The sequence below is a fragment of the Zymomonas mobilis subsp. mobilis ATCC 10988 genome (assembly GCF_000175255.2).
GTDB lineage: Bacteria > Pseudomonadota > Alphaproteobacteria > Sphingomonadales > Sphingomonadaceae > Zymomonas > Zymomonas mobilis.
The window spans coordinates 1,384,115-1,497,500 of sequence record NC_017262.1 but is presented as its reverse complement, the minus strand read 5'-3'; the positions used below and the strand labels follow the sequence as shown (position 1 = coordinate 1,497,500).

98 protein-coding genes, 3 tRNA genes and 1 pseudogene (2 of these 102 cut by a window edge) are annotated in these 113,386 nt (G+C 44.9%); 39 read left to right on the top strand and 63 right to left on the bottom strand.

The genetic code is table 11. The features are described 5' to 3' along the window. The 10 genes from ZMOB_RS06725 to ZMOB_RS06680 all read right to left on the bottom strand — a co-directional run. On the bottom strand, nt 1-1,411 hold the 5' portion of the coding sequence (locus ZMOB_RS06725; RefSeq protein ID WP_011241594.1) for a ribonuclease J. It extends 230 nt beyond the left edge of the window; the window shows 1,411 of its 1,641 coding nt (coding positions 1-1,411); it begins with the start codon at nt 1,409-1,411; its stop codon lies beyond the left edge, outside the window. Between the two features lie 47 nt (nt 1,412-1,458). After that, a complete protein-coding gene (locus ZMOB_RS06720) occupies nt 1,459-2,286 on the bottom strand; it encodes a type III pantothenate kinase (protein WP_011241595.1) in 828 nt (275 codons plus the stop codon). Nucleotides 2,287-2,314: 28 nt separating this feature from the next. Continuing rightward, nucleotides 2,315-3,118 carry a biotin--[acetyl-CoA-carboxylase] ligase gene (locus tag ZMOB_RS06715; RefSeq protein ID WP_011241596.1) on the bottom strand — a complete coding sequence of 268 codons (804 nt, stop codon included), beginning with the start codon at nt 3,116-3,118 and terminating at the stop codon, nt 2,315-2,317. After that, nucleotides 3,115-3,861 (bottom strand): ribonuclease T2 family protein, encoded by a 747-nt coding sequence (locus ZMOB_RS06710; protein ID WP_011241597.1) that lies wholly within the window; start codon nt 3,859-3,861, stop codon nt 3,115-3,117. Before ZMOB_RS06710 ends, ZMOB_RS06715 begins: the two co-directional genes overlap by 4 nt. Nucleotides 3,862-3,962: 101 nt before the next feature. Continuing rightward, nucleotides 3,963-4,946, bottom strand: coding sequence for a carboxylating nicotinate-nucleotide diphosphorylase (gene nadC, locus ZMOB_RS06705; RefSeq protein ID WP_014500980.1), 984 nt, complete (start codon nt 4,944-4,946; stop codon nt 3,963-3,965). Nucleotides 4,947-4,967: 21 nt separating this feature from the next. Then, the gene (gene nadA / locus ZMOB_RS06700; RefSeq protein WP_014500979.1) at nt 4,968-5,966 is read right to left on the bottom strand and encodes a quinolinate synthase NadA; all 999 of its coding nucleotides are present in this window, start codon (nt 5,964-5,966) and stop codon (nt 4,968-4,970) included. A gap of 14 nt (nt 5,967-5,980) precedes the next feature. Continuing rightward, entirely contained in the window at nt 5,981-6,607 is a 627-nt protein-coding gene (locus ZMOB_RS06695; RefSeq protein WP_011241600.1) for a DUF4230 domain-containing protein, read from the bottom strand. Between the two features lie 35 nt (nt 6,608-6,642). After that, nucleotides 6,643-6,975 (bottom strand): Grx4 family monothiol glutaredoxin, encoded by a 333-nt coding sequence (gene grxD / locus ZMOB_RS06690; protein WP_014500978.1) that lies wholly within the window; start codon nt 6,973-6,975, stop codon nt 6,643-6,645. 48 nt (nt 6,976-7,023) lie between these two features. After that, nucleotides 7,024-7,257, bottom strand: a complete 234-nt coding sequence (locus ZMOB_RS06685; RefSeq protein WP_014500977.1) for a BolA/IbaG family iron-sulfur metabolism protein — start codon at nt 7,255-7,257, stop codon at nt 7,024-7,026. Nucleotides 7,258-7,261: 4 nt separating this feature from the next. Beyond that, complete coding sequence (locus ZMOB_RS06680; protein WP_011241603.1) at nt 7,262-7,630, bottom strand: DUF1476 domain-containing protein; 369 nt, start codon at nt 7,628-7,630, stop codon at nt 7,262-7,264. Nucleotides 7,631-7,998: 368 nt separating this feature from the next. Between ZMOB_RS06680 and ZMOB_RS06675 the strand changes: the two genes are divergently transcribed. Continuing rightward, on the top strand, nt 7,999-8,487 hold the full coding sequence (locus tag ZMOB_RS06675) for a DUF2497 domain-containing protein (protein ID WP_014500976.1): 489 nt from the start codon (nt 7,999-8,001) through the stop codon (nt 8,485-8,487). A gap of 154 nt (nt 8,488-8,641) precedes the next feature. On the opposite strand, the gene ZMOB_RS06670 is transcribed toward ZMOB_RS06675, so the two are convergent. Further along, nucleotides 8,642-9,493: a glutaminyl-peptide cyclotransferase gene (locus ZMOB_RS06670; RefSeq protein ID WP_011241605.1), complete on the bottom strand. Its 852-nt coding sequence runs from the start codon at nt 9,491-9,493 to the stop codon at nt 8,642-8,644. Nucleotides 9,494-9,635: 142 nt separating this feature from the next. On the opposite strand from ZMOB_RS06670, the gene ZMOB_RS06665 reads away from it, so the two are divergent. The 6 genes from ZMOB_RS06665 to ZMOB_RS06645 all read left to right on the top strand — a co-directional run bounded on the left by ZMOB_RS06665 (nt 9,636) and on the right by ZMOB_RS06645 (nt 15,885). Beyond that, entirely contained in the window at nt 9,636-12,290 is a 2,655-nt protein-coding gene (locus tag ZMOB_RS06665; RefSeq protein WP_014500975.1) for a valine--tRNA ligase, read from the top strand. A gap of 132 nt (nt 12,291-12,422) precedes the next feature. After that, nucleotides 12,423-13,424: a porphobilinogen synthase gene (gene hemB, locus ZMOB_RS06660; protein ID WP_011241607.1), complete on the top strand. Its 1,002-nt coding sequence runs from the start codon at nt 12,423-12,425 to the stop codon at nt 13,422-13,424. Beyond that, on the top strand, nt 13,417-13,854 hold the full coding sequence (locus ZMOB_RS06655) for a hypothetical protein (protein ID WP_252507262.1): 438 nt from the start codon (nt 13,417-13,419) through the stop codon (nt 13,852-13,854). The genes hemB and ZMOB_RS06655 overlap by 8 nt, the downstream gene beginning before the upstream one ends. A gap of 21 nt (nt 13,855-13,875) precedes the next feature. Further along, nucleotides 13,876-14,025, top strand: coding sequence for a hypothetical protein (locus tag ZMOB_RS10400; protein WP_252507261.1), 150 nt, complete (start codon nt 13,876-13,878; stop codon nt 14,023-14,025). Between the two features lie 322 nt (nt 14,026-14,347). Continuing rightward, a tRNA-Arg gene (locus ZMOB_RS06650) sits at nt 14,348-14,424 on the top strand. Between the two features lie 354 nt (nt 14,425-14,778). Further along, nucleotides 14,779-15,885 (top strand): AbrB family transcriptional regulator, encoded by a 1,107-nt coding sequence (locus ZMOB_RS06645; protein WP_014500974.1) that lies wholly within the window; start codon nt 14,779-14,781, stop codon nt 15,883-15,885. A 123-nt stretch (nt 15,886-16,008) separates the two neighbouring features. Here the strand turns inward: ZMOB_RS06645 and ZMOB_RS06640 are convergent, their stop codons facing one another. The 11 genes from ZMOB_RS06640 to ZMOB_RS06590 all read right to left on the bottom strand — a co-directional run bounded on the left by ZMOB_RS06640 (nt 16,009) and on the right by ZMOB_RS06590 (nt 25,341). Then, entirely contained in the window at nt 16,009-16,950 is a 942-nt protein-coding gene (locus ZMOB_RS06640; RefSeq protein WP_014500973.1) for a 2-hydroxyacid dehydrogenase, read from the bottom strand. Between the two features lie 54 nt (nt 16,951-17,004). After that, entirely contained in the window at nt 17,005-17,640 is a 636-nt protein-coding gene (locus ZMOB_RS06635; protein WP_012817615.1) for an epoxyqueuosine reductase QueH, read from the bottom strand. Between the two features lie 180 nt (nt 17,641-17,820). Further along, on the bottom strand, nt 17,821-18,897 hold the full coding sequence (locus tag ZMOB_RS06630) for an alkene reductase (RefSeq protein ID WP_011241612.1): 1,077 nt from the start codon (nt 18,895-18,897) through the stop codon (nt 17,821-17,823). 186 nt (nt 18,898-19,083) lie between these two features. After that, entirely contained in the window at nt 19,084-19,506 is a 423-nt protein-coding gene (locus tag ZMOB_RS10395; RefSeq protein ID WP_252507260.1) for an AbrB family transcriptional regulator, read from the bottom strand. Continuing rightward, a complete protein-coding gene (locus tag ZMOB_RS06625; RefSeq protein ID WP_252507259.1) occupies nt 19,439-20,194 on the bottom strand; it encodes an AbrB family transcriptional regulator in 756 nt (251 codons plus the stop codon). The genes ZMOB_RS10395 and ZMOB_RS06625 overlap by 68 nt, the downstream gene beginning before the upstream one ends. A 4-nt stretch (nt 20,195-20,198) precedes the next feature. Next, a complete protein-coding gene (locus ZMOB_RS06620; RefSeq protein ID WP_014500972.1) occupies nt 20,199-20,765 on the bottom strand; it encodes a hydrolase in 567 nt (188 codons plus the stop codon). A 262-nt stretch (nt 20,766-21,027) separates the two neighbouring features. After that, nucleotides 21,028-21,102, bottom strand: a tRNA-Gly gene (locus ZMOB_RS06615). Nucleotides 21,103-21,288: 186 nt separating this feature from the next. Continuing rightward, nucleotides 21,289-22,164: an RsmD family RNA methyltransferase gene (locus tag ZMOB_RS06605; RefSeq protein ID WP_011241615.1), complete on the bottom strand. Its 876-nt coding sequence runs from the start codon at nt 22,162-22,164 to the stop codon at nt 21,289-21,291. A 26-nt stretch (nt 22,165-22,190) separates the two neighbouring features. After that, nucleotides 22,191-23,417: a M16 family metallopeptidase gene (locus ZMOB_RS06600; RefSeq protein WP_014500971.1), complete on the bottom strand. Its 1,227-nt coding sequence runs from the start codon at nt 23,415-23,417 to the stop codon at nt 22,191-22,193. Continuing rightward, on the bottom strand, nt 23,414-24,811 hold the full coding sequence (thrC, locus tag ZMOB_RS06595) for a threonine synthase (RefSeq protein WP_014500970.1): 1,398 nt from the start codon (nt 24,809-24,811) through the stop codon (nt 23,414-23,416). The genes ZMOB_RS06600 and thrC overlap by 4 nt, the downstream gene beginning before the upstream one ends. Before the next feature lie 218 nt (nt 24,812-25,029). Continuing rightward, nucleotides 25,030-25,341 (bottom strand): hypothetical protein, encoded by a 312-nt coding sequence (locus ZMOB_RS06590; protein WP_252507258.1) that lies wholly within the window; start codon nt 25,339-25,341, stop codon nt 25,030-25,032. Nucleotides 25,342-25,744: 403 nt separating this feature from the next. On the opposite strand from ZMOB_RS06590, the gene ZMOB_RS06585 reads away from it, so the two are divergent. Then, on the top strand, nt 25,745-26,752 hold the full coding sequence (locus tag ZMOB_RS06585; RefSeq protein WP_014500968.1) for an adenosine kinase: 1,008 nt from the start codon (nt 25,745-25,747) through the stop codon (nt 26,750-26,752). A 120-nt stretch (nt 26,753-26,872) separates the two neighbouring features. On the opposite strand, the gene secF is transcribed toward ZMOB_RS06585, so the two are convergent. The 3 genes from secF to yajC are packed head-to-tail and all read right to left on the bottom strand — an operon-like array spanning nt 26,873 to nt 29,744. After that, on the bottom strand, nt 26,873-27,790 hold the full coding sequence (gene secF, locus ZMOB_RS06580; protein ID WP_011241620.1) for a protein translocase subunit SecF: 918 nt from the start codon (nt 27,788-27,790) through the stop codon (nt 26,873-26,875). A gap of 16 nt (nt 27,791-27,806) precedes the next feature. Continuing rightward, nucleotides 27,807-29,390, bottom strand: coding sequence for a protein translocase subunit SecD (gene secD, locus ZMOB_RS06575; RefSeq protein ID WP_011241621.1), 1,584 nt, complete (start codon nt 29,388-29,390; stop codon nt 27,807-27,809). 6 nt (nt 29,391-29,396) lie between these two features. Then, nucleotides 29,397-29,744: a preprotein translocase subunit YajC gene (gene yajC / locus ZMOB_RS06570; RefSeq protein WP_011241622.1), complete on the bottom strand. Its 348-nt coding sequence runs from the start codon at nt 29,742-29,744 to the stop codon at nt 29,397-29,399. 241 nt (nt 29,745-29,985) lie between these two features. Between yajC and ZMOB_RS06565 the strand changes: the two genes are divergently transcribed. After that, nucleotides 29,986-30,062, top strand: a tRNA-Pro gene (locus tag ZMOB_RS06565). Between the two features lie 561 nt (nt 30,063-30,623). On the opposite strand, the gene ZMOB_RS06560 is transcribed toward ZMOB_RS06565, so the two are convergent. From ZMOB_RS06560 to hemC, 6 genes are all read right to left on the bottom strand, one after another. Next, complete coding sequence (locus ZMOB_RS06560) at nt 30,624-31,595, bottom strand: beta-ketoacyl-ACP synthase III (RefSeq protein WP_014500967.1); 972 nt, start codon at nt 31,593-31,595, stop codon at nt 30,624-30,626. After that, entirely contained in the window at nt 31,592-32,647 is a 1,056-nt protein-coding gene (gene plsX / locus ZMOB_RS06555) for a phosphate acyltransferase PlsX (RefSeq protein ID WP_012817606.1), read from the bottom strand. Before plsX ends, ZMOB_RS06560 begins: the two co-directional genes overlap by 4 nt. A 12-nt stretch (nt 32,648-32,659) precedes the next feature. Beyond that, nucleotides 32,660-32,839 carry a 50S ribosomal protein L32 gene (gene rpmF / locus ZMOB_RS09910; RefSeq protein WP_011241625.1) on the bottom strand — a complete coding sequence of 60 codons (180 nt, stop codon included), beginning with the start codon at nt 32,837-32,839 and terminating at the stop codon, nt 32,660-32,662. A 210-nt stretch (nt 32,840-33,049) separates the two neighbouring features. Beyond that, a complete protein-coding gene (locus ZMOB_RS06550; RefSeq protein ID WP_012817605.1) occupies nt 33,050-34,072 on the bottom strand; it encodes a hypothetical protein in 1,023 nt (340 codons plus the stop codon). 69 nt (nt 34,073-34,141) lie between these two features. Further along, nucleotides 34,142-34,870: a uroporphyrinogen-III synthase gene (locus ZMOB_RS06545; RefSeq protein WP_012817604.1), complete on the bottom strand. Its 729-nt coding sequence runs from the start codon at nt 34,868-34,870 to the stop codon at nt 34,142-34,144. A gap of 34 nt (nt 34,871-34,904) precedes the next feature. Continuing rightward, complete coding sequence (gene hemC, locus ZMOB_RS06540) at nt 34,905-35,831, bottom strand: hydroxymethylbilane synthase (RefSeq protein WP_014500966.1); 927 nt, start codon at nt 35,829-35,831, stop codon at nt 34,905-34,907. Here hemC and tsaD point away from each other — a divergent pair. Then, entirely contained in the window at nt 35,830-36,921 is a 1,092-nt protein-coding gene (tsaD, locus tag ZMOB_RS06535) for a tRNA (adenosine(37)-N6)-threonylcarbamoyltransferase complex transferase subunit TsaD (RefSeq protein WP_011241629.1), read from the top strand. The genes hemC and tsaD overlap by 2 nt on opposite strands. Continuing rightward, entirely contained in the window at nt 36,922-37,944 is a 1,023-nt protein-coding gene (locus ZMOB_RS06530) for an NAD(P)H-dependent glycerol-3-phosphate dehydrogenase (RefSeq protein ID WP_014500965.1), read from the top strand. It abuts the gene before it with no gap. A 77-nt stretch (nt 37,945-38,021) separates the two neighbouring features. Here the strand turns inward: ZMOB_RS06530 and infC are convergent, their stop codons facing one another. The 3 genes from infC to ZMOB_RS06515 all read right to left on the bottom strand — a co-directional run bounded on the left by infC (nt 38,022) and on the right by ZMOB_RS06515 (nt 41,905). Then, entirely contained in the window at nt 38,022-38,561 is a 540-nt protein-coding gene (gene infC / locus ZMOB_RS06525; RefSeq protein WP_011241631.1) for a translation initiation factor IF-3, read from the bottom strand. A 111-nt stretch (nt 38,562-38,672) separates the two neighbouring features. Further along, complete coding sequence (gene mutS, locus ZMOB_RS06520; protein ID WP_014500963.1) at nt 38,673-41,282, bottom strand: DNA mismatch repair protein MutS; 2,610 nt, start codon at nt 41,280-41,282, stop codon at nt 38,673-38,675. A 128-nt stretch (nt 41,283-41,410) separates the two neighbouring features. Continuing rightward, nucleotides 41,411-41,905 carry an outer membrane protein assembly factor BamE gene (locus tag ZMOB_RS06515; RefSeq protein WP_017466467.1) on the bottom strand — a complete coding sequence of 165 codons (495 nt, stop codon included), beginning with the start codon at nt 41,903-41,905 and terminating at the stop codon, nt 41,411-41,413. 213 nt (nt 41,906-42,118) lie between these two features. Between ZMOB_RS06515 and ZMOB_RS06510 the strand changes: the two genes are divergently transcribed. The 6 genes from ZMOB_RS06510 (at nt 42,119) to gshB (ending at nt 47,411) form a co-directional block, all read left to right on the top strand. Beyond that, complete coding sequence (locus ZMOB_RS06510; protein ID WP_011241634.1) at nt 42,119-42,658, top strand: YceD family protein; 540 nt, start codon at nt 42,119-42,121, stop codon at nt 42,656-42,658. 166 nt (nt 42,659-42,824) lie between these two features. After that, complete coding sequence (locus tag ZMOB_RS06505; protein ID WP_011241635.1) at nt 42,825-43,487, top strand: 50S ribosomal protein L25/general stress protein Ctc; 663 nt, start codon at nt 42,825-42,827, stop codon at nt 43,485-43,487. Between the two features lie 74 nt (nt 43,488-43,561). Next, nucleotides 43,562-44,131 carry an aminoacyl-tRNA hydrolase gene (gene pth / locus ZMOB_RS06500; protein ID WP_014500962.1) on the top strand — a complete coding sequence of 190 codons (570 nt, stop codon included), beginning with the start codon at nt 43,562-43,564 and terminating at the stop codon, nt 44,129-44,131. A 49-nt stretch (nt 44,132-44,180) separates the two neighbouring features. Continuing rightward, nucleotides 44,181-45,281: a redox-regulated ATPase YchF gene (ychF, locus tag ZMOB_RS06495; protein ID WP_012817597.1), complete on the top strand. Its 1,101-nt coding sequence runs from the start codon at nt 44,181-44,183 to the stop codon at nt 45,279-45,281. A gap of 96 nt (nt 45,282-45,377) precedes the next feature. Further along, a protein-coding gene (locus ZMOB_RS09905) for an IS5 family transposase (RefSeq protein WP_099045773.1) occupies nt 45,378-46,141 on the top strand; the annotation gives its coding sequence in 2 pieces (ribosomal slippage) (nt 45,378-45,711 and nt 45,711-46,141; 765 coding nt in all). A gap of 319 nt (nt 46,142-46,460) precedes the next feature. Beyond that, the gene (gene gshB / locus ZMOB_RS06485) at nt 46,461-47,411 is read left to right on the top strand and encodes a glutathione synthase (protein WP_014500961.1); all 951 of its coding nucleotides are present in this window, start codon (nt 46,461-46,463) and stop codon (nt 47,409-47,411) included. A 4-nt stretch (nt 47,412-47,415) separates the two neighbouring features. Here gshB and ZMOB_RS06480 read toward each other — a convergent pair whose 3' ends face one another. Genes ZMOB_RS06480 through ZMOB_RS06465 form a run of 4 tightly spaced genes read right to left on the bottom strand, consistent with a single transcriptional unit; the run spans nt 47,416 to nt 51,626 of the window. Continuing rightward, complete coding sequence (locus ZMOB_RS06480) at nt 47,416-48,339, bottom strand: tyrosine recombinase XerC (protein WP_014500960.1); 924 nt, start codon at nt 48,337-48,339, stop codon at nt 47,416-47,418. Between the two features lie 10 nt (nt 48,340-48,349). Further along, the gene (bioD, locus tag ZMOB_RS06475; RefSeq protein ID WP_014500959.1) at nt 48,350-49,777 is read right to left on the bottom strand and encodes a dethiobiotin synthase; all 1,428 of its coding nucleotides are present in this window, start codon (nt 49,775-49,777) and stop codon (nt 48,350-48,352) included. Beyond that, nucleotides 49,774-50,421, bottom strand: a complete 648-nt coding sequence (locus ZMOB_RS06470) for an alpha/beta hydrolase (protein WP_011241641.1) — start codon at nt 50,419-50,421, stop codon at nt 49,774-49,776. The genes bioD and ZMOB_RS06470 overlap by 4 nt, the downstream gene beginning before the upstream one ends. Beyond that, nucleotides 50,418-51,626 (bottom strand): aminotransferase class I/II-fold pyridoxal phosphate-dependent enzyme, encoded by a 1,209-nt coding sequence (locus ZMOB_RS06465; RefSeq protein WP_014500958.1) that lies wholly within the window; start codon nt 51,624-51,626, stop codon nt 50,418-50,420. The genes ZMOB_RS06470 and ZMOB_RS06465 overlap by 4 nt, the downstream gene beginning before the upstream one ends. A gap of 66 nt (nt 51,627-51,692) precedes the next feature. Here ZMOB_RS06465 and ZMOB_RS06460 point away from each other — a divergent pair, with 66 nt between their 5' ends. Then, on the top strand, nt 51,693-52,958 hold the full coding sequence (locus ZMOB_RS06460) for an adenosylmethionine--8-amino-7-oxononanoate transaminase (protein ID WP_014500957.1): 1,266 nt from the start codon (nt 51,693-51,695) through the stop codon (nt 52,956-52,958). Nucleotides 52,959-53,030: 72 nt separating this feature from the next. Then, nucleotides 53,031-53,794 (top strand): IS5 family transposase gene (locus ZMOB_RS09900; RefSeq protein ID WP_099045773.1). Its coding sequence is split into 2 segments (ribosomal slippage): nt 53,031-53,364 and nt 53,364-53,794, totalling 765 coding nucleotides; the frame shifts between segments, so codons are not numbered across the junction. A gap of 9 nt (nt 53,795-53,803) precedes the next feature. Here the strand turns inward: ZMOB_RS09900 and ZMOB_RS06450 are convergent. Beyond that, nucleotides 53,804-54,313 carry a thioredoxin family protein gene (locus tag ZMOB_RS06450; RefSeq protein ID WP_012817590.1) on the bottom strand — a complete coding sequence of 170 codons (510 nt, stop codon included), beginning with the start codon at nt 54,311-54,313 and terminating at the stop codon, nt 53,804-53,806. Between the two features lie 276 nt (nt 54,314-54,589). Here ZMOB_RS06450 and ZMOB_RS06445 point away from each other — a divergent pair, with 276 nt between their 5' ends. Further along, a complete protein-coding gene (locus tag ZMOB_RS06445) occupies nt 54,590-55,009 on the top strand; it encodes a hypothetical protein (RefSeq protein ID WP_011241645.1) in 420 nt (139 codons plus the stop codon). 128 nt (nt 55,010-55,137) lie between these two features. Beyond that, nucleotides 55,138-57,306 carry a primosomal protein N' gene (locus ZMOB_RS06440; protein WP_014500956.1) on the top strand — a complete coding sequence of 723 codons (2,169 nt, stop codon included), beginning with the start codon at nt 55,138-55,140 and terminating at the stop codon, nt 57,304-57,306. Nucleotides 57,307-57,308: 2 nt separating this feature from the next. Here ZMOB_RS06440 and ZMOB_RS06435 read toward each other — a convergent pair whose 3' ends face one another. Then, entirely contained in the window at nt 57,309-58,703 is a 1,395-nt protein-coding gene (locus ZMOB_RS06435; RefSeq protein WP_014500955.1) for a capsule biosynthesis protein, read from the bottom strand. A 404-nt stretch (nt 58,704-59,107) separates the two neighbouring features. On the opposite strand from ZMOB_RS06435, the gene ZMOB_RS06430 reads away from it, so the two are divergent. Then, complete coding sequence (locus ZMOB_RS06430; protein WP_014500954.1) at nt 59,108-60,583, top strand: LTA synthase family protein; 1,476 nt, start codon at nt 59,108-59,110, stop codon at nt 60,581-60,583. An 11-nt stretch (nt 60,584-60,594) separates the two neighbouring features. Here the strand turns inward: ZMOB_RS06430 and ubiV are convergent, their stop codons facing one another. The 3 genes from ubiV to sppA form a co-directional block, all read right to left on the bottom strand. Continuing rightward, nucleotides 60,595-61,548: a ubiquinone anaerobic biosynthesis protein UbiV gene (gene ubiV / locus ZMOB_RS06425; protein ID WP_014500953.1), complete on the bottom strand. Its 954-nt coding sequence runs from the start codon at nt 61,546-61,548 to the stop codon at nt 60,595-60,597. Further along, nucleotides 61,545-63,290 (bottom strand): ubiquinone anaerobic biosynthesis protein UbiU, encoded by a 1,746-nt coding sequence (gene ubiU / locus ZMOB_RS06420; RefSeq protein WP_014500952.1) that lies wholly within the window; start codon nt 63,288-63,290, stop codon nt 61,545-61,547. Before ubiU ends, ubiV begins: the two co-directional genes overlap by 4 nt. Nucleotides 63,291-63,520: 230 nt before the next feature. Continuing rightward, nucleotides 63,521-65,434 (bottom strand): signal peptide peptidase SppA, encoded by a 1,914-nt coding sequence (sppA, locus tag ZMOB_RS06415; RefSeq protein ID WP_014500951.1) that lies wholly within the window; start codon nt 65,432-65,434, stop codon nt 63,521-63,523. 363 nt (nt 65,435-65,797) lie between these two features. Here sppA and groES point away from each other — a divergent pair, with 363 nt between their 5' ends. Both groES and groL read left to right on the top strand, forming a co-directional pair. Next, nucleotides 65,798-66,085: a co-chaperone GroES gene (gene groES / locus ZMOB_RS06410; protein WP_012817583.1), complete on the top strand. Its 288-nt coding sequence runs from the start codon at nt 65,798-65,800 to the stop codon at nt 66,083-66,085. Between the two features lie 106 nt (nt 66,086-66,191). Then, nucleotides 66,192-67,841 carry a chaperonin GroEL gene (gene groL, locus ZMOB_RS06405; RefSeq protein WP_012817582.1) on the top strand — a complete coding sequence of 550 codons (1,650 nt, stop codon included), beginning with the start codon at nt 66,192-66,194 and terminating at the stop codon, nt 67,839-67,841. Between the two features lie 100 nt (nt 67,842-67,941). Here the strand turns inward: groL and ZMOB_RS06400 are convergent, their stop codons facing one another. The 5 genes from ZMOB_RS06400 to ZMOB_RS06380 form a co-directional block, all read right to left on the bottom strand. Next, nucleotides 67,942-69,627, bottom strand: a complete 1,686-nt coding sequence (locus tag ZMOB_RS06400; protein WP_014500950.1) for an NAD-dependent malic enzyme — start codon at nt 69,625-69,627, stop codon at nt 67,942-67,944. A 156-nt stretch (nt 69,628-69,783) separates the two neighbouring features. After that, a complete protein-coding gene (recN, locus tag ZMOB_RS06395; RefSeq protein WP_012817580.1) occupies nt 69,784-71,460 on the bottom strand; it encodes a DNA repair protein RecN in 1,677 nt (558 codons plus the stop codon). Between the two features lie 55 nt (nt 71,461-71,515). After that, nucleotides 71,516-72,697 carry a glycosyltransferase family 4 protein gene (locus tag ZMOB_RS06390; RefSeq protein ID WP_011241681.1) on the bottom strand — a complete coding sequence of 394 codons (1,182 nt, stop codon included), beginning with the start codon at nt 72,695-72,697 and terminating at the stop codon, nt 71,516-71,518. Nucleotides 72,698-72,834: 137 nt separating this feature from the next. Further along, complete coding sequence (locus ZMOB_RS06385) at nt 72,835-73,257, bottom strand: hypothetical protein (RefSeq protein WP_014500949.1); 423 nt, start codon at nt 73,255-73,257, stop codon at nt 72,835-72,837. A gap of 42 nt (nt 73,258-73,299) precedes the next feature. Next, nucleotides 73,300-76,347 (bottom strand): coiled-coil domain-containing protein, encoded by a 3,048-nt coding sequence (locus ZMOB_RS06380; protein ID WP_014500948.1) that lies wholly within the window; start codon nt 76,345-76,347, stop codon nt 73,300-73,302. Nucleotides 76,348-76,532: 185 nt separating this feature from the next. Here ZMOB_RS06380 and ZMOB_RS06375 point away from each other — a divergent pair, with 185 nt between their 5' ends. From ZMOB_RS06375 to ZMOB_RS06365, 3 genes are all read left to right on the top strand, one after another. Further along, entirely contained in the window at nt 76,533-77,882 is a 1,350-nt protein-coding gene (locus ZMOB_RS06375; protein WP_252507255.1) for a glycosyltransferase family protein, read from the top strand. A 152-nt stretch (nt 77,883-78,034) separates the two neighbouring features. Then, nucleotides 78,035-79,189: a DUF2336 domain-containing protein gene (locus ZMOB_RS06370; protein ID WP_014500946.1), complete on the top strand. Its 1,155-nt coding sequence runs from the start codon at nt 78,035-78,037 to the stop codon at nt 79,187-79,189. Beyond that, a complete protein-coding gene (locus tag ZMOB_RS06365; RefSeq protein WP_014500945.1) occupies nt 79,189-80,607 on the top strand; it encodes a sensor histidine kinase in 1,419 nt (472 codons plus the stop codon). The genes ZMOB_RS06370 and ZMOB_RS06365 overlap by 1 nt, the downstream gene beginning before the upstream one ends. Here the strand turns inward: ZMOB_RS06365 and ZMOB_RS06360 are convergent, their stop codons facing one another. Next, nucleotides 80,608-81,897, bottom strand: coding sequence for a citrate synthase (locus ZMOB_RS06360; RefSeq protein ID WP_014500944.1), 1,290 nt, complete (start codon nt 81,895-81,897; stop codon nt 80,608-80,610). It lies immediately after the preceding gene. Nucleotides 81,898-82,042: 145 nt separating this feature from the next. Next, entirely contained in the window at nt 82,043-83,488 is a 1,446-nt protein-coding gene (gene gltX, locus ZMOB_RS06355; RefSeq protein ID WP_014500943.1) for a glutamate--tRNA ligase, read from the bottom strand. 174 nt (nt 83,489-83,662) lie between these two features. Between gltX and ZMOB_RS06350 the strand changes: the two genes are divergently transcribed. Continuing rightward, a complete protein-coding gene (locus tag ZMOB_RS06350; protein WP_014500942.1) occupies nt 83,663-86,242 on the top strand; it encodes a ComEC/Rec2 family competence protein in 2,580 nt (859 codons plus the stop codon). Here ZMOB_RS06350 and ZMOB_RS06345 read toward each other — a convergent pair whose 3' ends face one another. The 3 genes from ZMOB_RS06345 to ZMOB_RS09895 form a co-directional block, all read right to left on the bottom strand. Further along, nucleotides 86,243-87,190, bottom strand: a complete 948-nt coding sequence (locus ZMOB_RS06345) for a hypothetical protein (protein WP_014500941.1) — start codon at nt 87,188-87,190, stop codon at nt 86,243-86,245. 396 nt (nt 87,191-87,586) lie between these two features. After that, on the bottom strand, nt 87,587-88,180 hold the full coding sequence (locus ZMOB_RS06335; protein ID WP_260432238.1) for an ATP-binding cassette domain-containing protein: 594 nt from the start codon (nt 88,178-88,180) through the stop codon (nt 87,587-87,589). A 36-nt stretch (nt 88,181-88,216) separates the two neighbouring features. Then, nucleotides 88,217-88,980 (bottom strand): IS5 family transposase gene (locus ZMOB_RS09895; protein ID WP_099045773.1). Its coding sequence is split into 2 segments (ribosomal slippage): nt 88,217-88,647 and nt 88,647-88,980, totalling 765 coding nucleotides; the frame shifts between segments, so codons are not numbered across the junction. Between the two features lie 663 nt (nt 88,981-89,643). Here ZMOB_RS09895 and bla point away from each other — a divergent pair. Beyond that, nucleotides 89,644-90,561: a class A beta-lactamase gene (gene bla, locus ZMOB_RS06325; RefSeq protein WP_014500939.1), complete on the top strand. Its 918-nt coding sequence runs from the start codon at nt 89,644-89,646 to the stop codon at nt 90,559-90,561. Nucleotides 90,562-91,387: 826 nt separating this feature from the next. On the opposite strand, the gene ZMOB_RS06315 is transcribed toward bla, so the two are convergent. The 4 genes from ZMOB_RS06315 to ZMOB_RS06300 form a co-directional block, all read right to left on the bottom strand. Beyond that, nucleotides 91,388-92,182 (bottom strand): tetratricopeptide repeat protein, encoded by a 795-nt coding sequence (locus ZMOB_RS06315; RefSeq protein ID WP_014500938.1) that lies wholly within the window; start codon nt 92,180-92,182, stop codon nt 91,388-91,390. A gap of 195 nt (nt 92,183-92,377) precedes the next feature. Next, entirely contained in the window at nt 92,378-93,199 is an 822-nt protein-coding gene (gene panB, locus ZMOB_RS06310; protein WP_011241693.1) for a 3-methyl-2-oxobutanoate hydroxymethyltransferase, read from the bottom strand. Beyond that, on the bottom strand, nt 93,199-94,062 hold the full coding sequence (gene panC / locus ZMOB_RS06305) for a pantoate--beta-alanine ligase (protein ID WP_014500937.1): 864 nt from the start codon (nt 94,060-94,062) through the stop codon (nt 93,199-93,201). Before panC ends, panB begins: the two co-directional genes overlap by 1 nt. 139 nt (nt 94,063-94,201) lie before the next feature. Next, nucleotides 94,202-94,843: a LysE/ArgO family amino acid transporter gene (locus tag ZMOB_RS06300; protein WP_014500936.1), complete on the bottom strand. Its 642-nt coding sequence runs from the start codon at nt 94,841-94,843 to the stop codon at nt 94,202-94,204. A 74-nt stretch (nt 94,844-94,917) separates the two neighbouring features. On the opposite strand from ZMOB_RS06300, the gene ZMOB_RS06295 reads away from it, so the two are divergent. The 4 genes and pseudogenes from ZMOB_RS06295 to ZMOB_RS06280 all read left to right on the top strand — a co-directional run bounded on the left by ZMOB_RS06295 (nt 94,918) and on the right by ZMOB_RS06280 (nt 99,542). Beyond that, nucleotides 94,918-95,826, top strand: a complete 909-nt coding sequence (locus ZMOB_RS06295) for an ArgP/LysG family DNA-binding transcriptional regulator (protein WP_014500935.1) — start codon at nt 94,918-94,920, stop codon at nt 95,824-95,826. After that, a pseudogene (locus ZMOB_RS06290) lies at nt 95,823-96,754 on the top strand (delta(1)-pyrroline-2-carboxylate reductase family protein). Before ZMOB_RS06295 ends, ZMOB_RS06290 begins: the two are co-directional and overlap by 4 nt. A 272-nt stretch (nt 96,755-97,026) precedes the next feature. Continuing rightward, complete coding sequence (locus tag ZMOB_RS06285; protein ID WP_014500934.1) at nt 97,027-97,884, top strand: hypothetical protein; 858 nt, start codon at nt 97,027-97,029, stop codon at nt 97,882-97,884. A 212-nt stretch (nt 97,885-98,096) separates the two neighbouring features. Further along, nucleotides 98,097-99,542, top strand: coding sequence for an MFS transporter (locus ZMOB_RS06280; protein WP_014500933.1), 1,446 nt, complete (start codon nt 98,097-98,099; stop codon nt 99,540-99,542). A 32-nt stretch (nt 99,543-99,574) separates the two neighbouring features. On the opposite strand, the gene ZMOB_RS06275 is transcribed toward ZMOB_RS06280, so the two are convergent. The 4 genes from ZMOB_RS06275 to mnmG are packed head-to-tail and all read right to left on the bottom strand — an operon-like array spanning nt 99,575 to nt 103,831. Next, the gene (locus ZMOB_RS06275) at nt 99,575-100,510 is read right to left on the bottom strand and encodes a ParB/RepB/Spo0J family partition protein (RefSeq protein ID WP_014500932.1); all 936 of its coding nucleotides are present in this window, start codon (nt 100,508-100,510) and stop codon (nt 99,575-99,577) included. After that, a complete protein-coding gene (locus tag ZMOB_RS06270) occupies nt 100,507-101,307 on the bottom strand; it encodes a ParA family protein (RefSeq protein ID WP_014500931.1) in 801 nt (266 codons plus the stop codon). The genes ZMOB_RS06275 and ZMOB_RS06270 overlap by 4 nt, the downstream gene beginning before the upstream one ends. Further along, nucleotides 101,304-101,969 carry a 16S rRNA (guanine(527)-N(7))-methyltransferase RsmG gene (gene rsmG / locus ZMOB_RS06265; protein WP_012817560.1) on the bottom strand — a complete coding sequence of 222 codons (666 nt, stop codon included), beginning with the start codon at nt 101,967-101,969 and terminating at the stop codon, nt 101,304-101,306. Before rsmG ends, ZMOB_RS06270 begins: the two co-directional genes overlap by 4 nt. Beyond that, on the bottom strand, nt 101,966-103,831 hold the full coding sequence (gene mnmG, locus ZMOB_RS06260) for a tRNA uridine-5-carboxymethylaminomethyl(34) synthesis enzyme MnmG (protein ID WP_014500930.1): 1,866 nt from the start codon (nt 103,829-103,831) through the stop codon (nt 101,966-101,968). The genes rsmG and mnmG overlap by 4 nt, the downstream gene beginning before the upstream one ends. Nucleotides 103,832-104,195: 364 nt before the next feature. Here mnmG and ZMOB_RS06255 point away from each other — a divergent pair, with 364 nt between their 5' ends. From ZMOB_RS06255 to ZMOB_RS06245, 3 genes are all read left to right on the top strand, one after another. Beyond that, nucleotides 104,196-105,185 carry an SMP-30/gluconolactonase/LRE family protein gene (locus ZMOB_RS06255; RefSeq protein ID WP_014500929.1) on the top strand — a complete coding sequence of 330 codons (990 nt, stop codon included), beginning with the start codon at nt 104,196-104,198 and terminating at the stop codon, nt 105,183-105,185. Between the two features lie 29 nt (nt 105,186-105,214). After that, nucleotides 105,215-106,201 carry an aldo/keto reductase gene (locus ZMOB_RS06250; protein ID WP_014500928.1) on the top strand — a complete coding sequence of 329 codons (987 nt, stop codon included), beginning with the start codon at nt 105,215-105,217 and terminating at the stop codon, nt 106,199-106,201. Nucleotides 106,202-106,784: 583 nt separating this feature from the next. Continuing rightward, nucleotides 106,785-109,196, top strand: coding sequence for a TonB-dependent receptor plug domain-containing protein (locus tag ZMOB_RS06245; protein ID WP_014500927.1), 2,412 nt, complete (start codon nt 106,785-106,787; stop codon nt 109,194-109,196). Between the two features lie 3 nt (nt 109,197-109,199). On the opposite strand, the gene mnmE is transcribed toward ZMOB_RS06245, so the two are convergent. After that, nucleotides 109,200-110,504 (bottom strand): tRNA uridine-5-carboxymethylaminomethyl(34) synthesis GTPase MnmE, encoded by a 1,305-nt coding sequence (gene mnmE, locus ZMOB_RS06240; RefSeq protein ID WP_014500926.1) that lies wholly within the window; start codon nt 110,502-110,504, stop codon nt 109,200-109,202. Nucleotides 110,505-110,692: 188 nt separating this feature from the next. Here mnmE and ZMOB_RS06235 point away from each other — a divergent pair, with 188 nt between their 5' ends. The 3 genes from ZMOB_RS06235 to ZMOB_RS06225 all read left to right on the top strand — a co-directional run bounded on the left by ZMOB_RS06235 (nt 110,693) and on the right by ZMOB_RS06225 (nt 112,996). Next, nucleotides 110,693-111,193 carry a methylated-DNA--[protein]-cysteine S-methyltransferase gene (locus tag ZMOB_RS06235; protein ID WP_011241708.1) on the top strand — a complete coding sequence of 167 codons (501 nt, stop codon included), beginning with the start codon at nt 110,693-110,695 and terminating at the stop codon, nt 111,191-111,193. A gap of 103 nt (nt 111,194-111,296) precedes the next feature. Continuing rightward, nucleotides 111,297-111,998 carry a dienelactone hydrolase family protein gene (locus tag ZMOB_RS06230; protein ID WP_014500924.1) on the top strand — a complete coding sequence of 234 codons (702 nt, stop codon included), beginning with the start codon at nt 111,297-111,299 and terminating at the stop codon, nt 111,996-111,998. Beyond that, nucleotides 111,998-112,996 carry a quinone oxidoreductase family protein gene (locus ZMOB_RS06225; RefSeq protein WP_014500923.1) on the top strand — a complete coding sequence of 333 codons (999 nt, stop codon included), beginning with the start codon at nt 111,998-112,000 and terminating at the stop codon, nt 112,994-112,996. Before ZMOB_RS06230 ends, ZMOB_RS06225 begins: the two co-directional genes overlap by 1 nt. A gap of 292 nt (nt 112,997-113,288) precedes the next feature. On the opposite strand, the gene rho is transcribed toward ZMOB_RS06225, so the two are convergent. Further along, nucleotides 113,289-113,386, bottom strand: partial view of a transcription termination factor Rho gene (gene rho, locus ZMOB_RS06220; RefSeq protein WP_011241711.1) — the 3' end only. The gene runs 1,159 nt beyond the window's last position; the window shows 98 of its 1,257 coding nt (coding positions 1,160-1,257); its start codon lies beyond the right edge, outside the window; the stop codon is at nt 113,289-113,291.

The window sequence follows — 113,386 nt, the reverse complement described above, 5'->3', positions numbered from 1 at the left end:
TATCAACCGCTAATCCGACAGAAATCAGGCCATTGATAGCCATTTTCCGACGTTCCCCAATAGTGGGGCCATTAGCTGAAAGGATAACGTCTCCATCCAGCAAGAGACGACCTGTATTTTCATGACTGACAAAAACCGGCCCTTTCGGCGCAAGACGAATAAGATCGCCATTTCCTTGCACCAGACTGCGCGGAATACCGGTTGCCAAACCAAGCCGTGCCTGCTCGGCCATATGACGCAATTCGCCATGCACCGGAATAAGCATTTCTGGCCTTATCCAACGATACATCGCCTGTAAATCAGGCCGTCCCGGATGCCCCGACACATGAATCATGGCCTGACGATCCGTGACCATCCGTATACCCTTGGCAGCCAAAGCATTCTGGATACGCCCCACCGCCATTTCATTTCCGGGAATCTGACGAGAGGAAAAGATAACGCTATCGCCTGCGGATAATTTCAAATGATGGCTATCAAAAGCAATCCGCGACAAGGCCGCCCGAGATTCTCCCTGCCCACCGGTCGCGACGATCATCACTTTCTCGGCAGGCATACGCATCGCTTCATCATAAGAAAGCGTTTTTGGGAAGTCTTGCAAATAGCCCGTGCTTTGGGCGATTTTGATAATCTTTTCGATAGATCTTCCGGCAATCACCAAATGACGACCGACATCTTGGGCCACCTGCCCCAATGTCTGGATACGCGCCGCATTCGAGGCGAAAGTCGTCACCAAAACCCGTCCGGGAGCCTTACGGATAACTTCATCCAAACCTTTTCTGACATCACCTTCAGAGCCAGAGGTCTTTTCGTTAAAGGAATTGGTTGAATCGCAAACCAAGGCCAAAACGCCATTATCGCCGATTTTTCGGAGCATTTTCGCATTGGTCGTATTGCCGACCAAAGGATCATCATCCAACTTCCAATCACCCGTATGGAATACATTGCCATAAGGGGTTTCGATCAGAAGCGCGTTGCCTTCGGGGATGGAATGGGCAAGCGGAATATAATTGAAACGAAATGAACCGAGTTTAAAGCGGCCATTATTTTCGATAACATGGAGCTTTACCTTATCGGCGATACGCTCTTCTTGTAACTTGCTACGGATCAGTCCAGCCGTAAAAGGCGTTGCATAAATCGGAACGCCCAAATCAGCCGCAAGATAAGGAATGGCACCAATGTGATCTTCATGACCATGGGTGATAACAATACCCAAAAGGTCTTTGGCGCGCTCTTCTATGAATTCGATATCCGGTAAAATAACTTCAACACCCGGATAGCTGGCATCACCAAAAGTGATACCCAGATCGACCATCACCCATTTGCCATCACAACCATAAAGATTGGCATTCATACCGATTTCGCCTGACCCACCAAGGGCCAGAAAAAGGAGTTCTTTACCTGGTCTTTTCACAGACTATTATTCGCTTTCATCTTAACAGAGTAGTAAAAAATCCCCGATTACAGGGGGCTAAAATCTGCGGCAAACCCACCGGAATGCGCAGTGAATTTCGTTGGCGCTTTCTGTTCGTAAAGGAGCGCCATCCCTCGAATAGTCAAATCAGGCTCGATCACGTCAAAAACAGACGTATGGACCGCAAAGAGAGAGGCCAGACCACCGGTCGCGATCACAGTAACAGGCTGTCCTATTTCCTGTTTCATCCTCTCGGTTAAGCCTTCAATCATAGCGATATATCCCCAATAGATACCGCTATGCATACTTTCTTCGGTGCTACGGCCGATTACACTGTCCGTTTTTGGTATCTCGATCGCAATACGCGGCAAGCGAGCCGCTTTTCCGACCAAGGCATCCAAGGACAGGTTAATACCCGGGGCAATAATCCCTCCACGATAAGCCCCTTTTTCATCCACCCAGTCAAAAGTTGTCGCGGTTCCGAAATCAATCGCTATTTTATGGCCGGAATGAAGGTGATGCGCGGCCAACGCATTAACCAACCGATCCGCGCCCACCGTTTCAGGACTGATAACATCAATATCAATCCCCCAATCCAAAGGCGGTGTTCCGGCAATCAAGGCTTTCACCCCGAAATATTTGGCCGATAAAACCTCAAGATTATGTAACGTCCGCGGAACCACGGTGCAAATAACGACACTATCAATTTCTTCGCGTGTAAATCCTCCGATAGCCATTAGCTGTACTAGCCAAACGGCATATTCATCTGCTGTCCGCCGACCTTCTGTAGCAATCCGCCATCGCGCCCGAATTTCCCGCCCATCGACCAACGCAAAAACTATATTTGTATTGCCGGCATCAATAGCGAGCAGCATGTATCAATTCCTGAACAAAGAAAACATTTTATGACCTAGCTAACAAAACATCTCCGCTATGAAACAGACATATCCGATCATTTTGTAAACGTAACTTTAGAGCGCCGTCGGGATCAAGACCCGCAAAATATCCGGAAAGCAATTCACCGTTTTCCTTGTGGATAGTAAGCGGAGTATGAATATTATGTGCTCTTTTCAACCAGTTATCATGAATAATTTCAATACCCTGTTTACGCCAGATATCCAGCCAATCAGCAAAAGAAGCGACTAAGGCTTCAGAAAAAGCCTTTTTTTCTGGTATCTTATCCGCAAAATCAGCCAAAGCCGCTGTCGGCCTATCCAGCTTAACAGCCTGTTTCAGATTAACACCAAAACCGAAAATCATCGCATCCTGATGACCTTCGATCAAAATTCCCGCGCATTTTGCGCCTTTCAACATCAAATCATTCGGCCATTTCAAAGAAAGCCAATCCGCTTTCACAAAAAGACTAGCTGCCTGATATAGCGCCAAAGCCGCAACAAAAGCGAGGCCAGACAGGGAAGTATCGGTTTCTCTGATCCGAACCAAACCGCTAATAGCCAGATTACCTTCGGGTAATTGCCATTTGCGACCTTGGCGCCCCCGCCCTTTTGTCTGTTTATTGGCCAGCAACCAAAAACCCTCGGGAAGGCCTTGATCGGCTAAAAGCCGCATATCGCTATTGGTGGATTCTGTTTCTTCCACCACGCGGATACGACTATGTTCAGGCCATAAAGTAGTAATATCGACTTTTTCAGCAAAGGCCTTTTGATTAGCCTTCATTTCCAAAGAACAGGCTTTAACATGACTCATCCAAAAACAGGCCGCAATTGGAAACCGGGCTTCACTTTTATTTTGGTATCCGCAGGCGGTGTGACACTATCCGCAAGACAATTCTGAAATTTGAAGTCGGCATTATAGCATAACCGAATGCCGGTAAGCCAATTTTTGTGGTTAACCACTACTTTTATAGCCTTGCTATCTAAATGACGGTTAGCCTCAACAAAGGCATCTTTCAGCTTGGCAATCGTCAGATCAGGATCGCTGGATAATCTATTCATATCTGGAAAATGAATTTTCCGAAAAAGCGTTGATATGCGGGAGAAATAATCTTCGGCCTTAGAGGCCGTACATGCGCCGTATTTTGTCCATTGCTGCTGCACTAACTGCGCCGAAGGCGTGACATCAGCCATTTTATCAATCGTGGCAAGCGGTAAGGCCGTCGCTTCCTTACAATATTGCAACCGCTTCCCCGCGGCATCAACGCCCCATAACCCATCGGAAACAAAACTGAAAAAGCGCCCTGTCCCACATTGATACGCATCGGCGGCGTGGGTGGTTTTACCGCGACAATATTCCGGTGACCATTGCAGTGCCAATGTATAACCTGCAATATCGGCCTCATATTTATCAGATTTGTCAGACGCTTCGGTAACAATATCACTATGAGCAGGCGCTATTATTTTGGAAGGTCGCCCCCAAGCATGACTGCCATAGCTGCCCAATAAACAGCCAGCTAAAATTATTTTTCGAAGAAGGCTGAAGGTATTTTTCACTGATTTTTCCTGAAATAGCCGGCAGGAAACATCGGCTATGAAAACTGAAAACCAAAGACTAAATACCGCATCATCGGCTTCTGACAATAAAAAACGCGCGATCAAGCTGACGGCAAAAGGGAGAAATCCAAACCGATATCAACCGCGGGGGCAGACTGGGTTAAACGACCGACGGAAATATAGGTAACTCCCGTTTCTGCTCGCGACCGGATGTTATCCAGATTAACGCCGCCGGATGACTCGGTCGGAACTCGTCCCTGAACTAGGGAGATAGCCTTCTCAAGTGTCTCAGGATTCATGTTATCCAGCAACAGATGGGTTGCCCCCTCTTCCAAAGCAGGCGGTATCTGTTCCAAAGTATCAATTTCAACAATGATATAAGGAATAGCGGCTTCAACCGCACGACGGACAGCCAAAGCAACACTTCCGGCAACGGCGATGTGATTATCCTTAATCATCGCGCCGTCATCCAGACCCATGCGGTGATTTTGCGCGCCCCCCATGCGAGTGGCGTATTTTTCAAGCAGACGTAATCCGGGAATGGTTTTGCGCGTATCCAGTAAAATGGTGCCGGTGCCTTTAATGGCCTCGACATAATCGCGGGTCATAGTCGCAATACCGGAAAGATGCTGGCAAAGATTAAGAGCAGATCTTTCACATTCCAATAAAGCCCGCGCCTTCCCTTTTATTTTCAAAAGGGTCTGCCCTGCTGGCAGATAGGTACCATCCTTGGCTAAAATTTCAATTTCAGCCAAAGGATCAAGGGCTTTAAAAAATGCAGCGGCCAAGGGTAATCCAGCAATAACCATCGGCTCACGGCTGGCCATAACCCCCGAAAAGACGGCCTCTTCGGGAATAACCGCCATTGCCGTTATATCGCCCGCCTCACCCAGATCCTCGGCCAAGGTCGAACGAATAAAGGCTTCCGCATCAAAACCATCGATATCAAGCACCGAAGTTGTTGGCAGGTTGATATTCTTTGCCCATGAAGGGGCTTTGGCCTGCTTATCATTTTGCCATGGGGTGGTTTGATGAAAAGCCGAACGTGGTGGATGACCTGTTGTCTGCTGTGGATTATCCTGCATCAAATAAAGCCCTTCACATCGCTATTGAGCAGAAGCCATCGCGCCCAGATCACCCGCGCCGACGGTTGAAGCTGCCATTTCCAGCATTTTATCCAGCGGTTTTTTCGCGGCCAAACGCGTTTTTTCGTCCAGCGTGACTTCTGGTGCCTTGTTTTTCAAAGCCAGATAGAGCTTTTCCATCGTATTCAGCGCCATATAGGGGCACATATTACAATTACAGTTACCATCCATACCCGGCGCGCCGATAAAGGTCTTATGCGGTGCCGATTTTTCCATCTGGTGGATAATATGCGGTTCAGTGGCAACAATAATGGTATCTGAATCCGATTTCAGCGCAAATTCTAAAATAGCGCGGGTAGAGCCGACGACATCGGCATGATCCAAAATGGCCGCCGGACATTCAGGATGGGCAGCAATCGGGGCATTAGGATGAAGTTGTTTCAGCTTTAATAATTCGGTTTCTGAAAAATTCTCGTGAACAATACAGGATCCCGGCCACAACAACATATCCCGTCCGGTTTTCCGGTTTAACCATGCACCCAAATTGCGATCAGGCGCAAAGATGATCGGCTGACTTTCGGGGATCTGTGATAAAATCTTTTCGGCTGATGACGAGGTAACGATAATATCTGATAAAGCCTTCACCTCAGCCGAACAGTTGATATAGGTCAATGCGATATGGTCAGGATGGGCTTTACGGAAAGCCGCCAACTCTTCCGGTGGGCAGCTATCTTCAAGGGAACATCCGGCTTCCATATCAGGAACCAAAACTGTTTTTTCAGGTGATAGGATTTTTGCGACTTCTGCCATAAAACGAACGCCGCAAAAAACGATAACATCCGCATCTGTTTCAGCCGCCTTACGGGAAAGATCGAGACTGTCACCGATAAAATCGGCAATATCCTGAATTTCGGGCGTCTGATAATAATGCGCCAAAATAACAGCATTGCGTTCTTTTTTCAGACGCTTGATCTCTTGCACCCAATCGGTCTGAACCAAATTATCCAACGGCGCATTCATTCCCGATATACTCCTTAATTCCGAAAGCGGACTTCAACATTTGCAGTAACACCGACTGATTTAAGAGGCATTGAAAAGGCTCTCTCAACCGCGCGGCATGCCGCTTCATTTGCCAGCTTCATTGACAGATTATTCCTAGCCTGTCGTGATAAATCTTCTATAGCAGCTTTTCGGTTGGCTGAATCAAGCTGTTGTTCAGCATCCGTCAGTGCCATAAGCACGCCGCCGGAGTCATATTCGCGGACGGCGGCCATATCAACTTCGGGTTGGCTAATTTCCAGCGGGGGCAAATCTACCGTCAAAAGATGACGGTCATTATCCCAATGTAAATCTTTCGGAGTTAGAGCCGCCAGATTGACTTCATAGCGGACGTTGCCCGGCATAATCAGCGTTTTTCTCGCTGATAAGCCAAAATGCTGTTCACTCGCCGTGGAAACAGCGACATAACGCGCCATAAAAACCGTTAACCGGTTTTCTTCTCGGACGGATTGCAGGCTACTGCGGGTAATGCTTTCCAAAGAAGGACGGGGATATAAATCCCAAAAATGGCTTTTCCCCGTCCTGATCGTGAAAAGGATCATCCCTAGAAAAAGCAGAATGGCGATCAAAAACCAGACACGCTTTTTCGGAAAATTTTCCATAGACGATATACTATTCCCAGTTATTCGCCTGTCGCTTAATTTTTGCGGGCGATATTTTCTTTCTGCATCAATTCAGCCAATTCGCCGCTTTGATACATTTCGGTAACGATGTCACAGCCGCCGACCAGTTCACCTTTGACATAAAGCTGCGGGAAAGTCGGCCAATCAGAATAAACCTTAATGCCTTGTCTGATTTCTGGATCTTGTAAAACATCGACGGAATCATATTCAATGCCAACCGCATTCAGAATAGAGACGATCTGATTGGAAAAGCCACATTGAGGAAAAAGCGGGGTGCCTTTCATGAACAGCACTACCGGACTTTTTTCCAGAATTTCTTTGATCCGGTCGTTAATCGTATCGGCCATAAACAATATTCCTTATGTAGAGGGTAAATTTCTAAATTAAAGATGATCTTATTCAGGAATACGGGTCGTCAGCTTTAAAGCGTGCAGCTCTTCCCCCATGCGCCCGCCAAAGGCATCATAAACGCGGCGATGCTGTGCCAAACGCGATAATCCCTTAAAAGAAGCCGCTGTCACAATGGCACTGAAATGATCGCCATTCCCGTTCAAATCGACGACTTCAATATCAGCATCAGGAACCGCTTTTATAATATATTGTTCAATTTCTTCGATAGTCATCGCCATGATGCTACACAACTCCCAATAATTGACGCTTGGCTTCGACCGATTTCTGATCCAGCATCGCCCGAATTTGGCTTTCTTCTATCTCGACCTGCGCCGATAAAAGATCCCCCATCAATCGGGAAAGGATGCTCTCTTCATCCATCTCTTCAAAACCGGCACCGACAAAACCTTTGGTATAGGGATCGGCTTCTTCGGGGGTAAGATGCATCATCTCAGCCGCCCATGTTGCCAGCAAACGATTGCGCCTTGCTAAAAAGCGAAGCAGCATTGCTTGATCTCGTGAAAAAAGTTCCTCGGCTGTTTTTTGATGGAAAGAAGCTTCATGCGAATCAGAAGCAGCAGAACCTCTGTGACCGGAAGCGTGGATGCCCATATAATCTCCTGCTCTTTTCCAAGAATGTAGGAAGCCCGACAAAGCCACACAACAGGCTATTGATAGAAGCCAGACAGAATGGATAAAATAATCATATAAAAACCGATTTTATTATAAAAAATCTGAATATTTCTGATTGATTATAAAGACAACACCCCTAATCCAGTTGAAACATCAGGATTTTATGGTGTATTCTTGCCCAAGAATTCGGCTCAAGTGATCCGTTTTCAAGATAACCAGATCAAGAACCCTTCTTGTAAAAGGCCATTTCAGGCTAAAATATCACAGTGATAGGGTCGTTAATATAATTATACAAAACTATTCGTGACAAAAAAAACAGAAACAGGCACATTGTGAGCATGATTGATATGCGCCCTGAACCTTCGATGGAAGACATATTGGCTTCTATCAAACGCATTATTGCCGATGGTGATCGTAAACCCAATGGCCGAACTTTGTCTCCCGAAGGCGATCGTTTCGACGATCTGCGTCGGCGTGACTCAGATAGCAGTGTTTTGGAGTTAACGGATCCTATTTCCTCTAGCCCGTCGAAGGATCAGCAGATGAATAACGACCACCGCGATTATAATGAAAATAACACTCCGTTAAACGGCAATGCTTCGAAATCGCAAGACAGCTTGATGTCAGAAAGAGCCGAACAAGCCAGCCGTCAGGCCTTGAAAAATCTGTCTGCCATGATGGTCAGCCAGTCATCCCATCAGGATTTGACGCTGGAAGATCTTGTAAAAGATATGCTCCGCCCCATGCTGAAAGAATGGTTGGATTCTAACCTTCCTGCTATTGTCGAAGCGATGGTATCGCGCGAAATCTCCAGAATTACTGGCCAGCATTTCTGATTTTCAAACCGATTACGGCTTTTTACATAATAGCGTTCGTCTGTTGAAATAATCGCCTCCTGAAAATCCACTTTTCAGGCAGGGTTTGGCGATATTCAAGCAGGCTATCAGAAAAGCCTTTCAACCGAAGAACCATCTTATTGACGGGCAGTCATTACTTATGACCGCCCACACGCTGGGTCAGGGTAATTTCAAACACTTTCGGCCATAATTTTCCGGTTACAAATAACCGATGATGCTCTTTATCCCAGGCAATACCATTCAAAACATCAATAGGTGACGGCAAAGGCCCTGCTTCAGCCAATATACCGTTCAGATCAATAATTCCCGTGACCTTCCCCGTTTCAGGGTCAATCCGAACGATTTTATTCGTCTGCCAGACATTAGCAAAGATTTCACCATCGACCCATTCCAACTCGTTTAATTCCGGCAGTTCTTCGCCATGGGCTGTCACCGTAATCGTGCGGACAGGGGTCAAACTTTCAGGGTCAAGAAATCGCAAAACCGGCGTGCCATCACTCATGATCAGATATTGATCATTATGCGTCAGCCCCCACCCTTCGCCATCATAGTTAAAACTTCTGACTTGCCGAAGATTTCGGATATTCCAGACAAAGCCCAATCCGTTTTTCCACGTCAAGCCGACAATTTTATCTTTCCAATCGCTAATCCCTTCACCGAAATAGCGTTTTCCAAGCTCTATTTGCTGGAGGGTTTTGCCGCTTTCGATATCGACTTTTCGAATAGAAGAGCGACCATTCAAACCGGTGCTCTCATAGAAATAGCCGTTCCGATAAAAGAAGCCTTCAGTAAAGGCCTTGGTATCATGGGGATAGCTGTGGACGATCTGATAATCATAGATAGGAATAGAGGGAGTCGCGGCATGGGAAGCGACCGAACAGACAAGAATAACCGTACAAAAAAGCAGGAAAAAGCTGATAATCTCGGATATCACCAATATAATGGTGGGCGAGAGTGAAAGATCTTTCGAGCGTTTTCTAAACATTCTTTTTCCCTGAAATCGGGTTATCCGTCCTCTTTACGATCAGGCTATACGCCTTTCGAAAGGAAGAATCCTTCTAAAAAAGCGTATTAAAGGTAATATTGCGACTGGCATCCCCCGAAAGGAGGCGATAGAAACAGCCCCTATGACCATAGATAAGACGTTTGATCCTGCCGCGATAGAATCCCGTTGGTATACCCATTGGGAAGAAGAAGGCTTATTCCATCCGGAAAGACCGGGAGCTGATCCTTTCACTCTGGTCATTCCGCCGCCCAACGTGACCGGTTCCTTGCATATCGGCCATGCGCTTGATGACACATTACAAGATATTCTTGTTCGCCATGCCCGATTGAAAGGCAAAGATGCCTTGTGGGTCGTTGGCACCGACCATGCCGGTATTGCGACCCAGATGGTCGTAGAGCGCAATTTAGCCAAGATTGGCCAGAAGCGCACCGACATGGATCGCGAGACTTTTGTCAACAAGGTCTGGGAATGGAAAGCCGAATCAGGCGGCACGATCACCCGCCAGCTTCGTCGTCTGGGTGCCTCTTGTGACTGGGCGCATGAACGCTTTACTATGGATGAAGGCTTCTCGAAAGCCGTTATCAAAGTTTTCGTTTCGCTTTATAATGAAGGCCTGATCTACCGTGATAAACGGTTGGTCAATTGGGATCCTCATCTGGGAACGGCTATTTCCGATCTTGAGGTCGAAAACCGTGAAGTCCAAGGCCATTTCTGGCATTTCCGCTATCCGTTAGAAGACGGCTCCGGCGAAATTATAGTCGCCACTACCCGTCCAGAAACCATGCTTGCCGATATGGCGGTCGCGGTTAATCCTGAAGACGATCGCTACAAAGCCTTGATTGGCAAGAATATTCGCTTGCCGATTACGAACCGTTTAATCCCGATTATTGCCGATATCCATGCGGATCCCGAATTAGGATCAGGGGCGGTTAAAATCACTCCGGGACATGACTTCAACGATTTTGAAGTTGGAAAACGCGCGGGTATTAAACCGGCTGATATGCTGAATATGTTGGATAGCCATGCCCGCGTTATTCAGACGGCTGAAAATGATGTTCCAGAAGAACTGATCGGCCTTGACCGCTTCGAAGCCCGCCAGATTATCGTCGAAAAAATCGACGCGCTCGGTCTGCTCGATAAAATCGAAGATCGCGTTATTCAGGCCCCTTATGGCGACCGTTCAGGTGTTCCGATTGAACCTTGGCTGACCGATCAATGGTATGTTGATGCTGAAAAATTGGCACAACCGGCTTTAGAAGCGGTTCGCTCTGGCAAGATTAAAATCATTCCCGAAAGCTGGACGAAAACCTATTATAATTGGCTCGAAAATATTCAGCCATGGTGCATTTCGCGTCAGCTTTGGTGGGGGCATCAGATTCCGGTCTGGTATACCGATGATGGTCAGGCCATCGTTGCCGAAAATGAAGAATCCGCCCAAGAAAAAGCAGGCCAAGGCGTCAATCTCCGGCGCGATCCTGATGTTCTGGATACGTGGTTTTCTTCGGCTTTATGGCCTTTTGCCACTTTGGGATGGCCGGATACAGATCCAAAATCCCTAGGCCGTTACCCGAATGACGTACTGATTTCTGGCTTTGATATTCTGTTCTTCTGGGATGCCCGCATGATTATGCAAGGCCTGCATTTCATGAAGGATGTCCCATTCCCGAAACTGTATCTTCACGGTTTGGTGCGCGCTGCCGATGGCTCGAAAATGTCGAAATCCAAGGGCAATACCGTTGATCCTCTGGGGCTGATTGACAAATATGGCGCGGATGCCTTGCGCTTCACGCTTTGCGCCATGGAAAGTCAGGGTCGTGATATCAAGCTCGATGAAAAACGGGTTGAAGGCTATCGTAACTTCGCTACCAAATTGTGGAATGCTGTCCGCTTTGCCCAGAATAACAACTGCGCCGTCAACACGTCGAAACAGCCACCAGAAGCAACGTTAACAACCAACCGCTGGATCATTGCCGAAACAGCCAAAGTTGCCCGCGCACTGGATCAGCATATCGAAGATATGCGCTATGACGAATTGGCGAACAGCCTGTATCATTTCGTCTGGAATGATTTCTGCGATTGGTATCTGGAACTGATCAAACCGATCCTGACTTCAACCGAAGATCAGAATCAAGGTGAGCTTCAGGAAACCTTGGCGGTGCTCGGCTGGGTCATCGACCAAATTTTGATTATGCTTCATCCGATTATGCCCTTCATCACCGAAGAATTATGGCATGCCTTGGGTGATCGCGATCATGATTTGATTGTGGCGGCATGGCCGGATTATAAAAATTGGTCGGTCGATGAAACCGCACAAAATGACATTGATTGGCTGATCCGCCTGATTACCGCTATTCGGGCAACCCGATCAGAATTAAATGTGCCCCCCGCTTTAAAGGTGCCGCTGCATAGCCACGGTATCCCTGAAAAGGCGGCGCATAATCTGGAACGCTTTGATCCTTTCATCAAACGTCTGGCACGTATCGAGTCTATCCATGAGGAAGCAGCGCCCAAAGGCGCGGCGGCACAGATTGTTGTCGATGAGGCAACTTTCGTTCTTCCCTTGGAAGGAGTCATTGATCTTGATGCCGAACGGGGACGACTCAAAAAAGCGATTGAGGCCGTTGAAAAGGAAAAGACGGCGACAGAAAAGCGTCTTAGCAATCCCAATTTTGTGGCACGGGCAAAAGCCGAAGTTGTTGCAGAAAACAGGGAAAGACTGAATAACTTCACAGGTGAAATCACCAAGCTGAAAGCAGCGCTTGAACGCTTGATGTAATAGACGCCTAGAAATACCTCTCAAAAGACCCCTGCCCTTTTGTTCAGAACGGTAGGGGTTTTTTGTAGATATCTTCGATTCCATAGGATTCTGACTGGTCATTACAACAGAGCTGTTTTAAATAAATTAGCTATGTCTTTAGTCCCTACACAATATCCGGCAACGCGCCTGCGTCGCCTCCGTGCTTCCGCTTGGAGCCGGAGCATGCATTCCGAAAATGTCTTGACCCCTGCCGACTTTATCTGGCCGTTATTTGTGACGGGTGGGAAAGGCGTGAAAGAGGCCGTTCAATCTATGCCCGGCGTTTTCCGCTGGTCTGTTGATCTGATTGTTGAACAAGCCAAATTAGCGCACAGCCTCGGCATCCCTTGTCTGGCCTTATTCCCGAATACCGATATCGCCAAACGCAGCGAGGACGGTCGGGAAGCATGGAATGCTGATAATCTGATGTGTCAGGCTATTCGCGCCATCAAAGACGCGGTTCCCGATATCGGCTTGTTAACCGATGTCGCCTTGGATCCTTATACCAGCCATGGTCACGACGGCGTTATTGATGCGCAGGGCTATGTTCTGAATGACGAAACCAAAGAATTACTGATTAAACAGGCTCGGGTTCAGGCCGAAGCCGGTGCCGACATTATTGCCCCTTCCGATATGATGGATGGACGGGTTGCCGCTATCCGCGACATGCTGGAAAGCGAAGGCCATCGCAATGTCCAGATCATGTCCTATGCCGCTAAATATGCGAGCGTTTTTTATAATCCCTTCCGTGATGCGGTCGGTTCGGCTGGTATTTTCAAAGCCGACAAGAAGACCTACCAAATGGATCCGGCTAATAGTGATGAAGCCTTGCGCGAAGTCGCTATGGATATCGCAGAAGGCGCAGACAGCGTCATGGTCAAACCCGGCCTTCCTTATCTCGATGTGTTATATCGCGTAAAAGAAAGCTTTAAATTGCCGGTCTTTGCCTATCAGGTCTCTGGTGAATATGCGATGTTAGAAGCCGCCTTTGCAGCCGGTATGCTCGACAAAGATAAGGCCGTTCTAGAAACCCTAACCTGCTTCAAACGCGCTGGAGCCGCAGGTGTTTTAACCTATCATGCGGTTCATGCGGCAAAGCTTTTGAATGGCTAATCTTTCTTTTCTCAAAAAATCTGCCCCATCCCGCCTCCCTTACAGGCCATTTTATGGCCTGTTGGGTGTCGGCTTGGGTTGCCTCGGCTTGGGCCTTTCCGGCTGCAAAGCCGATAACCGTTTTCCGTCTTTGGCGGCGCGACCATTGGAACAACAGGTCACGCGGATACATATTGCCGAAGACGCGCCACCCCAAACGGTCAATCTACCGGATGATCCCGAATTTAATGGCCAGCTCGAAAAAATTTTGGAGGCGGCTGAAAAGGGACATCGACTTTTCGAGAAACAGGCCAACCAACTTTCGGCTCAAATCGCCAAACTTCATTTTTCCTGCAAGGCGGCTGATAATCAATGTCTTTCCGCCAAATCACAAAATGAAAGCTGGATTACAGCACAACAAAACCTCACCAGCCTCGCCTCTTCTGGGTGAGACCCTCTTCTCAATGCCTTGATGCAGCTAGAAGAAAAACGCGTTTCTCTACTGCAACATGCCCCGCCGATCAGCGGACAAAGACTAAACGAAATTTCGGATAGACTACAGGACATGGACAAAGCCGAAAAAGAAAAGGTCACAGAATTGGGTGAAACACTTCAAAATTAAGTTTTTTACCTGTCTTCACTGAAAAATCTGATTCTATAGATTTTTTTCAGGCACATTGTTCTTTCTCAAGAAAGCGTGACTATCCTCATTTTACGATAGTCACGCTTTTTTCTCTTTTTTCCTGACTTTATGGCTTTTGCAGCAAGGCGAGACCTTCTCAATGAGAAAAACAATGCCCTATTCCGAAAAGCGAGGTCTCTTTTTTCAAAAAAAATGACAAATCTTAAAAATAACGCTTGCATAAAGAAAAGAGTTTCTCTAAGTCTTCGCCACAGACAGAGACAAAGACCTTAAGTTTTTGAATTGTCTTTAAAATTGGTATGCGCCCGTAGCTCAGCTGGATAGAGCATCAGACTACGAATCTGAGGGTCGGACGTTCGAATCGTTCCGGGCGCACCATTTACTTTCTCCTTAAAATTTAAAATAAATACCTCCTTTTTGAAGGTTATTTGTCGCAATAGAAACCGTATCATAATTCAAGATACTGTCTATTTGACGCTATTTCTCTTTTCAAAAAATAAACTTTGTTTTTCTTGTTTGATTATAAACAAGAAAGCTTATTATATTTTATAATTATAAAATACTATACAGATCTTCCTTTAAACTATTTCCCGATTCGGATATCTAATAGGCCTTTATTACCACTGGATGGCCTGATATCCGGTTATCATCATAAAATTAGAATGGTGATGTTTTCCATGCGGCTCTTAATATTTTTCGGTCGCAGATGATGACTAGTATATTGAGATTTGAATGGTGAAATTTCTATGCCCGCCCTCCCGCTGGACATTAAAAAACTGGCCGGGGTTATGGCAATGGACAGGGCTGATTCTGGTGTCAGTTTTTTTCACCTTACTTTGGAATAGCCTTCATATGCCCGCGGCTTTGTTATTAGGGCCCATGTCAGCAGCTATCCTTTTTTCGGTCATGAACGGCCATGTCCATTTATCTCAAAAACCCTTTTCTTTTGCCCAAGGCGTTATCGGCTGCATGGTCGCCCATAATCTCTCCTTTAAAATATTGGGGGAGATCATCAAAGACTGGCCTATTTTCTTAGGCGGCGTTTTCTCGGTTATTATTATCAGCAATCTGATCGGGTGGTTGTTAACCCGCTTAAAACTCTTCCCCGGTACAACAGCTTTATGGGGGGCTGCCCCCGGCGCGGCAACTGTCATGACGCTTATGTCAGAATCCTATGATGCCGATATTCGCCTTGTTGCTTTCATGCAGTATTTTCGGGTGATCTGCGTTGCAGTCATCGCCTCCTTTATCTCCCAAATATGGATGGCTTCCAGTAATAGCGGCTATCAACTACCGTCTATTGTATGGTTTCCCCCTATGGATTGGACGAATTTTGCAAAGACACTTGCCCTTATTATAGTGGCTATCCCGATTTCCCGACTTTTGCATATTCCGAATGGCCGCTTGCTCTTGCCGTTATTTACAGGGCTGATTCTGCAATATCTGGGCTATATTCATTTAACCCTGCCCCCTTTATTATTGGCTTTCAGCTATACGATGTTAGGCTGGAATATCGGATTGCGCTTCTCCCGCGCGGTTGTCAGTTATGTGGCTCATTCCTTTTTTCAGGTTTTCGCAGCTATTATCGTTCTAATCCTGCTTTGTGGATGTATGGGCGCTTTATTGGCGCATTTTACCCATATCGACCCGTTAACCGCTTATCTTGCAACCAGTCCCGGCGGATCAGATTCTATTGCGATCATCGCGGCCTCATCTCCTGACAAAATAGACATGGCCTTTATTATGGCGATGCAAACCGTCCGCTTGATTGCGGTTTTATTGTCGGTGCCTTTTATGACCTTTCTTTCCCATTACCATACTCAGAAAAGCAAAGCCTGACAGAGACAAAATCTCTTTTCCAGACAGGCCCGAATATACCTTAATATTCGGGCATTTTTTTAAACAGCCTCTATGTTAAAATTGCCTAACATCCGCCTTTGCAGACTGCTCTTTTTCCCTGAACTAATACCCCAAAACCCGATTGCAACTGACAGGGATCACGCCTGTTTGGCGATAATGGTGGATATTTTGGGCAATAACCTTGGAAGCTGAAACCGGATTAGTCGTGGCAGCAATATGCGGAAAAACGGTAATCTTTGGATGAGACCAAAAAGGATGCTCTGTCGGCAAAGGCTCCTGCGCAAAGACATCTAAAAAAGCATGCCTTATTTTATCTTGTTCTATATAATCCAGAAGGTCGGCTTCAACCAGATGCGCCCCTCTTCCAAAATTGATTAAGCAGGCATCAGGGGCAAGAAACTGAAAAATATCTCTATTCAAAATAGCGCGCGTTTGCTCTGTCAAAGGTAGTAAATTCACCAGAATATTGGCCTGATCGACAGATCGCCGTAATCCCTCGTCTCCATGATAGCAGGTAATATCTTGTAAATTTTTGGGCGAACGACTCCAGCCATGAACTGAAAATCCCAAAGAAGCCAACATTGCCGCCGACACATGCCCCATTTCACCAAATCCCAAAATCGTGACAGAACGCTCACGGGTAGAAACGGGCGGATGCTGTCGCCATAATTTTTGTTGTTGCTGGGATTGATAAAGATCAAAATCACGATGGAAAGCCATGACAGCGGCAGTAACCGTTTCCGCCATGGCCTGCGCTAAATCGGGATCAATCAAACGACAAATGGGAATCTTCGGTAAAGTCTTATCCGTCAAAAGATTTTCGACGCCCGCCCACAGGCTTTGAATCCATTTCAGGTCAGGAAAATCACCTAAAACCCCAGAAGGCGGATTCGCAACCAAAGCAATTTCAATCCCGCGCCTATCCTGAATCTGATTCAAGCTAAGGATATTTTCTTCAGGCATTATCGCCTGTAAATTTTCTTGCCATTGCGCCTCAATCATCGGCGATAAGCGGGTCGCTAACAAAATAGGCGCTTTCTGCATTACTCTACAGCCTTCACATTATATCCCAAATTCATATCAGACTTTCAAAAGGCGTTATTCCTTACCGTAATATTTCCGCATTTTGATGGATGGGCGGCCTTGGGAATTTCGATGGGCATTGGCATCCCGCAATGAATGGGCGCAACCGCAATATTCCTGCTGGTAAAAATTCTCGCGCTTGCTGACTTCGATCATGCGGTTAGTGCCCCCTTTTTTGCGCCAATTAAAATCCCAATAGCGCAACCCTTCATAGCGTGCTGCCGCCTTCTGACCACAAGCAATTACCTGCTCAAAATTTTTCCAACGGGAAATACCCAAAGAGCTACTCATCAAAGGAAAACCATGCTCATGGGCATAAAGAGCCGTCTCCTCTAACCGGATATCAAAACATAAACTGCAACGCGCTCCTCTTTCCGGCTCATGCTCCAGACCTTTGGTGCGCTGAAACCAATAGTCGCTATTGTAATCACCATCGACAAAAGGCACGCCCAATTTGTTGGCAAAGCGAATATTCTCTTCTTTGCGTAACAAATATTCGGGTTCGGGATGAATATTCGGATTATAAAAGAAAACGGTATATTCAATACCCGCTTCAAAAAGTCTTTCCATGATTCCGCCAGAACAAGGGGCGCAACAGGAATGTAACAAGAGCTTTTCAGCTTGATCGGGAAGAAGCAGCGATAATGACATATATCAGCGATCGTGAACCATTATTGTTAAAAGCAAGGCTCTGACCTTAAGCGATAATCGCAAAAAAAACAGGCTATTGATTAAAACACATCTCCATAAAATCGGAAAATAAGGTAAAATCAGCCTATCAATAGGCCTGCCTATGAAGGGCATAGACAGGCCATAAGATCTTCTTTTTTATCAATCCCCAAGCAAAGGATAATCCGTATATCCCTTGGGGGTTTGGGTATACCAAGTCTCAATCACATCTTTGGTGAGGGGGGCTTTCTCAAAGAAACGCCGTGGCAAATCAGGATTACCGATAAAAGGCCTTCCAAAACTGATGGCATCGGCTACACCGGAATCAAGGGCAGCTTGCGCGGTTTCAAAAGTATAATCCTGATTAAGAACCAAAGGCGGTTTGAAAACTTTTCGGATTTCAGGCGATAATTTGGGCTGATCTGTTTTGCCAAAGGTGCCATCAACAGCCCCTTCTCGCATCCCTAAAAAGGCAATATCCAAATCAGACAACATTTTGGCCGCCGGTATAAAAACCTGTTCGGGATGACTATCAACCGTCCCCTGTATTTCACCATTCGGTGATAACCTAACGGCCGTCCGCTCTTTCCCAATGGTTGCAATAACTCGTTCGGTGACGTCTTTCAGCAAACGAATACGGTTTTCAACTGCACCCCCATATTCATCATGACGATGGTTGGTGCTATCCCGTATAAATTCGTCAATCAAATAACCATTAGCGGCATGGATCTGTACGCCATCAAAACCGGCCTTCAAGGCATGACGGGCAGCCTTTTCATAATCATCAAGAAGACGCGGAATTTCATCCAATCGCAAAGCGCGGGCAACATCATAAGGCTTTTTACCATCATAGGTATGCCCCAATCCGGGTGCCTGACTGGCAGAAGGCGCAACAGGCTGCATCCCACTGACATTAGACGGCACCATACGTCCCATATGCCAAAGCTGAGCAAAAATAAGACCGCCGGCATCATGCACGGCCTGCGTAATCGGCAGCCAGGCTTCTACTTGGGCATCACTCCAGATTCCCGGAGCATAAGGCCAGCCCAAACCTTCCTGACTAATGCCAGTCGCTTCTGAAATAATCAGTCCGGCGCTTGCCCTCTGGGCATAATATTCAGCCATTATTTCAGTAGGGACATGATCGCGCGTGGCACGGCCACGGGTCAGAGGCGCCATCCAAATTCTATTTTTTGCGGTAAAAGCGCCGAAGCGGATGGGATCAAACAAGCTAGGCATAAACGCAGACTCCCAAAATATCAGTCAAAAATCTGTTACCTTTATGGGCGTCTATTCTACTCTATTTTGCCAGATACACCATCCACCACGGTATAATATTATAAAAAATATAGTTATTATATTTATATATTATCTTACTCAAAAAACATTTTTATGTTTATCTAAAATGTTAATAATAGAATACTATTATTCTAACGGGATAGTTTCTTTCTGTTGCTCGGCTTTATTTCGACTTAAACGTCCGGCAATAGTCGGCGCGGTCAACAAAACCACCACAAAGCGGACTGTCTGCATCCCCATAACAAAAGGCATATCGACCGGACTTGAGGCAGCAACCACCGCCACAGAATCAACACCGCCAGGGCTAGAGGCCAAATAGGCAGTTAAAAAATCGACATGCGCAATTTTAGCCAGAATCAAAGCCAAGCCACTACATAAAAGAATCAGAGTCAAAATAGAGGCCAAGACTCGAAAGAAAGAACGGGCAGCATAGCGGACAATTGATCTCGAAAAACGAAGCCCGATACTCCATCCGACTAGACTATAGCTGATAGCAAGAAGCCATGTCGGCAATTCGATAGTGAACCAACCGGCATCCTGAAGCACCACTTCCCAGCCCCAAAGGCAATAAGATACCTCCAGCCGGAATCCGGAAACGAGCAGCAAAAAAGGTTGTTACCGCAATAAAAGCGAGTGTTTTCAGGAAAGCTGCCAGATGAATCGGTGGAAACCAGATAATATTTGAGACAACAGGATGATGCCCCATAAATATTTGGGCAATCAAAGAGGCAATCAACGCAACACAAACAACCCGTAAATATTGCATAAAAGCAACCAGCCGGACATCTGCCCCGTAGGATTCTGCCATCAGGGTCATTGTCAAGGCGGCTCCGGGTGAAGACCCCCATAATGCCGTGGTTCCTGGTACGACATTAAAGCAAACCAGCAACCAGCCCAGTAATGAGCTGACCAGAATAACAGATACGACCCCCGCCAAAAACAAAGGCCATTGCCGCAGCATCGCATCCAATATCGGAAGCGGCATACTATGGGCGATCATGCAACCGATCACCCCTTGCGATAGCATGAAAGGCCATCTTGGAACGGCAACCGTTCCTTCCATGACCGCAACTAAAATAGCCGCCGCCATCGCCCCCAGCAACAAGGCCGCCCCCAAATGGAGCACTTCAAACAGACTGATAAAAAGAACAGATCCCAAAAGCAGGCTAGCCCACTGGATCAGAACATGATGGTTAGCAAAGGAAAACCGGCGACAAGCAGAAGGAAGAATAAACATCCGGTTATTTCAGAACGATATTCTGACTTTGGACTACATGCGCAAGACGAGGAAATATCTGTTGAACCGCCATGTCATGCAAGGCTTGAGAAAAACTGGTGCAACCATCTTCTGTAATCACGAGATCATAGCCATGCTCCCATGCCTGCCTTGCGGTTGACTCAACACCAAAATTGGTCGCGATACCACTTAAGACAATCGTCTGGATTCCTCGCCGTCTTAGTTGAAGATCAAGCTCCGTTCCATAAAAAGCACCCCACTGCCTCTTCGTAATCACCATGTCACCGCTTTGCTTCAAACCATCTGCAAGCTGATCCCATTCAGGCGAATAACCACCTTCTGGATATTCGGCAGGCTGATCTACATTTCGTGGCGGCACATCAGGAAAGTTTTCCGAAAAGGTCACTCTGACCAGAAAAACCGAAGCGCCTGCCTTTCTAAATTTTTTAGCTAGAGTCTTACCAACAGAGAGCGCCTTCTCGCCACTATAAGGTTCCAATGGCAGATTGATGATACCATTTTGTAAATCAATTAAAACAAGGGCTGTCGTTTCGGGATTAAGGGAAAACATAGTAACGCGTTATCTCCATGATTCAGTGAGCGCATAAGACACAGATGTACGCAACTTATGAAACAGGTTGATTGCTTAATAGAAGCAATACACCCGATAGAATCGATCTGAATATAGACGCCTGCCTAAAAGCTTGCCAGTATCGCCTCTTTTCAGAATAGAGATCCACTTTCAAAGCCCGATAGCCTTGATCAGAAACAATTTTTAAGGGGAATGGGATAGATACAAAAAAAGCACCCTAAAGGTGCTTGTTTTTAGAAACTGGAGCGGGCAAAGGGATTCGAACCCTCGACCCCAACCTTGGCAAGGTTGTGCTCTACCCCTGAGCTATGCCCGCTCTGGCATTTCGGTTAACCGTTTCCGGTGCCGTGGAAGGGTCACTAGCATTGCTTTTTTATTCCGGCAAGCTCTTTTTGCAAAAAAAAATAAAAAAAACGCTTTTTTTTTAAATTTGGGGCAAAAAGAACCGAAAAACCAAGTTTTTCAGAAAGCTATGCCTTTATCAAAAACGCAAAATTAGGAATCAGTCATTTTTCCAACGGGCAAAAATAGCCGTTGGCAGATTAAGACCTCGCGCTTCTTCTTTGATTGCCATTTCACCGACTTCAACACAGCCTCCCAAATGCTGGGTAGCTTGAGATAACAGTTCACCAATGGCTAAAGCTGACATTCTGACAGCATAGACAGTCAACACCAAAAATTTTGATTTTTGATCCAATAATTTGACAGCTTCATCAATTAAATCAGATAAATTTTCTTCAAGACGCCAAACTTCATGAGCAGGCCCCCGTCCAAATTTGGGTGGATCCATCAAAATACCATCATAACGACGATGGCGACGCACCTCTCTGGCTGTGAATTTCACCGCATCATCAACTATCCAACGGATAGGCTTATCCGTAAGCCCAGAAAGTTCAGCATTATTCTTAGCAGAAGCAACTGACTTTTTAGACGCATCCACATGGGTAACTTTGCCCCCTTTTGCAGCAAGAGCAAGGCTACCGACGCCCGTATATCCGAAGAGATTAAGAATTTCGGCATCTTCAGTAACACGTTCCCGCATCCAAGCCCATTGTGGTGCCATATCCGGGAAAAAAGCTAGATGGCGAAAAGAAGTGTTTTGAGCCAGAAAACAAACATCTTCCCATTGGAGAAGCCAACCGTCCTTAGGCACATAAGGTTTTAAATGCCATCTCCCGCCGCCATCTTCATCAGAAGCACCGATAAATTCGCCGTCAGCTTGCCAGTTATCTTGCGCAGGACGCCACATAGCCTGTGGTTCAGGACGGATAAAATGATAACGGCCATAGCGTTCTAGCTTACGCCCATTGCCACTATCAACCAGTCCATAATCTTCCCATGCTTCGCCTGTCAGGGTGATCAGGGAATCAATCGCCATTTTATCCTGCCTTTTATCTTTTAATTTTATGAAATCGTGAGGCCATCACCAACGCTGGCAAGCGCTTCACCTTGGGAAAGGGAATACTGTCCGACAGAACGAATGTCATCCAAAGAGACAGTATCAATCCATTCGACGACTTCTGAGGGATTCACAATACGGTTATGAATTTGAATTTGGCGACCCAGATGATCGCAACGAGCAGCCACACCTTCTAGGTTCATTAAAAGACCAGCCCTTGCCTGAGCCTTAGCGCGCTGCAACTCTTCTTCTGAGACAGATTCAACTGTATCAGCCATAATTTGCCGTATCAATGTAAGGGCTTTCGACGCATCTTTTTTGTCAGCCGCACAATAGATGCCAAAGATACCCGTTTCAATCCAAGATTGAGACCAGCTATAGACAGAATAGACCAGCCCCTCTTCTTCCCGAAGAATCTGGAATAAGCGGGAGGACATTCCTCCGCCGAGGATAGAAGCCAGTAAAGCCGAAGCGTGGGAACGAATATCCTGATAAGAAAAACCGCGATAGCCTAAGGCAATATGCGTTTGGTCACTGTCACGATGGTCATCATAGCGGCCGGTCGTGAATTTTGCTTTTTCAACAGCCAGTGGTTGGCCTTTGTCCCAGTCACTAAAACGACTTTCAGCCATTTTCAAAAAAGCATCTTCGTCTATTTTCCCAGCGGCCGCGAGGACAAAACCTTCTGGTTGATAATATTGCTTAACCCATTGGCTTAAAGCAGGACGATCGATAGCTTTTATGCTTGTCTCATTCCCTAAAACCGGTCGCCCCAAGGCTTGATCTTTAAAAGCAACAGATTGTAGGTAATCATGGATAATGTCATCAGGTGTATCATAGGATTCACCCAATTCAGATAAGACAACGCCCTTTTCCCGTTCAAGCTCTTCTCCATCCAAAGTCGGAGAACGCACCAGATCAGCAACCAACTCTAATCCCAAATCCCAATATTCGGAAAGCATTCTTGCCTGAAAAACAGTATGGTCTCTAGCTGTCCATGCGTTTAGTTGGCCACCACAATTTTCAGCAGCCTCGGCAATCATACGAGCATTTCGCCCAGCAGCCCCTTTGAAAACCATATGTTCGACCATATGAGCCAGACCACTATAACGATCTGGTTCGGAGCGGGCGCCCACATTAGAATATAGGCCAACGGCCATCGTCTCGACTCCCGACATCGGTTGAAGAGCGATGGCCAAGCCATTGGATAAGCGGTGAAGCCTAGGACTCAAAGCTGGAATCCGGCATCAATATAAGCCTGAATTGTCTGACGTGACGCAGGCAGTTCAACATAGCGTTCTTCACGGCTGTAAAGATCAGCCAAACGATGCGGCAGAGGAGCGTTTTTACCCGTAATACGGGAAACAGCATCAGGGAATTTTGCCGGATGAGCCGTTGCCAAAGTAACAACCGGAACATCCTTTGGAAGATCTGTTTCACGGGCGGCCGCCAAACCAATAGCCGTATGAGGATCAATAACCTGTCCTGCTTTATCGGAAGCCCAACGCATGGTCGCAGCCATTTCATCGGGATCAATGCGTTTGCTGCTGAATATCGTTGCAGCTTGCTGGCGCATTGCATCAGAAATCTGAATAGCACGACTCTGTTCAAATTGCGCCATTGTTGCCGCCAAAGAAGCCGCATCCCGACCATGAAGGTCAAAAAGCAAGCGTTCAAAATTGGAACTGATTTGGATATCCATCGACGGCGCATCGGTCGGGGTTACATTACCGACAGAATAATCACCGGCTGACAATGCCCGATAAAGGATATCATTGATGTTAGTCGCAACGATCAATTTTTCGACAGGAAGCCCCATTTTTTTGGCAGCGTAACCCGCAAAAACATCACCAAAGTTACCAGTAGGAACAGAAAAAGCGACTTTCCGATCAGGTGCACCAAGACGAACAGCCGCATAGAAATAATAAACGATCTGAGCCATCAAGCGAGCCCAGTTAATCGAATTAACAGCGCCCAGACGATGACGTTTTCTAAAGTCGCTATCGTTGAACATGGCTTTGACAATAGCCTGTGCATCATCAAAGCTACCGTCAATCGCGACATTATGGACATTTTTGTCGAGAACCGTCGTCATTTGGCGACGTTGAACTTCGGAAACCCGACCGTTGGGATGCAACATCACAATTTGCACGCCAGCTCGTCCAGCAACAGCAGATATAGCCGCCGATCCAGTATCACCGGAGGTTGCTCCGACGATTGTCAGATCCTGTCCTTTTTCTTCGGAAAGGAATTTTTCAAATAAATGACCTAGAAGTTGTAAAGCAACATCCTTGAAAGCCAAGGTCGGGCCATGAAATAATTCCAGCAAGAAATGCCGTTCATCTAACTGAACCAACGGCGTAACAGCTGCATGGTTGAACTGACCATAAGCGGCTCCGCACAGATTTTTTAATGCCTGATCGTCGAGCACACCGCTGACAAATGGCCGCATAACCGCAACAGCCGTATCGACATAGGACAATCCTGCTAATGCAGCGATATCCTCGCGGCTGAAGGCTGGCCAATTTTCTGGCACATAGAGACCACCATCCGAGGCAAGCCCGGTTAAGGTAACGCCCTTAAAATCCTGCGCGGCTGCCGCGCCCCTTGTACTGATATAGCGCATGATGTCCGCTCAATTCTGAAATATAACAACATGACCTTTGCCCCAGGCAAAAGACTTGATGCTTTTCTAACGAGGGGCAAGGCTTTCGGCAATCCGTATGAAAGGAAAATAAGGCGATAAAGGCCAAAAATCGAAGATAGCATAAAGGGCTATGTTCTTTTATTTCTCGAAAGGCTTTTATCCTTTTTAGCGGCTACCCAGACTCGCTATTCAGACAATCACTTATGATGTGGCTTCTGGACAAGCATTCTAAGACAATTTTCCTGATTGAAATCATTGCCTTGTAAATCTCGGACATCAACATGCCGCACCACCATTTCTTCATTCTTGTGTGGCGGATAAAGATAGGCATCCAAAACACAAACCGAACTCTGGAATTGCAGACGCCTTGCCCAAGGCTCATCAATATCCTGATCAGGAGAACCAAAAAGACCAATAAGATTACGGGCTGTCATTCCTTGTAATTTGGGTAAACGATCAGGTGAAGCCACCGGAGCAACCGGACGTTTTACAGGAGGTGGTGTCACCACAGGATGCTTTTCCCCTCCACCGCATCCAGATAGGCACATAAGGATCGGGACAAAACTTCCGAGCAACGTTCTTTTCAGAAAAGATTTGTCTAGCAAAATAGCCGGTGTCCACTGTCTATTGCCAATTTGATCCATAAAAATACGATACTTTCTAAGCCGTAAAGAGATTCGCCTAAAGAGAATAAGGCATATTTATCAAGGCTTCTTATTTTCCAGAAAAGGATATCCTGTCCATCGGCTTTCTTTACCGATAAGCCGATATCTGCCTCCTTTGACCGCAATGACAGAATTTTGTCTCTTGAGAGATATGAATAAAACCCTTTTCTGCTGTTTGCTCGCTTTTCTAACGCCGTTATGGCATCTGAAATTTTAAATTAGGCATATTTATTCAGGAAAGGCCGCTATGCCGCATAACCGCTATGATATTGTTGCTATCGGAAACGCCATTGTCGATGTTTTGGCAGCCACGGACGATCAGTTCTTATCCGAAAAAAATATTACGAAAGGATCGATGCAGCTGATTGATGCCGATTCAGCTGAAACCCTTTATCAGGAAATGAATCCCAGCCATGAAATTAGCGGTGGTTCAGCAGCGAATACCCTTGTTGGTGTAGCTGCCTTGGGTGGACGTTGTGCCTTTATTGGACAAGTCGCCAATGATCCGCTTGGTCAGGTTTTTCAACAAGATATTCGCGCTCAGAATATTCATTTTGATGTCCCCGTTCAGGAAGCAACTATTCCAACAGGGCGATGCCTTATTCTGGTTTCGCCTGATGGCGAACGGAGTATGAATACCTTTTTAGGGGTTGCCCAGACTTTACATCAAACTGCCATCAAGCCAGAAGTGATCGAGAATGCAGAAATTCTGTATCTCGAAGGCTACCTTTGGGATCCTGAAGTACCACGCTCAGCGATGAAAGAAGCGATCCAAATTGCAAGAAAAGCAGGCAAGAAAGTAGCTTTAACGCTTTCCGATACATTCTGCATAGAGCGCCATCGTGAGGACTTCAAAGAGCTGATCAATAACGGTCTGATTGATATACTCTTCGCGAATGAAGGCGAATTAAGATCATTGGTGCAACATGATGATCTAGATCGGGGCATTGAAGAAGTCGCAGCAAAACTGCCTTTGTTGGTGGTTACCAAAGGCCCAGATGGTGCTATTGCTGTCCAAGATATGGAACGGACAGAAGTATCCGCCAAGAAGATCGATCAAGTCGTCGACACGACAGGTGCAGGCGATCTTTTTGCAGCTGGTTTTCTTGCCGGTCAGGCCAGAAATCTTTCTATTGCGGCCAGCCTTGAAATGGGTGCCATTGCAGCAGCAGAAATTATCTCCCATTATGGAGCACGGCCTGAAAATGATATTAAAACAATGATTGAATCTGCATTGAACATTAGTCTGAATTAGGGCAGGGGAAAATTCTCTTTATCTGTTCGATATAAGGATAAAGAGGCAACCTGATCAAAGTAACAAAAAAGGCTCCGAATAGTTTTCGGAGCCTTTTTTTATTGGGATCGAAATCTGTTTTTATTCCGATTTTGCTGTCTTTGGTCGTAAATTTAGGAAAATCAGCAAAGAGGACGAGACATAGATAGAAGAATATGTGCCGACGATAACTCCAAGTAGCATAGCTGCTGTGAAGCTACGAACGGCATCGCCTCCAAAAATAAGTAAAATGCCCAGAACCAAAATCATGGAAAAACTGGTCATAACCGTTCGGGGTAAGGTTTCATTGACAGAAAGATCAATCAATGAACCTAAATCCATCTTGCGGAATTTTCTTAAATTCTCACGAATACGGTCATCAATAACGATTTTATCGTTAATGGAATAACCGGCAATCGTCAAAATAGCTGCTACAATGTTCAGGTCAAATTCCATACGTGTTAAGGCAAAAAAGCCAAGAATGACCAACACATCATGGGCAACCGACACAAAAGTTGAGACGGCAAACTGCCACTCAAAGCGTAACCATGTAAAAATTACGATACCAGCAATAGCGAGTAAAACAGCAATAATCCCACTGCGCATTAACTCACCAGAGACCTTACCGGAAACGGTATCAACACGCTCGAAATGCACATTAGGAAATTGCTGTGATAAAGAAGTCTGAACAATCTTGACCACTTTTTGGGAGGCTGATTCATCGCCGGGCGGCAATGGCAACCGGATCGACACATTGTTATTGGTGCCTATTTGCTGAAGACTGGCCTCACCGATATTCAGACGGTTAATATCCCGCCGCAAAGTATCGAGTTCAACCGGTTTTTCAAAATGGGCTTCAATCATCAAGCCGCCGACGAAATCAACACCAAGATTGAGTCCTTTTACACCCAACAAGGCTACAGAAGCCAAGGTCAGGATGAAGGTAAGCAAAAATGCTATCCCTCGTAAGCGGACAAAACGGATATTCGTGTTATCCGGGACAATACGAAGCAATGCCATAGTGATATGCCCCTTCCTAGATCGTCAGTTTAGCCGGACGACGTCTCAGATAGAGAGCCACCAACATACGGGTAAAGGTAACGGCAGTGAAAACCGAGGTAATAATCCCGATTAACAGAACTACGGCAAAGCCCTTAACAGGCCCCGAACCGAAACAGATCATAATCAACGCCGAAATAGCATGAGTCACATTGGCATCAAAAATCGTCCGGCTCGCTTCTTTATAGCCCATATCAACCGCATGAACGGGGGTGCGCCCACGGCCAATTTCTTCACGGATGCGTTCATTGATAAGCACGTTGGCATCAACCGCTGCACCAATGGTCAACACAAGACCAGCAATACCAGGCAGTGTCAGAGTAGCACCAAGAACAGCCATAACCGCCAATATTAAGAACAGGTTAAGGATAACCGCACTGGAAGCATAGATACCAAAACGGCCATAAACACTGATCATAAAAATGACGATCGCTACAATAGCGATACTGCACGCCAAAGTTCCGGCACGAATAGAATCCGCCCCCAAACCAGGACCTACTGTTCTTTCTTCAACTACCTTCAAAGCAACCGGCAAGCTACCGGAGCGAAGCGCGATAGCCATCTGATTAGCTGAATCAATAGTAAAACTACCAGTGATAATGGCAGAACCACCTAAAATAGGCTCATTAATCGACGGAGCAGAAAGGATGACGTTATCCAAAATAATGGCAAAGCGTTTACCTGGATTTTTCTGGGTCACTTCCGCGAAACGGCGGCCACCGTCAGCATTAAAGCTGATCGATACAGCCGGTAGGCTATTCTGATCCATCGTCTGATCGGCATGAACAAGATCAACACCCGTTACAATAGCGCGACGTTGAACAGCGACAGGCTGGCCAGATTGCGCAATCATCACTTGCGTCCCAATCGGCACTTTTCCTTGAGCCAGATCGGCTGATTTGACGCTGTCATCCACCAATTTGAATTCAAGTTTGGCTGTTTTACCAATCAAGGCCTTTAAGGCTGATGGGTTTTGCAAACCAGGAACCTGAACAACGATACGATCACTTCCTTGGCGGATAATAATGGGTTCTCTTGTTCCCAAGGAATCGATGCGCTTGCGAACGACTTCGGTTGCGCCTTCCATCGCCTGATTGACAAAAGATTGGATACCAGCCTTGGTTGGACGCATCACAATACGATTGCCGTCAACGACCCGAACATCCCAATCACGCTGTCCTGTGGCACCGATACCATTCGTTAAGGTTCTGACCGCTTCAACGGCGCTATCCAACTGGTGGTTATCGCGTACCATAAAGCTAAGCTGATCATTATCGGCAGACATATCGCCAATAGTAATAGCCGGTTGTGCTCGGCTGATCTGGGAACGAACCATTTCTTCCATGGTAACGATACGTTGATGAGCAACATCTGCCGTATCCGCTTCAAGTAGAATATGGCTTCCCCCAGAAAGATCGAGACCGAAATTAATACGGGGCAAAGCCCCTAAGCCGAATTTCTGGTCAAGATTTGAAGGCAATAGGCTGGGGATAGCCAAAAAGACCCCCAGCACCAGCACTAAAATAATCGACCAGATTTTCCAACGCGGGAAGTCAAGCATAACAGATTATTCAACCGTATTGGAATTGGCAGCCGTCAGTGGCTGAACACTTTGTAAGGTCGCTTTAACAACGGATATTTTAATACCCTTTGAAATTTCAATTTCTACTTCGCGATCGCTTACTTTTAAAACTTTACCAATGATACCACCGGCGGTGATAACCGTATCGCCTTTCTGAACAGCATCAATAGCACGCCGCTGATCCTTAAAGCGCTTCTGCTGCGGCCGGATCAACATGAGATAAATGATCAGAAAAACAACGAGGAAAGGCAACATAGAAAGCAACTGACCAGAAAAACCATTCAAGCCAGCAGAATTGCCCGCTGTCTGGGCAAAGGCAGGAGTTGAAAACATCGAAAAACTATATCCTGAAAAGGGAAAGAAAAGCCTTAGTTTATAGCATTAGATAAACCTCAGGCGATTATTTTATAATTATCACGATAAAAGCGATGGCCGCAACCGATCATTCTCTTTTATCCTCGGATATCATCCAGATATGATGGAGTTGTTTTAAGGCAGCGAGAAAAAATTTATAAAAACATGCAATCTTTACTTGCGTCTATCAAATAATTCCCCTAGATTTTGCCACCTCGGTCGGGGCGTAGCGCAGCCTGGTAGCGCATCACACTGGGGGTGTGGGGGTCGCTGGTTCGAATCCAGTCGCCCCGACCAGCTAATCTCAAATATTCTTCTTTTAAAAACAGATATATTAAGCGCAAGCCGTAGATAGCTTTTAGCCAACGCGCTTAAAAGAACAGCCCTGTATATTCAGGCTGTTTATGGCCCAAATTTGGGTTTCTTCTTAGAATTTTAATTATTTCGTGTGATTGCTATTAAACAATAATACAGTAAAATTCAAATTACCTAAAATAAACTAATTTAATAAAAAATAACTAAAACCTAGATTTCTTTATATTTTCATCTCAGAAAACAGCTAATTTCTTCAGCTAGGCTATACCAGCAATATCAAGACATATTTAGCACAAGCTTTTTAATAAGATAATTAACAAAAATCTTTACAGAAAGCGAGCTACAGGGATCAAAGCATCGTAAAAAGGCAGAATATTCATCAAGCCTTCTCCTATTCTTATATCGAAGGATTCTCTTTACCGAAGATTGCTATATCTACTAGATCAACTCTGAAAAAATACTAAGGGCTCACTTTACCCATAAAAAAATAGGCTATCCCTTGTCAGGGTATAGCCACTAAAGAATCCAAAGATAGAACGCGCGCTAAAAACGAATAACAGCGGCGCCCCATGTAAAACCACCGCCCATAGCTTCCAGAACAACAAGATCACCGGACTTTATGCGGCCATCTTGCACAGCAGCATCTAAAGCCAAAGGAACAGAAGCCGCTGCAGTATTAGCATGACGATCGACAGTCATGACCACTTGCTCAGAAGGAACACCTAATTTTTGAGCTGTCGCAGACAGAATTCGAGCATTTGCCTGATGTGGAACAACCCAATCAACTTGAGAAGCTGAGAATCCTGAAACCGTCAAGGCTTCTTCGGTAACAGAAACCAAATTAGTGACAGCATGGCGGAAAACCTCACGCCCTTTCATTAGCAGCTTTCCAACAGTTCCTGTCGTCGAAACACCACCATCACTGCATAGTAAATCTTTGTAGCGTCCATCAGCATGTAATTTGACCGTCTGAATGCCTTTTTCAACATCATCTGTCTGACGTAAGACAACCGCCCCCGCCCCATCGCCAAATAAAACGCAGGTCGTTCGGTCTTCCCAGTTTAATAAACGGGTAAAGGTTTCAGCACCAATAACCAGAGCTACTTTAGCGCTATCAGTCCGAAGCATGCTGTCAGCAACAGACAAAGCATAAAGGAAGCCCGAGCAAACAGCCTGAACATCAAAAGCAATACAATCACCAACACCTAAATCTGCCTGAACACTCATAGCCGTTGCAGGCAAAGTATAATCTGGTGTTGTAGTTGCAACGATGATCAGCCCCACCTCTTCTGGTGCGACATTTGCATTTTTGAGTGCACGACGGGCAGCTTCCGTAGCCAATGTGCCGGTAGTTTCATCTGAATCTGCAATATGGCGGAAACGAATACCAGTTCGCTCAACGATCCAGGCATCCGAAGTATCAATATGATAATTTTGCGCTAACTCGTCATTGGAAAGACGTGTCTTAGGCAAAACCGATCCGGTTCCGATGATTGCTGACCGCCGCATAGTCATGCCTGCAATTCCTTATTGCTCGCCTGAGAAAAAAACATATCCAGATCATCGGCGATGCAATTGACCAGATTAGAACGGACAAGCTTAGCTGTCAGATGAACGGCTTGAGCGATACCAGATACGTTAGCATTCCCATGGCTTTTAACAACGATGCCATTAAGACCAAGAAAAATTGCGCCATTATGATTATTCGGATCAAGATAAACTCTAAATAATCTGAAAGCAGGTTTTGAAAGCAGAAAACCTAATTTGGAACGCAATGAACTTGAAAAAGCACGCCGGAGAAGGTTAGTAATGAAACGTGCCGTGCCTTCGATAGTTTTCAATGCAATATTGCCAGAAAAACCATCTGTCACGATAACGTCAGCATCCCCTTGGCCAATCCTGTCTGATTCAATAAAACCAGTATACTGGAAAGCTGTCTGTTCAGTTTGACGCAAGAGAGCCGCGGCGGCTCTTAAATCTTCGGTACCCTTCATCTCTTCGGTACCGATATTGAGTAAGGATAGTCGAGGGCAAGGAATGCCCATAGCCGATTGAGCATATACAGCGCCCATTACCGCGAACTGGACCAGATTACGCATATCGCATTCTGTATTGGCACCCAAATCCAGCATAACAACCCCATTTTTGCCCAATGTTGGCAAGATGGTTGTTAAGGCTGGACGATCGATACCACGCATCATCCGCAAGTAAAGCTTTGCGATTGCCATCAATGCGCCAGTATTACCTGCAGACAGAGCAGCATCAGCCTCCCCTGTCTTTACTGCAGAAATAGCCATGCCCATAGAACTTTTGCGGGCACGGCGCAAAGCCAAAGACGGTTTCTCTTCACCAGAAATAACATCTGGTGCAGGGCATATCGTACAGGCCGGTGCAAGCTCAGGGAATAGATCCATCTGTGTACGCACAAGCGCTTCGTCACCATATACGCGGAAACGCAAATCCGGATCAGTTGATAGCGCAAGTGCCAAAGCTGCAATGACAACTCTCGGACCACCGTCCCCGCCCATGGCATCGACAGCGATCAGAGCTTGATCCTTACTCATCATTAATTAGACAGATCAGGCTTCTACAGCGATGATCTCACGCCCATTATAGTGACCACAAGCTGGGCACATATGATGCGGACGTTTTAATTCGCCGCAATTTGGGCATTCCTGATAAGCTTCTACCGTCAAGGCATGGTGACTACGGCGCATATTCCGCCGTGAAGGGGTAGTTTTTCTCTTAGGAACAGCCATCTCGGAACCTTAAAATTAAATGAAGCGATAAAAAATTTAGCGACGATATGAGGCCTATGTCATAAACCGGCAAGGAAAAATAACATGCGAGTTTATGCTACCAGAATCGTCGCGCATCAAAGCGCGTATAGCGAATTTCGCCTGAGTTACAAGCCCCAAGCGACAATTTGAACAAAATACGCCCGAAAATTGGCGTTGATTCAATTATATTTATCTTTGATGATTGTCTGGAATACTTGTTGAATGTTTTTCTTCTGTATCAAGCGAATCAGTATTTTTTTCCGAAGTCGGATTATCGATTGCGGGTTGATCTGGCGATAAAAGAGCTGAGGTTTCAAGAATATCTAATGCATTCCTTGCCAAAGAATAACGCTTAGCGGCATTCAGCCAATTTTGAGCATAACGAGCCCCTGGCAGCTTTGAGATATCAGCAATAGCTCCATCGACATTACCATTATTCAAAAAACGGATCGCCTCTTCTAATTGTTCAGAAGGCATCGTTGACACTTCGCCATGACGGTGGATAACAAACAGATTAGAAAAAAACTGGCGAGAATAACTCAACCACCCTTGTTGTTTGTCCGGCTTGAGTAAATCTCCCTTGAGCGGGATAAGTCCAGCGACTAATTGTTCAAGCGTAACCGGTTGCCGTGAGGCATTTAAAATAACAGAAACGGCTTGCTGCTGACTATTACCAAACCGCGATTGTAACAAGCCTTCTAAATAGCCTAGAGGTTGGCCACGATTAAGCGCCCGTCTTGCAGCAAAAGCAACAAGGAGACTCTCCGCTCTACCTGCATCCCCAATAGCAGCTTTGGTTTCCTTGCTGACATCATCAATACGATTTTCAAGGCGATCTATTCGGCCATTTAAGGCATCAATAGAGGCCGTTACATTCGAATTAGAAGAATCTGTTTGTGGGAGCGCCACAGTACCATTTTGAGATTGAGCATTTCCAGACATAGAAAGTTGCGAAGGTAACTGAGGTGTCTTCTCGGAAGATTGTTGATTATTGGGGACAGAAGCTGGAGCAATAAGCATTCTGGCTGGCTGCCAATGTGATAATGAGTAGATAGTAACACCGACGCCACAAAAGAATGCAGCACAGGAAAAAAGCAATTTTGATTGCCACGGCCGTTTTTTTGAAGACTGTGAGGCATTGACCAAAGGATCAATTGAAGAATTCGATTCTTTATTTCCGGCATAATTATGAATACCGTTGTTATTTGTCATACATCTGTCCCTGAATATTTGCCTCTGATTCCATTCAGAATCTGCCTTCATTCATTTTCTATCCGAGTTTCATTTCAAGCTAGCTGCCGCCTTTAACAAAGATGTGTCATCAGGATATTCAGCTATTGCCATTGCTCGCCACTCTTTTCCAATTTGTTCTGCTACTGCTGGGCTAATAACAGCAATCTGAACTCTGTCTGGATTGATATCCGTTTTCGCAAGCAAAAGACGAAATTGCTCTGCAAAACGAGAAGAGTGTAATAGGACTATGGCATTTTCTACTAATGCCTGACAGGCTTCTATCGGTAAACTGGCAATATTTTGCATTCTATAAAGAATTTTTATAAAGAATTGAGTGTTTTCTTTCAGAGAAAAATTTTTATAGTCATAATCTTTGTAAATCTCGCCGCAGAGCCTTAATATCCGCATTCTTTTGTCCCGTTCAAGACAACAAAGTACAGATGCGCCATTACCTTCGGCCGTTACAATATGCTGAAACCCTGCCTGACGTGCCGCCGCCTCAGTAGCCTTGCCAACCACGTAAAGAGGATAGTCTTTTAATTTATCCAGTTCACTTCCTCCGTGATAAATAGCTTGGGCACTCGTTACCATAACCGCATCAAAAGATAGAGATTCATTTATTGACCAAGGTATCGATATAGCCGTTGCAAGAGGCGTTTTTATTACTTGCCAGCCTACTTTTTCTGCACGCTTGGCTGTAGCGGTTGCCCCCGGCTCGGGGCGTAAAATCAATAATTTATCTTGAACACGATTATTTAATTGCCATTCTCTCAGCATATTGGACTCTGTTCAGATAGGGAGCAAATGCCGATTAACGTTCTGACAATACTCTGGGTAGGAAGAGAGCTTGCACCTCCGGCGGAGATTGATTCAACAATAAGCTACCAACTTCAAAAGCATCAGAAGGTTGACTAATTTCTTTATCAATAGACGCCGAAAATTTTCCATTTTCCGTATAGAGGCAAGCTCTCAAACGGATATTTTTTTCTAAAATCTCGGCAAAAACCGCAATCGGAGAATGGCAATCAGCATTGAGCCGAAGAAGAAGTTGCCTTTCTGACTGAACCGCTAAATGTGTAGGGTAATGATCAATTATAGATACTTTTTCCCAAGCAGCGGAATCTGCCAGAGCCTCGATTCCGATAGCGCCCTGCCCAGCAGCTGGCAGCATCTGATCTAAGGGAACATCATATCCCACATCATTTCTTCCGAGTCGAATGAGACCAGCGGCGGCAAGAAGGGTAGCATCAAACTGTTTATTAGCCAGTTTTTCTAAACGAGTGTCTATGTTCCCCCGTAACAGTTTAATCTCGATATCAGGTCGGATGCACCTTATCTGGGCAGCTCGACGTGGCGATGCCGTTCCAACACAACCAGAATAAGGCAATACTTCTAAGGAAGGGATTCCAATCAACCTGTCATGAACATCTTCTCTAGGAAGCATAGCCGCTATAGAGATATGTGAAGGACGAAAAGTTTCAACATCCTTCATAGAATGTACGGCAGCATCAATTTGACCTGTTGTCAAAGCGATATCCAGCTCTTTTGTCCAAAGCGCCTTTCCACCAATATCCGCTAAAGCCTGATGACGATTTTTATCACCAGAAGTGCGAATAGGTACAATGACAACAGCATCCTCTGACCAGCTATGTGCAGCACATAAAGCAGAGGCGACTGAGCGTGCCTGAATAAGGGCTAGAGGGGAACCTCGGGATCCGAGACGAAAAGGAAGTTGCATGATAGTTGCTCTACCGCCCCTTATGGTGGCAGAAAAGCCCCCTATGGCATTAGTTTTAGGTCTTGAGTCGAGTTGCGACGAAACAGCAGTCGCATTAGTTGATAATGATGGTAATATTATTTCCAGTCATTTGGCAACACAAGAAATTTTACATCGTCCTTATGGCGGTGTAGTTCCAGAAATTGCGGCAAGAGCCCATGTCGAGCGTCTAGAGCCGTTAGTAAGAAAGGTTTTAAATGAATCAGGAAAAAATTTATCAGAAATAGATGCCATTGCAGCAACTGCGGGGCCAGGCTTAATTGGCGGCGTTATGGTTGGTTTTGTAACAGGAAAAGCGCTTTCTCTTGCCTGTAAAAAACCACTGATTGCGATTAACCACCTAGAAGGTCACGCCTTAACCCCTCGTTTAGCAGATAAAACTCTGTCTTTTCCTTATTTATTATTGCTTATCTCTGGTGGTCATTGCCAAATTCTACTGGTTAAAAATGTGGGCGAATATCGCCGCCTAGCAACAACAATTGATGATGCTGGCGGTGAAGCCTTTGACAAAACGGCTAAAATTTTAGGATTAGGCTTTCCTGGAGGCCCAGCTGTAGAAAGAGAAGCTTTGAATGGCGATCCAATGGCGGTTCCCTTACCTAGGCCATTAATTAAAAGCAAAGAACCTCATTTCTCTTTTGCAGGACTTAAAACCGCGGTTTTAAGAGCATATCAATCTGGCATTTATAAAAGACACGATATTGCAGCATCATTCCAACAGGCTGTTATTGATTGCTTAGTCAATCGTAGCGAAAAAGCTCTCAAAAAGATTGAAGGCGAAAATATTCAAATCAACGCCTTTGTTATTGCTGGAGGTATGGCTGCGAATCAAGCCATCCGTCCTGCACTTACGGATCTAGCAGAAGCACATAATTTACCTTTGATTGCACCGCCGCCTTCGCTATGCACTGATAATGGCGCTATGATCGCATGGGCGGGCGTCGAACGGTTTCGTCTGGGAATGATTGATAATCTTGAGAGTCCAGCGCGAGCAAGATGGCCGTTAGACCCTCATGCTGAAAAAGCACGCGGTGCCGGAGTAAAAGCGTAGATGCCTGTTCTTGAAGAAAAGAAAACAGCCGATCATTTTCATCATATCGGTGTCTTAGGTGCGGGGTCATGGGGAACGGCTTTGGCAGCCGTAGCCAGTTATAAAGGTGCCGTCACTTTATGGGGCAGAAAAAGAGAAATTATTGATGCCATTAATCAGAGACACATCAATCCTGATTATTTGCCTGACATCATTATACCCCGAACTATCCATGCAACAGATGAATTAAATGATCTAAGTTCAGCATCTGCTTTATTGGTAGCCATTCCAGCCCAAAAAATGAGATCTGTTTTAAGACAGATTCCCAATGATAGTCGCCCATTAATTTTATGTGCAAAAGGAATAGAAGCGGAATCTGGCCTATTGATGTCTCAGTTAGCGGCCGATATTTTCCCTCACCGTCCTATTGCAGTTTTATCTGGGCCAACATTTGCAAGTGAAGTAGCACGCCATTTACCGACAGCCGTGACTTTAGCAGCCAAAGAGAAGGATATAAGAGCGGCCTTAATGCAAAGGTTAGCCATTCCAACATTTCGCCCTTATGCCTCGTCTGACGTGATTGGTGCGGATGTTGGAGGTGCTGTCAAAAATGTATTAGCGATTGCCTGTGGAGTCGTTGCAGGTGCAAAACTTGGCAATAATGCCCGTGCAGCCGTTATTAGCCGCGGTTTTGCAGAAATGAACCGCTTTGGTATTGCATTGGGTGCAAAAGAAGAAACTTTAACGGGATTATCCGGTTTAGGAGATCTTGTCCTGACCTGCTCGTCGGAATTGTCTCGTAACTTCACTTTTGGGAAAAAACTTGGTGAAGGCTATAGCTACGAAGAACAGCAAAAGAAAAGAGCAGTTACAACAGAAGGCGTTTTCACAGCGCCTGTCTTACAAAGAGTTGCTAATAAACTAAAAGTAGAAATGCCGTTGGTTTCAGCCATTTGTGATTTGATTGAAGGTGAATCTGTCAATTCAGTCTTAGAGAGATTGTTATCCCGCCCGCTCAAGGGAGAATACAGTTTTTCGGTCTAAATTATATTAAAATATATCTAACAGATTATCTGGATAGCGCGTGACGCGGCATAATACCGCGTCATCGCTGGGCAATATTACTTCGGAGCTACGACCATCAGCATCTGACGTCCCTCCATGCGAGGATGTTGCTCTACCTTCGCAATTTCTTGAGTATCAGCCTGAACGCGCTGCATCACTTGCATACCAAGCTGACCATGAGCCATTTCACGACCACGGAAACGTAAAGTCACCTTAACTTTGTCGCCATCTTCTAAGAACTGGACGATTTTTTTCATCTTGGTGTCATAATCATGCTGGTCAATATTTGGCCGAAGCTTGATTTCTTTAATTTCCTGTGTTTTCTGGGTCTTTCTGGCAAGATTAGCCTTTTTCTGGGCTTCATACTTGTATTTGCCAACATCCAGAAATTTGGCAACAGGCGGATCAGCATTCGGAGAGACTTCGACTAAATCAAGGCCTACTTCTTGTGCTTGCTCCATTGCCTGACGCGTGTACATGACGCCAAGATTTTCACCATTTTCATCAATGACACGGACACGGGGACTTTGTATGAACTCATTGTAGCGTGGGCCACTCATCGGCATAGCTGCCTGTCCATGAGGGCGCCTCATCATCGGCGGACGTATAGCGGATTCTCCTGTTATTATTATGACGCATTAAGCCTCAAACAACTCTCACTTATTCCAAAAAATTATTGAGAAAAAGCCAGAGAATATATTTTTCTTTTACATCACCTTATCCTTCGCTGCCAGTTCTTTCAGCCGATAGATAACATCCAAGGCTTGGCGAGGAGTAAGCGCGTCGGCATCTAATTCTGAAACTGCATCATAAAGTGGATCATTCTGCGGTAAAACAGTTTGAAAAGCCTGTACTCCGAAAAGAGGTAAATCAGAAAGATTAGCTGAAGAATCGTTATTTTTACCGGAAGAATTTTCTAATTGAGCAAGAACCTCACTTGCCCGTTTTAAAACAACGGGTGGCAGTCCTGCTAAACGAGCAACTTCGATACCATAGCTTCTATCTGCGGCACCTTCTGCCATTTCATGCAGCAAAACCAGATCACCCTGCCACTCTTTGGCACGGACATGGTGAAGCGACAAAGCAGGAAGACGCGAGGTCAGTTGCGTTAGCTCGTGATAGTGAGTCGCGAATAGACAACGACATGCATTAATATCATGCACAGCTTCAACAACGGCCCAAGCGATAGCCAGTCCATCATAGGTTGAGGTTCCCCTGCCGACCTCATCAAGAATCACAAAACTACGATTGGTTGCCTGAGACAAGATGGCCGCCGTTTCTACCATTTCAACCATAAAGGTTGAACGCCCTCGCGCTAAATTATCTGAAGCTCCAACTCGACTAAAAAGACGATCGACCAAACCGATCCGTGCTTTTTCTGCCGGAACAAAACTGCCAGTCTGAGCTAAAACAGCTAAAAGAGCATTTTGACGCAGAAAAGTGGATTTACCTCCCATATTGGGACCGGTTACTAACCACAAACGGTTTTTTGGATCTAAATTAGTATTATTGGCAACAAAGCGTTCACCTGATTTTACTAAAGCATTTTCGACAACAGGATGACGACCTTGAATAACATCAAAGCAGCAAGAATCATCAACGGTTGGCCTTGTCCAATTTTTTTGGACAGCGCAATCTGCAAATCCTGCTGAAACATCAAGGCGCGCTAAGGCGTCCGCACAAGCCGCTATATGGTCACGTTTTTCTAAAGTGCTTTCGATTAAACACGCAAGATGCTTGCTTTCAATTGCAATCGCCTGAACGCCGGCCTGTGTTGCTCTTATTGCCTGTTCATGAAGTTCTGACGCGTTAAAACGTACAACGCCAGCCAAAGTTTGACGATGCGTAAAACCAGAATTCGCTTGCATTAAAGCATCAGCATGTCTGGAAGGTACCTCAATATGATAACCCAGCACATTATTATGACGGATTTTTAACGTATTGATACCTGTCTTTTCTCGATAGGTTGCCTCTAAGGCCGCAATGGCACGTCGACTTTCTCCACCCATCGACCGCAATTCATCTAAAGCATGATCGTAGCCTTTGGCGATAAAGCCACCTTGAGTGGCATCAATGGGAGGCTGTTCGATTAAAGCCCGCTCGAGAAGATCAACCAGAGATCCATGCCCACGAAAAGCAGGGAGAATCTGCTCCAGAAGCGCAGGTTTAGGTTCAAGAGAGAATAATTTTTCATAAAGAATAAAAGCCTGTTTCAAGCCATCTCTTAACAGACTTAAATCACGTGGAGTTCCCCGGCCGGCGACTAAACGCCCAAGAACCCGGGCTAAATCGGGAGATCCTTTTAAAAGGTCCCGAACATCCTCTCGTAATAATGTATCATAAAAAAAGAATTCAACAAGATCGAGTCGCTTATGAATAACATCGATATCCATAAGTGGTGCACCAAGATCCGCTGTCAGAAGGCGAGCCCCAGCTCCGGTAACGGTATGATCAATAGAAGAGACTAAACTACCATCCCTCCGGCCTTCTGTTGAGGCAGTTAACTCAAGGCTAGATCTGGTAGCCGCATCAATCAACATATGATCAGCATAAGCCCGCCTGACAGGCTGCTGCAAAAACGGTAGTTTACCCTGCCCTGCACGATCCAGCCATGCCAATAAACCGTCAATTGCAGCAAGCTCAGCACGAGAAAAAATCCCAAAGCCGTCAAGTGTTGAAATCTTGAAGAGTGATTTTAGTCGAGCTTCTCCATGTGGACTATTGAAACACTCATTACTTAACGCGACAGCTTGGGGAATCCGATTTTTATAAGCGGCCTGCTGAACTAAGGATTCTGGAGCAATAACTTCAGCAGCTGAAAGCCGTGCTAACTCAGAATCGAGACGGCCTTCTGACAAAGTAATGGTTTCAAAACGGCCTGTCGAAATATCAGCGGCAGCTAGCCCAAAATCACTACCAGCACGGGCGACTGCAACAAGCCAGTTTGCAGCACGAGAATCTAGCAAAGCTTCTTCTGTTAAAGTACCTGCCGTTACGACGCGGATAATCGCTCTTTTTACGAGCGCTTTTGATCCACCTCGTTTTTTTGCTTCTGCTGGCGTTTCAACCTGATCAGCAATCGCAACGCGGCAGCCGGCTTTTATCAGGCGTGCAAGATAAGATTCCGCTGCATGAATGGGAACACCACACATCGGAATCGATTCTTCGATATGAGTGCCTCGGCTAGTAAGAGCAATATCAAGAATTGCTGAAGCCTTCTTAGCATCATCAAAAAAGAGTTCGAAAAAATCCCCCATACGATAAAAGAGCAAACAATCTTGAGCTTGCGCTTTCAGCTCGTAATATTGCTCCATCATCGGTGTTACATTCCGCGATTTTGAAGCAGCGGTATTCTTTGCAGCTTTAATCTTTTTGACAGTCACGATTACCAGATTTAATTTTCAAAAAACGATACAGTAAAATATTGGAATAAAATTACTCATTTTTAAGGTGTCGTACCACCGGGACCAGCTCCTACAGGTGTCATCCCTGCCATACCTCCAACAGCGGCTACGTTATTAAATAGCTCAGCAAAGAAACCACGATGGGTACTGAGGGTTACAGTTTGGTCTCTGATTGGATGGATATGGGAAACATGTTCAAGCCCCATAGTCTCAACACGAGAAACATTTCCTCTTGGATCAAAATGAACAGCTAAAACATTTTGTTTGTAAGCTTTCGGCAAAGAGAAGACGAGCTGTTTTGTATCAGTGCTGATGTAATACCATACATTAGGATCGAACTCGCCTGCTAAAGTCGGGCGGCCTAAAGTTTTTTCAACAGATTGCCGGTTGTCCACACCCGGGGAAACAGACTGAACCATGGCTTTATCGACCATATATCCGCGATGGTCTCTTATTCTTGTGCATCCGACAGACAAGCCGGCCAGCATAAGAAGTATGCCTGCTTTGCCTTTTTTTCCCAACCGGTTAATGGTCATATTGAGTTATGTACTCCATAGGCCTTTGTTTCAAAGTAAAGGCTATCAGCAAAATATATGAAAAATCCAATCCATCCCCTTCATGGGAAGCTATGATTGAACTATATTACAAACAATAGCTATATTCTGTCTGGTTAAAGCTTTTTTTGATTTGAACAAATGGAAAAAGCCTAATCGAACAGATATTTCATTCCTTTTTTCGGGAGAGACCCGATGGATACATCCGTATCCCCAGAATTTTCGCGCATTTTTAACCTAAATCAGATTAGCGAGCAAGCACAGCATGTCAGCTTACAGGCGAATGATATAGAAAAATCGGCTTTAGCTAAACGCTTTTCGTTGAAAGCTATAGATTCACTCCAAGCGAATATTGACTTCTATCGTGAGGGGACAACCGTTGTTGCGCATGGTAGAATAAAAGCTTCTGTCATCCAAAATTGCTCTGCGACAGGTCTACCTTTACCGATAATGGTTGATGAAGACTTTGCTCTAAGATTCCAACCAGAAGAATCTGAAAAAGACTTCGAAGAAGAAATAGAACTATCACCTGATGATTGTGATACTGTTTTCTATAGCAACAGTCGGATCGATTTGGGCGAAGCTGTCGCTGAAACATTACTCCTCGTTCTCCCCTCTTTTCCCCGCCATCCTGATGCCGATCAGATATTAACAAAAGCTGGCGTCTTGCCAGAAGAGAAAGCCTCGCCATTTTCCATATTAGAAAAGCTGAAAGCAAAAACAGCAAACAAATAAAAATTTGTCCGTTTTCCTAAAGAATTTGAATAATAGCGCCCGAAAGAAGCGGTTTTCTTTGTATAGCGGCTTGCTCGAGAGGAGGTCCTCCTCTATGAGCCTTTCTACGGGTCGATCATCCCTGGAGGCGACCCGTTTTTTCTAATTTAAAATTTTGGAGACTAACATGAGCGACACGCTCAACCTGTTGGCTAAAAAGCGCGACCGGGCTGGTAAGGGAGCCTCCCGCGCTATCCGTCGCGAAGGCCTCGTTCCTGCTGTTATTTATGGCGATAAAACCCCTGCAATGGGTATCACTGTAGATCATATTGCCTTGTTTAAAATGTTAAACACTGGCCATTTCATGAACTCTGTTGTTACCATTGATGTTGATGGTCAAAAATTACCGACCATCCCGAAAGATGTTCAGTTCCATCCTGTAACGGATCGAGTACTGCATGTAGATTTTCTGCGCGTTAGTGCAAATAGCCTGGTCGAAGTGGCTATTCCAGTTTCGTATGTTGATGAAGAAAAATCACCGGGCATCAAGCTTGGTGGTGTTCTCAACATTATTCATCACGAACTGAAGCTTAAAGTTAAAGCGACAGCTATCCCTGAAGAAATTGTTGTTTCTGTCGCTGGCCTTGAAGTAGGCGATTCTATTCATCTGAATCAGATTAAGCTGCCAGAAGGTGCCGAATTGGCTCATGATGAACATGAATCAACGGCAGCGACGGTGATTGCACCGTCAGGCATGAAAAGCAATGCTGATGACGAAGCCGATGCAGCTCTTGCTGCTGCAGCTTCCGCAGCTTCTGCTGAAAAGAAAGAAGCTGAAAAATCTGAATAAGGATAATGATCCGCCTGTCATACGGCAGGCGGATTTTTCTTCATATTTTTATATTATTTTCTAGGTAGAACAGAATGCAGATTTGGGCAGGCCTTGGTAATCCTGGGTCATCTTACGCACTTAATCGGCATAATGTAGGCTTTATGGCAGTTGATATGCTAGCCAGCGAAAGATCCTTCGCGCCATGGAAAAGAGCTTTTCAAGGTCAAATCTCCCTTGGCCAAATTGATCAAGAACGTATCCTGCTTTTGAAACCAGCCACTTTTATGAATGAAAGCGGACGCGCGATTGGTGAAGCCATGCGTTTTTACAAATTAACACCCGAAGATGTAACAGTTTTTCATGATGAATTAGATATTGCCCCTATGCGGGTTAAGGTGAAAAAAGGCGGCGGGGCGGCTGGACATAATGGACTTCGATCTACGATTGCTCACATAGGACAAAGTTTTCGGCGGGTAAGATTGGGTATCGGACATCCAGGAGAGAAATCTCGCGTTCATGATTATGTTCTTGGCAATTTTGCCAAAAGTGAAACAGATAGTCTCGCTGACATGTTAAATGCTATAAATCAAGCAATTCCGTGGCTAGCAAATGATGACGATGCCCGTTTTATGAGTGAAATTGCTTTACGTCGTCAGTCCTAAGCTATGGTTTGTATCCATTAAACGGAATTAAAAATAGAAGGATAAAGATATGGGTTTTCGTTGCGGTATTGTGGGTTTGCCAAATGTCGGGAAATCAACCCTTTTCAATGCGCTGACAGAAACCGCGGCAGCTCAGGCGGCCAACTATCCGTTTTGCACCATTGAGCCTAATGTCGGCCAGGTTGCTGTACCCGACCCTCGCTTGAACCAAATTGCAGAGATTGCTAACTCTCAACGTGTTGTTGAAACACAGTTAGGCTTTGTCGATATTGCAGGTCTGGTTCGAGGCGCATCAAAGGGTGAAGGCTTAGGAAATCAGTTTTTAGGGCATATCCGTGAAGTTGATGCTATCGTCCATGTATTACGTTGTTTCGAAGACGATGATATTACTCATGTCGAAGGCAAAGTTGATCCAGTCGCAGATGCAGAGATAATTGAAACAGAATTACTGTTAGCGGATCTCGAGAGTCTTGAGAAAAGAGTTCCCAACCTCCAAAAAAAAGCTCAAGGCGGAGATAAAGAGGCGAAAGTGGCCGCCAGTGTTTTGGGGCAAGCCCTTGATTTATTACGTGATGGGAAGCCGGCGCGTTTGACACAACCTAAAGACGTAGATGAAGAGCGTCATTTTGCTCAAGCACAGCTTATTACAGCAAAACCGATCTTGTATGTATGTAATGTTGATGAAGCGGCTGCAGCTGAAGGCAATGAATTTTCTGCAAAAATCTTTGAACGCGCAAAAGCTGAAGGATCAAGAGCTGTCATTGTTTCGGCTGCCATTGAATCTGAAATAGCGACAATGGAACCCGAAGACCGATCTGTTTTCTTGTCTGACCTAGGATTAAAGGAAACCGGACTAGGTAGAATTATTCGCGCGGGCTATGACCTGCTTGATCTTATTACGTTTTTTACGGTTGGTCCAAAAGAAGCTCGTGCATGGACTATAACAAAAGGCGCAAAAGCACCACAAGCCGCTGGCGTTATTCACACAGATTTCGAGCGCGGTTTTATTCGGGCAGAAACTATCGGCTTTGATGACTATATTGCATGTGGTGGTGATGCTGGAGCTCGTGAAGCAGGTAAGCTGCGTCAAGAAGGCAAAGAGTATGTTGTTACTGATGGTGATATCATGCTGTTCCGCTTCAATGTCTAAAATCTTTTACCCCACCATTTCTAGGCTCAGGACCTGTTAATTTCTTGAGTTGAGCGGGCTGTTGTGATTCACAGGTTTACCGATGGAGGTGAAGCTGTGAGTGACGTGTTTTTGCTGTCTGAGCACCAGATGGAACGGATTAAGCCGTTTTTTCCACTGGCGCATGGTGTGCCGCGTGTCGATGACCGTCGTGTCCTGAGCGGGATCGTTTACGTGATCCGCAACGGCCTTCAGTGGAAAGACGCCCCGAAAGCGTATGGCCCGCACAAGACTTTATACAACCGGTTTATCCGGTGGAGCCGCCTGGGTGTCTTTGACCGGATCTTCGTCGCCCTGACGGAGCAGGCAGGCCGTTCAAAGCGTCTGATGATCGATGCAACACATCTGAAAGCACACCGGACAGCGGCCTCCCTGCTCAAAAAGGGGCTTTTCCCCGCCATATCGGACGCACGAAAGGCGGACTGAACTCAAAGCTTCACGCTGTATGCGATAGTCAGGGCCGCCCTGTCCGGCTGCATCTGACCGCAGGTCAGGTCAGTGACTTCAAAGGCGCGGATGTTCTGCTGGCAAATCTGCCGGAAGAAACACAAGAAATTCTCGGGGACCGGGGATACGACAGTAATAAAATCAGACAGTCTCTCGCAGACCGGAATATCACCGCCTGTATTCCGCCGAAGAAGAACCGGAAATCAAAGCCGCCTTACGACTGGCATCTGTATAAAAAACGTCACCTCATCGAAAATATGTTCGCAAAGCTCAAAGACTGGCGGCGTGTCGCAACACGATACGACCGGTGCGCTCACACATTCATGTCAGCAATCCATATCGCAGCAAGTTTCATCTTCTATCTCAAAGAATGAGTCCTGAGCCTAGTTAAAGAGTATTTAATCTGGTTAGGAAGCACCCAAGGGAATCAAGAAAAACTGGTTTCCTTGGGAAGGAATATATTTTTTAATAAAGTAACTAATTCGAATTCTTTTATTTTTGCCATTCAAAATAAAACATTTCACCATTTTGCACAAAAAATTTTGTAAATTTCTCCAAAAAATTCATTAAAATTAAAAAATAATTCTTATAGCTTAGATATTAAAGCTATAATCTTCGATTTAATGGCTTGAAATAAAAGAGCCTGAAAGGCAATTCTCTATAAGAGAGTTTGAATTTTGGGAGATATATACGGTGCATCTTAAAGTTGCGGTTCAGATGGACCCTTTGGAATCTGTTAAGATAGCGGGTGATTCTTCCTTTGCTCTTATGCTAGCAGCTCAAAAACGTGGTTATAAATTATGGCATTATCTGGCTTCAGATCTCAGCTATAAAGAAGGTCGAGTTGTTGCAAAAGCGCATCCCGTTCAAGTTAATGCGGTTCAAGGTTCTCATTATACCGAGGAGCCTGAAGAAGAGATTGATTTAGAAAGTGATGTTGATGTTGTTTTAATGAGGCAGGATCCTCCTTTTGATCTTGCCTATATTACAGCCACCCATTTGCTTGAACGCATTACGAATAAAACTTTAGTGGTTAATAATCCCGCAGCTGTAAGAAATGCGCCTGAAAAATTATATGTTCTTGATTTCGCTCAATTTATGCCACCGACATTGATTACGCGCGATGTCGAACAATTACGGGCTTTTCATAAGAGGCATCATGAAATCGTAGTTAAACCCCTTTATGGTAATGCTGGATCCGCTGTATTTTATATCGGCCGTGACGGGAAAAATATTGGAGCACTGTCAGAATTATTTGGCGAAGTCTGGAGAGAACCTTATATGGCGCAGGCTTTTATCCCAGATGTTAGTAAGGGTGATAAACGAATTATTCTAGTCGACGGAGAAGTGGCGGGCGCTATCAATCGAGTCCCCCGTCAGGGTGAGATTAGATCTAATTTAGGTGTCGGAGGAACCGCCGAGGCGGCTTCTCTTACTGAGAAAGAAAAAGAAATTTGTCAGATTTTAGGGCCAGAATTAGCAAAACAAGGGCTCCTATTTGTCGGAATTGATGTGATTGCAGGATATCTGACGGAAATAAATGTCACATCTCCGACTGGGATTGTCGCGATGGATCGTTTTAACGATAGTAATGTTGCCGGTATGATATGGGATAAAATCGAAAATAAAATCAAAAGCCTATAAGATGCTATTTATCGGCGCGGGGATGTGCCGCCCGATAAACATCTAGCAAACGAGCTGCATCAACTGCTGTGTATATTTGCGTAGAAGAAAGGCTTGCATGGCCTAGTAACTCTTGCAAGCTACGGAGATCTGCCCCCCGCCCCAGTAGATGAGATGCAAAGCTATGACGTAACGCATGTGGTGTTGCCTTGTTATCAAGGCCAAGGTGGTAGCGCGCCTTGCGGACTGTCCGTCGTAGAACGTCAGCAGAAAGAACACCCCCTTTTGCACCTCTAAAAAAAGGCTGACTTCCAGAAAAAGCATAGGGGCAAAGCCGGACGTAGGTTTCCATTGCTCTTTTTACTTTTTCTAGCAAAGGCACAATGCGTATTTTAGATCGTTTGCCTACAACCCTTAAAGTCGTCTGTAGGGGTAATATTTCACATGTCAAATTAAGCGCTTCGCTTATCCGAAGACCAGAACCATATAAAAGAAGCAGTAAGGCTAAATCACGTGCTTCTATCCATTGTTCTGAAGCCTCTTCGCTGGCTTCCTTTGCTAGCGCGACAGCATCTTCAGGTGATAAAGGTCTTGGGATGCCTTTCTTTACCCGTGCCCCTTTTATAGCCGGAATGGGATCTAGACCTATAAAGCGCAAAAAAGCACGTATCCCTGAAATTTCGCGAGCGACAGAACTATTAGCTAGGCCGGATTGACGACGATAAGCTAAAAAAGCTCTAATTTCTGCAATATCAGTTTTTTGGAGCGTATTTTTATCAATTAAATCACCGCGATGATTTCCAAGAAAGCTAATAAAGCGATGGACAGTGGCCATATACGCCCGAATACCATGAGGCGAACGCCGCAATGAGAATTGCAAATACTGTTCCCATTGCGTAGCCAGCAACCGTGCAGGGTGACTGTCTTCAAACCAATTCTTATTTTTCATTAGACAGTTTTCAGCAATCTATACTTGGACGAATGGTATCAAAAGCAGGCATGTTACGCGCAACAATCTCGATCTGCTCAGGATTAACCTGATCTAGACATGGTATTTCTGCTAGGATAGATACTTTACCATATTTTTCGATAGCCTGTCTGTTTTCTTGATTTTGGGTACCGCTTAAAATGGCACCTGCTATCGGGATTTTCCGTGAACGGAGTGCTTCCAAGCTAAGAAGTGTATGGTTGATTGTTCCTAACCCGCTTCTGGCCACCAAAATAACAGGCAATTGACAATCCTGAATAAAGTCAATCATCATTTTATCTGGTGAGATGGGCACCATCAAACCACCAGCACCTTCAATCACTAGAATTTCGTTATCCTTTAAGGACGGAAAACTAATATCATGTTTTGTTATAATGCGATTTTCTTGTTTTGCGGCAGCTTCAGGTGATAACGGCGCGGCCAAAGTAACGGCTGGGGGGATTAATTGATCATCAGAGATTTTAGCCAATCGTTTAACGACTGCACTATCACCCTCTTCTTCCGATAAACCTGTCTGAAAGGGCTTCCAGTAAAAAGATTTCCAAGCTCTAACGAGGCATGCTGCTGTTAATGTTTTTCCAATACCGGTATCTGTGCCTGTTACAAAGACACCTTTTCTTGATGATTTTCGAAAAGAGCCATAGCCTACGTGATAGGTAATCTTTTTCTCTCCCTGATCAAATAACTTTAAAAGAGTCCTCAATTTAGATGCAGACAATGGAGGAATAGTCTCCTCCGGTAGAGAGGCTCCTATTTTTTTAAAATGGCGAAGGAAGGTAAATCCATTTTGAGGATAGTCGATAATTTTTTCCGATATCCATTCGCCCTGTCCTAAAGCGGGCCAATCGGATTGAAGCTCACTTATTGAAGCACATTCCATTATAGGACAAAGCAAGTTTCGTTGATGGTATAGCTGTCGCCACTCATGAAAGCTATTTTCGCATAAGGTTGAAACCCACAACTGACCATCGGGGTTAAGCTGGTCAATAAGACGGCGTAGTCCTTTCTGTCTATCAGCAAACCACTGCAAACTAAGGCTGGAACAAATCAGGTCATAGAAAGGATATTGGGGAGGATTCTCGCCATCTAACACCTGAAAATTGAGAGCATTACGAAGAGGATCAAATTTTGTTTTTGCTCGCTCTAACATCGCAGGAGAAATATCTGAGACAGTAATCTCGGCCTTTGGAAAAAGACGAGTAAGCTCTTCCGTCAAAAAGCCAGTTCCACAACCAAATTCTAATATTTTAATTGGTAAGAATGTAGAATTTGGGAAAGTTAATTTGATTTTTTCAGCTAATTTCTTAGCAACAATTTTTTGGACAAATGCAGCTTGATCGTAAGCGCTTGCCTTTCCAAAGCGCTCTATAATTTGATTTTTCCGCGACTTATCCTTCATTTTATACATTTCACTACATCACGAATAAAATTAGCGCAGGAATCGGGATCTGTAATCGGGAGTAAATGGCCGCCGTCTTTATTCCAAAGAATAGGTGTGGGTGTTGGGAAGCAAGCTTTAGTCAAAGAGACGGGAACGATGGGGTCTTGATCGCTGGCCATAATAGCTATTTTATGCGCCTGTTTCTTTGCAATACTACGATTGTCTTGCGTCATCAAAAATTCTAAACCATTATCCAAAGCAGCGAGATCATATCGCTTTTCTGAGGTATCAAAGAATCCTACAGTCTCATAAAATTGATCTAATGTTTTTTTTGCATCTCTATGAAGTGCTAGCTGCATCCGCTTCGTCACTCTTTGAGGCACTCCAAAAGGCCAGTCAGAACCAGCAAAAAAACGGGAAAATCCATTAATCGAAATCAATTGAATACAAGCGGCAAGAGGTTGCTGTAATAACCAAAGGAAACCAAGGGAATGCCCTACGGCTATAAAAGGCTGCGACCAATCATACTCTAACTTGGACTGGCCAAAATAGCCAAAATCAAGGCTATCGCCATTATGCTGTCCTATAGCCCGCCGCACAGGTTCCCAAAAATTTCGATCGAATCCCCATCCATGCACAAAGAGAAAGCGAGGGATTTTCATATCGAAGATCCTCTGTGTATTTCAGCCGCTAATTTTTTCATAACATGACTCAGATGTTCTAGCATGGCATCGTTATGAAGAGAGGTTATAGCAAAGCGAAGACGTCCAGCATGAAGCGGCACAGTGGGAGGCCGGATTGCAATAGCGAGAATACCCTCATCTTTTAATCTCTGCGCAGCCAACAAGGTGGCTTCATTATTACCGATCACAACAGGAATAATATGAGTAGAAGATAAGCCAGTATCTAACCCCATAGATTGGAATTCTTTTCGGATATGATTCGATCTTTCAATAAGTTGTTTGCGTTCTTTTGACAAAGTCGGAAGAATATCCAAAGCAGCGTCCATTGCTCCAATCATTGATGGCGGTATAGCTGTGCTATAGATAAATCCAGAACAGCTATTCACAAGCCAATCACAAAGCAATGTAGATCCTGCAATATAAGCTCCAAAGCAGCCTAACGCCTTACTAAATGTTCCCATAACCAAATCAGCCCCGTTAGCGCCTCCAGCAAGCCCTTGGCCATTTTCTCCGAGAACACCTGTTGCATGGGCTTCATCCACATAGAGAAAGGCATTATATTTATCAGCGATTTGACGAAGCGTTCCGATCTCTGCCTGATCGCCATCCATACTAAAAACGCTTTCGGTTATAATAAAGCGGAGTCCATCTACCTGTTTTTGTTTTTCTAGAAGCTGTTCTAAATGAGGCAAATCATTATGGCGAAATCGGATTTGCTTGATACCGGCAGCGGAGCATCCAAGATGTATACTTGCATGATTTAGCTTATCCGTAAAAACAAGAGCCTTATGACCAGTTTGTTCAAGCGAGAGTCGAAATAAGGCGGGTAAAACTGAAGCATTAGCTTGCCAGCCAGATGGAAAGAGTAAAGCCGCTTCCTTGCCTTTTAAAAGAGCCACTTTTTTTTCGACTTCAAGATGTATCGGTAGCGTTCCAGAAACCAGACGCGAAGCCCGAGAGCCAACTCCGAATTGATCTGTCCATAACTGGGATCGCTCTTTTAGAAGCGGATGGGAAGAAAGACCAAGGTAATCATTAGAAGAAAAATCACATAAAAGCTGATTATCAGAAAGAGCTCTAATCATTGCCCCTTCTTCTGGCTTGATACCAGATATCGTCCGTCTTAACTTTTTTTGATCAAGACCAATAAGGGCTTGATGAAAATGATGGTCAAAACACGTCATAACAATATTCCAATCAAGCAGCCCGATTACCATTCTATAGATAAAATCTTAGCTAAGGTCGTGACAATGAATAATCCCAGTTGGTTAAAAGACGGTCTTTCTCACATTTGGTTACCCTATACACAAATGCAGACAATGACTGCACCGATTCCAGCTATAGCAACAAAAGAAAGCCGTATTTATTTAGCTGACGGGCGAGAACTGATAGACGGTATCGCATCATGGTGGACCGCCTGTCACGGCTATAATCATCCTTATATTTATAAAAAAGCTGAAGAACAGCTTCGAGAAATGCCTCATATTATGTTTGGCGGGATTGTCCATGAGCCTGCTTTGCGCTTGGCAAGTCGCCTAGCGAAAATTTTGCCAGATAATCTCAATCACGTTTTCTTTAGTGACTCTGGATCAGTAGCGGTCGAGGTCGCCTTAAAAATGGCTATGCAATATTGGCTGAATAAAGGCGACACTAAAAGAAAGAAGCTATTAGCTTTTAGAGGGGGGTATCATGGGGATACCATGGCGACCATGGCGATCTGTGATCCAGAAGAAGGGATGCACAGTCTCTTCACGGGGATTTTGCCAGAGCATTACATTGTTGATTTACCAAAGGACGAAGAGAGCATAGCGCGCTTTGATCTTTTTCTGGAACAGCATCATAGCGAAATCGCAGCGATTATTACTGAACCTTTGATACAAGGTGCGGGAGGAATGCTGTTCCATTCCCCAGAGGTTTTAAAGCGTCTGCGTTACTTTGCCGACAAATATAATCTTCTTCTAATCTTTGATGAAATTTTCACAGGCTTTGGAAGAACAGGCAGCATGTTTGCCTTTGAACAGGCAAATGTCGCACCAGATATAATAACGCTTTCCAAGGCTTTGACGGGGGGGACGATGGCTTTGGCGGCAACCGTTGCGACAACGTCTATTTTTAATAGTTTTCTGTCGGATAATCCCATTCATGCGTTAATGCATGGCCCAACCTTTATGGCAAATCCCCTCGCTTGTGCCTGTGCTTTGGCCTCTTTGGACTTGTTTGAACAAGAAAACAGGTTGGAGCAAGTTGCAAAAATTTCACAACAGATGACTGACGAATTAGCCCCCTGTCGGGCATTGCCCGGCGTCAAGGATGTCAGAGTGATGGGTGCGGTAGGTGTTGTCGAGTTGGAAAAGATAACCGATATGAATAAGCTGAAAAGCCAATTATTGGAGCAAAATGTTTGGATACGCCCCTTCAGAAATATCGTTTATCTGACACCAGCCTTTACGATTACACCTAAAGAATTACAAAACCTAACCACAGCCATCTACAAGGTGCTGTCACAAGCTATTTAGGCTCAGGACCTGTTAATTTCTTGAGTTGAGCGGGCTGTTGTGATTCACAGGTTTACCGATGGAGGTGAAGCTGTGAGTGACGTGTTTTTGCTGTCTGAGCACCAGATGGAACGGATTAAGCCGTTTTTTCCACTGGCGCATGGTGTGCCGCGTGTCGATGACCGTCGTGTCCTGAGCGGGATCGTTTACGTGATCCGCAACGGCCTTCAGTGGAAAGACGCCCCGAAAGCGTATGGCCCGCACAAGACTTTATACAACCGGTTTATCCGGTGGAGCCGCCTGGGTGTCTTTGACCGGATCTTCGTCGCCCTGACGGAGCAGGCAGGCCGTTCGAAGCGTCTGATGATCGATGCAACACATCTGAAAGCACACCGGACAGCGGCCTCCCTGCTCAAAAAGGGGCTTTTCCCCGCCATATCGGACGCACGAAAGGCGGACTGAACTCAAAGCTTCACGCTGTATGCGATAGTCAGGGCCGCCCTGTCCGGCTGCATCTGACCGCAGGTCAGGTCAGTGACTTCAAAGGCGCGGATGTTCTGCTGGCAAATCTGCCGGAAGAAACACAAGAAATTCTCGGGGACCGGGGATACGACAGTAATAAAATCAGACAGTCTCTCGCAGACCGGAATATCACCGCCTGTATTCCGCCGAAGAAGAACCGGAAATCAAAGCCGCCTTACGACTGGCATCTGTATAAAAAGCGTCACCTCATCGAAAATATGTTCGCAAAGCTCAAAGACTGGCGGCGTGTCGCAACACGATACGACCGGTGCGCTCACACATTCATGTCAGCAATCCATATCGCAGCAAGTTTCATCTTCTATCTCAAAGAATGAGTCCTGAGCCTAGTGAACCCACTGTGCCAGCCAGTCGGCAATAGCCTGGGGCGTCATCGAGCGGGCATCAGCCAAAGCCGTGACATGCCCCGGGTTCAATAATTTATCTGTTTTTGGGTCAACAATCAGCAAGGTCGGAGCACCTTTTAAACGATCATTTAGACCGTAATGCGCGGGAATAGACAGATTTTTATCGAAGCGTCCCACATCAACCGTAACGATTTCATAATGTTTATCCATAAACCGTTTTAAATCCGGCTGATCGAACATGCCGCCCAAGATTCGGCAGTCAGGGCACCAATTGCCGCCGAGATCAATCAAAAGGAGCTTATTGGCTTTTTTGGCTTTGGCTCGAGCCTCGGCAACAGCTTTCTCAGCATGTGCCCGTTCATTGTAAGGCATAGGCAAGGGATGCGCTAGTTGATCAAAATTGGAGATAGCGATCTTGGGTGCTGGCACCGCATTGGCTGGAGAAAAGGCCATGAACATAAGCAAGGACACGGGAATCAGACGACGCATATCGCAACACCTCAAGCCAAAAGCGGATAATATTACCTAAGGTTATAATAAAAAATATTAAAAACAAGCGTCTTGTAAAAGGGAAGAAAGCCAAAAGGTTAAAATATATCAAAAGCTTTAAAAAGAGATATTTTTAGTTGAATTATGAATGAACGGAACATTCTAAGCCCATTCACATACTATATTATATAGTGTTTGTAATCGGAACAAAGCTCGTGATTATGCCATTCCGGTCTTTGTTCAGTTATCGGATTCTGTTCCGGAAAAGAGGCAGTAATGTTAAAAAATATCTTGCGATTACTTGTAGCAGCCATTGCTGCTTCCTCATTGACAGCGACCGTTGTGACCCCAGCTTTAGCGCATCATCATGGCGGTCCGGGAGGCCCCGGCGGTTGGGGAGGTGGACCAGGACCCGGTGGTTGGGGCGGTGGCCCCGGCGGTTGGGATGGCCCGAGACACCATCATCACCGCGGTGGTGGTTGGGGCCCCGGTGCAGCATTTGGCATGGGAGCGCTTGGCCTTATGACGGGAGCGATTATTGCAAATGGCTCCTATAATCGTGGATATTATGATGGCGGTGGCGGCTATTACGGCGGTTACTCCGGCTATTATGGCGGCGGCTACGCCAATTGTAACACCCGTATGCAATGGGACCCATATATTGGGGATTATGTCTCAATGAGGGCATGTTACTAGGATATCGGAATAGAGCTGTTAGGCAGGCGAGAACGCCTGCCTATCCGCTATAGAGATTGAAGCTTTTGCATCAAGTAGCCATAATCAGATATAAATGCTTTTTTCTTTATTAAGCGGATCAAATCTACGTGAAACGCCGCATCTCTGTTTTGACCACCAATCCTTCTTTGGGGATTTTGACCTATAGCTTGCCAGAAGGAAAAGCGGTTACGGCAGGTCAGCTTGTCAGTATTCCCCTAGGTCCTAGGCAAATATTAGGGATGCTGTGGGAAGAGGACGTTTCAAATCAGATAAAAATCGCAGATAACCGACTACGTCCGGTGAGCAAGATCTATGATTTGCCCGAAGCGAGTCATTGTTATCGGAAATTTATTCAGTGGGTTTCCTCCTATTATATGGCACCGTTAGGTGCCGTTCTTCGTATGGGAATCCCCTTTTCACCTGCAACGATAGAAAGCAGGGAAATCAAGAATTATTATGTCCCCAAAAGAGAATGGCCTAAATTAACGCCCTTAAGACAACAGGCTTTAGAAAAACTTTCAGGGGAAAAAGGCTCTGTCCGTGAGCTGGCAGAAAAGGCAGAAATATCACCTGCTGTTATTCGCGCTTTGATCAAAACGGGTTTGATAACAGAACAAAAAACATCTTTAGAGATAGTATTATCGCTACCCGATCCTGATTTTAATGCCCCCATTCTTTCAGAGACACAAAGCAAAGCGGCTGAAATCTTAAAGGAATCCATAGCGAAAAAGAGCTTTGAAACTTTCTTATTGGATGGCGTGACCGGATCAGGAAAGACCGAAGTCTATTTTGAAGCCATTGCCCAGACTTTGCGTGACGGCAAACAATCCCTGATATTGCTACCCGAAATTGCTTTAACAGAACCTTTTTTAAAACGCTTTCAGGCGCGTTTTGGCTGTGAGCCTGTTGTTTGGCATTCCGATTTATCGCAAGCCCGCCGCAGAAAAAATTGGCAAGCGATTGTAACAGGCCAAGCCAAAGTGGTTATTGGCGCGCGATCAGCCTTGTTTTTACCGTTTAAGGCAATCGGTCTCATTATTGTTGATGAAGCACATGAAACCAGTTTCAAACAAGAAGACGGTGTTTGTTATCAAGCGCGGGATGTCGCAGTCATGCGCGCCAAATTCGAGAATATCCCTGTTATCTTAGCGACCGCAACACCCGCGATTGAAAGCGTTATGCAGGTACGTTTGGGTAATTATAAAGAAATACGATTGGCAGAACGCCATGGATCAGCAGGGTTACCGACTATTCATGTGATAAACATGACCGAACAAGCCCTAGCTAAAGGTCGGTGGTTAGCCCCGCCGCTGGTCAAAGCGTTGACCAATGCAGTGGAACGCCATGAGCAAGGTCTGCTTTTTCTCAATCGACGGGGCTATGCGCCTCTCACCCTGTGTCGTCATTGCGGTCATCGTATAAAATGTCCCCATTGCACCGCATGGATGGTTGAGCATCGCCAATTGGGACAAATGATTTGTCATCATTGCGGTTTTACGATGCCTGTCCCAGACAAATGTCCCGAATGTCAAACAGCCGATAGCCTTGTTGCCTGTGGCCCCGGAGTCGAAAGAATCGCAGAAGAAACGGCTTTGCTTTTCCCAGAAGCCCGCATTGAAACGATTACATCGGATACATTAGCCACCCCCAAACAAGCCGCCGAATTTGTTGAAAAAATGGATCAAGGTGCCATCGACATAATCATTGGCACCCAGCTGATAACGAAGGGATATCATTTCCCAAGATTAACCGTTGTTGGGGTGGTTGATGCGGATATCGGTTTGCAAGGGGGAGATTTAAGAGCATCAGAACATAGTTTTCAGCAAATTGCACAGGTTGCTGGACGGGCGGGAAGAAGTGCTCTGGACGGGCATGTTTTTATCCAGACATATGAACCGGAGACGCCTGTTATTTCGGCCTTGGCATCAGGGGATCGTGAAGCCTTTTATCAAACGGAATTAGAAATCAGAGAAATAACGGAAGCACCGCCTTTTGGGCGCTATGTCGCCTTGATTATCTCTTCTGAAAAACAGGAAATAGCTGAGGCGGTAGGCCATCAATTGGGGCAGAGAAAGCCGGAGGGCGATGGAATAGAAGTCTTTGGCCCCGCACCTGCCCCGTTATTACAGTTAAGAGGTCGTTATCGGTATCGTTTTCTGATCCAAGCCAAGAGGAATATCCCGATACAACGAGTTATTCATCAATGGCTTTCAAAGATTTCTATTCCGTCTTCTGTCCGCATTACAATTGATGTTGATCCCTATAGTTTCTTTTAATGTTATGACCGTTTGAAAGCGATATTCCGTTTATGGCTTGCAACGGCAGTGACTAATTTTGAAGAAGGTCTTCGCTGTAAACTGGCTGATAAATCATGCATAAGGCTAGGCTCAATTGGGCAGGCAGATTGCAAGCGAGTAAGAACCCCTTCCATCACTTTTTCAAGCGCCTCTTCAGAGAAAAAGCCACCTGCGACAAGGCATCTTTCAATTAAGACCCGCCGGAAAGCCCCAAAAATTTCTTGATCCGGTTTGCCAGGGTTACTCCAGAAATCATCCAGACTACCTTGATAGGTAACGCCTTCCATATCATAAACAGCCTGCCCCAATGTGATGACCGGCACGTTACAATTTAAAGCCAAAGTGCCACAGGTACTATTGATAGTCACCAGAGCTTGGGCTTTTTGGGTCACAAGGGCAATGTCACCGAGTTCCATATAGTCAATACGGTCGGTTATACCGAGCCTGTCCGCGATCACCCGTATTTCGGCGCACCAGTCACGGACACCATTATCCAGAGGATGCTCTTTTATAACGAGCCTGAGATGTTTGGGGGCATGGAAGGCAAATGAACCTAGAACCAGTTCAATGGCATCGAGCATTCCGTTGAAAGGAGAATGCAATCTGACCTGAGAATCGCCATCCAATTGCAACGGGAATAACACATAAGGTGTCTGTTCCCGTTCCAGCCTTTCTAGCAACATATCGGTACGAGCCTGTGCTTTTTTGCGGCGACATAAACGTCTTAACCAACCGACACCTTCGACCAAAGGGGGCCAAGGGCGGTAGTCCTTCCAATGGGGATAATGCCATTTTAAAGCTGCAGTAGCGAGGCTGTAAGCAACCCCTTCATAGGCACGCCGGACAAAAGAAGACGGCACGGGTCGGTGTTCAGCTATGGGCGGTAATTTAGCGGCCTCGGCCTTATACCATTCAGGATCTTTCGGTAAGGAAGAGTGACCATTGACGCCGCCTAATTCGAGCGTAACCCAATCCGGACGGATATAGCCTTCTTCAAAAACATGCACAGGGATATGAAGTTTACGGCAAACATGAATAGCTGCCCGATGTAAAGCCCGACAATCACCAAATAAAACAACATCGGTGATATTCCGTTTTTTGACGGTTTCCTCAAAAAAAGCAGGCCAATCGTCTTCATTTCCGCAAAAATCGATACCGTTAGGCAAACGCCAAAAAAAGCGATCGCCACCATTAAAGTTAATTTTATAAACGGTATAACCGTGCTTTGTCAGAGCTTGACCAAGTCGGCGAAATAAAGGCCCCATGAGCCCTTGCAGCAATAAAAGATTGCGTTTGGGGAGCGGCACCCGAGTGGCAGGCGCAGCAATTAAAGGCGCGTTATCACTCTCGGCAATCGTCTTCCGATATTCATACATGGTTTTTGTTCTCTGGAATACGCCTGATGAAATATCTGCTTGGGGATAAGCTTTGAAGGACGATTTCGGCCATACGGCCCCTTTCATCTACGCGACAGGAATAAAACAATTTCTTGTCTTGATTTAAAGACAATCGTTATACGAATACTTCTGATAATAAAAACAAATCGAATTTAATAGCCCTGTTCATAGGCTATTTATGGAATTTATGGCAGGAATTTCACAATATTCTCATCATTCTAGAGAATTATTATGAGATGAGGTGTCGCTGCAATAGTGGAAAGCGCACAGAATATCCCCTTAAAGCTTAAGAGGCATAGACAGAGTCACTATAGCGGCTCATAGACGTTTTTCTTCACCCATTTATTTTCTGATTTGATCGTAGTTTAAGGCAGTAATCCAAAGTGATAAATGACCTACTGTTTTTGGCAGTAACCCTTATTATAAGCTTTGTTATAGACCATTACTCCCTACCTTATGGTAGAAGAAGCGGCGGCGGTCTTATCCTTCATAGCGGTGTCGTCACAGCAGCCTATAGTCTATTTCTGTTCTTAACAGGTAATCCTTTATTATCATCTATTATAACTTTATCATTACAATCCGCTTTAACCGCTATTTCAAATACAAAATATAAAATGCTTGGAGAACCCCTAATTTTCTCCGATTTTTTAGTTTTGGTTTCTGTCGCGCGTCATCCCAGATTTTATTTAACGGCGCTTTCTTCTTTAACCTGTTGGTTACTTGCGACGGTAACACCTATTCTGCTTCTGTTTTTTATTATTTTCAATAATAGACAATTTTCAGCCCATTTAAGAGGTTTTCTGCTTTTTGCGCTCGATTGTTTGTTTTTGTATTTTGCTTTGAAAACACCCCTTTTCAATCAGTTAGCCATAGAGCCGTCTTTAGAAAAAGATTCAAAAAAACTAGGCATGATTGCTGTTCTATTTCTCTATTGGCAAAGATGGCGGAAAAGTCCCGATCCAACGCCTTTAAATTTCCAAGAAGAGTGTGAAGAAGAATTAGATTTATCGAGAAAACCCGAAATTATTCTGGTTATTCAATGTGAGTCCTTTATGGACCCAGCCCATCTTGTCCCAGAAGGCACAAGAGCCCCCTTGCCCGCCCTGCAAGAAGCGCAAAAATGGGCATGGAAAAGCGGTAAATTACACGTCAACGGTTTCGGTGCCTATACCATGCGGACAGAATATGGCGTGTTATTTGGGAGAGAAGAAAAAGACCTTGGCTTTCGCCAATTCGATCCTTTCATGACAGCCAAAAAAGAAATTACTTACGCCTTATCGGCACGTTTACAGCCTTATGGCTATCAATCATTTTTTGTCCATCCGCATGATATGCGTTTTTACAACCGTGACGATATTATGCCTTCGGCAGGGTTCTCTCGTTTAATCGGTCTAGACTATTTTTCATCGCCGAAAGCAGGACAACGCTATGTCGATGATGTGACTTTGGGTAAAAAGATCATAGAGATTATAGAAGGGAATCAGCATCCAACCTTTATCTATACGGTAACCATGGAAAATCATGGCCCTTGGGATGCCGATGGTAAAGCGACACCGGAAGCCTTACTTCTTTCCTATATTCGTCATGCTGAAAATAGCGATAAAATGTTGGGTGGGTTAGTATCTTATTTCAAAGAGGCCAAAAAACGGGCTGTTATTGCCTTTTTTGGAGATCATAGACCCAGCATCCCTGAAATTAGTGTGCCAACGCCTGAGCGATATACACCTTATGTTTTGCTCTGTTTCGATGAGGAAGGCATTATAACGCCACCTCAAGGCCAAGAGGAAGATTTGACTCCTGCCGGATTGCATCGGCATATTTTTGAATACAGTCAAAAATTACCCGACAGGAAGTCATAAACGCGTCTTTATCAAGCACTCTCTGTCTTTTTAAGGGGTGACGGATTTAAAACAGGGCCGTCCGTGATAAATTTATGCCCAGGTTGGCCATAGAGAAAACCATTGGCAAAACCTGGCATTTCAGGATGATAGCTTGCCAAAAGCGTGCTTGCTTCTGTCGCATCGATTTGACCCGCCAAACATTGTCTAAACAGCGAAGCCGTTGCGACCATATCGCCTGACTGAGGCGACAAGCGGAAACTGTGGATTCCGGCTTGCTGTAATTCGGGAATAGCCTGAATTAAATTACCGCAACCATAGGTCAAAGTTTGCATACCATTGACCGTTAAAAAGGGCTCATTTTCGAGAGTGCTGATCGTCAATCCATCCCGATGATGGAGACAAGCAAAACGACAATTATCTTTCGTCCGGCCTTTAGCCCGGGCATCAAAACAACGAGCAGAAATAGAAATAGGTAATCGCCCAAAGACAATCACCTCTAAAGGAATAGCGCTTTTCTGGGCGAGTTCTTTAATAACCGTGGCGGGTAATTCAGGATTTAAGCAAGCCTTTTCAGCTCCTAAGCGCGTTAAGAAATCAAGCGCACCTTCGTTATAGATATTAACAAAAGGCCCCAAATGATGAGGCTTGCCCTGTAATAAACGGACAAGGCTAACGTCATTTGCCTCGATAAGCCCATCGGTCTTTTCGACCAGCGCTTCCATTTCCCTGACTTCATCAGCGGTTCCGACCAAAGCCATAGAAGAAAAGACAATTTTCTTACCGCCTTTTGTAAGGCGATCGGTAATTTCCGGCAAATAATGTTTTAAGAAAGGCGAGCGTTTGGAGCAGATAACCTCACCTAGATAAACGGTATCGACATCGCCTTCATCGGCAATACGAAAATAGAAATCCCGTAACATCTTAGCAGGCCACGGAAACATAACCGCGCCTAAAGACAAATGATCGCTAGTAGAACTACTCATCGCCACCCTTTCCGGTATGCTCCGCGGGTTTCTTCGCCCCCCTCGGCCAAATCACGTAACCTGTTCAGAACATCAGGTAAACTGTCAGCTGATTTACCTGAGGCTTCGGCATCCAGAAGTGCACGAAAACAGGAAACAACTTCTGTCGTATAAAAACGACTACGCTGCCGACCTTCGATTTTAAAAGAAGTGACCCCCGCTGCCCTGAGGCTGGCAATATATTCAGCAGCGTTCAGGCATTCCGGTTTTTCAAAAAGATAAGAGGCTTCACCACCTTTGGGGATATAGCGCCCCTTACAAAGGGTCGGATATCCTGCCGCTTCATCTTTTCCAAAACGATTGATCACAAAATCGCCAAGCTGCGAAATAAGAACACCATCCTCATTCTTGTAACGGACATGTTCCGCCGGAGAGCAAACGCCGCAAAGATTAGGAGAACGACCCGTCGCATAGGCTGAAAGCGCGCAGCGCCCTTCGGACATCGGAGATAAGCTACCGAAAATAAAGGTCTCGATTTCAATCGGCACTTTCTCTTTTAAAGCCGCGATTTCATCAAGCGTAAACATTCTTGGCAAAACCATACGGTTAATACCAAACATTTCATAGTAGAACTGAATGGCCGCAGGGGTAGAGGCCCCTGCCTGAACCGAAAGATGCCGCGACAAATCAGGGTAATGCTGGCTGGCATAAGAAAGCAAGCCCATGTCAGCCATAATAAGGGCATCAGCCCCTAATTCTGCCGCCGTATCAATGGCTTTATACCATGAATCCATATGTCCGGCGGCCGCATAAGTATTGATCGCGACATGAACACGCCGTCCTCTTTGATGCGCGTATGCGATCCCTTCTTTCAAATCTTCCCGAGTGAAGTTTAAGCCGGGATAATTACGGGCATTCGTCTCATCTCGGAAACCGAGGTAAACAGCATTGGCACCAGCATCAATCGCGGACCTTAAAGCAGCAGGCGTTCCGGCAGGTGCTAATAACTCGATTGCATTTTTTGCTGTCCCACTAAGATCAGCGTTATTCTCTTGGTCTTTTTCGATAGAATTATGGACGCTCTTTAAAGGAATATCCTCTTCTTTTTGACGCAAAGCATCGATTTCAGCCTGAATTTTTGAGAGGCGATTTTCCAGTTTTGCTGTTTTTTTTAAAAAAGGGTCGATTATTCGATCGAGACAGCGATTGGCTACGCCACCGGCTCGGTTAAACAGGCTGCGGAAAGGCTGTGGCAGCGTGAAAACATCTTTGAGCAAATCTTCTCCAAGACCATCCATCGCATTTCTAAGCGCAACAACGACAGACATATCGCCATCCACTTTCAGATCGCGTGAGAAGAAAAGAGCATCTCCATCACTCTCACCATGAAGCAAATGGAAAAAGACTTCGAGTGAAGCTTCTAAACGCGCATCCATATCCGTCTTCTTCGGCAAAGATTCAGGAGAAATCGCCGTTAAATGAGGATGTCCATTGGAAATAGATAACAAAAAGCCAACCGTTAAATCTTTCGGCTGAATAAAAACTGTTTTGCCATCCAGTGGGCGAAGTCGCTCTTTCAAACCGGGAATTCTATGCTCTAATCGTGCAACTATTATTCTGCATAAAGGTGTAATCATTGGCCGCGGTAATGCGGTTAAGGCCAATGAGAAAAATAGATCCTGTCTTTCTGCTGACATAGAAAGAAAGGGGAAAGATCGTGCTGACGACGACGCACTGCGAAAAGATAAAGTGGAGGCATCCATAAATACGAATTCAGCCTTTAAAAATATTGCCTAAATTATTCTATGAAAAGCGCATTTAGGCAAGTCTATACAGGAATAAATTACCGAGAATAACCGGACACAAAGCGAACTGATTTAATTATGTGGCATTACAGCCTAATTGAAAGCCGATTTAGCATTGTATCAAAGATAAAAAAAGGCAGAGAAAAATCCTCTGCCTTTTTATGTAAGGTAAAATTGGAGCAAATTTCTTAGGGTCGTAGTGCCGTTTGTGTAATCAAACGATCGGCAAGATAGCGGTCTTGAGAGGTGGGTTTAACCTCAACAACACATTCCAGACAGCGAGCCTGCATTGTAGAAGTCTGCGCTATGCCCCTTATTGCAGCCACTATCCGAACCAGTTGCTCCTGACTGTTGCCCGCCATAGAACCATAAGCGTCTATATTAGGATTACGCGCTACTATTTTGGCGTCTGAGGCCTGATGCTGAAACAGATTTTTTAAGATCATCTCAACAAAAGAAGGCTCTTCATCAATAAACTGCATATGCGTATGGCTGGGGTCAAGATGAGCTCTTTTCGCAGCCTCGGTGACGGCATCCTGTAAAGAACCATACTGATCTACAAGACCTATTTTCTTGGCATCTACACCAGACCAAACGCGCCCTTCGGCAATTTCACGAACCTTGTCCAAAGGTAAATGTCTTGATGAGGCAACAATCGAAGTAAAGCGATCGTAAATGGTATCAACACCAAATTGCATTAGCTGATCAAATTCGGGCGTCGTGCCACGGAAGACATCTGGCTGGCCAGAAAGGGGTGTTGTTTTGACCCCATCAGCAGAAAGACCAATTTTGTGTAGCGTTTGCTGAAAGGTTGGAATCAGTGAGAAAACACCGATCGAACCGGTGATTGTGGATGGATCTGCAAAGATTTTATCGGCTGGCGTCGATATCCAATAACCGCCGGAAGCGGCAACCGATCCCATCGAAACGATGACAGGTAGACCTTTGGCTTTGGCAGCAAGGATAGCAGAGCGCATTTGCTCAGCAGCAGAGACTGAACCACCCGGAGAATCCACTCTCACAACCAAGGCTTTGATGTCGCCCTTTGCCAAGGTATCTAAAATGAGAGAAGAAATAGTGGAACCACTTACCTGACCGGATCGAGTTTCGTCGTCAACAATTTCGCCAGAAACGGTTACAACCCCGATAGCACTACCAGCAGAAGACGGCGGATTGGAACCAATAAAAGAAGCGAGGGAAACGGCCTTGAAACTCCCTGGCTGTTTGTCTTTGCCGACAAGAGAAGCGACCCGATTTCCGAAGTCTATCGCATTACCGATATGGTCAATCATACCCGCAGATTGGGCTAATTCTGCAAAGCTATGACCGCTCTTTAAAAAGCTTGTTGGATTAAGAGCCCATTCAGCGACATGTGCCTTGGGGCGGGCATGGGCTATATCTTGAAGGGTCGTTTGCCATAGAGAATTAGCCAAGGCCTGATTAGCGGCTTTAGCATCTGGGGATTGTTCGGTACGCGTAAATGGTTCGACAAAGGATTTAAAACGGCCCACCCGATAAATTTTGGTTTCGACACCTAATTTATCCAAGAGACCTTTATAGTAAAGTTGGTTACCCCCTACGCCTAATAAAGCGACTTCACCTAGATTAGGCAGCCAGATTTCAGTGCCATGAGCGGCAATACGGTAGCGGGCATCGTTGTAAAAACCAGCAAAAGAAAGAACAGGTTTACCGGCGGCTCTTACCTTATCTAAAGCGTTATCGACCGCGCTGATAGCGGCGCGTCCACCACCGGAAAAATCCGATAGATCAAGGACAACGGCTTTGATTTTAGGATTACGGGCGGCCTGCTCCAACCCATAGACAACCTCTCTTAAGAGGATTTCATTTTGATTGTTGTTATCTTGAATAAGATCAAGAAAGCTGGTGCCTTCCGTTTTTTCGACAAGATTGCCTGAAAAATCAATAAGGAGCGCCCCGTCCGCAGCTGATGCGGCACCAAGATTGCGGCTTGAGATTGCGCCATTTTTGGTGGTTAGGCAGAGACCAACAAAAATAGCTCCAAAAAATAAAACGAGTAGTATGAGAGCCAGCACATCTTTTATGCCGACTAACATTTTCCAGAACAGCCGCAGTAATTTCAACGTTTTGGCTCCTTTGATTTCATGATTTATTTTCGTTGAGCCTGAGCCTTAATAAAATAAAGAGTCAAGCGTAATAGCCAGTCTAATCAGACCAAAAGCCAGATAATGCGATGAACTTGGATTACATTTTAAACGGTGAAAATCTATATTTCACGCTCTTATCTGTAAGAATTAGACGGCTATATCATATGCAAAAATGAGCGAAGATTTTTATAAAAAGATGAAACAACAAATTTTTATAAAAATTTTTAAAGGATAGCTTGACGTCCCGAAATACTACCCCATATGGGGGACATTGGCACTTCGTAAGGGAGAGTGCCAGCAGGAATTCCCCCTAGTTTTCGCAAGGGAAAAGGTGAAGATATGAATTTTCGTCCGCTACATGATCGAGTTTTAGTCCGTCGCGTTGCTGCTGAAGAAAAGACAGCTGGCGGTATCATTATCCCTGATACAGCCAAAGAAAAGCCGCAGGAAGGTGAAGTTATCGCAGCTGGTAACGGAACCCATAGCGAAGACGGTAAAGTCGTTCCTTTGGACGTCAAAGCTGGTGATCGGGTTCTGTTCGGCAAATGGTCAGGCACCGAAGTTCGCGTTGATGGTGAAGACCTCCTCATCATGAAGGAAAGCGATATTCTTGGCATTATCAGCTAAGATTTCTTTCTGACCTAATAGCTGGGCGCAGTTTAACGCTTACTTACTATAATTAGCATGATGTAATTTTCTTTTAGAATACATAATGCTTAGCTGGAGATTTTAAATGGCAGCGAAAGACGTAAAATTTTCGCGTGATGCGCGTGAACGGATTCTGCGCGGCGTTGATATTCTTGCCGATGCCGTCAAAGTAACCTTGGGCCCGAAAGGCCGTAACGTTGTTTTGGACAAAGCCTTTGGTGCTCCCCGTATCACCAAAGATGGTGTTTCTGTCGCCAAAGAAATCGAACTGAAAGACAAGTTCGAAAATATGGGCGCACAGATGCTTCGTGAAGTGGCTTCCAAAACCAACGATCTGGCTGGTGATGGCACGACCACGGCAACCGTTCTTGCTCAGGCGATTGTTCGCGAAGGCATGAAATCCGTTGCAGCCGGCATGAACCCGATGGATCTGAAGCGCGGTATTGATCTTGCAGCAACGAAAGTTGTTGAAAGCCTCCGCAGCCGCTCCAAACCGGTTTCCGATTTCAACGAAGTGGCTCAGGTTGGTATCATTTCTGCCAATGGTGACGAAGAAGTAGGTCGTCGCATTGCAGAAGCCATGGAAAAAGTCGGTAAAGAAGGCGTTATCACGGTCGAAGAAGCCAAGGGCTTTGATTTCGAACTGGACGTCGTCGAAGGTATGCAGTTTGATCGCGGCTATCTGTCGCCTTACTTCATCACCAATCCAGAAAAGATGGTCGCAGAACTGGCTGATCCGTATATCCTTATTTACGAGAAGAAGCTTTCTAACCTGCAGTCGATTCTGCCGATCTTGGAATCGGTTGTTCAGTCCGGTCGTCCGCTGTTGATTATCGCTGAAGATATCGAAGGCGAAGCCTTGGCAACATTGGTTGTCAACAAGCTGCGTGGCGGTCTGAAGGTTGCTGCGGTTAAGGCTCCTGGCTTTGGTGATCGTCGTAAAGCTATGCTGGAAGATATCGCCATCCTGACCAAGGGTGAGCTGATTTCTGAAGACCTCGGCATCAAGCTCGAAAATGTTACCTTGAACATGCTGGGTTCCGCAAAACGCGTTTCCATCACCAAAGAAAACACCACCATTGTTGATGGTGCTGGTGACCAGTCAACTATCAAGGATCGCGTTGAAGCTATCCGTAGCCAGATCGAAGCGACCACTTCTGATTACGACCGCGAAAAATTGCAGGAACGCGTTGCTAAATTAGCCGGCGGTGTTGCAGTGATTAAAGTTGGCGGTGCAACTGAAGTCGAAGTCAAAGAACGCAAAGATCGCGTTGATGATGCTCTGCACGCTACCCGCGCAGCTGTTCAGGAAGGTATTGTTCCTGGTGGTGGTACGGCACTCCTTTATGCAACGAAAACGCTTGAAGGTTTGAATGGCGTCAATGAAGATCAGCAGCGTGGTATCGACATCGTTCGCCGCGCCTTGCAGGCTCCGGTTCGTCAGATCGCTCAGAATGCTGGTTTCGACGGTGCCGTTGTTGCCGGTAAGTTGATCGATGGCAATGATGACAAAATCGGTTTCAATGCCCAGACTGAAAAATATGAAGATCTGGCTGCAACCGGCGTTATCGATCCGACCAAGGTTGTTCGCACGGCCTTGCAGGATGCCGCTTCTGTTGCTGGTCTGCTTATCACGACCGAAGCCGCTGTTGGCGATCTGCCAGAAGATAAACCTGCCCCAGCTATGCCCGGTGGCATGGGTGGTATGGGCGGCATGGGTGGTATGGATTTCTAATCCACACCCCGCTCTGTCGGGATGGCCTGTCCAAGACAGGCCATCAAACAAAAAGCCCCTGCGATGCAGGGGCTTTTTTTGTATCTTCTGATGGGTTGAATTACGCCAATTGATAAGCGCGATATTCAGGATGCCAGTAATAGCCTTTTATCAGAGCCAAAAGAGCGGTTTCGTCTTTTTGCTCGGCAACACCATCTTTCACGGCGGCTTTTGCTACGGCTAAGGCGATAACATAGCTTACCTCTTCAATATCATCGAAAGAGGGTAAGATAGCATTACCTTTATTCTGTGCTGCTGGTGCTGTGTCAGCCAAGGCATAGGCTGCGGCAACCATCATATTATCGGTTACCCTTGTGGCTTTGGCCGCCAAAACGCCAAGACCAATACCCGGGAAAATATAGGCGTTATTACATTGCGCAATAGGGAAGCTCTTGCCGTTAATAACGACAGGCGAAAAAGGACTTCCCGTTGCGACAAGCGCCTTACCCTCTGTCCATTTCAAAATATCTTCTGGAATGGCTTCCATATGCGAGGTGGGATTGGACAAAGGCATCACAAAGGGGGCTTCACATTGCGAAGCCAATGTTTTGATGACCTCTTCTGTAAATAATCCTTTTTGGCCGGAGACACCGATTAAGACGGTTGCTTTACTCTGCTTGACAACATCCAGCAGGAAAAAGCCTTGGTCTTGTGATTTCCAATTTTTCAGCTTGCTAAGGGGCTGTGCCAGTTTTTTCTGGAAATCAGGGATATCCTGCATATCGTCAGTGATAAGACCATTGCGATCAACCATATACACTTGACCGCGCGCCGTGGCTTCATCCAATCCTTCAGCCACCATAGCAGAGACAATTTGTTCTGCGATACCGCAACCAGCGGAACCGGCACCAAGGAAAACGATACGCTGATCTCTGATAGAGGTTTTTCGCGTTTTACAAGCCGAATAAAGAGTTGCTAAAGCGACCGCAGAAGTTCCCTGAATATCATCATTGAAACAGCAATATTGGTCGCGATATTTTTCCAGTAATGGCAAAGCATTTTTCTGGGCAAAATCTTCAAAATGCAAGAATACATCAGGCCATTGCTGCATCACAGCCTGAACAAACCGATCAACAAAGCTGTAATATTCATCCCCCGTTATCCGTTTATGATGCCATCCTATATAAAGCGGATCATTCAGAAGATTTTCATTATTCGTCCCTACATCCAGAACAATCGGTAAAACCGTTGCCGGATCAATTCCGCCGCAGGCGGTATAAAGAGCCAATTTCCCAATAGGGATGCCCATACCCCCGACCCCGAGGTCACCCAGCCCCAAGATACGTTCGCCATCAGTGACGACAATAATTTTTATATTTTCCTGTTCCGTCTGTTTCAGGATATCGCCAATTTTATCGCGATCAGGATAAGCGATAAATAAACCGCGGCTTTTACGGAAAAGATGAGAATAATTCTGGCACGCGCTGCCTACTGTTGGTGTATAAAGAATAGGCATCATATCGGCGATATGATCGGCAACAAGATGAAAGAAAAGCGTTTCATTTTCATCCTGAAGCGCGCGCAAAAAGATATAGCGATCTAAATCTGTTTTTTGTTCTTTATACTGCTGGTAACAGCGTTCGGCTTGAATATTGATACTTTCGATTTGGGCTGGAACCAGACCTTCTAATTGAAAAGCCTTTCTCTCTTCGGCAGAGAAAGCACTGCCTTTATTTAAAAGAGGGTTTCGAAGTAAGGTAACACGACTTTCTTTTACCGGAATAGCCGGTTGCGATTGATAGCTCATAAAAGTCTCCACCATCACAATATAATAAAAATATTTATAGTTGTTATATAATAACCATAAATTTCATTTTAGCTTCGGCTGTATAACCATGATAAAGATTGAGAAACAAAACGAATTGTCCGCACGCCTTCAATCCGAAGAATTTGTTATAGATTTTTAATGACGCAATAGACGGCGCGCCTGCGCGCGGGCTTCGTCGGTTACCTCTGCCCCTGAAAGCATACGCGCTATTTCCTCTCGCCTTTCATCAAAAGTGAGCGCCTTGACCTCTGTCCGAGTAGCAAAAGTCTTTTTAGCAGAAGATTGAGGATGGTGTTTTTGGATAAGCCAATGCTGTGCCGCGCGCGCTGCAACTTGGGGGCTGTGCGTAATAACAAGTAATTGCGATTTTTCAGATAATCTTGCCAAGCGTTCGCCAATGGCACTGGCAACAGCACCGCCAACCCCTTGGTCAATTTCATCAAAAATAATAGTTTCAGTTCCTTCAGCCCCCGCGAGAACGACTTTCAATGCCAGCATAAATCGCGAGAGTTCTCCTCCGCTGGCTATTTTCATCAAAGGCGCAAAATCGGCTCCCGGATTTGTCGAAATCGTAAATTCGACGCGATCACATCCTTCACTGCCCCATTGCGAAGCTTCTAATTTTTCAATTTTGGTTTGGAACCGTGCCGCTTCCATTTTTAAGGGCGGCAATTCGGCCATAACCGCTTTATCCAAATTTTCGGCTGTTTTTTTGCGGGATTGGTGTAGCTTTTCCGCTGCCTGCTGATAATTCTGTCGCGCTGATTTATTTTCGGCCTGTAATAGAGCGATACCTTGCTCGCCGGATTCTATCTGTTCTAGTTTACCTTGAAGCTCTTTTACAAAATTGGGTAGTTCATCCGGTGCAACCCGATGTTTACGCGCCAAGGCACGTAGTTCAAACAGACGGGCTTCGATAGCGTCCAGTCTGTTTGGATCGTTATCAAGCATCATGGCAGCGTGGCCTAGCCTTTCGCTGGCATCCCCTGCTTCATTCAGGGCTTTATCCAAAGATTCGAGCGCTTCCGCCAGAGCCGGATATTCAAAAGAAATCCGCCCAAGACGCCTTCCAGCCTGTCGCAAAAGCGAAAGCGCGCCATCCGTACCATCAATCCACTGACCAATGGCTTCCATATCTTCAGCGAGTCTTGCCCCTTTTTGAAGCATTTTGCGTTCATCAGCGAGAGAGGCTTCTTCCCCATCCTGTGGAGCGAAAGCCGTCAATTCCTGAACGGCATCTTCAAGCCATTCTTTGTCCTGCTCTCGCTCTTCTTTTAAAAGCAAGGCTTGCTTGAGGGCTTTTTCTGTTTCCTGCCAGTAAGCATAAGCGGCTGATACTGAAGAGGTGTCAATATGGCCAAAATTATCGAGCAACAGACGATGACTGCGCGGGTTAAGAAGCCCCCTTTCATCATGCTGTCCATGGATTTCGATAAGATAACTGGAAACGTCTTTGAGCAGAGAAACCGAAATAGGCTGATCATTCAGTAATGCCCGACTGCCGCCGTCAGCCTTGACTATTCTTTTGACAATCAGCGCCTCGCCTTCCTCAACCGTCAAAGCATTCTGCTGTAAATAGCGATAGAGAGCATGATCAGGCGGCAATGTGAAACAGGCGGTTACGATGCCTTGCTTGGAATCCGGTCGGACAAGGCCACTATCAGCCCTTGCGCCAAGAGCTAACCCCAAGGCATCAAGAAGGATTGATTTTCCAGCCCCTGTCTCACCGGTAAGGACGCCTAGTCCTTCAGAAAAATCAAGGTCGAGTGCATCAATCAGCACGATATCACGGATGCTAAGCGAAATAAGCATAACGTCTTTATCTAAAGTATTTCTGTTTCGAATCCATCTGAAACAGAAAATTTTATCAAGAGCGTGGTTTTAGCCTTGGAGCTTGACCACTTTGCTGGCGAGCCTGAATAATGCTGAGATAATTATCTGCCAAAATTTGGTTTACATTATCCCAACCGTAACACTCACTCCTTTTATAGCCATTGTAGCCCGCTTCTTTGCGAAGTTCTTTATTCTCGCAATAGCTTTGCAGCGCATCGGCGAAATCCTTGATAGCCCCCGGCCGAATAAGACGCCCCATTGAAGGATCATCAATAAGGCTTTCACTGCCTGTAGCTTGTGCGGCAACCACAGCCCTGCCGGTTGCCATCGCTTCAAGTGTTACATTCCCAAAAGTTTCCGTGACAGAGGGATTGAATAGAATATCGGTTGAGGCAACGGCGCGTGCCAAGGATTCCCCTGTTTGGAATCCGGCGAAAATAGCTTGTGGCAAGCGGCGGCTAAACCACCCTCTGGCAGGCCCTTCTCCAATCACAAGCACTTTATGCGGAATTTTACGACGCACCAATTCATCAATAGTGTCAGAAAAAACGTCTAACCCTTTTTCCATGACCAGTCGTCCGACAAAACCGATCACGACCTCATCTTCTTTTATGCCGAATTTATGACGTAAATGGGGGTCGCGGGCTTCGGGTTTGAATAAATTCCGATCAACCCCTCGCGACCAAATTCTTACGTCATAGCTCATCCGTTGTTCCCGAAGGAGTTGAGCCATAGATTCAGAGGGTGCAAAAATAGCATCACACCGCCGGTAAAGCCTTCTTAAAATAGCTTCTATAACGGGCTCTAGAAAAGGCATGCCGTAATAACGGGGATAGGTTTCAAAGCGGGTATGGACAGAGGCAACAACCGGTAGGTTAGATTTACGTGCCAAAGAGACCGCGCGATGTCCCAGATATTCAGGACTGGCGATATGAAAGATATTCGGATCAAATTTTTTGATATCGCGACGGACACGAGAAGGAAGCGCAATCGGGATACAATATTCGCTTCGCCCAGGGAAAGGCACCGCTGGGACGCTGATAACTTCACCGATTGCAGGAAAGGCGGGTGTTTCACTATGGGGAGAATAAATTCGGACGGAAGCACCTTGCTTCATTAAATAACCGACTAGTCGGTTAAGAGCTTGATTGGCTCCATCTCGAACATAGTTATAATTACCTGTGAACAGGGCAAGACGAAGATGACGAATATCCATAAATTTCTTTAAAATAACACGCTAAAAAGCGTTTTTAAAAATTCATATGAGATAGCTATCCCATATAAAGGCTTTCATTTTTAGAAAATCATTTTGATTGAAGGGCGTTATAAATGATTTTCTATTCAATATAGATATCAATGTTTAGATTTCTGTGTTTTATCTTTTTCTAGAGTATCAGACAAATGACAGGCCGGAAGGTTTAACGACTGAGTATCTTTGCATTGTCGTATCTGAGCAGAACCATCGGGCCCCAGAAATACAGCAAAATCCTGAAAATCAGTTTTGTCATTTTGGCAACGAACGCTCCACATCGCCAAATTATCATAGCCTTCTTTATTCGGCGAAGCGGAAGCTACCCGACGGCAGAAATAGCCGGAATCATTTAAGGCTCCCCGCAAAACCGCAGAGCGTTGCATTTCGGGCAGTTGTTGTAGCCTTTGACTATAGGCCAAGGAGGCCGCGACGGGCACGGCTTGCGCTGCCTCAAAAGAAGGCAAGCTAAGCGATAAAGCCATGCCTAGTGGTAATATAATTTTTATAAAATTTTTCCCTGACATGGCTTATCCTTTTCCCATCAATAAGAAGTATAAATGTATATTTTACTGACGATATTTCTGGATCGCCTGCGATAAGGCCGCATAGAGCTTACCAATATCAGAAGACATCAAAGTGACACTAAGTGCCGTGCCGTCACGACTATTGACCACTCGTCTTAACATAGACTCAAAATCATGAATGTAATAATTCACATGCTCACGAAAATCTGTATTTTTTTCGTATTCTCTCTGTATCACCCTTAACTCGTTATTATCGAGCAGGCGGACAGCTTTGCGTGAGAATACCCCGCGATCCCCTTTCAGATAAGACAGCCATGCCGTATCTGAAATATCTGACGACAAGAGACGGGTGATATCAATAGTTTTTGACCGTAATGCATCAATTAACCATGCGACATGACGGGTAAAATTACCTTCGTCATGATTTTCAATTTCTTCCTTGGCTTCATTGATACGTTTTTCGATACCTGCTGTAATATTGGTAATCGTCAGCATTTGTTGCATCAGTCGTTCAGTGGCCTTGCGGGTTGATTCCACGCTTTTTTCAGCAACAACATCAATCGAAGATAGCCCCGATTTTACTTTTTCAACCAAGGTATGATCAAGCGCCTCGGTGACTTGCTGTTGTAGCATCTTGCTAAAATCGGCACCAAGAGAAGTCATTAAGGCTTTTTCTTCTTCTCTCGTCTCGGTTACCAGCTTCTGAATATTTTCGATTTCAGATTTAAGGACAGGGGTCGCCTTGGTTACCAAACCATGATTTTGCGTCTGAATATTCGCGATTAAATCACTTAGCTGACCTAATTTCTGAACAAATCCGCTTAATTGCGTATTGGCCGATTCAATGATCTGATCAAAAGACTGCTGATATTGATCATAATTTTTTTGAATTTCTTCTATAAATTCACGGATTTTATTCTGGCGCTCATCGAGGCCTCTATCCGTATCATCAATCAATTCAGATAATTTGTCTTTTTGGCTCAGCAGATGTTGTCCTGCCTGATCAAATTTTTCAGCCACATTAGCCGCTTGGGCTTCGATTGTAACAATCTTTGGAGCCAATAAATCGGCAGCCTTGTTATTTTCGTTAAACTGTTCAGCGATACGGGTTAACGCTGCCGGCATATGAACATCCATAGCCTGAACAGTTTCTGTAATTTGTTCTGACAGACCTCTGGCGCGCTCGGTTAATTTAGAAATGCCCCAGTCGCTATTCATCAAGATGGCACCGGTTTCATTGATCTGTTCTGATAAATGCCGGATATCTTCACCAAGGGACTTCAAGTGAACAACGCTATTTTCTTGCAGACCGTTAAATTTGGAATCTGCGCTGTCTATCAGTGAACTAATTTCAGCAAATAAAGGTTGGGACTCTTCAGTATATTTCGCCAGATGATGGCTTATTTTAGCCAGATGCTCACTGGCCATTTTTTCTTGGTCTGATAAAGAATTGTTTAAGTTATCATTCCAATGACCAAGCGTTAGAGTCATCTGTTGCTGCTGCTGCTCGAAGACATCCTTCAATGATAAAAGATTATTTTGAACAGTATCAAATTCAGAGGTTAGAGATTTAGCAAAATTTTCACCGGCATCGGCTAAATTCTTCTGCCCTTTCTGAATGTGATTTTCAAAATACTGAACAATATCCTGTGTCTGATTTTGAATAATTTCTAAGCGTTGGACAAAATCAGTCGTTATTTTTGAAGATAATTGATCAAAAGACAGGCGATGTCTGTCGATATTCTGTTCAAACACATGACCGATCTCTTTGCTCTGATCTTGGATTTTTTGAAGTCTATTCTGTAATTCTAAAACAAAATTCTGGCTAGCCGCTTGATAATCATCTCGACTACCTTGGATAGAGGCTTTCACTTTTTGGGAAATTTCGAGCGTTTGCTTCTCTATACCCTGTAAATTCTGATAAAAATTATCAGACATTTGGGTGTAGAAAGAGGCAAGCGTGTTTTGACTGACCTGTATTTGTTCAGCAAGCTTGTCTGAAATGCGCGTGGCATATTCATTTACTTCGCCTAGACGCGCCGTCATATTAAAAGAAAGATGCCCGGCTAAATCATCCAAGGCGGTTCGGCTATTCCGAATTCTTTCGTCAAGAAGATCTGCCATTTTTACAATCTGGCGATCAGATTCCTGCATTCTTTCGGCAATTAAATGCTCGATCTTGTTGCCAAAGGCTGCAACAGCCTGAGCGCTGGCCTCAAGACGGCCATCAATCTTTGTATCCAGATGGCTGAGATGCTCAATTTCTGTTGCCAAATTTTTGGCGGCTATAACGGTGGCATTTTCAACCTTGGGTGCCAGAGAATTTAATGTTTGCAGATGCGATAATAAGGAATCTACTTTTTCAGAAGTAGATTGATAGGAATCTTGCAACTGCTTGGTTAAATTTTCAGATTCTTTTCTGGCTTCGGGAAGAGAATCCAATAAAGGCCCGAGACTTTCACGGGCTTTATCCGTCGCTTCTGTCAAACGATCGGTATGGCGTTGCAGGCCAACGGCTTCAGCCCGCATATTCATGCCGATATCGGCTAGGCGTTCAGAAGATTGTTCCCCTACTTTTAGGAGCTGGTCAGCTTGAGCCGCTAAAATTTTCTGATTATTTTCTACCTTGGCACTAAGTTGCCGGATGATCTCATCAAGAGCATCCGTTTCTTTCCTGACAGAAGAAACCATGCGGCTAAATCGGTGCGATTCCTGATAACTGAAAGGCCGGAATATAAGATAAGCGATACCAATGATCGATATAGGCCCGCTTGCTATGCTTAAATATTGCCCAATATTATTAAAAGAAAGAAGGTCTGTTTCAATAGCGGTAACAATGAAGGCCGCAAAGATGATACCGAAAACAGCTAAAATGATTTTAGGAAGAAGGCTTTTTGATCTTATCGCTGGCAGAGTATTTTCCGCCATTTTACTTGCTTCTTGAGAAATTTGTGCTGTTTCTGGTTGCGCGATCTCTTTCTCTTGAGCCTCGGATTCTTTTTTTTGTTCGATACCAGCCAGTTCTGCTAACTGTTGCTGTCGACGATATATTTCCCGCAGCCTAGCTGCGCCATCAACCCCTATTGCCATAGAGTCGACAGTATCAATTTTAAATTAAAGCGAATAGCCCCTATACTTCCTATTTAATGGATTAGAAAAAATACTTTTCCAAAAATATTGGCGAATTTGTAAAGCAAAATAATCTGATTTATAGTTGCGCTTTGGAATTCCGCACCTAACTTTCAAAAAATATTTAATTCTGGCGGTATTTTATAGTGAATCCTAACGCAGAGGCGACCATCAATAAAAAGACAAACCGAGACGGCATGATTCCAAAGCCTAGCGCTCTTATTGATGTTAGCAACCAATCCCTCAATTCTCTGGGAGAAAATCTCTCCTTTTTCCCTATCGCCGGAATAGCTTTAATTGAATATCAAATTCGGACAGTGGCAGAAGCCGGTATTGATCATGTTGTCTTATGGACAGAAGATCTTTTTTCTGAAGACAATGAAGGGAATAATTCTGCCCTAGAGACTAAGGCGCATTTTAATTTCCAGCTTGTTAATGTGATTGAACGGCTTCGCAAAGAAGCTATTCATCTATCTTTGATTCATGGTCGCCAAGAATTGTCAGCGGCTTTTTCAGATAATCAGTCTGTCCTGTTACTAGAGGGAGACTGTTTACCTTCTGTCCATTTAGTAGAGACCTTAGTCAGGAATACTGCCCCTACCCTTTTAACCATAGAAGATGGCATATCTTCCCAAGAATTTGAACGGATTGATGCCTCCGAAAGATGGGGAGGCATCGCCCTTGTTGAAGGGAAAATTATTAGGGAAGCAAAGAATATTCCCGATGATTGGGATCTTATCCTGACTATCATGCGTCAGACGATGCAGTCTGGCTGCAAAAGAATTACGGTTAAAGCCCCGGTTAATGGCAATGATTTCATTTTCAAAATCACAAAAAATAAAAATAACGCATTTATTTCAAAGGGTATTTATCAAGCTACAGAAAATAAATGTGATAAAAATATTTTTTACAAAAAAATATTTTCAAAAATAATAGATAAAAATATAATTTTACTCACAAGAAAAAGAAATATTTCTTTATATTTATTAATAACCACCTTTGTTTTTATATTTTTATCATTACTCTTTTCGTTAACCAACATGCCCATATTTTCAGTATTATCACTGATTTTATCGGGATTATCAGGATATGGATCTCATCGAATAAATGAGATGCAATTAAATCCAGGAAGAAAAAAACAAAGAAAATTGATATATTATAGCCGTCGAATGGGGGCCTCTCTGGCACTTATTTGTAGTAGCTACTATATAAGCAAACATGTCGGTTGGGGGATATTCCCGTTAGATATAATTATTATTCTTGCTAATATTTCTGCCTATCAAGACAATAATTATTGTAATAAACTATCACTAGAGGATAGTGATAACCATTATCTTTATTTTGAATATATACTGTGGATTATCTTACCCTTTACCCTTCTTTCACAATATAATGTCTCTTTTGTTTTATGCGGTCTTATTCTGTTAGCAGCATTATCCATTGTAAATTACGGATTCTCGACCAAAAAGCTTCAGCAAGGTTTAGAGAAGATATAATTGAGCAGGCTAGCCCTAAAATTATCTTAACCTAATTTTAGGTTTTCACTGTTAGATTAAAAATAAGAATTACTTTTTCTGAAAAGAAAATATCTTTTTTTGGCTGGCAATGATTATCTGTCGTTAACGGCCATCCGTTATGGTTGGCATTTATGGTAGCAGAAAAACATAAAAAAGAAACACAACCATCCCTGATAGAATACGCCCGAGATGCGTTAATTCATGAGAGAAAAAGAAAAAAGCAAATTTATGAAGATTTGCTCATTCCGACTTCGCTTCGATTAAATGAAATTGAACGCTATCATATTATAAAAATATTTGAGCATATCACGATTGCCGCAGAAAATGAGATTCGACTGTATTTGGTTGATCTTTTAGAGGATGACGCCCCTCTTTCTGTTATTATGCTTTTGAATGATCCAACCAAGCATTTAACTTTAGAATGGCTTTCTGACAGTATTTTACTGCGAGATCAGACTTTTGTTGCCATGCTTATTCGCCGTATGCGAACGTCTTTTCTGCAGAAAAATTGCCATAAGAAACAATACCATAAATCGCCCAAAAATTCGGATATTATAGACAGTTTAATTGGCCAGATGGATGCTGATATTGCTTTATCAGCGATGGTTCTGCTGATTGCAGAAAGTCGCCAAATAAGCCATTTAAATAACCCTATTTTATCAAGAACAGATCTATCCGCTGAACTACAATATAAACTGTTATGGTGGGTAGCAGCCTGTTTAAGAAGCTGTTTATTGGAAGCCCAGTTATCAGAAGAACAGGTAGATCAGGCTCTATCAAAGGCAGTGAGACAAGCCCTAACACAATATGATGAAGGCAGCACATTAGAAGCCAGAGCCTTAAAATTGGCGCGTCATTTACATAAATATAGAAAACTCTCGGATGAATTTATTCTGCAATCCGCAATGGATGGACATACAGCCTTGATGGTAGCGGCCTTGGCCATTCGGTCAGGAGTCAATCATCATTATATTTGGGATATCGTCTTGAATGAGGATGAGAGTCCTCTTTTGCTTTTGTTAAAAGCGATCGGGATGCCCCGACAGATAGCAGCCAGCCTTGCTTTTCAATTGACCGGACATAGTCTTGATAACCATCAAATAGCTGAAAAAGTAAAAGCCTTTGAGGCTCTAAGCCAATCTGATGCAGATAAAGCCTTAGCCTTGTGGAGATTAGATGAATGTTACCGTGAATCAATTTGTGAAATAGAAAACCGATATAAAACAGCTAGAGAGAAAAAAGCATATATCGCTAGCCCTGATTTTTTCCAGCAGGATTGCCTTTGATGACAGTAGAGATAGCCTCGAACCAGATTTCGGATAAAGAAAAAGGGACTGCTATTGTTGATAGTGAAGATAAGCTGGTCAGAGCTGACAAGCTTATTGAAGAACTGCAAATAGATAAGAGTGGCGCTCTTAACAAAATAATCCATCTGGCAAGGCGGCTGCAAACAAAAATCTCTCGGCGTGTCCTACTGAAAAATAACGATATAAATTTTGATCTATGGGTTGATGCTTACCCTAAAGAGGATGGGTCAGTTCTGATCGAAGTAGAACATTATCGTCAAGAAGAAGCGCTATCTGAAAAAGAGCAAGATATCAGCCAAGATCCGTCTTCTCTTCAGGAAGCGGGCGAGAAAATTGAATCTTCAGTTTTGCCGGAAAATGAGGATCCAGAGATTGGAAATTGGAAATGGCAGGTTGATGCCGAATTAAATTTAACCAGTTTTCCTACGGCATTAGCAGATCAAATCGGGATAGATTCCCAAATCTATTTAAAGAAGCCTTTTGCGCGGCTTTTTAAATTAGAAACCGATGAAGAAGGGCGATTCCCTATTATGGAAGCCTTGGCTAATCATCACGATTTTTCGGCGCAACCAGCAAAAATCACCAATAAAGGCCCTGCTATATGGTTGTCTGGTCGCCCTATCTTTGACGCATCAGAAAGATTTAAAGGCTTTTCCGGAAATATTACGCTCGCCTCTTCTGCATTGGAAGAAGACCTGTTGGTAGAGACAACCACAGAAAACAAAATTAAATTACATTTACCCAATCGAATTGACCATAGTTTCAAACCATCCATTCATCGCATTATCGAAGATGCGGATAAAATTTATTCACAGAATGATGGATATTTACATAGTAGCTATGTTCGGTATGCGGCCGATATTACAACGGCTAGTCAGCATTTAATGATGTTGATTGATGATCTGGGGGATTTACAGGAATTAGAAAATACCGGTTTTCGCGTCGAGCCACAGCCTGTTGATTTAAGTGAAATTGCGAAACAGGCGATCGCGCTCCATAGCTGGAAAATCCAAAATCAGGATATCAAGATTGATATTCCTAAATCGGGAGAAAGCGTTGTCGCTTATGCCGATGCCCATAGGGTTATGCAAATCTTGTTAAACCTTATCAGCAACGCTTTAAGATATTCCCCAGAGCAGGCCAGTATCTGGATCAGAGTGGAACAGGATGAGGATAAAGCCTATATTACAATCGCAGATCAGGGAAAAGGGATCGCGGCAGAAGATCAACGGCGTATTTTTGAAAAATTTGAACGCTTGAATCCCCAAGATAGCAATGGCACCGGTTTAGGCCTTTTTATATCGCGAGAACTGGCTCATGCTATGCAAGGGGATATTGTTGTGGATAGTGCGCTTGGTCAAGGCGCACGTTTTACCCTTATTCTACCGCTTCTGTGATCAACGGTTTTCGATATTAACGTAATCCCGAGTAGAGACACCTGTGTAGATTTGTCTCGGACGACCGATTTTTTGTTCAGGATCGGTAATCATTTCATTCCATTGAGCCATCCACCCCGCGGTTCTGGCCAAGGCAAATAAAGCGGTAAACATAGAAGTCGGGAAACCGATAGCTGACAAGATCAAGCCTGAATAGAAATCAACATTGGGATAAAGTTTCCTCTCGATAAAATAGGAATCTTTTCGAGCGATTTCTTCCAAGGCGCGAGCCGTATCAAATATTGGATTATTGGCGCCTGTTTTATCCAAAATTGCGGCAGCTGTTTTAGCCAGAACACGCGCCCGAGGATCATAATTTTTATAGAGGCGATGGCCAAAGCCCATAAGACGGAAGGGATCATTGCGGTCTTTGGCACGATCAATGAAATGAGGAATATTTTCAGGCGTGCCGATTTCTTTCAGCATAGCCAATGTTGCCTCATTGGCGCCGCCATGCGATGGCCCCCATAAGCAGGCAATGCCAGCCGCAATACAAGCATAAGGGTTAGCGCCTGAAGAACCAGCCAAGCGAACCGTCGATGTCGAAGCATTTTGTTCGTGATCGGCATGTAGAATAAAGATTTTATTCAAAGCTGATTCAATTAACGGATCGACATGATACGGTTCCGCAGGAACACTGAAAGTCATCCGAAGGAAATTACCCACATAGCTTAGGCTATTATCTGGATAGACGAAGGGTTGGCCTACTGAATATTTATACGCCATTGCCGCAATAGTCGGCAATTTAGCCAGCAAACGATGACAAGATGCCATTCTTTGCGCGGGATCATGAATATGGATTGCCTCTGGATAAAAGGCCGATAAGGCACCTACAACCCCACAAAGAACAGCCATAGGATGAGCATCTCGCCGGAAGCCCCGATAAAAAGCGGAAAGCTGCTCGTTAACCATCGTATGATGGGTAATTACATCTGAAAAAGTAGAAAAATCATCGGCTTTGGGCAGCTCGCCATGTAAAAGGAGATAGGCGACTTCGGGAAAGTTCGATTTTTCTGCTAATTGCTCAATAGGATATCCTCGATAAAGCAAAATGCCTTTTTCGCCATCGACATAAGTAATCTTTGACTGGCAGCTTGCCGTCGACAGAAAACCGGGATCATAGGTCAGAGCGCCGCTCTGGCTATGAAGCTGACGGATATCAATTCCTAATGTGCCTGCCGTGCTTTGTCGCACGGGGAAACGATACTCTTCGTTATTTAGGCCAATAATCGCTTCATTAGGAGAGCTCATGTAACTACGTATCCTATTCTCTATTCTTATTATCCTTTTGAATGGGTATAAGAAATAGTCTTAAAATTTAATAACACTCCCCCCTATCCTTCCAAGAGGTCTAGTATCCTGATTTTAAAAGGAAAGGGAGGGTGTTTTTATTTTATTAGCTATGTGTGGGTGACAACGATAATTGATCGTCCAAACGGGCTAGACTTTCATCCTGCCCTAAAAGAATCATGACATCAAAAATTCCCGGAGAAACCGTCCGTCCAGTTAAGGCTGCCCGCAAAGGTTGCGCCACCTTACCCATTTTTAAATCGGCCTGTTCAGCGACATCGTGAAGCGCTTTTTCAAGGCTTTCGCTATCCCATGCAAGAAGATCACCAAGCGTTTTTCTTAAAATGGCAAGCAAGCTACCGCTCGTATTTTCAAGCTGCTTGGCCGCTTTTTCTTCCAGCTTTAAAGGGCGTTTTTCAAAAAGAAACAGGCTATTTTCGGCTAACTCGTTCAAATTTTTGGCACGCGGTTTTAAAAAAGGCATCGCCTGCAACAGTAAAGCTTGTTCGGTAGAAGAAAGACCTTGCTCAAGCGTTTTTTCAACGCGCGGCTTTACCAGATCGGTTAACCGCTGATCATCAGCCTCACGGATATAATGACCATTGATATTTTCGAGTTTTTTGAAGTCAAAACGAGAAGGTGACCGACCAACAGAAGTCAAATCAAACCATTCGATGGCCTGTTCACGGGTAATGATTTCGTCATCACCATGTCCCCAGCCAAGGCGGAGAAGGTAATTACAGATGGCTTCGGGAAGATAGCCAAAATCATCACGATAGGCTTCAACACCTAAGGCACCATGACGCTTGGAAAGTTTTGCACCATCAGCCCCGTGGATAAGCGGGATATGAGCATATTGTGGCGCGTCCCAGTTCATTGCCCGAATAATACCTAATTGACGGAAGGTATTATTAAGATGATCATCCCCCCGAATAACATGGTTAACGCCCATATCATGATCATCGACAACAACCGCCAGCATATAGGTGGGCGTTCCGTCCGAACGAAGCAGAATCATATCATCCAATTCTGCATTTTTGACGGTAACATCACCTTGCACCAAGTCATGAAGCGTGGTTTCGCCTTCTTGCTCGGCCTTTAAGCGCACAACATAGGGGGCACCGGCCGGCGCTTCGGATGGGTCACGATCACGCCAGCGACCGTCATACCGTTGGGGCTGTTTTTTGACGCGCTGTTCGGCACGCATCGATTCTAATTCTTCGGCCGTTGCAAAGCATTTATAGGCTTTTCCAGCCTTGAGAAGTTCTTCAGCTACTTCTGCATGACGAGGGGCGCGTTCAAACTGATAGGTGATATCGCCATCCCAATCGAGACCAAGCCAGCGCATACCATCAATGATAGCATCAATCGCTTCTTTGGTAGAACGGACGCGATCGGTATCTTCTATTCTAAGCTGAAACTGGCCACCATTATGGCGGGCAAAAAGCCAGTTAAATAAGGCAGTACGAGCGCCACCGATATGTAAAAAGCCAGTCGGCGACGGCGCAAAGCGGGTAACAACGGACGGATTTTTAGCTGGACCTGCGCTCATGCGCTACACTCCTGAAATAGATAAACCGGCTGATTGAATAGCGGTTATGATAAGAAAATTTAAATAATGATTGTCCGTAAAACATTTAGGGTATTAACGGCAATATCTGCGTGAAGCTTTCTTCAAGATTTAAGTCTTGGTTTTTATGCGCCTTTAGCATGGATATGAAAAGGAATGAAACGTCTTAGCCTCCGGTTTCTCGAGTGGATGGGAGTAAAAGCAGACAAGGTTAGAAGAAAGATTTCTTCTTTCGATATTTGGCTGGAAGAGAAACTGGAGCAGGAGAGAGATCAGTTACCGTTATGGTTGCCGATCGCCTTTGGAGGTGGAATTCTTTTATGGTTTGCGATTCCTGATATTTCGGGATGGCTGGGATGTGGTTGTTTGTTACTGGCCTTGGCGTTGGCTGCGTGGATTTGGGCGGATAAGAAAAGAGCGGCGAAGGCTGTCTTGATTATGGCGGTAGCGGCTTTTTTAGGTATGGTCGATATCAGCTTTAGAGCCTATAATGTCGCACCGATAAAGCCCCGAAATTGGGGTGTTTTTGATATTCGTGGACAAATCCTTCAAAGTGAATACCAGCCTTCTCGAAAACGGATGCGCTTGGTTATAGCCGTTCCGGCTTTTCAGGATGGTTCTTTATCACCGCCACCATCACCCCTGTCATCAAAACAGGCCTCTTCATGGCCACCGATTTCATCCCTGCCACAACGATTTCTGCCTTTATTATCGCGCCACCCACCCCAGATACAACAACCTTCATCTTTATTGTCCCGCACCCTGCTCCTGTCGCAGCAAGCCTCGTCTTTATCGTCATCCCTTCCATCTTTATCACGGCCATCCACCAAAACAGTAAGGCCGTATCAGGCTTCTTTCGCGCCTTTTTTATTTATGGCTCAGGTTACCCCGCCTTCCTTTGTTAGGTCTTCGCCTTTTGCATCGCTTTCATTCCCGTTTTTATCGGAAAGATCGCCCTTTCGCTTTTCGAAAGAAGACTCCCCTGCCCGCCCATCCCTGATGCGTGTCAGAATATCGGTTAATGATCGTTTCGATTTTTCAGGTCTAGAAGCGGGTGCGAAAATAGCGGTTAGAGTTAAACTGACCGCCCCGATGCCTGCCCAGATTCCAGCCGGTTATGACTATGCTGAAATCGCCTGGTTTCAGAGAATTTCAGCGACAGGTCATGTCTTGGATCAGCCTGTTATTCTTGAAAAGCCGGTTTTATCAGGATTTTCTTTGATAGTGGCCTCGATCCATCAAAGATTGACCCGCCATATTATCGAAAAACTAGGTGCAAGATCAGGGGGTGTTGCAGCGGCCTTCGTCACTAATGACATCGGATCTATCAGCGAAAGTGATACGGTGGCGATGCGAAAAGCCGGATTAACCCATTTATTGTCTGTGGGTGGGATGCATATCGGCGTTGTAATCGCGGCGGTGATGTTTATCACGATCAGACTTTTGGCGTTGTCGCCCTATCTTGTGCTTCATTTCCCTTTGAGGATGATAGCGGCTTGTAATGCGGCTTTGATAGGGATGCTTTATACCTTTGTCGCGGGCTGTGAAATTCCGACAGTTCGATCGATGCTGACCGCCTTTTTTATTCTTTTCGGGATGATGATCGGGAGGCGGGCTGTCAGCTTGCGATTGGTGGCTGCGGCCGCCATGCTTATTTTACTCATCCAGCCGGAAAATATTTTATCCCCGAGTTTTCAATTAAGCTTTGCCGCGGTCGGCACGGTCATTGCCTTGGCAGAAGCCCCGATCATATCTATTTTCGGTGACAGGCGTGAAGCCGGATGGTTGAAAAAAACGGCTTTAATTATCGCAGAAATCATCATTGGCGGTGTGATGGTCGAAGCCGTGGTGTCGCCTATTACCCTCTATCATTTTCACCAATCCGGTTTTTATGGAGCATTAGCTAATATTCTGGCTATTCCCTTAACGACTTTTGTGACCATTCCAGCAGAAGGCTTGGCCTTGCTGACTGATCTTATCGGTTGTTCTGCGCCTTTTTGGTGGGTAACCGATCAATCCATTCGGTTGTTGCTTGCGATTGCCCATTACGTCGCATCTCTGCCCATGGCGGGTTTTATGCTGCCGATGATCGGGGCTTGGTTATGCCTCTTTATGATGGCTAGCTGGTTGTGGTTAGGATTGTGGAAAACATCATGGCGGTTATGGGGTGTTGTGCCTTTGGTCTTGGGTGTACTGATGATTATCCTCAACCCAAGGCCAGATTGGGTTATCAGTCGGGATGGCAAAACAATAGCTTTTAAAACCGACAATCCCAAGCAGCCTTATCAGTTTATTTGGCCTGAAAAGGATAGTTATAGTCAGGATCAAATCGCGAATTTGATTGGCTTTGACCAAGAAGAAGAAAAACGACTTTTCGGGACAAATCTTTGTCAAAAGGGATTTTGTGAAATCGCTTTGGCGCAGCAACATTATAATTTGCTAGCGATAAAAGGCAAAGCGGCAGGGTTATCACCTGAAGAATGTAGCCAAAATGATTGGGTTATCAGTTCAGGCTATCTCCCTGCGTCATGTCGTCCCAAGAGATTGAAAATAGACCGCTGTCTTTTAGAAAAACGAGGCGGGTTGGTTTTCTATGGAAAGTCGCCTTTTTTAAGAAGGCCGGTGATGATTGCCAGTTACTCGGCCAATGACCAGCATCCTTGGATGCGAGGCATGGAGACGCGGGGATGTGAGCGGAGGGTAGAAAATCGAAGGCTTTATTCCTCAAATAATTAGTTAATATGTTACCATGCTATACCATAGGGTAATAGCTATTATTAAAAAGGGTATTTTAGATCTGGTTATTCTTAATAGGAAAACAGCAAAAAAAGCGACGGCGGTAATCTGAAAAAATTTTGGAAGGATAGTCGCAGGATAGAAAATCATTTCTCCCAAAGATAAAAGTGTCATTTGCAAACTAATGGCAGCTATGGCAGCACCACTCCATTTCCAACCGCCTAGAGGCAGCGTCGATTCCAGTACAGCAAACGCTTTGCCTTTGACCAAATATCCTAGGCCAGACCATTCCGTGATATAGAGTCCCCAAGCGACTAATGAAGCTTTTTCGGAAAGAAGGGGCGGCGTGACCAATTGTAAAATCAGCAACAGAGCGGCCAGAGTAATCTTAACTTTACTTTGAAAAAGGAAGAATATTAATCTTGATAGCAGAATAGTCCATGCTGTGAGAGGGGATAAAGAGATAAACCCTTTAGGTTTTATTTGAGAAAAATCTGTTTTAAGAGAAGTTGACGTCGTAATTTTTAATACTAGTTCTTGCTTTCCAAATAAAAAAAGAATCATTATTCCAATAAAAGAGATCAGTATTTGGTATAAAAAATAAATTTTTGTGAATTTTATTTCATTAAAATTTGAAATAAAATCAGCCGATTTTTTTATAGGAATAAAGCCGATATTGACATTACTCTGATGGAATATGTTCAAAATAGGAAATTTTATGCCTGAAATATCCCATCCCTGCCCATTAAGACTCAAGCCTATAGCAGAGACCCAGACAAGCCAGATGGCGACTAAGATTAAGGATGGGGTCTTATCATTATTAAAGGGAATATATTCTACTATCGAAGCCGAGATAGAGGTCAAAATAAGCGCGGGACAAGAAATAAGAAAACATGAAATTATTATAGAAGGGATTTGATAAATTAAATTAAAAGGAAGATTGTTCACGCTTCCTATAGCTGTAATAAATATTAGATGAAGACTGATAAGGATGAATGAGGCTATAAAATGCCCCATTAGAAAAGTAATTTTTTTTAACGGGAAAAGAAGACAAAAGATTTTCTGGTATTGGTCTTTTTATTGTTGGTGAAATTAATAAAAACCCTATTAAAGGATATACCAAGGAGAACATGCTACTTATTATTACAATAACACTGTCTCGGTTATAAAATACAGCCTTATTGGAAATAGAGAATGTTGTATATTCGTAGCTATGATTTGGTAATATTAATAAACCACAAATAATAGCGATAATAATATGAGCAGAAACAACTATAGGTTTTCTTATGGTATTTATTAGCAATATATACGCATAGCTCATCGCTGTTTTTAAAACACACCTATTCATAGGTCGAATATCCCATTTTCATATTTTTCAAAATTTGCGGGAGATTCAAGCGGTGATAAATTTCCTGCCGACATAACGGCTATTTTATCAGCATATTTCACGACAGAAGGCAGATCATGGCTGGCAATAATTACAGCGTGATTTTGAGAATATTTTTTTAATTTTGACCATATCATTTCAGAGGCAGAGATATCGACCTCTGAAGTAGGCTCATCAAGAATAAGTAATTCAGGACTACCTAATAAAGATTGAGCAATAAGTATCTTTCGGAGATTACCACCTGAAAAATGATTTAAGGGCCTGTCTGCAAGGGAAGATAATCCAACATTTTTTAAAATATGAGCAATCTCTACCTTCATTTGAGATGAATAAAGGCAACGCAAAGCCGCACAAGCAGACAAAAATTCTATGGCTGTAAGATGAGAATCTAGACTACGACCTTGAGGTGCACATCCTATAGAACGGCGATAATTACTGAGTTGCTGATTTATAGGCTTATTTTTCCAAAAAATGGAATGATCACTTGTTTTTAATGAAGATGAAAGACAGCTCAATAATGTTGACTTACCGGATCCGTTTCCTCCGACAATAGCAAGAATACCACAAGACCATTCTAGGCTCAGGACTCATTCTTTGAGATAGAAGATGAAACTTGCTGCGATATGGATTGCTGACATGAATGTGTGAGCGCACCGGTCGTATCGTGTTGCGACACGCCGCCAGTCTTTGAGCTTTGCGAACATATTTTCGATGAGGTGACGCTTTTTATACAGATGCCAGTCGTAAGGCGGCTTTGATTTCCGGTTCTTCTTCGGCGGAATACAGGCGGTGATATTCCGGTCTGCGAGAGACTGTCTGATTTTATTACTGTCGTATCCCCGGTCCCCGAGAATTTCTTGTGTTTCTTCCGGCAGATTTGCCAGCAGAACATCCGCGCCTTTGAAGTCACTGACCTGACCTGCGGTCAGATGCAGCCGGACAGGGCGGCCCTGACTATCGCATACAGCGTGAAGCTTTGAGTTCAGTCCGCCTTTCGTGCGTCCGATATGGCGGGGAAAAGCCCCTTTTTGAGCAGGGAGGCCGCTGTCCGGTGTGCTTTCAGATGTGTTGCATCGATCATCAGACGCTTTGAACGGCCTGCCTGCTCCGTCAGGGCGACGAAGATCCGGTCAAAGACACCCAGGCGGCTCCACCGGATAAACCGGTTGTATAAAGTCTTGTGCGGGCCATACGCTTTCGGGGCGTCTTTCCACTGAAGGCCGTTGCGGATCACGTAAACGATCCCGCTCAGGACACGACGGTCATCGACACGCGGCACACCATGCGCCAGTGGAAAAAACGGCTTAATCCGTTCCATCTGGTGCTCAGACAGCAAAAACACGTCACTCACAGCTTCACCTCCATCGGTAAACCTGTGAATCACAACAGCCCGCTCAACTCAAGAAATTAACAGGTCCTGAGCCTAGATTGATATCATGCAGTATTTCTTTGCCTGAAACAGAAAAATTTAAATTTTTAACTAAAATCATAATTTAATTTCTTTTATAATGTTAAAAATTTTATTCGAATTTAAATTCTTTCTCGATAAAAAAGAACTAGAAAGCGCTTTCTTCTCAATAAAACTTCTTCCATATTATCCCTTAGAAAGAGGTTATGATGCGAAAGATCTATTTGTTTCTGTATGATGCAACGGCATTTTTGGGGACAAGGCCATCGCATTTATGGAACCGCTAATAGGCAGTAAAACTGTTGAAATAGTAATGGCTGACTTTAGCTTTGCCATGACGATTATCCTATTATTAAAACACATAAACATAATATATATTTTTTTTAAAAAGCAAATATAATATATTTTATTTTAAATTTTTATAAAAAATAAAAACATCTTTCTTTTATTCATTTCATTTTTCAGAAGAACAGATTGAAGCTGGATTGATCTCTTTATGCTAGCCAGAAGGCTTGTCTGAAAGATATTCCAAAAGAAAGCGACGAGGCATTGTCGAGCTTAATGCGCTGTGCCAAGAATGCGGGATAGCAGTAGGGAGTCATATCAATGCGGAGGCGGGATGTTTTGGCTTTGGGGACAGCTGGGACGGCGGTTCTGTTTCCATCTGTTTTTTGCCAAGCGCTATGGGGCAAACGGGCAGTTCCTGCGGAAAGGGCTGTCAGTATTGAGGAGATTGCGCTTGAATATGAGCAGGCAACCGGTGGGCATGTCGGGATTTATGCCCAGAATATAGCGACAGGAAAAAGCCTTGCTTGGCGGGCGAATGAACGCTTTCTCATGTGCAGCAGCTTTAAGGTTTCTCTTGTGGCTTCTGTCTTGTTGCGTTGTGACCGTGGGCAAGACAGCCTTGACCGGATTATTTCTTATAAGCCTGAAGATATTGAAGATTTATACGCGCCTTTTGCCAAGGCTCATCTTGATAAAGCAGAGATGTCGGTTGCTGAACTCTGTCAGGGAGCGATTGAACAAAGCGACAATTTCTGTGCCAATAAACTGTTGGAACGTAGTGGCGGGGCTTTGGCTTTGACAGCCTTCTGGCGGCAGTTGGGGGACGATCAAAGTCGGTTAGACAATATCGAGCCATTTTTAAACGAAACGCCTTATGGTGGCGTAGAAAATACGACAACGCCCATAGCTATGGCGCGCAATTTGCAAAAAATGCTTTTGGGTTCTCTATTATCACCTTCCTCCCGCGATCGGCTGACCGGTTGGATGGTAAGATGTCAGACAGGCAGTCAGCGGTTGCGGGCAGGCTTGCCCAAAAACTGGGTCATCGCGGACAAAACCGGCACCAATGGCCATGATGCCGCCAGTGATATTGCCATTCTTTGGCCTCAACCGAATAAAGCCATTATTCTCTCTGTTTATGTTTGGGGTGGAACACCCACAAAAGACCAGCTTCTCGGTCTATTTTCCAAAATAGCCCATTATGGTGCAGCCGACATCCTCCAATCGGAAAGTTAGAAATTATCCCTAGAAAAAGCGGTTTTAAAATAAGCCAAAAAACAGATTGGTGGATTGTAGCAAGAAGGCTGCCAAAAAAAATATTCAGGCGCTATTCCAAGCCCTGACAACCGAATGATATTCCAGCTATTTTTGGGTAGTTTCACTAGCGTGAGCAGATGCTTTTTGAGAATGATAGAGGCTTTAGACTGATTGGCGGCAAGGCTATCTCTGCTGTAATATAAAAGCCTCAATGATATTATGCGTGGATCATAGCCTTTATTGGACACGGTCAGCACCCAACAAAAAGCTTGGAATTATCAGTCGCGACAGCATCGCCTGCACGGCAGAAACAACCCAGAGTATATTTGGCTTTGCGGGTTAGTCGCTTGCTCATGCTAGAAAAGGGATTTGGGTTTATCAGCCGCCATGACATCGCGAACAAAACCCACCTAGATTCAAGCATTCATGAATTGTTCTCAGTATTATATGATTAACTATTACAATAGCTATTATAATTTCATTCTTATTTTTAAAGATTACATTGCAATTAAAATAAAATTTTTAAAAAAATCAAACGACTTAAAAATATAATAATTATTTATTCAAAGAGAATTAAATACATAAATTTACTTATTATTATTTTTTGTTTAAAAAACAACTATAAATCAAATGTTTTTAAATAAAATATCAATTTATTATAGTGAATGATTTAAAAAATAGGGCAAAGGATAAAATATCCCAAGATCAAAAAAGACAGAAAAGCCGTCCATGAAAGGAAATCAGAGGCGGCTTTTTGTCATTTTTTCATTACTTTTTTACCGTTTTTATAATTTTTTATAACGACCTAAGAATTAAACCATAATTTCAGTTGGTATTTTGCTGTATCATTCCCATGATTAGCAGCTTGTTTCAGCCAATAGGCGGCGTTATTTTTATCAACGGTAACGCCTTCGCCATTATAGAACATAATGCCAAGAGCAAGTTCAGCTTGAGCGAGACCATGATTGGCCGCTTGTTGATACCAAGAAAGCGCTTTGGCTTTATCAACGGCAACGCCGTCACCATTATAATACATATTGCCAAGAATAAGTTCAGCCTGTGGATTACCTTTATCAGCGGCTTGCTGATACCAGTAAAGTGCTTTGGCTTTATCGAGAGAAACGGCATCCCCACGAGAAAACATTAGGCCAAGATTTAACTGCGCTTGGGCATTGCCCTGATTGGCCGCCTGTTGATAAAGGTCAACGGATTTGGATTTGTCGGGCGCAATACTATCGCCATTATAATACATATTGCCCAAAGCAAGGGCGGCATCGGCGTCCCCATGCGTAACCGCCTGTTGATACCAATAGAGGGCTTTGGATTTATCCGCCGCGACCGCTTCGCCTTTATAGTAAAAAGTACCAAGCGCATATTCAGCCGGAGCAAAGCCTTTATTGGCGGCTTGCTGGATCAGGGTCAAAGCCTTGCTTTTATCAATATTCGAGCTATCGCCATGCGCATATTTCAGCGCGAGCTTTAATTCTTCCTGTGGTGTTTTGGCTGTTGGCCTATTCAGCTTGAAGGCACCCCAAAAAAGCAAAGCACCCAGCGCAATCGCGGCCAAAATGATTGCCGCTTTCCATCCTGTTTTTTTCACTATTCTTGAAATCCTACTGCTTCTTTGTCGATTATAGCCGCCTTACACCTCTGTTTATTTATGCAATATTACAGAGTCAGAGGAGGACTATTTTCCTTGAAAAGAACAGCCTTCTTTTAAAATAAAAGTGAAAAACAGCTTTTAGAAACAGACCAACAATCCCGAAGAAACTGACATTTGAACAATCAGGTCTTTTTAAGATTTTGGCCTGTAGATGTTGTCTTCTGCTGGAAAACTACGATTTGAAACCGCAGTGGCATAGTCTGAAACCGCTTTTTTGATGTCATCCCCAAGATGAGCAAATTTTTTGACGAAACGCGGCACCTTGTCATTGAAGCCCAGCATATCTTCCAAAACCAAAACTTGGCCATCACAATAAGAAGAGGCACCGATACCAATCGTTGGTATCGCGATATTATCCGTAATTTCACGGGCAAGCGGTTCGGTCACCCCTTCTAGCACGACGGAAAAAGCACCGGCGGCCTCAAAATCAAGAGCGTCCTGTTTAATCTTGTCTTGTTGTTCCGAGCTATGGCCTTGTATTTTGAACCCGCCCAAAGTCTGAACATATTGAGGCGTCAACCCAATATGCCCCATAACCGGCACCCCTCGTGCTGTGAGGAAGGCGATAACAGGCGCGAGATGAGAGCCGCCTTCAAGTTTTACGGCTGAACATCCTGTTTCGGACAAAATACGGACAGCATTATGATAGGCTTCCTGTGGACTCGCTTCGTAAGAACCAAAAGGCATGTCGATAACGACAGCGGCCTTCTCGGAACCGCGCATCACGCTTTGACCATGTAAAATCATCATATCAAGCGAGGCGCCAATAGTCGTCGCCATACCATGTTCGACCATGGCAAGACTGTCCCCGACAAGAATGAAATCGGCGTAAGGATCAACAAAACGGGCGGTTAAAGCACTGTAAGCCGTCAAAGCAACGATCGGCGACTTGCCTTTACGCGCGCGAAGCTCGGGAATAGTCCGGCGCTTATTAGAAGAAGGGATGGCTGACATTAGAGCGCTTTCTCCTTGGGCGTAACGAGCTGCTGATCGATCAGAACGACGTCACCAAAAGCGACAGCGAGTAGAATAACAATCGGCTGATTATCTATCCTGTCGAGAGTATCTAATTTTGTAGCATGGCAGATATCAATAGATTGAATTTTTGCCCGTGCTTCGCTTTTGATATTGTCTTCTATTAACTGGCGGATAGTGGAGACATCTTTTTCGCCTTCCAAAATCCTTTTTTGGGCTTTTTTCAAGGATTGCGAAAGAATGACCGCCGCAGCGCGATCTTCTTTGGTCAATCTTGCATTGCGCGAAGAACAGGCCAAGCCGTCCTCTTCACGAACTATAGGCACCCCAACCACTTCGGCTTTGTAGGAAAGATCGCGGATCATCCGACGGACTATAATAAGCTGTTGATAGTCCTTTTCTCCGAAAATAATCTTATCGGGTTCGACAATATTCAATAACTTTGCGACGATCGTCGTCACGCCACGGAAATGATTGGGGCGATGACGACCAATCAAAATATTGGAAAGTGATTGAACCTCGACCGAGGTCATTATCGGTTCTGGATAGATTTCAGCCACCGAAGGCGCAAAAAGGATATCCACCCCATTTTCTTTACATAATGCGATGTCATGAGGTAAATCTCTTGGGTAAACATCGAGATCTTCATTAACGCCGAACTGTATCGGGTTAACAAAAATACTAAGCACCACAACATCAGATTCTTTCCTCGCTTTTTGCGCTAAGGCCATATGTCCCTGATGTAAGAAACCCATTGTAGGCACCAAGCTGATTTTGCGGCGATTTTGGCGATGTTCATCAAGATGGGCGCGAAGTTCGGCTATGGTATGAATAACGAGCAAGATATTTCCTTTACGGCCTTTGATAAAAGCGCAGAAAGTTATTTTAGCGTTGGAATCAGGCTTTTACAAAAAATTTTGAAGATTTTATCCGGCGCAAAAGAAAGGTTACTTTAGAAATCAGTTCAAAATAGACAGTCATTCATAGAGATAGAAATGGATGAAGGATGCCTTGCCAGAGCAATAAAAAAGCAAGGAAAAGCATGACGCTACCTGTAAGAATATCAAGCCTTTGCCACGAACGCGGATGCTGGAAAATAGGTTGTAAAAAACGGGCGGCATAGCCAAGCGCAAAAAACCAGACAAAACTGGCCGCAGAAGCCCCTATCCCAAAAATAGGCCGTAAAGAATAAGGTTGTGCCGAAGCGGCTGTCCCCATCAAAAGAACCGTATCAATATAAACATGTGAGTTGAGCCATGTAAAAGCCGCGACTGTAAATAAGGCTTTTGCAAGAGAGACAGAATGGCCTTTTGATAGATTAAGGCTGTCTTCGGGCTTCATCGCGCGGCGTAATGCCATGATGCCATAATAGGAAAGAAACAGAAATCCAGCGAGGGTAAAGATTTTCGATAATTGAGGTATTTTTGAGAGGAAGGCACCTACGCCGCTGACGCCTAGAGTAATCAACAGAGCATCAGATAACCCACAAAAAAGAACGATTGCGCCGATATGTTCTTTTTTCAATCCTTGGCGGAGAACAAACAGATTTTGGGCACCAATAGCCATGATTAAAGAGGCGGATAATGCAAAGCCAGACAAAAAAGGGATCAAAATATAGGACATAAGATTTTCTATATTTCAGCCCTATCATGAAGAAAAACTTGTTTTTCTAAGTATGATGAAGGAAAACTTCATCTATGCTAGATTATACCGCGCTTGTCGCTGTCCATGCTGTGATACAGGAAGGCTCTTTTGAAGCGGCTGCCCGATTTTTGGGGATTACGCCTTCTGCGATATCGCAGCGTGTTCGAGGATATGAAGAAAGATTAGGTGCCTTGTTGATTATCCGAGGCCAACCTTGCATGCCAACGGATATTGGACGCGCTTTATGTGCTCATGTCGAAAAAGTACAACTACTGGAAGCTGAAATCGCCGAGCTTTCTGGCTCAAAAGAAGCGCTGCCTGTTCATCTAAAAATAGCGGTCAATGCAGATAGCCTTGCAACGTGGTTTCCCGATGCTGTGGCCGATTTTATTAAACAAGAAAAAGTCTTTTTGAATCTTTTCGTAGAAGATGAAACAGTGACGGCGGATAAATTGCGTTCTGGTGAAGCGATGGCCGCCATTACTGCGCAAACAGCCCCAATAACGGGATGCCGGACAATTCATCTGGGAAAAATGGTCTATATTGCCTGTGCGACCCCATCTTTTATAAAAAGCTATTTCCCAGATGGTTTCACCAAACAGGCATTTACTCAAGCGCCGTGCATCTGCTTTGAAAAGCATGACGGTTTACAAAGTCAGTGGCTACAGCAAAATTATGCGATGCCGCTTCCCCCTAAGATTCATTACATCCCCACAACACAAGGTTTTTTAAATTTTTTATTGGCTGGAGCGGGATGGGGGATGCAGCCCTTACCCTTAGTTAAAGTCGATATAGAAGAAGGGCGATTAATAGAATTACAGCCAAAAGGAGCGGTAGAAGTTGATCTGTATTGGGTCGTTCCAAGGCTAAAAAGTGACTTATTTGAAAAATTGACGCATTATCTCAAGGTCTTTTGGTCTAACAAAGAAAATCCCACTCGAAACAAGTTATTAAAAATATGAAAATCTACTCGGCTTCAGAGACAAAGCGCCTTTTGACCTATCCTCTTTTGGTCGAATCCTTGAAAAAGACGATAATAGCCTATGCGCGAGGGGAGATAATTTGTCCTGAACGGGTAACGATTGCGGCGCCGGAAGCGCGCTCGGATAATCCAGCTTTGTTCATGGTGATGCCTGCGGCTAGTTCCGAATTATTTGTCACCAAAATATTGACTATCTGCCCTGATAACGCAGCGTCTGATCGGCCTGTCATCCAAGGCGCAATCAATTGTGCCGATGTCCGAACGGGTAGCCCGCTTTTTACCCTAGATGCGCCAACGGTTACGATGTTACGGACTTCGCTTTGTCGATGCTGGCGATCGCCTTATTGGCACGGCAAAGTGTCAAAAATATTCTGATTATCGGCACTGGTGTTCAGGCGATTGCCCATTGTGAGGCTTTGGCTGCCCTTTATCCTGAAAGTTCGGTTTTTATCAGAGGACGCACCAAAGAAAGCAGTTTAGCCTTTTGTCAGAAATTATCTGATTTGCCTTTGCGGTTGCAGCCGGATTGCCAAGAAGGACGGGTTTTTGACGTGGTGATTACGGTTACCTCTAGTCGGGAAGTCATTTATAATGAAGCGCCGTCGGCCTGTCCTTTGGTCATTGCAGTCGGCGCTTTTAAGCCGGAAATGGTCGAAATCGCACCGGAGATCGTCAGAAACAGCCTTGTTTATGTCGATGATCCAATCGGTGCGCCTAGTGAAGCGGGCGATATTATTCAGGCTGGCCTTGAATGGTCGAAAGTGCAACCTTTGGCTAAGGCATTGGAGGTAACACCGCCTATTGGGATGCCTGTTTTATTTAAATCGGTAGGCTGTGCGGCTTGGGATCTGGCGGCCTGTCAGGCCATGATGGTGGCAAATAAAAGAGAGAATTCCAAAGGATTATAAAAAAGAAGACTAATTTTTCTCTGTGGTCAGAGTGATATTAAAAAATACAAGAGCGATAATCTTCTTCAAGGTAATATCTTGAAGAAGATATATTCACCATCGCTTTGTTTATATTTTTCAAATACAAAATAAAATTATAAAAAATATTCTTTTTATATCATCTAATTTAGATATATTTTTTCTTCCTATTTCTATTTTTACTTTCAATAAAAATGTTTCTTCATTAGGTTACCCCGATTTTTACATTATTTGACAAAAAACAGGGGAATTTCATGAAAATCAGGCCGCTTATTCTGGCTGCGCTTATCAGCTGTGCTATGCCCGCCTTGGCAGAAACACTGAATAATGAATCCGTCGTGACCTTGACCAATACCGGCCTTGGCGATGAAGCGATCATTGCCAAAGTCAAAAATTCGGATGCGGATTTTGATCTTTCGACCGACCAGCTTATCTCTTTACGGAAGCGCGGTGTTTCCAGTCCAGTTTTGGCGGCTATGCTTGAGAAAAGCGCGCCAAAAGCGGCGGCTTTGTCGATGGACTCGCCCGATCCGATGGTGCCTCACGCCTCCGGTGTTTATCTTCTCAATTCACATTCTTATCCGCCCAAAATGCAGCATATCGATTCCACGATAACCAATCAGGCTAAAACCGGTGGCACATGGGGCTATGCTTTGACGAGCGGTATTGCCTCGATGAGTATTAAGGCTTCTATCCAGAGTGAGCATGCCCGCAATAAAAGCGAAGATGAGCAGCCGGTTTTCTATTTCTTCTTTGATGAGGCGAATAACCAGCAGACAACCAGCACATGGAGTTCCGGTTTACAATCGGTCATCAATTCACCCAATGCCTTCACCCTTATCAAGATGAAAAGTAAAAACGGGCATCGCGAAATTCGTGTGGGTAGCCAGAATTTGGGCGGCATGAAAAGCGGTGTCATGGATAAAGACCAGATCCCCATCGATTCCGAAATGGTTAGACCCGGTGTTTATAAAGTGACCCCCAAATATGCCATGAAACCCGGTGAATATGGTTTTCTCTATGAAATGACCAGCAATGGAGCGCGGGGTGCCTTGGGTGGTCGTATTTTTGATTTCTCGGTTATGGCTGACCGTGATTACGACAAAGACTAAATTGCTTTTTGGGGCTGTCTTTCGGAACCTTCTGGACGAAAGGCAGCCTTGAAAAAACGATTTTTCGAGAAATAATGTTATATTATTTAATAAGGCTTACTGAAAATATTTTATCCGTTAGGTGCTGTTACCTTTTGATGACAAGGCCTATATAGCCGCTATTACAAAGGACTTTTTGTTCTAAAAAGCGCGATAATTGAAGCGGATTTTTCATGACGCCCCCGAAGCCGAAAACCGGTTTTTTAACCCCTGATCGCTATTTATTCCTGTTATCTTTGTTGGTGGCTGGCACCTCCTTTATGGAGAATTTAGACGGTAGCATTATTGTCACCGCCCTGCCCGCGATGAGCAAAACTTTCGGTGTTCCTCCGATTGATCTCAATATCGGGGTTTCTGCCTATTTGATGACTTTGGGAATTTTTATTCCAGTGAGCGGGTGGATTGCTGACCGCTTTGGTATCCGGCGCATCTTTACCCTTGCTATCGCCATTTTTACCTTGGGATCTGTTCTTTGCGGTCTGGCGAATGGCTTGGTCGAATTCGTTCTGTTGCGGATTATGCAGGGTATGGGCGGGGCGATGATGATTCCAGTCGGGCGATTGGCTGTGCTTCGCAATCTGCCCAAGGAAAAGCTCGTCAAAACGATGGCAACTTTGATCTGGCCTGCTTTGGCGGCGCCTATGTTGGGCCCTGTCCTTGGCGGGTTGATCGTCACCCATACGACATGGCGGTGGATATTTTACCTTAATCTGCCTTTGGGACTAATCGCGATTGTTTCGGCGTTGCTGTTAGCGCCTAAATCGGGCGAAGTGGAAGCACCACCCTTTGACTGGCCGGGCTTTTTATTGACCAGTTTTTCCTTATTTTTCGTGATGGCTTCCATTGAAATGGGGGCGCAGCCAGAACCGCAATGGATGATGATTGGTATCATGATCTTGATCGGTGGCTTGCTGTTGACCTTGGGATATCGTCATCTTAATCGCGTCGATCATCCGATGATTCATCTCGAAACCCTGAAAATTCAAAGTTTTTCTGTCAGCATTTTTGGCGGTAGCATTTTCAGGATTACCATCAGTGCGACACCTTTTTTATTGCCTTTGATGTTTCAGATAGGTTTCGGACTTAGTCCCTTTTTATCGGGGTCGTTGTTGACCGCTATTTTCGCCGGAAACCTGCTGATGAAGCCCTTTACCACCCAGCTTGTCGAGCGTTTTGGTTTCCGTCCAATTTTGATCTGGAACAACGTCCTTTGCAGTCTGTCTATTTTGGCTTGCGCTTTTCTGTCGCCGCAATCCGAATGGTTGATTGTGCTTGTTCTTTTTGCAGGTGGGCTATTCCGGTCATTGCAATTCACCGCTTTGGTGACGTTGGCCTATTCAGAAGTCCCCAAAGAATTGATGAGCACCGCCAATACCCTCTTTAGCACCCTCGTCCAGATTTCTTTGGGTTTGGGGGTTACTGTCGGTGCCATCGCTTTACGAATGAGTCATCTTGCAGTTCGGTGGTTTCATTTGGGACAGCAAGCTGATTTGCCCTTCAGAATAGCCTTGCTTCTTGTGGCCTTGCTGTCTTGTCTGGCTTTGATAGACGCGATTAAACTAAGCCCGACCGCAGGGTTTAATCTATTGAAGAATAAAAAAATGCCTGAAAAAGCCTGAGAGAAAACCACATCAATTACGATTGGCGGATTTTAGAAATCAGAGCCGGAAAGCCGTTGGAAGAGAAAGTCTAATTCATCCATCGAGCTGTAATCTAGGCTGATCGTACCGCTTTCGCCATTATAGGCGATGGTGACGGGTAGTTTCAGGGATTCTGTCAATAATTGCTGCAAGGCTAGAATATCGGCATCATCGCCGTCAGCCGCCAGCGTTTGGCCTTTTTTCGCTTTGCTGGGTGGTTCTTTACTCTTGCCGTTTTTAATTTCCTGCACCAGCTTTTCGGTATCGCGCACCGATAAGCCTTTTTCGATGACCTTTTCAGCCAGCTTTTGTGGGTCTGGAGCGGTAATCAGGGCGCGGGCATGTCCCATAGTTAATTGTCGCGTAATCAGCGCATCCTGCACCACCTCGGGCAAATCGAGAAGGCGGAGCAGATTGGTAATATGGCTTCTGGATTTCCGAACGAGCTTGGATAATGCTTCGGGGCTGTGGCCGAATTGTTCGGCAAGGCGTTGATAGGCCTTGGCTTCCTCAATTGCGTTTAATTCCGAGCGTTGGATGTTTTCGATCAGAGCAACTTCCAGCGTTTCGGATTCGTCAAATTCCCGAACAATAACAGGAATATCATGCAGCCTTGCCCGCTGGGCAGCCCGCCAGCGGCGTTCGCCTGCCACGATTTGCCAGCCGCTTCCTTTCGGGCGGACAACGATCGGTTGCAAAACACCCCTTTGGGCAATGGATTCGGTGAGTTCGTTTAAGGCCGTTTCGTCAAAAATCCGGCGGGGCTGGTCTGGATGCGGGAAAATAGCAGCAACAGGTAAACTACGAACTGCGCCGGAGGGGGCATTTTCGTTGCCAGTATCTGGATTATCGCCCAATGTTTCTTCGGCAATCTCGCCTAATAAAGCGGAAAGACCGCGACCAAGGCCGCCTTTTTTACGAGGACGGTTTTTCTTGTCGAAACTCATGCAGATACCTGTGATTGATAAAAAGTTTTCTTACTGGAAAGTCGATCGATGACTTCACGTGCCAGAGCCATATAGGCTTCTGATCCGGCACAACGATGATCGTAAATTAACGCGGGGATACCATGGCTCGGCGCTTCGGAAAGTCGAACATTACGAGGAATAGTCGTGTTAAAAACGACCCGCCCCAAGACTTCCCGCACATCATCGGCGACCTGATCGGACAGCCGGTTACGGCGGTCATACATGGTAAGCGTAACCCCGAGGATAGACAGGCTGGGATTAAAGCGTGACCGCACCCGTTCGATAGTGGTTAGAAGCTGGCTCAAACCTTCGAGGGCAAAAAATTCACATTGCAGCGGCACCATCAATTTATGGGCAGCAACAAGAGCATTGACGGTCAAAAGTCCCAATGAGGGCGGACAGTCAATCAGACAGGCATCCCAACGGTCAGGCGGCGCGGTGTCGAGCACATGCGCCAGTCGATGGGTTCTTTCCCCGATACTGAGAAGATCAATTTCTGCACCGGAAAGATCGACCGTTGCCGGAATAATCTCCAATCCCGGAACCGCCGTTTTCACCACACCTTCGGTCAAAGCCGCCTCGCCGGTTAGCACCTGATAGGCAGAAACCCGACGATGTTCGTGTTTGATACCGAGGCCAGTTGAGGCGTTCCCTTGAGGATCAAAATCAATGACCAGCACCCGCCAGCCAATAGCCGCCAAAGCGGTTGAAAGGTTAATCGCAGAAGTTGTTTTTCCAACGCCGCCTTTTTGATTGGCGATAGCGATTCTGATCACGTTTTCTTCCCCGTTTTTTGTTTTTTGGGGTGAATATGGGTCGCGACAATAATCGCCGATTGCGGATCGGTGACGCTCCCCTCTATTCGGGTATCACCTTGCCATAATTTACGGGTCTCTTCTAGTTCCGTCCGCGCATTTTGCCCTTTGGGAAGCAGCCATAGGCTTTCCTTGTGAGAGAAAGGAAAGGCCAGTCGCCATAATTTATCCAGAGGCGCGAAGGCGCGGGCTGTAATAATATCAAAGGCTTGGGGTTCGATATTTTCCAGCCTTTGCCCTAAAATAGTGACAGGTGTTCCGGCAGCTTCAGCGGCTTTTTCTAAAAATTCAACTCTTTTTCGGCGGGATTCAACCAAAGTCACCGCCATTTCGGAAAGAATGGCAATGATGATGCCCGGAAACCCCGCACCGCTGCCCAGATCGAGCCAGCTTTTAGGAGAGGCTTTTTTGTTAAAAGCGGCTTCCTTTCTGGCCAAGGGCAGAAGTTGGGCGGAATCAATAATATGACGCCCCCATAAATCATCGACCGTCGAGCGAGCGATCAAATTTTGATGCGCCATTTCCGCATGAAGGCAAGCGACAAAAGCATCGAGCTTTTCCACTGTTTCACGTGAAATACCGATATGCTGGTCGAGCCAGAGGAGCGCTTCTTCCCGTGTCATAAGGTCACTTTTTTTGCATGAATTAAAATAGCGGCCAACGCAGCCGGTGTAACGCCTCTTACCCGTGAAGCGGAGGCCATGTCAGGCGGACGGGCAGCCGAAAATTTTTCGACCATTTCATTAGAAAGACCCGCAATAGTCGCATAATCGAGTTCAGCCGGAAGCGGCATATTGTCATGCCCCGCCAAACGCGCCAGTTCGGCATCCTGTCTTTCAAGATAAGGCGCATAACGCCCGTCGTCGATTATTTCAGAGACGACCGCATCCGAGAATTCTGTCAGTTCCGGTATAAGCGCTTCGAGATGTTGCCGCGTCACCGCTGGGAAACGAAGCCATTCAAATAAGCTATGCGATGCCCCTTCGGTGACATTAGCACCGACGGCTTGCATATCCCGACTGCTGGCTGCTTTTTCCAATAATTTTTGGCATTTTTCACGTTCTGCCAATCTTTTGGTAACGAAATCCGTCATTTCAGTCCCCAAGGCACCGAAGGCCTTGGCCTGACCAGATAGACGGGTCACGGCATTATCGGCACGGAGACCAAGACGATATTCGGCTCTGGCCGTCAGCATCCGATAAGGTTCGGTAACGCCTTGTAAAACCAGATCGTCGATTATTACCCCGATATAACTATTACGACGGTCGAAAACCGGAGGCGCTTTTCCGGCGACCGCGCAAGCCGCGCTGATACCCGCCACCAGACCTTGAGCGGCGGCCTCTTCATACCCCGTGGTGCCGTTAATTTGACCAGCGCAGAAAACGCCCTTCAAGGCCTTTAATTCCAGTTGATGGGTCAGGCTGCGCGGGTCAATAAATTCATATTCGACGGCATAGCCGAATTGCACGATTTTGGTATTTTCAAGGCCTTCTATGCTGTTGATAAAGGCTTGCTGCACGTCTTCCGGTAGAGAGGTTGAAATGCCGTTCGGATAAATCAGCGGTGTATCAAGTCCTTCTGGTTCAAGAAAAATCTGATGCCCGTCACGATCACCGAATTTCATGATTTTATCTTCAATAGAGGGGCAATAGCGAGGCCCCCGCCCCTCTATCGCGCCACTAAAAAGTGGTGAGCGATCCAGTCCAGCCCGAATAATATCATGGGTTTTTTGATTACTGCGCGTCAAAGAACAAGCAATTTGAGGGGCTACCCGCCCCGTGCCATAACTGGCCATTGTCCAAGCGTCTTCATCAGAAGGCTGGCGTTGTAATCTTGCCCAGTCGATAGTTCGACCATCCAGTCTTGCCGGTGTGCCAGTTTTTAATCTGCCCAGAGGTAAATCAAGGGCTTTCAATTGTTCAGCGAGACCGATGGAAGGTTGTTCACCGATCCGGCCGCCCCGCCATTTCTTTTCGCCGCAGAACAACCACGCATCCAAAAAAGTACCCGTTGTAAGCACCACGCTTTCAGTCTTTAGCGAACGACCATCCGCTAAAAGAACAGCTTTGACCTTGCCTTTATCCATCTGGAAGGATTCAGCCATGCCTTCAATAATGGTAAGATGCGCTTGTTCTTTTAAGGCCGTCTGGATAGCTTTTTTATAGCGATTGCGGTCAGCCTGTATGCGGGGCCCTTGCACCGCGCTGCCTTTACTGCGGTTGAGCATCCGGTAATGAATAGCCGCATAATCGGCCGCATGAGGCATCAAGCCATCCCATGCGTCAATTTCACGCACCAGATGACCTTTTCCCAATCCACCGATTGCAGGATTACAGGACATTGCCCCGATCTGTTCGCTGTCCATCGTCACAAGAGCGGTTTTCGCCCCCATACGAGCGGCGACCGCCGCAGCTTCACAACCGGCATGACCGCCGCCTATGACTACAATGTCGAAAAACTCTTTCATAACAGGGATAAAAATCATCCAGACGGGAGAAACAGAAAAAAGCTATCAAACAGTTTTCGGGATGAAAAACAATCATCAACCTTGTTTTAAGCCTGAAAAGAGCCTGTAATTTGTCGGAATGCGGCCTTTTTGTTTCACGTGGAACAGAGAGAGAAAGCAAAAATTGATAGAGAGCGCATCATCTCGATATTTTTGAAATGGCCTGCTTAATCTCTATAAATAACAATATCCGTTAATAACAAAGCCTAATAATACTATTTCAAATAGAGGATTTTTAATCTCAAAAAATATTCATGAATCATATTCATAACTATCTTTTTAATTATATATCTAATCAAAAATATATTTTAGAATTAAAGTGTTCTCGTAGCAGGAGAACACAATGCTTGCTTGTATTTTTAAACTTTTTGGTCTTGCTTGTACTTTAGTGTTTTCATATCTCTTTTTCGAACAAAAAGGATATGCTGAAAACTACCTAAAAAAAGAGTCTTCCCTTGCCCCAATTCCCGCTTCTGAGCAGAATTTACAGACTGTTTTTGCAGAGGAATGGCTAACTCTGCCAGACGTTCACGGCGTTGAAGGCCCTGTATTTGAACAAGATGGCAAGCTTCTTCTCTCTGATTTGAGCGGGAAAAGAATATTACGCATCAGCAAAAATAAAGAAATATCAACGCTATTTCACCGGAATGATATCAGTCTTGGTGGTTTAGCCATTGATCAAACAGGGCATATTATTATTGCCTCATTGGATATTGCCCAAAATAAAGGGGCGATATTGAGCCTTGATCACGAAGGAAAAAATCTAAAAATACTTATTCCCGTATCGGCTGGCCTGCTACCAAATGATGTTGTTTTTGATCGCTTGGGTGGTCTTTATATATCCGATTTTCGCGGTAATGCGACTGACCCTTCTGGCGGGATTTATTATCTTCCGCCTGAAAAGAAGAACGCTGTTAGCGTTTTTCCCCATCTGGCAATGGCAAATGGCATTGCTATCAGCCCAAACGGAAAAGAAGTATGGGTGACGGAATTTGCCCGAAATATTTTATACCGCTTAACCCTCTCTGATCCGACACATATCGTCCCTTTAGATACTAACGCGGTTTATTATTTTACGGGGGCGGCCCCCGATTCCACCAGAACCGATAAAAACGGCAATATTTATGTCGCGATCTATGGTCAGGGGCGCGTTCTGGTCTTCTCTCCTCAAGGGATAGCCTTTGCTCAAATACTACTACCTCGTCGAGATGAAGGCCATAATTTAAGAACAACAAGTATGGCTATCAATAAAGAGAGTAATGAAATCTTCATCGTCACCAGTGATGACAAAGATAATAATTCCAGAATATTTAAAAGTAAAATTCCTTTATAGATTTTAATTAAAAATAAGGATTATTAGAAATGGATTATACGTATTTGGGTCGTACCGGATTAAAAGTAAGCCGGTTAGAATTGGGTACAATGAATTTCGGATATTTGACCGATGAAATTACCAGCTTCGAAATAATGGATGAGGCTTTGGAGCATGGCATCAATTTTTTTGATACTGCCGATGTTTATGGTGGCCCCCAATCGCCTGATATGGAACAAGGTTTTGGCCTTTCTGAAGAAATTATCGGTAACTGGTTATCCCAAGGAGGCCGTCGCGACAAAATCGTTCTGGCGACCAAAGTCTATCAACCCATGGGAACAGGTCCTAATGATCGCCATTTGTCAGCCTATCATATCCGGCGCGCCTGTGAAGATAGCCTGCGGAGATTAAAAACCGATCATATCGATCTGTACCAGATGCATCACGTTGATAGACATACGCCATGGGAAGAAATCTGGCAGGCCATGGAGCAGTTAATCCGTGAAGGCAAAATTACTTATGTGGGTAGCAGTAACTTTGCTGGCTGGGATATAGCCACTGCACAAAATGTTGCGACCTCGCGGCATTTGTTAGGATTAGCTTCCGAACAAAGCCTTTATAACCTTACCCAGCGCAGTATTGAATTAGAGGTCATTCCGGCATTACGTTATTATGGAATAGGGCTTATCCCATGGAGTCCGGTCGGGATGGGTTTGCTAAGCGGCGTATTGCAGGATCTTAAAAAAGGTACCCAAAAAGCACCTCACATTTTTCAGCAAGTGGATAAATTTTATCCACAATTAGAGGCCTATGAAGATTTATGTCGTGAATTAGGCCGCCATCCCGCAGAAGTGGCCTTGGCATGGGTGCTGCATAATCCGGTCGTGACAGCCGCCATCACAGGCCCCCGCACAGTTGAACAACTCCATCAAAATTTTAAGGCCTTATCCTGCACTCTTTCGCCTGAAATTTTACAAAAACTTGATGAGATTTGGCCGGGGCCAAAGGGAGAAGCGCCTGAAGCCTATGCATGGTAGGAGACTATTCTATGTTTGTTGTTCACTATGAATGGAATTAAATTTTTAAATATTTTCTAGATTTTATAGCCAATATCCCAAGTAATTTTGGTATTATACTGGTGAACAGTAAAATAAAACGCGAGGATTTGGAAAAAATTTTGTTAGAAGATCCCTTCTCGATAGAGGGAATAGCTGATTACGAAATCATTGAATTTGTACCGAGTAAATATGCGGCTATTTTAGCTGGTAGTATTTAATTAAATTAAGGCTATATCTGATGAATAAACAATATATTTTTCAATAATATAGCCTTCTTGTTTCCTTATATTTATTTTTAATCAGATTATTTTACGATCTCATCCGAGAAATTTATATTTTTTTGAGATTTTATCTCAATTTATCAGCTTATTAATATAAATATAAATCTTATTTTTTCAGGTTAATCTGTAATAATTGCGCAGTATTTTATATTTTTAAAAAACTTAAGCAATATATTTTTATTTTAACATCATTTAAATATTATTACTTTAAATGTAAAAAATTGTTATATAAATTTAAAAACAAGGAGATTCTTATTTAAAAATTAAAATGGGGGTTTGGTATGAAAAATTTTATACCAAAAGGAGGATTATATCTTTCTTTTTTATGCGGTGTTTTTCAATATCCTTATACCGTTTTAGCTGCCGACAAAAATAATATCACGGTCAATAATGGAGATGCCATTATTGTTACCGGCACCCGAGAGACGGGTAAAAAGGCAAGTGAAAGCATTTCTCCAATTGATATTATTTCAGCGAAACAACTGACCCAGACGGGGATGCCCAGTTTACGCGATGCTCTGACGCAATTATTGCCTTCCTTAAGCGTTCCCAATGCTGGATTTGATAGCGGCGCCTTGACCGATTCTTTGAGTTTGAGGGGGTTAAATTCTAATGAAACCCTTGTTTTGGTAGACGGTAAACGCCGTCATACCACAGCTAATCTTTCTGCTGTCGCAGGCCCGCAACAAGGGACAACGCCCGTAGATATCGATATGATTCCGATGGCGGCCATTGACCATATTGAGGTTTTACGAGATGGAGCTTCTGCCCAATATGGTTCCGATGCGGTGGCCGGTGTTGTCAATGTTATTTTGAAAAAACAGGATCACGGTTTTCACGCCCAGACTTTGACGGGCATTACCGCGGCTAAAGACGGCTTTCAGCAAGGCGTTTATCTGGATGGTGGCACCAAATTGGGATCACGCGGTTATTTGCATGTCAGCGGTGATTTTTTACGCCAAAATCATACCTATCGCAGTTCAAAAGATTTACGCACCAACAGTAAAGACAAATTTTTGGGTCAGCCCGAACAGACACGGGAAAGTTTTGCAATCAAAGGTGGTTACGAAATTACCGATAATATCGAGGCCTATGGTCTGGTTACCTATGCTCATCGTTATGCCGAAGCCAATGAAATCACGCGTCTTGCTTCTACCTTGACGGATTATCCGGCTTATGCCGCAATTTATCCCAATGGCTATTTGCCGGTTGATACCATTAATGAAAATGACTGGGAAATAACGGGCGGATTAAAAGGCCAGATCAAAGGCTGGAATTGGGATGTATCCAGCGTTTATGGTCGTGATTATGATAGTATCGGAGTCAAAAACTCGGCTAATCTTCAGCTTTCAAAAGATACCGGTCTAGCCCCGACGAATTTTAAAAATGCCCAGCGTTTCAATAATCAGCAATGGAGCAATAGTATTGATTTCAGCAAGGCTTTCCATATTAACGGCTGGCCCCATGTAATCAATGTAGCAGGAGGCGCAACCCATCGGTATGAAAGCTATACTATTGGTGCAGGTAGTTTTGAATCTGCCTATGGCAGCGGGTCAGAAGCTCTTCCCGGTATACCTGCCCAAAGTGCAGGCAAATTCAGCCGAAATGTCTTTGGCGGTTACTTCGATGTAGCGACCCATTTGGTCAAACAGCTACAGATTGATGTCGCAGGACGTTACGAGCATTATTCTGATGTCGGGGATACCAAAACCGGAAAGGTTGCCTTGCGCTATGATCCTTTCAAATGGTTAGGATTCAGAGGCACTATTTCAAATGCCTTTCATGCTCCAACCTTGGCACAGGAATATTATAGCGCCGTTACTTTTTATCCAACCCAAGCGGGGGGTATTATCAGCCCGAGTTCTGTCGGGGCTTTGGCCAATGGTTCTGAAAAATTGAAGCCGGAACATTCAACCAATATAACGGCCGGTGTCACTTTTGAACCGATCAAAAGGCTACATATTACAGCCGATGTCTATCAGATAAAATTACGGGGGCAGATCTTACCCGGTGGTAATATCTATGGAGATCAAGCCTCTAGTGCCTTGGCCTTAGATGGCTTTAATTTGCCAGCGGCAGCGGCCAGTTGGACACCCGCTTCTATTTATGCCCATTGGTTTGCCAATGTCGCCAATACCCGCACTCGAGGTATTGATATTACCGCCAGCTATCCAACCTATTTAGGCGATATCGGCCATATCGATTGGAGTGTAGCCGCCAATATCAATCGCACGATTTTGACTCATCAGGGAAAAGATGCTGATGGCAATGATCTTCTGACCAAGCAAAGCATTGCCTATATCACCAGCGCTTATCCACGCAGTAAAATTATCTGGGGCGGTCAATTCACCAGTGGCGATAAAAAATGGATTGTCGGCCTGCATGAAATCCGTTGGGGACATACAACCTCGCAGCTTTCTTACTATGGCGGGGCGGCCAATACAAATCTGTTATCGAATTATGAATTCTTTCCTTTTCATAATCGGGTTAAATATACCACCAATCTTGATATAACCTATCGAGTGAATGCCAAGCTGGCTTTGACAGCTGGTGCCAATAATTTGTTTAATCGATATCCAACACGTTTGCCTTTAGCGCATCGCTATATAGGTATTCACAAATATGACATGAATACCTCACAATTAGGCATGAATGGCGGATTTTATTACTTTAAGGTCGATGTCAGTCTGTAGATTTTACTTGCCAATACAAAAGCGGCTGAACAGATTGTCGAGCATATTTTCAACACCTGCTTTTCCGGTGAGCCGGTCGTAACAACGACAGGCTTGCCGGATAGCTTCGGCCATGATCAGCATATCTTCGGCCTCCAAGGCCAAAGCGAGGCTATCGGCGGCCTCCTTGACCAATTGGCGTTGGCGGCGGTTTAAAGTAACCTCATCTTCTTTGGGGAGTATTTTTTTCCCGATTTCGACCAGCTTTTCTTGCAAGCGATCAATACCTTCGCCAGTGACAGCCGAAACGGCGATGTCAATTTTTTCTGGTATCGGATGACGTTTCGGCAAGTCTATTTGCGGATAAAGCACCAAGACTTCGCCGTCTGTTTTGGGAGCCTCTTCCGCTTGTCCGAGCCATAAAAGAATATCCGCTTCTTCAATGGCCCTTTGAGCGCGTTCGATGCCCGCTTTTTCGATCAAATCATCGGATTCATGCAATCCTGCCGTATCAGAAAAGCGCATCGGGATGCCTTTTAGGGCAAAGCTGACCTCGATCACATCGCGGGTTGTGCCTGCTATCGGAGCTGTGATCGCTATATCCTGTCCGGTAAGGGCGTTGATCAGCGTTGATTTGCCTGCATTCGGGCGACCTGCCAAAACAACCCGCAAACCATCCCGCAATCTTTCCATCGTGGGACGATTTTCAAACTGACGATGTTCCGCGATAAGAGCGGCTATTTTGTCTTTCATCACAGCGAGATGCTGGCGGCTTTCGGTTTCGTCTTCTTCAATGTCTTCGGCAAAGTCAAAACTGGCCTCAATTTGACCGGAGAGAGCCAGAAGCCTGTCTTGCCATGCGCTGATTTGTCGCCCCAAGGCACCCCCGCTCATCATCAAGGCAGCGCGTCTTTGGCTGGCGGTTTCCGCTGTTAATAAATCGCCTAGGCCTTCAGCTTCGTGAAGGCTGATAACTCCATTTTCAAAAGCACGGCGGGTAAATTCGCCTGCCTCGGCAGGGCGTAAATCCGGCAGTTTTTCTAAAGTTTTTAGCACGGCATCAATCACTGCCCTGCCCCCATGGACATGAAGTTCCAGCAGGTCTTCTCCGGTCACGGTTTTTGGGGCGGGTAACCAGAGCAAAAGGGATTGATCCAGTTGCTCGCCGCTATCAGGATCATAGAGATTACGCAAAACCGCGCGTCTGGCTTCAGGGATTTTTTTGCGCGTGAGAAGGCAGGCGGTATCCGCAGCCGCAGAGCCGCTGATCCGGATCACTGCAATGCCTGCCGGTGGACGACCTGAAGATAAGGCAAAGATGGTTTTCATAGCGGAAAAGCCCTGTTGATCGCGGATATGTATTGAGGATGGCGGAAGGATTTTCTGAACTTTTAGCGTGAAGCGTGACTTCTGTCACCCGTTATAGGCTTTTGATTTATGGGAGAAGAACAGCAGAATAATAAAAGCAGCTGTGGATTTTTTATGGTAAGATTTAGGCCTCATTATCAAAGACAAAAATGATGCCACAGCTTTATTATCCGACCATTATTGGTTTGTTTTCTCTTCAGGCTTCTGACCAATATCTTGAGCGGGTGGCTATTATGCCGCCTGCGATGAAAAAGCCCGAAAAACAGGATTTGGCCGCTATTCTCAAGCAATCACCGCTATTGAAGGAAGTGGTTGCCCAGATTGAAGCCTATTTTACCGGAAAAGTTTTCAGTTTTGATTTGCCGCTTCAACCTGCGAAAACGGCAAGAGGAGAAGCCATAAGACAGGCATTATGCCAGATTCCTTATGGTGAGACCGCCAGCTATCGCCAGTTGGCTATAAAGGCAGAATCCGGTGCGCGGGCAATTGGACAGGCCTGTGCCAGAAATCCTTTGGCTCTGATTGTGCCTTGCCATCGGATTATTAAGGCCGATGGGAGTTTAGGACAGTATTCTGCCGGAGAAGGTATCACCACAAAAGCATGGCTGATTGACCATGAGCGGCTTCATCGCGGTTCCTTTTCTTTATAAAATAAGCGTGTTTTTTCGGGCTTTGGGCGTATTTTGACGGGATGGCCGCTTTCTATCCGGCGAGCACCGCTTATCTTGATAAAAAAGCAGGCTTTCAAAGGATATGATTTTGGGTCAGAAAATAGCCATCCCTTCTGTGGATAAATGCCATCAGATTCCAGCCTATTACGCCCTTCCCGATCACAAACCAAAGGGCGTTATTGTCGTTATTCCCGAAATATTTGGATTGAATAGCGGCATCCGTTGGCGAGTCGATCGCTGGGCCAAGGCCGGATATTTCGCCATTGCAGCTGATCTTTTCTGGAAAATTGCGCCGGAGGTCGAGCTTGATCCCGATCTTCCCGAAGAGATGCAGCAGGCGATGCTCTATTACCAGAAGTTGGAGAATGAAGCGGCTTTGGCCACTGTCGAAGCCGCTATTCAATATGCTCGATCAAAACAGCCTGATTGTAAGATTGCTACTGTTGGATATTGTCTTGGCGGCTTTTTATCTTTCATTCTGGCAGCCAGAAAAAAAGTCGATGCCGCTGTTTGCTATTATGCTGTCGATATTGACCAGCATCTTTCTGAAATAAAGGCAGATCATCCGCCTCTCTTGCTGCATTTCGGAGATCACGACAATTTTGTTTCGGAGCAGGCCATTAAAACCATCCGTTCTGCTTTTGCAGAGCAAAAACAAGCATTGCTTTATGTCTATCCCGAAGCGGGTCACGGTTTTGCGACCGAAAAAGGGAAAAGACGCGCTGAAAAATCGGCCGAATTAGCCGATCAGCGGAGTCTCGATTTTATTGAAAGGAATTTATGATGAGTGAAGCCTATGCGATTATCGCTGAAAAAGCCGGAGGCCCTGAAGTTCTGGTCAAGAAACCGCTTGATCTTAGCAAGATGAAGCCAGAAGCAGGCCAAGTTTTATTACGGCATCAGGCTATTGGTCTTAACTTTATTGATATTTATCATCGTTCCGGTCTGTATAAACAGGATTTCCCCGCGAATTTAGGCTGTGAAGCCGCAGGTGTTATCGAAGCTGTCGGTGATAAGGTTAAGGGTTTTAAAGCCGGTGATCGGGTGGCTATTTTTACCTCGAAGCCCGGTGCCTATGCAACCCATCGGATTGTCGATGCTAGCGAATTAGTGGCTTTGCCAGATGATATTTCGGCAGAGACGGCAGCAGCCGTTCTTTTAAAAGGCATGACGAGCTGGATGCTTGCTGAAAAATGCCTTGCCCATGCTGCAATCGAAGGTGAAGCACCGAAAGTCATGGTTTTGGCAGCCGCTGGCGGTGTCGGTAGCTTGTTGATACCTTGGCTGAAATATTTGGGTGTTACGGTTTTTGCCCATACCAGCACTGAAGAAAAACCCGCCAAAGTAAAGGCGAATGGTGCCGATTATGTGACGACCCTGCCCTATAGCGATTTACCAGATTGGGTGCGGAAACAGAATCACGGCGAAGGCGTTCATGCCGTGCTTGATAGCGTCGGTGCCGATAGCTGGAAAAGCTCAATCGCCTCTTTGAGAAAAAAAGGATTATGGGTTGTTTACGGCAATGCTAGTGGCCCCGTTCCCGCTTTATCGCCTTTAGAATTGAGCAAAGCCGGATCCATTTATACAAGCCGTCCGCGCCTTATTGATTATGTGGATAACTCTGTGGATTTAACCACAGCTAGTCAGAAATTATTCGCCTTATTACGTAAAAATATCCTGAAAGTCGAAATTAACCAGCGTTTCCCTCTGACTGAAGTGGCGAAAGCCCATCAATTACTGGAAAGCCGGAAAACGACCGGATCTACGGTACTTATTCCTTAAAAGCCGCCTTAATTTCAGGGCTAATCGCAAGGTTGTTTTGAGAAAAACCGACGGTTCAAAGAAAAGACCCGTCGGTTTTCTTGAAGAAGAAAAAACTATTCCACAAAGTTATCCCCAGCCTGTGGATAACTTTGTGGATTAAACAAAAGATAAAACAGTTTTGACGCTTGGGATGCCAGTCTTTCTGAAAAAACAAAAAGAAAAAACAGCGATTTTTCTCAAGTTGAAAAGAGAGCCTGTAGGAGATGGCTCTCTTTTTCTTGTCATTAAAAAGTAACGCTTCTGTTTTATCCTAGTGATTCATTGACGCGAAGAAATCTTCATTGGTTTTGGAATCCTTCATCTTGTCGAGCAAGAATTCCATCGCATCCACCGTTCCCATTTGCATCA

Excerpts from the sequence above, each read along its gene's own strand:
- rsmG (WP_012817560.1), bottom strand. The coding sequence starts at position 101,969 with ATGACACGGGAAGAAGCGCTCCTCTGGCTCGACCAGCATATCGGTATT.
- ZMOB_RS06480 (WP_014500960.1), bottom strand. The coding sequence starts at position 48,339 with ATGAAAAATAAGAATTGGTTTGAAGACAGTCACCCTGCACGGTTGCTG.
- ZMOB_RS06370 (WP_014500946.1), top strand. The coding sequence starts at position 78,035 with ATGGTAGCAGAAAAACATAAAAAAGAAACACAACCATCCCTGATAGAA.
- ZMOB_RS06630 (WP_011241612.1), bottom strand. The coding sequence starts at position 18,897 with ATGCCTAGCTTGTTTGATCCCATCCGCTTCGGCGCTTTTACCGCAAAA.
- ZMOB_RS06685 (WP_014500977.1), bottom strand. The coding sequence starts at position 7,257 with ATGGCGATGACTATCGAAGAAATTGAACAATATATTATAAAAGCGGTT.
- ZMOB_RS06400 (WP_014500950.1), bottom strand. The coding sequence starts at position 69,627 with ATGAGCTATCAATCGCAACCGGCTATTCCGGTAAAAGAAAGTCGTGTT.
- secF (WP_011241620.1), bottom strand. The coding sequence starts at position 27,790 with ATGGCATTGCTTCGTATTGTCCCGGATAACACGAATATCCGTTTTGTC.
- ZMOB_RS06445 (WP_011241645.1), top strand. The coding sequence starts at position 54,590 with ATGTTAAAAAATATCTTGCGATTACTTGTAGCAGCCATTGCTGCTTCC.
- ZMOB_RS06250 (WP_014500928.1), top strand. The coding sequence starts at position 105,215 with ATGGATTATACGTATTTGGGTCGTACCGGATTAAAAGTAAGCCGGTTA.
- nadC (WP_014500980.1), bottom strand. The coding sequence starts at position 4,946 with ATGCAGGATAATCCACAGCAGACAACAGGTCATCCACCACGTTCGGCT.
- tsaD (WP_011241629.1), top strand. The coding sequence starts at position 35,830 with ATGATAGTTGCTCTACCGCCCCTTATGGTGGCAGAAAAGCCCCCTATG.
- bioD (WP_014500959.1), bottom strand. The coding sequence starts at position 49,777 with ATGAAGGATAAGTCGCGGAAAAATCAAATTATAGAGCGCTTTGGAAAG.
- ZMOB_RS06585 (WP_014500968.1), top strand. The coding sequence starts at position 25,745 with ATGCCGCATAACCGCTATGATATTGTTGCTATCGGAAACGCCATTGTC.
- ZMOB_RS06390 (WP_011241681.1), bottom strand. The coding sequence starts at position 72,697 with ATGGATATTCGTCATCTTCGTCTTGCCCTGTTCACAGGTAATTATAAC.
- ZMOB_RS06295 (WP_014500935.1), top strand. The coding sequence starts at position 94,918 with ATGCTAGATTATACCGCGCTTGTCGCTGTCCATGCTGTGATACAGGAA.
- ZMOB_RS06675 (WP_014500976.1), top strand. The coding sequence starts at position 7,999 with ATGCGCCCTGAACCTTCGATGGAAGACATATTGGCTTCTATCAAACGC.
- ZMOB_RS06365 (WP_014500945.1), top strand. The coding sequence starts at position 79,189 with ATGACAGTAGAGATAGCCTCGAACCAGATTTCGGATAAAGAAAAAGGG.
- ZMOB_RS06625 (WP_252507259.1), bottom strand. The coding sequence starts at position 20,194 with ATGTTTATTCTTCCTTCTGCTTGTCGCCGGTTTTCCTTTGCTAACCAT.
- ZMOB_RS10400 (WP_252507261.1), top strand. The coding sequence starts at position 13,876 with ATGCAGCTAGAAGAAAAACGCGTTTCTCTACTGCAACATGCCCCGCCG.
- ZMOB_RS06530 (WP_014500965.1), top strand. The coding sequence starts at position 36,922 with ATGCCTGTTCTTGAAGAAAAGAAAACAGCCGATCATTTTCATCATATC.
- ZMOB_RS06245 (WP_014500927.1), top strand. The coding sequence starts at position 106,785 with ATGAAAAATTTTATACCAAAAGGAGGATTATATCTTTCTTTTTTATGC.
- ZMOB_RS06380 (WP_014500948.1), bottom strand. The coding sequence starts at position 76,347 with ATGGCAATAGGGGTTGATGGCGCAGCTAGGCTGCGGGAAATATATCGT.
- ZMOB_RS06465 (WP_014500958.1), bottom strand. The coding sequence starts at position 51,626 with ATGACGTGTTTTGACCATCATTTTCATCAAGCCCTTATTGGTCTTGAT.
- panB (WP_011241693.1), bottom strand. The coding sequence starts at position 93,199 with ATGTCAGCCATCCCTTCTTCTAATAAGCGCCGGACTATTCCCGAGCTT.
- ZMOB_RS06665 (WP_014500975.1), top strand. The coding sequence starts at position 9,636 with ATGACCATAGATAAGACGTTTGATCCTGCCGCGATAGAATCCCGTTGG.
- recN (WP_012817580.1), bottom strand. The coding sequence starts at position 71,460 with ATGCTTATTTCGCTTAGCATCCGTGATATCGTGCTGATTGATGCACTC.
- ZMOB_RS06645 (WP_014500974.1), top strand. The coding sequence starts at position 14,779 with ATGGTGAAATTTCTATGCCCGCCCTCCCGCTGGACATTAAAAAACTGG.
- ZMOB_RS06460 (WP_014500957.1), top strand. The coding sequence starts at position 51,693 with ATGAATAATCCCAGTTGGTTAAAAGACGGTCTTTCTCACATTTGGTTA.
- hemB (WP_011241607.1), top strand. The coding sequence starts at position 12,423 with ATGTCTTTAGTCCCTACACAATATCCGGCAACGCGCCTGCGTCGCCTC.
- mnmG (WP_014500930.1), bottom strand. The coding sequence starts at position 103,831 with ATGATTTTTATCCCTGTTATGAAAGAGTTTTTCGACATTGTAGTCATA.
- ZMOB_RS06505 (WP_011241635.1), top strand. The coding sequence starts at position 42,825 with ATGAGCGACACGCTCAACCTGTTGGCTAAAAAGCGCGACCGGGCTGGT.
- ZMOB_RS06510 (WP_011241634.1), top strand. The coding sequence starts at position 42,119 with ATGGATACATCCGTATCCCCAGAATTTTCGCGCATTTTTAACCTAAAT.
- ZMOB_RS06235 (WP_011241708.1), top strand. The coding sequence starts at position 110,693 with ATGATGCCACAGCTTTATTATCCGACCATTATTGGTTTGTTTTCTCTT.
- ZMOB_RS06515 (WP_017466467.1), bottom strand. The coding sequence starts at position 41,905 with ATGACCATTAACCGGTTGGGAAAAAAAGGCAAAGCAGGCATACTTCTT.
- ZMOB_RS06655 (WP_252507262.1), top strand. The coding sequence starts at position 13,417 with ATGGCTAATCTTTCTTTTCTCAAAAAATCTGCCCCATCCCGCCTCCCT.
- grxD (WP_014500978.1), bottom strand. The coding sequence starts at position 6,975 with ATGGCCGATACGATTAACGACCGGATCAAAGAAATTCTGGAAAAAAGT.
- pth (WP_014500962.1), top strand. The coding sequence starts at position 43,562 with ATGCAGATTTGGGCAGGCCTTGGTAATCCTGGGTCATCTTACGCACTT.
- ZMOB_RS06470 (WP_011241641.1), bottom strand. The coding sequence starts at position 50,421 with ATGAAAATCCCTCGCTTTCTCTTTGTGCATGGATGGGGATTCGATCGA.
- ychF (WP_012817597.1), top strand. The coding sequence starts at position 44,181 with ATGGGTTTTCGTTGCGGTATTGTGGGTTTGCCAAATGTCGGGAAATCA.
- ZMOB_RS06550 (WP_012817605.1), bottom strand. The coding sequence starts at position 34,072 with ATGACAAATAACAACGGTATTCATAATTATGCCGGAAATAAAGAATCG.
- plsX (WP_012817606.1), bottom strand. The coding sequence starts at position 32,647 with ATGATGAGTAAGGATCAAGCTCTGATCGCTGTCGATGCCATGGGCGGG.
- bla (WP_014500939.1), top strand. The coding sequence starts at position 89,644 with ATGCGGAGGCGGGATGTTTTGGCTTTGGGGACAGCTGGGACGGCGGTT.
- ZMOB_RS06350 (WP_014500942.1), top strand. The coding sequence starts at position 83,663 with ATGAAACGTCTTAGCCTCCGGTTTCTCGAGTGGATGGGAGTAAAAGCA.
- groES (WP_012817583.1), top strand. The coding sequence starts at position 65,798 with ATGAATTTTCGTCCGCTACATGATCGAGTTTTAGTCCGTCGCGTTGCT.
- ubiU (WP_014500952.1), bottom strand. The coding sequence starts at position 63,290 with ATGGATGCCTCCACTTTATCTTTTCGCAGTGCGTCGTCGTCAGCACGA.
- ZMOB_RS06255 (WP_014500929.1), top strand. The coding sequence starts at position 104,196 with ATGCTTGCTTGTATTTTTAAACTTTTTGGTCTTGCTTGTACTTTAGTG.
- ZMOB_RS06640 (WP_014500973.1), bottom strand. The coding sequence starts at position 16,950 with ATGCAGAAAGCGCCTATTTTGTTAGCGACCCGCTTATCGCCGATGATT.
- ZMOB_RS06680 (WP_011241603.1), bottom strand. The coding sequence starts at position 7,630 with ATGGGCATCCACGCTTCCGGTCACAGAGGTTCTGCTGCTTCTGATTCG.
- ZMOB_RS06715 (WP_011241596.1), bottom strand. The coding sequence starts at position 3,118 with ATGAGTCATGTTAAAGCCTGTTCTTTGGAAATGAAGGCTAATCAAAAG.
- gltX (WP_014500943.1), bottom strand. The coding sequence starts at position 83,488 with ATGAGCGCAGGTCCAGCTAAAAATCCGTCCGTTGTTACCCGCTTTGCG.
- ZMOB_RS06230 (WP_014500924.1), top strand. The coding sequence starts at position 111,297 with ATGATTTTGGGTCAGAAAATAGCCATCCCTTCTGTGGATAAATGCCAT.
- ZMOB_RS06435 (WP_014500955.1), bottom strand. The coding sequence starts at position 58,703 with ATGTATGAATATCGGAAGACGATTGCCGAGAGTGATAACGCGCCTTTA.
- hemC (WP_014500966.1), bottom strand. The coding sequence starts at position 35,831 with ATGCAACTTCCTTTTCGTCTCGGATCCCGAGGTTCCCCTCTAGCCCTT.
- ZMOB_RS06605 (WP_011241615.1), bottom strand. The coding sequence starts at position 22,164 with ATGGCGATTGATTCCCTGATCACCCTGACAGGCGAAGCATGGGAAGAT.
- mutS (WP_014500963.1), bottom strand. The coding sequence starts at position 41,282 with ATGATGGAGCAATATTACGAGCTGAAAGCGCAAGCTCAAGATTGTTTG.
- ZMOB_RS06635 (WP_012817615.1), bottom strand. The coding sequence starts at position 17,640 with ATGTCATTATCGCTGCTTCTTCCCGATCAAGCTGAAAAGCTCTTGTTA.
- ZMOB_RS06275 (WP_014500932.1), bottom strand. The coding sequence starts at position 100,510 with ATGAGTTTCGACAAGAAAAACCGTCCTCGTAAAAAAGGCGGCCTTGGT.
- ZMOB_RS06670 (WP_011241605.1), bottom strand. The coding sequence starts at position 9,493 with ATGTTTAGAAAACGCTCGAAAGATCTTTCACTCTCGCCCACCATTATA.
- ZMOB_RS06280 (WP_014500933.1), top strand. The coding sequence starts at position 98,097 with ATGACGCCCCCGAAGCCGAAAACCGGTTTTTTAACCCCTGATCGCTAT.
- yajC (WP_011241622.1), bottom strand. The coding sequence starts at position 29,744 with ATGTTTTCAACTCCTGCCTTTGCCCAGACAGCGGGCAATTCTGCTGGC.
- ubiV (WP_014500953.1), bottom strand. The coding sequence starts at position 61,548 with ATGAGTAGTTCTACTAGCGATCATTTGTCTTTAGGCGCGGTTATGTTT.
- ZMOB_RS06720 (WP_011241595.1), bottom strand. The coding sequence starts at position 2,286 with ATGCTGCTCGCTATTGATGCCGGCAATACAAATATAGTTTTTGCGTTG.
- ZMOB_RS06695 (WP_011241600.1), bottom strand. The coding sequence starts at position 6,607 with ATGGAAAATTTTCCGAAAAAGCGTGTCTGGTTTTTGATCGCCATTCTG.
- ZMOB_RS06285 (WP_014500934.1), top strand. The coding sequence starts at position 97,027 with ATGAAAATCAGGCCGCTTATTCTGGCTGCGCTTATCAGCTGTGCTATG.
- nadA (WP_014500979.1), bottom strand. The coding sequence starts at position 5,966 with ATGAATGCGCCGTTGGATAATTTGGTTCAGACCGATTGGGTGCAAGAG.
- rpmF (WP_011241625.1), bottom strand. The coding sequence starts at position 32,839 with ATGGCTGTTCCTAAGAGAAAAACTACCCCTTCACGGCGGAATATGCGC.
- infC (WP_011241631.1), bottom strand. The coding sequence starts at position 38,561 with ATGATGAGGCGCCCTCATGGACAGGCAGCTATGCCGATGAGTGGCCCA.
- ZMOB_RS06560 (WP_014500967.1), bottom strand. The coding sequence starts at position 31,595 with ATGACTATGCGGCGGTCAGCAATCATCGGAACCGGATCGGTTTTGCCT.
- mnmE (WP_014500926.1), bottom strand. The coding sequence starts at position 110,504 with ATGAAAACCATCTTTGCCTTATCTTCAGGTCGTCCACCGGCAGGCATT.
- ZMOB_RS06225 (WP_014500923.1), top strand. The coding sequence starts at position 111,998 with ATGAGTGAAGCCTATGCGATTATCGCTGAAAAAGCCGGAGGCCCTGAA.
- ZMOB_RS06385 (WP_014500949.1), bottom strand. The coding sequence starts at position 73,257 with ATGTCAGGGAAAAATTTTATAAAAATTATATTACCACTAGGCATGGCT.
- groL (WP_012817582.1), top strand. The coding sequence starts at position 66,192 with ATGGCAGCGAAAGACGTAAAATTTTCGCGTGATGCGCGTGAACGGATT.
- ZMOB_RS06300 (WP_014500936.1), bottom strand. The coding sequence starts at position 94,843 with ATGTCCTATATTTTGATCCCTTTTTTGTCTGGCTTTGCATTATCCGCC.
- thrC (WP_014500970.1), bottom strand. The coding sequence starts at position 24,811 with ATGCGCTATATCAGTACAAGGGGCGCGGCAGCCGCGCAGGATTTTAAG.
- ZMOB_RS06545 (WP_012817604.1), bottom strand. The coding sequence starts at position 34,870 with ATGCTGAGAGAATGGCAATTAAATAATCGTGTTCAAGATAAATTATTG.
- ZMOB_RS06360 (WP_014500944.1), bottom strand. The coding sequence starts at position 81,897 with ATGAGCTCTCCTAATGAAGCGATTATTGGCCTAAATAACGAAGAGTAT.
- ZMOB_RS06620 (WP_014500972.1), bottom strand. The coding sequence starts at position 20,765 with ATGTTTTCCCTTAATCCCGAAACGACAGCCCTTGTTTTAATTGATTTA.
- secD (WP_011241621.1), bottom strand. The coding sequence starts at position 29,390 with ATGCTTGACTTCCCGCGTTGGAAAATCTGGTCGATTATTTTAGTGCTG.
- ZMOB_RS06450 (WP_012817590.1), bottom strand. The coding sequence starts at position 54,313 with ATGCGTCGTCTGATTCCCGTGTCCTTGCTTATGTTCATGGCCTTTTCT.